The sequence below is a fragment of the Bordetella muralis genome, assembly GCF_965139205.1.
Lineage (GTDB): Bacteria > Pseudomonadota > Gammaproteobacteria > Burkholderiales > Burkholderiaceae_B > Bordetella_A > Bordetella_A muralis.
The window spans coordinates 493,101-608,443 of record NZ_CBCSIU010000001.1 but is presented as its reverse complement, the minus strand read 5'-3'; the positions used below and the strand labels follow the sequence as shown (position 1 = coordinate 608,443).

The 115,343-nt window shown below is 58.8% G+C and carries 100 protein-coding genes, 3 pseudogenes and 1 riboswitch (1 of these 104 only partly in view); of the genes and pseudogenes, 64 read left to right on the top strand and 39 right to left on the bottom strand.

Annotated features, from left to right (window positions below):
- A protein-coding gene (locus ACNA0I_RS02800; RefSeq protein ID WP_415804531.1) for an ATP-binding protein crosses the window boundary here: on the bottom strand, positions 1-308 show its 5' portion. It extends 166 nt beyond the left edge of the window; only the first 308 of its 474 coding nucleotides appear in the window; the start codon lies at positions 306-308; its stop codon lies off the left edge, out of view.
- Between the two features lie 69 nt (positions 309-377).
- Here ACNA0I_RS02800 and ACNA0I_RS02795 point away from each other — a divergent pair, with 69 nt between their 5' ends.
- Positions 378-722 carry an STAS domain-containing protein gene (locus tag ACNA0I_RS02795; protein ID WP_415804530.1) on the top strand — a complete coding sequence of 115 codons (345 nt, stop codon included), beginning with the start codon at positions 378-380 and terminating at the stop codon, positions 720-722.
- A gap of 80 nt (positions 723-802) precedes the next feature.
- Here the strand turns inward: ACNA0I_RS02795 and ACNA0I_RS02790 are convergent, their stop codons facing one another.
- A complete protein-coding gene (locus ACNA0I_RS02790) occupies positions 803-1,252 on the bottom strand; it encodes a type III secretion system chaperone (RefSeq protein ID WP_415804529.1) in 450 nt (149 codons plus the stop codon).
- 309 nt (positions 1,253-1,561) lie between these two features.
- Between ACNA0I_RS02790 and ACNA0I_RS02785 the strand changes: the two genes are divergently transcribed.
- The 3 genes from ACNA0I_RS02785 (at position 1,562) to ACNA0I_RS02775 (ending at position 4,299) form a co-directional block, all read left to right on the top strand.
- Positions 1,562-2,446: an NAD(P)-dependent oxidoreductase gene (locus ACNA0I_RS02785; RefSeq protein ID WP_415804528.1), complete on the top strand. Its 885-nt coding sequence runs from the start codon at positions 1,562-1,564 to the stop codon at positions 2,444-2,446.
- Between the two features lie 173 nt (positions 2,447-2,619).
- Entirely contained in the window at positions 2,620-3,588 is a 969-nt protein-coding gene (locus ACNA0I_RS02780; protein WP_415804527.1) for a Bug family tripartite tricarboxylate transporter substrate binding protein, read from the top strand.
- 30 nt (positions 3,589-3,618) lie between these two features.
- A complete protein-coding gene (locus ACNA0I_RS02775) occupies positions 3,619-4,299 on the top strand; it encodes an RraA family protein (protein ID WP_415804526.1) in 681 nt (226 codons plus the stop codon).
- A gap of 40 nt (positions 4,300-4,339) precedes the next feature.
- Here the strand turns inward: ACNA0I_RS02775 and ACNA0I_RS02770 are convergent, their stop codons facing one another.
- From ACNA0I_RS02770 to ACNA0I_RS02760, 3 genes are all read right to left on the bottom strand, one after another.
- Complete coding sequence (locus ACNA0I_RS02770; RefSeq protein ID WP_415804525.1) at positions 4,340-4,999, bottom strand: GntR family transcriptional regulator; 660 nt, start codon at positions 4,997-4,999, stop codon at positions 4,340-4,342.
- 289 nt (positions 5,000-5,288) lie between these two features.
- Entirely contained in the window at positions 5,289-7,334 is a 2,046-nt protein-coding gene (locus ACNA0I_RS02765; protein WP_415804524.1) for a hypothetical protein, read from the bottom strand.
- Between the two features lie 121 nt (positions 7,335-7,455).
- The gene (locus ACNA0I_RS02760) at positions 7,456-8,334 is read right to left on the bottom strand and encodes an IclR family transcriptional regulator (RefSeq protein ID WP_415804523.1); all 879 of its coding nucleotides are present in this window, start codon (positions 8,332-8,334) and stop codon (positions 7,456-7,458) included.
- Positions 8,335-8,521: 187 nt separating this feature from the next.
- Here ACNA0I_RS02760 and ACNA0I_RS02755 point away from each other — a divergent pair, with 187 nt between their 5' ends.
- From ACNA0I_RS02755 to ACNA0I_RS02705, 11 genes are all read left to right on the top strand, one after another.
- Positions 8,522-9,691 (top strand): CobW family GTP-binding protein, encoded by a 1,170-nt coding sequence (locus ACNA0I_RS02755; protein WP_415804522.1) that lies wholly within the window; start codon positions 8,522-8,524, stop codon positions 9,689-9,691.
- A 3-nt stretch (positions 9,692-9,694) separates the two neighbouring features.
- Complete coding sequence (locus ACNA0I_RS02750) at positions 9,695-11,080, top strand: dihydroorotase (protein ID WP_415804521.1); 1,386 nt, start codon at positions 9,695-9,697, stop codon at positions 11,078-11,080.
- A complete protein-coding gene (locus tag ACNA0I_RS02745; protein WP_415804520.1) occupies positions 11,077-11,757 on the top strand; it encodes an isochorismatase family protein in 681 nt (226 codons plus the stop codon). The genes ACNA0I_RS02750 and ACNA0I_RS02745 overlap by 4 nt, the downstream gene beginning before the upstream one ends.
- A 29-nt stretch (positions 11,758-11,786) precedes the next feature.
- A complete protein-coding gene (locus ACNA0I_RS02740) occupies positions 11,787-12,950 on the top strand; it encodes an ABC transporter substrate-binding protein (protein WP_415804519.1) in 1,164 nt (387 codons plus the stop codon).
- Between the two features lie 59 nt (positions 12,951-13,009).
- Positions 13,010-13,930 carry a branched-chain amino acid ABC transporter permease gene (locus ACNA0I_RS02735; RefSeq protein WP_415804518.1) on the top strand — a complete coding sequence of 307 codons (921 nt, stop codon included), beginning with the start codon at positions 13,010-13,012 and terminating at the stop codon, positions 13,928-13,930.
- Between the two features lie 20 nt (positions 13,931-13,950).
- Positions 13,951-14,826, top strand: a complete 876-nt coding sequence (locus ACNA0I_RS02730; protein WP_415804517.1) for a branched-chain amino acid ABC transporter permease — start codon at positions 13,951-13,953, stop codon at positions 14,824-14,826.
- Positions 14,819-15,577 carry an ABC transporter ATP-binding protein gene (locus tag ACNA0I_RS02725; protein WP_415804516.1) on the top strand — a complete coding sequence of 253 codons (759 nt, stop codon included), beginning with the start codon at positions 14,819-14,821 and terminating at the stop codon, positions 15,575-15,577. The genes ACNA0I_RS02730 and ACNA0I_RS02725 overlap by 8 nt, the downstream gene beginning before the upstream one ends.
- A 22-nt stretch (positions 15,578-15,599) precedes the next feature.
- Complete coding sequence (locus ACNA0I_RS02720; RefSeq protein WP_415804515.1) at positions 15,600-16,295, top strand: ABC transporter ATP-binding protein; 696 nt, start codon at positions 15,600-15,602, stop codon at positions 16,293-16,295.
- Positions 16,280-17,701, top strand: a complete 1,422-nt coding sequence (locus tag ACNA0I_RS02715) for an MmgE/PrpD family protein (RefSeq protein WP_415804514.1) — start codon at positions 16,280-16,282, stop codon at positions 17,699-17,701. The genes ACNA0I_RS02720 and ACNA0I_RS02715 overlap by 16 nt, the downstream gene beginning before the upstream one ends.
- Positions 17,702-17,800: 99 nt before the next feature.
- On the top strand, positions 17,801-19,219 hold the full coding sequence (locus ACNA0I_RS02710; protein WP_415804513.1) for an FAD-dependent oxidoreductase: 1,419 nt from the start codon (positions 17,801-17,803) through the stop codon (positions 19,217-19,219).
- Entirely contained in the window at positions 19,216-20,589 is a 1,374-nt protein-coding gene (locus ACNA0I_RS02705; RefSeq protein ID WP_415804512.1) for an MmgE/PrpD family protein, read from the top strand. Before ACNA0I_RS02710 ends, ACNA0I_RS02705 begins: the two co-directional genes overlap by 4 nt.
- Before the next feature lie 45 nt (positions 20,590-20,634).
- Here ACNA0I_RS02705 and ACNA0I_RS02700 read toward each other — a convergent pair whose 3' ends face one another.
- Entirely contained in the window at positions 20,635-21,609 is a 975-nt protein-coding gene (locus ACNA0I_RS02700; RefSeq protein WP_415804511.1) for a Bug family tripartite tricarboxylate transporter substrate binding protein, read from the bottom strand.
- Between the two features lie 157 nt (positions 21,610-21,766).
- Complete coding sequence (locus ACNA0I_RS02695) at positions 21,767-22,675, bottom strand: helix-turn-helix domain-containing protein (RefSeq protein ID WP_415804510.1); 909 nt, start codon at positions 22,673-22,675, stop codon at positions 21,767-21,769.
- A 275-nt stretch (positions 22,676-22,950) separates the two neighbouring features.
- On the opposite strand from ACNA0I_RS02695, the gene ACNA0I_RS02690 reads away from it, so the two are divergent.
- Positions 22,951-24,222, top strand: coding sequence for an ankyrin repeat domain-containing protein (locus ACNA0I_RS02690; RefSeq protein WP_415804509.1), 1,272 nt, complete (start codon positions 22,951-22,953; stop codon positions 24,220-24,222).
- A 95-nt stretch (positions 24,223-24,317) separates the two neighbouring features.
- Here ACNA0I_RS02690 and gshA read toward each other — a convergent pair whose 3' ends face one another.
- Positions 24,318-25,892, bottom strand: a complete 1,575-nt coding sequence (gshA, locus tag ACNA0I_RS02685) for a glutamate--cysteine ligase (RefSeq protein ID WP_415804829.1) — start codon at positions 25,890-25,892, stop codon at positions 24,318-24,320.
- Between the two features lie 134 nt (positions 25,893-26,026).
- Here gshA and ACNA0I_RS02680 point away from each other — a divergent pair, with 134 nt between their 5' ends.
- The gene (locus tag ACNA0I_RS02680) at positions 26,027-26,569 is read left to right on the top strand and encodes a hypothetical protein (RefSeq protein ID WP_415804508.1); all 543 of its coding nucleotides are present in this window, start codon (positions 26,027-26,029) and stop codon (positions 26,567-26,569) included.
- 139 nt (positions 26,570-26,708) lie between these two features.
- Here the strand turns inward: ACNA0I_RS02680 and ACNA0I_RS02675 are convergent.
- Positions 26,709-26,876: pseudogene (locus tag ACNA0I_RS02675) on the bottom strand (helix-turn-helix domain-containing protein); the annotation flags it as partial.
- 237 nt (positions 26,877-27,113) lie between these two features.
- A riboswitch (SAM riboswitch) is annotated at positions 27,114-27,193 on the top strand.
- Between ACNA0I_RS02675 and metX the strand changes: the two are divergent.
- From metX to ACNA0I_RS02655, 4 genes are all read left to right on the top strand, one after another.
- The gene (metX, locus tag ACNA0I_RS02670) at positions 27,183-28,496 is read left to right on the top strand and encodes a homoserine O-succinyltransferase MetX (RefSeq protein WP_415804507.1); all 1,314 of its coding nucleotides are present in this window, start codon (positions 27,183-27,185) and stop codon (positions 28,494-28,496) included. It overlaps the preceding riboswitch by 11 nt.
- The gene (gene metW, locus ACNA0I_RS02665) at positions 28,493-29,110 is read left to right on the top strand and encodes a methionine biosynthesis protein MetW (protein ID WP_415804506.1); all 618 of its coding nucleotides are present in this window, start codon (positions 28,493-28,495) and stop codon (positions 29,108-29,110) included. Before metX ends, metW begins: the two co-directional genes overlap by 4 nt.
- 132 nt (positions 29,111-29,242) lie before the next feature.
- On the top strand, positions 29,243-30,484 hold the full coding sequence (locus ACNA0I_RS02660) for a muropeptide transporter (protein WP_415804828.1): 1,242 nt from the start codon (positions 29,243-29,245) through the stop codon (positions 30,482-30,484).
- Positions 30,485-30,571: 87 nt separating this feature from the next.
- Positions 30,572-31,210, top strand: coding sequence for a trimeric intracellular cation channel family protein (locus ACNA0I_RS02655; RefSeq protein ID WP_415804505.1), 639 nt, complete (start codon positions 30,572-30,574; stop codon positions 31,208-31,210).
- 100 nt (positions 31,211-31,310) lie between these two features.
- Here the strand turns inward: ACNA0I_RS02655 and ACNA0I_RS02650 are convergent, their stop codons facing one another.
- A complete protein-coding gene (locus ACNA0I_RS02650; protein WP_415804504.1) occupies positions 31,311-33,407 on the bottom strand; it encodes a hypothetical protein in 2,097 nt (698 codons plus the stop codon).
- A 560-nt stretch (positions 33,408-33,967) separates the two neighbouring features.
- Here ACNA0I_RS02650 and ACNA0I_RS02645 point away from each other — a divergent pair.
- Together ACNA0I_RS02645 and ACNA0I_RS02640 are read left to right on the top strand one after the other, a co-directional pair.
- On the top strand, positions 33,968-34,675 hold the full coding sequence (locus tag ACNA0I_RS02645; RefSeq protein WP_415804503.1) for a hypothetical protein: 708 nt from the start codon (positions 33,968-33,970) through the stop codon (positions 34,673-34,675).
- A 152-nt stretch (positions 34,676-34,827) separates the two neighbouring features.
- On the top strand, positions 34,828-35,511 hold the full coding sequence (locus ACNA0I_RS02640; RefSeq protein ID WP_415804502.1) for a hypothetical protein: 684 nt from the start codon (positions 34,828-34,830) through the stop codon (positions 35,509-35,511).
- Positions 35,512-35,641: 130 nt separating this feature from the next.
- On the opposite strand, the gene gdhA is transcribed toward ACNA0I_RS02640, so the two are convergent.
- Positions 35,642-36,985 (bottom strand): NADP-specific glutamate dehydrogenase, encoded by a 1,344-nt coding sequence (gene gdhA / locus ACNA0I_RS02635; protein ID WP_415804501.1) that lies wholly within the window; start codon positions 36,983-36,985, stop codon positions 35,642-35,644.
- A 430-nt stretch (positions 36,986-37,415) separates the two neighbouring features.
- Entirely contained in the window at positions 37,416-38,204 is a 789-nt protein-coding gene (locus tag ACNA0I_RS02630) for an exodeoxyribonuclease III (protein ID WP_415804500.1), read from the bottom strand.
- A gap of 286 nt (positions 38,205-38,490) precedes the next feature.
- Here ACNA0I_RS02630 and pyrE point away from each other — a divergent pair, with 286 nt between their 5' ends.
- Positions 38,491-39,159, top strand: a complete 669-nt coding sequence (pyrE, locus tag ACNA0I_RS02625) for an orotate phosphoribosyltransferase (RefSeq protein ID WP_415804499.1) — start codon at positions 38,491-38,493, stop codon at positions 39,157-39,159.
- 154 nt (positions 39,160-39,313) lie between these two features.
- Here the strand turns inward: pyrE and gatB are convergent, their stop codons facing one another.
- The 3 genes from gatB to gatC are packed head-to-tail and all read right to left on the bottom strand — an operon-like array spanning position 39,314 to position 42,624.
- A complete protein-coding gene (gene gatB / locus ACNA0I_RS02620) occupies positions 39,314-40,771 on the bottom strand; it encodes an Asp-tRNA(Asn)/Glu-tRNA(Gln) amidotransferase subunit GatB (protein WP_415804498.1) in 1,458 nt (485 codons plus the stop codon).
- A complete protein-coding gene (gatA, locus tag ACNA0I_RS02615) occupies positions 40,768-42,312 on the bottom strand; it encodes an Asp-tRNA(Asn)/Glu-tRNA(Gln) amidotransferase subunit GatA (protein WP_415804497.1) in 1,545 nt (514 codons plus the stop codon). Before gatA ends, gatB begins: the two co-directional genes overlap by 4 nt.
- 3 nt (positions 42,313-42,315) lie before the next feature.
- Positions 42,316-42,624 (bottom strand): Asp-tRNA(Asn)/Glu-tRNA(Gln) amidotransferase subunit GatC, encoded by a 309-nt coding sequence (gatC, locus tag ACNA0I_RS02610; protein ID WP_415804496.1) that lies wholly within the window; start codon positions 42,622-42,624, stop codon positions 42,316-42,318.
- Between the two features lie 227 nt (positions 42,625-42,851).
- Between gatC and ACNA0I_RS02605 the strand changes: the two genes are divergently transcribed.
- The 5 genes from ACNA0I_RS02605 to rodA all read left to right on the top strand — a co-directional run bounded on the left by ACNA0I_RS02605 (position 42,852) and on the right by rodA (position 48,777).
- Positions 42,852-43,895, top strand: a complete 1,044-nt coding sequence (locus ACNA0I_RS02605; RefSeq protein WP_094823631.1) for a rod shape-determining protein — start codon at positions 42,852-42,854, stop codon at positions 43,893-43,895.
- Positions 43,896-43,974: 79 nt separating this feature from the next.
- Positions 43,975-44,859 carry a rod shape-determining protein MreC gene (mreC, locus tag ACNA0I_RS02600; RefSeq protein WP_415804495.1) on the top strand — a complete coding sequence of 295 codons (885 nt, stop codon included), beginning with the start codon at positions 43,975-43,977 and terminating at the stop codon, positions 44,857-44,859.
- Positions 44,846-45,412 carry a rod shape-determining protein MreD gene (gene mreD, locus ACNA0I_RS02595; protein WP_415804494.1) on the top strand — a complete coding sequence of 189 codons (567 nt, stop codon included), beginning with the start codon at positions 44,846-44,848 and terminating at the stop codon, positions 45,410-45,412. Before mreC ends, mreD begins: the two co-directional genes overlap by 14 nt.
- Before the next feature lie 24 nt (positions 45,413-45,436).
- Entirely contained in the window at positions 45,437-47,644 is a 2,208-nt protein-coding gene (gene mrdA / locus ACNA0I_RS02590) for a penicillin-binding protein 2 (RefSeq protein ID WP_415804493.1), read from the top strand.
- Complete coding sequence (rodA, locus tag ACNA0I_RS02585; protein ID WP_415804492.1) at positions 47,641-48,777, top strand: rod shape-determining protein RodA; 1,137 nt, start codon at positions 47,641-47,643, stop codon at positions 48,775-48,777. The genes mrdA and rodA overlap by 4 nt, the downstream gene beginning before the upstream one ends.
- Before the next feature lie 8 nt (positions 48,778-48,785).
- Here the strand turns inward: rodA and ACNA0I_RS02580 are convergent, their stop codons facing one another.
- The 7 genes from ACNA0I_RS02580 to ACNA0I_RS02550 form a co-directional block, all read right to left on the bottom strand.
- Positions 48,786-49,574, bottom strand: a complete 789-nt coding sequence (locus tag ACNA0I_RS02580) for a heme ABC transporter ATP-binding protein (protein ID WP_415804491.1) — start codon at positions 49,572-49,574, stop codon at positions 48,786-48,788.
- Positions 49,574-50,512, bottom strand: coding sequence for a FecCD family ABC transporter permease (locus tag ACNA0I_RS02575; RefSeq protein ID WP_415804827.1), 939 nt, complete (start codon positions 50,510-50,512; stop codon positions 49,574-49,576). The genes ACNA0I_RS02580 and ACNA0I_RS02575 overlap by 1 nt, the downstream gene beginning before the upstream one ends.
- A 73-nt stretch (positions 50,513-50,585) precedes the next feature.
- Positions 50,586-51,449 carry a heme/hemin ABC transporter substrate-binding protein gene (locus tag ACNA0I_RS02570; RefSeq protein ID WP_415804490.1) on the bottom strand — a complete coding sequence of 288 codons (864 nt, stop codon included), beginning with the start codon at positions 51,447-51,449 and terminating at the stop codon, positions 50,586-50,588.
- A 129-nt stretch (positions 51,450-51,578) separates the two neighbouring features.
- Positions 51,579-52,631, bottom strand: a complete 1,053-nt coding sequence (locus ACNA0I_RS02565; protein WP_415804489.1) for a hemin-degrading factor — start codon at positions 52,629-52,631, stop codon at positions 51,579-51,581.
- Positions 52,632-52,700: 69 nt separating this feature from the next.
- Positions 52,701-55,301 carry a TonB-dependent receptor gene (locus ACNA0I_RS02560; RefSeq protein ID WP_415804488.1) on the bottom strand — a complete coding sequence of 867 codons (2,601 nt, stop codon included), beginning with the start codon at positions 55,299-55,301 and terminating at the stop codon, positions 52,701-52,703.
- 116 nt (positions 55,302-55,417) lie between these two features.
- Positions 55,418-56,407 (bottom strand): FecR domain-containing protein, encoded by a 990-nt coding sequence (locus ACNA0I_RS02555; protein WP_415804487.1) that lies wholly within the window; start codon positions 56,405-56,407, stop codon positions 55,418-55,420.
- Positions 56,386-56,895 carry a sigma-70 family RNA polymerase sigma factor gene (locus ACNA0I_RS02550; RefSeq protein WP_415804486.1) on the bottom strand — a complete coding sequence of 170 codons (510 nt, stop codon included), beginning with the start codon at positions 56,893-56,895 and terminating at the stop codon, positions 56,386-56,388. Before ACNA0I_RS02550 ends, ACNA0I_RS02555 begins: the two co-directional genes overlap by 22 nt.
- Before the next feature lie 144 nt (positions 56,896-57,039).
- Here ACNA0I_RS02550 and ACNA0I_RS02545 point away from each other — a divergent pair, with 144 nt between their 5' ends.
- A complete protein-coding gene (locus tag ACNA0I_RS02545; protein WP_094823620.1) occupies positions 57,040-57,957 on the top strand; it encodes a LysR family transcriptional regulator in 918 nt (305 codons plus the stop codon).
- On the opposite strand, the pseudogene ACNA0I_RS02540 reads toward ACNA0I_RS02545, so the two are convergent.
- From ACNA0I_RS02540 to ACNA0I_RS02515, 6 genes and pseudogenes are all read right to left on the bottom strand, one after another.
- Positions 57,958-58,734, bottom strand: a pseudogene (locus ACNA0I_RS02540) (tripartite tricarboxylate transporter substrate binding protein); the annotation flags it as partial.
- Between the two features lies 1 nt (position 58,735).
- Positions 58,736-58,944 (bottom strand): annotated as a pseudogene (locus ACNA0I_RS02535) (tripartite tricarboxylate transporter substrate binding protein); the annotation flags it as partial.
- A gap of 147 nt (positions 58,945-59,091) precedes the next feature.
- On the bottom strand, positions 59,092-60,183 hold the full coding sequence (locus ACNA0I_RS02530; RefSeq protein WP_415804485.1) for a tartrate dehydrogenase: 1,092 nt from the start codon (positions 60,181-60,183) through the stop codon (positions 59,092-59,094).
- A gap of 124 nt (positions 60,184-60,307) precedes the next feature.
- Positions 60,308-61,558, bottom strand: a complete 1,251-nt coding sequence (kynU, locus tag ACNA0I_RS02525) for a kynureninase (protein ID WP_415804484.1) — start codon at positions 61,556-61,558, stop codon at positions 60,308-60,310.
- Between the two features lie 26 nt (positions 61,559-61,584).
- Positions 61,585-62,928 carry an ATP-binding protein gene (locus ACNA0I_RS02520; protein WP_415804483.1) on the bottom strand — a complete coding sequence of 448 codons (1,344 nt, stop codon included), beginning with the start codon at positions 62,926-62,928 and terminating at the stop codon, positions 61,585-61,587.
- A gap of 3 nt (positions 62,929-62,931) precedes the next feature.
- Positions 62,932-63,666, bottom strand: coding sequence for a response regulator (locus tag ACNA0I_RS02515; RefSeq protein WP_415804482.1), 735 nt, complete (start codon positions 63,664-63,666; stop codon positions 62,932-62,934).
- Between the two features lie 248 nt (positions 63,667-63,914).
- Between ACNA0I_RS02515 and ACNA0I_RS02510 the strand changes: the two genes are divergently transcribed.
- From ACNA0I_RS02510 to ACNA0I_RS02500, 3 genes are all read left to right on the top strand, one after another.
- Positions 63,915-64,604, top strand: coding sequence for a cytochrome c biogenesis CcdA family protein (locus ACNA0I_RS02510; RefSeq protein ID WP_415804481.1), 690 nt, complete (start codon positions 63,915-63,917; stop codon positions 64,602-64,604).
- 109 nt (positions 64,605-64,713) lie between these two features.
- Entirely contained in the window at positions 64,714-65,232 is a 519-nt protein-coding gene (locus ACNA0I_RS02505) for a thioredoxin family protein (RefSeq protein ID WP_415804480.1), read from the top strand.
- A gap of 266 nt (positions 65,233-65,498) precedes the next feature.
- A complete protein-coding gene (locus ACNA0I_RS02500; RefSeq protein WP_415804479.1) occupies positions 65,499-65,876 on the top strand; it encodes a DUF4148 domain-containing protein in 378 nt (125 codons plus the stop codon).
- A 122-nt stretch (positions 65,877-65,998) separates the two neighbouring features.
- Here the strand turns inward: ACNA0I_RS02500 and ACNA0I_RS02495 are convergent, their stop codons facing one another.
- The 4 genes from ACNA0I_RS02495 to ACNA0I_RS02480 all read right to left on the bottom strand — a co-directional run bounded on the left by ACNA0I_RS02495 (position 65,999) and on the right by ACNA0I_RS02480 (position 70,638).
- Positions 65,999-66,280, bottom strand: a complete 282-nt coding sequence (locus ACNA0I_RS02495) for a peptidylprolyl isomerase (RefSeq protein WP_094823610.1) — start codon at positions 66,278-66,280, stop codon at positions 65,999-66,001.
- A 57-nt stretch (positions 66,281-66,337) separates the two neighbouring features.
- Positions 66,338-68,704: a TonB-dependent siderophore receptor gene (locus ACNA0I_RS02490; protein WP_415804478.1), complete on the bottom strand. Its 2,367-nt coding sequence runs from the start codon at positions 68,702-68,704 to the stop codon at positions 66,338-66,340.
- Positions 68,705-69,000: 296 nt separating this feature from the next.
- Positions 69,001-69,972, bottom strand: a complete 972-nt coding sequence (locus tag ACNA0I_RS02485; RefSeq protein WP_415804477.1) for a FecR family protein — start codon at positions 69,970-69,972, stop codon at positions 69,001-69,003.
- Positions 69,973-70,077: 105 nt separating this feature from the next.
- Positions 70,078-70,638, bottom strand: coding sequence for a sigma-70 family RNA polymerase sigma factor (locus ACNA0I_RS02480; protein ID WP_415804476.1), 561 nt, complete (start codon positions 70,636-70,638; stop codon positions 70,078-70,080).
- Positions 70,639-71,044: 406 nt separating this feature from the next.
- Between ACNA0I_RS02480 and ACNA0I_RS02475 the strand changes: the two genes are divergently transcribed.
- From ACNA0I_RS02475 to ACNA0I_RS02450, 6 genes are read left to right on the top strand one after another with little or no spacing between them, the layout of a single operon-like run.
- Entirely contained in the window at positions 71,045-71,716 is a 672-nt protein-coding gene (locus tag ACNA0I_RS02475; protein WP_415804475.1) for an RraA family protein, read from the top strand.
- Positions 71,717-71,724: 8 nt separating this feature from the next.
- Positions 71,725-72,951 carry an aminotransferase class I/II-fold pyridoxal phosphate-dependent enzyme gene (locus ACNA0I_RS02470; RefSeq protein ID WP_415804474.1) on the top strand — a complete coding sequence of 409 codons (1,227 nt, stop codon included), beginning with the start codon at positions 71,725-71,727 and terminating at the stop codon, positions 72,949-72,951.
- Positions 72,952-72,969: 18 nt separating this feature from the next.
- The gene (locus ACNA0I_RS02465; protein WP_415804473.1) at positions 72,970-73,800 is read left to right on the top strand and encodes an ABC transporter substrate-binding protein; all 831 of its coding nucleotides are present in this window, start codon (positions 72,970-72,972) and stop codon (positions 73,798-73,800) included.
- 21 nt (positions 73,801-73,821) lie between these two features.
- Entirely contained in the window at positions 73,822-74,526 is a 705-nt protein-coding gene (locus ACNA0I_RS02460; RefSeq protein ID WP_415804472.1) for an amino acid ABC transporter permease, read from the top strand.
- 7 nt (positions 74,527-74,533) lie between these two features.
- On the top strand, positions 74,534-75,226 hold the full coding sequence (locus ACNA0I_RS02455; protein WP_415804471.1) for an amino acid ABC transporter permease: 693 nt from the start codon (positions 74,534-74,536) through the stop codon (positions 75,224-75,226).
- 8 nt (positions 75,227-75,234) lie between these two features.
- Entirely contained in the window at positions 75,235-75,957 is a 723-nt protein-coding gene (locus ACNA0I_RS02450) for an amino acid ABC transporter ATP-binding protein (protein WP_415804470.1), read from the top strand.
- Between the two features lie 65 nt (positions 75,958-76,022).
- On the opposite strand, the gene ACNA0I_RS02445 is transcribed toward ACNA0I_RS02450, so the two are convergent.
- Genes ACNA0I_RS02445 through ACNA0I_RS02435 form a run of 3 tightly spaced genes read right to left on the bottom strand, consistent with a single transcriptional unit; the run spans position 76,023 to position 78,844 of the window.
- The gene (locus ACNA0I_RS02445; RefSeq protein WP_415804469.1) at positions 76,023-76,928 is read right to left on the bottom strand and encodes a LysR family transcriptional regulator; all 906 of its coding nucleotides are present in this window, start codon (positions 76,926-76,928) and stop codon (positions 76,023-76,025) included.
- A 9-nt stretch (positions 76,929-76,937) separates the two neighbouring features.
- On the bottom strand, positions 76,938-77,909 hold the full coding sequence (locus tag ACNA0I_RS02440) for a Bug family tripartite tricarboxylate transporter substrate binding protein (RefSeq protein ID WP_415804468.1): 972 nt from the start codon (positions 77,907-77,909) through the stop codon (positions 76,938-76,940).
- Positions 77,910-77,917: 8 nt separating this feature from the next.
- On the bottom strand, positions 77,918-78,844 hold the full coding sequence (locus tag ACNA0I_RS02435) for a LysR family transcriptional regulator (RefSeq protein ID WP_415804467.1): 927 nt from the start codon (positions 78,842-78,844) through the stop codon (positions 77,918-77,920).
- 191 nt (positions 78,845-79,035) lie between these two features.
- Here ACNA0I_RS02435 and ACNA0I_RS02430 point away from each other — a divergent pair, with 191 nt between their 5' ends.
- The 16 genes from ACNA0I_RS02430 (at position 79,036) to ACNA0I_RS02355 (ending at position 101,127) form a co-directional block, all read left to right on the top strand.
- Positions 79,036-80,013 carry a tripartite tricarboxylate transporter substrate binding protein gene (locus ACNA0I_RS02430; protein WP_415804466.1) on the top strand — a complete coding sequence of 326 codons (978 nt, stop codon included), beginning with the start codon at positions 79,036-79,038 and terminating at the stop codon, positions 80,011-80,013.
- 194 nt (positions 80,014-80,207) lie between these two features.
- Positions 80,208-81,707 (top strand): aldehyde dehydrogenase family protein, encoded by a 1,500-nt coding sequence (locus tag ACNA0I_RS02425; RefSeq protein WP_415804465.1) that lies wholly within the window; start codon positions 80,208-80,210, stop codon positions 81,705-81,707.
- Positions 81,708-81,768: 61 nt separating this feature from the next.
- The gene (locus ACNA0I_RS02420) at positions 81,769-82,743 is read left to right on the top strand and encodes a Bug family tripartite tricarboxylate transporter substrate binding protein (RefSeq protein ID WP_415804464.1); all 975 of its coding nucleotides are present in this window, start codon (positions 81,769-81,771) and stop codon (positions 82,741-82,743) included.
- Positions 82,744-82,779: 36 nt separating this feature from the next.
- Positions 82,780-85,755 carry a xanthine dehydrogenase family protein molybdopterin-binding subunit gene (locus ACNA0I_RS02415; RefSeq protein WP_415804463.1) on the top strand — a complete coding sequence of 992 codons (2,976 nt, stop codon included), beginning with the start codon at positions 82,780-82,782 and terminating at the stop codon, positions 85,753-85,755.
- Positions 85,752-86,600 (top strand): FAD binding domain-containing protein, encoded by an 849-nt coding sequence (locus ACNA0I_RS02410; RefSeq protein ID WP_415804462.1) that lies wholly within the window; start codon positions 85,752-85,754, stop codon positions 86,598-86,600. The genes ACNA0I_RS02415 and ACNA0I_RS02410 overlap by 4 nt, the downstream gene beginning before the upstream one ends.
- Positions 86,597-87,109: a (2Fe-2S)-binding protein gene (locus ACNA0I_RS02405; RefSeq protein ID WP_415804461.1), complete on the top strand. Its 513-nt coding sequence runs from the start codon at positions 86,597-86,599 to the stop codon at positions 87,107-87,109. The genes ACNA0I_RS02410 and ACNA0I_RS02405 overlap by 4 nt, the downstream gene beginning before the upstream one ends.
- A 2-nt stretch (positions 87,110-87,111) precedes the next feature.
- The gene (locus ACNA0I_RS02400) at positions 87,112-88,659 is read left to right on the top strand and encodes an AMP-binding protein (protein WP_415804459.1); all 1,548 of its coding nucleotides are present in this window, start codon (positions 87,112-87,114) and stop codon (positions 88,657-88,659) included.
- A 42-nt stretch (positions 88,660-88,701) separates the two neighbouring features.
- On the top strand, positions 88,702-90,144 hold the full coding sequence (locus tag ACNA0I_RS02395; protein ID WP_415804458.1) for a UbiD family decarboxylase: 1,443 nt from the start codon (positions 88,702-88,704) through the stop codon (positions 90,142-90,144).
- Entirely contained in the window at positions 90,141-90,749 is a 609-nt protein-coding gene (locus ACNA0I_RS02390) for a UbiX family flavin prenyltransferase (RefSeq protein WP_415804457.1), read from the top strand. The genes ACNA0I_RS02395 and ACNA0I_RS02390 overlap by 4 nt, the downstream gene beginning before the upstream one ends.
- A 69-nt stretch (positions 90,750-90,818) precedes the next feature.
- Positions 90,819-91,625, top strand: coding sequence for an enoyl-CoA hydratase/isomerase family protein (locus ACNA0I_RS02385; RefSeq protein ID WP_415804456.1), 807 nt, complete (start codon positions 90,819-90,821; stop codon positions 91,623-91,625).
- 27 nt (positions 91,626-91,652) lie between these two features.
- On the top strand, positions 91,653-93,329 hold the full coding sequence (locus ACNA0I_RS02380; protein ID WP_415804826.1) for a GMC family oxidoreductase: 1,677 nt from the start codon (positions 91,653-91,655) through the stop codon (positions 93,327-93,329).
- A 55-nt stretch (positions 93,330-93,384) separates the two neighbouring features.
- Positions 93,385-94,767: an MFS transporter gene (locus ACNA0I_RS02375; RefSeq protein ID WP_415804455.1), complete on the top strand. Its 1,383-nt coding sequence runs from the start codon at positions 93,385-93,387 to the stop codon at positions 94,765-94,767.
- Position 94,768: 1 nt separating this feature from the next.
- The gene (locus ACNA0I_RS02370) at positions 94,769-95,989 is read left to right on the top strand and encodes an alpha-hydroxy acid oxidase (protein WP_415804454.1); all 1,221 of its coding nucleotides are present in this window, start codon (positions 94,769-94,771) and stop codon (positions 95,987-95,989) included.
- Between the two features lie 18 nt (positions 95,990-96,007).
- Positions 96,008-97,693, top strand: coding sequence for a thiamine pyrophosphate-binding protein (locus tag ACNA0I_RS02365; protein ID WP_415804453.1), 1,686 nt, complete (start codon positions 96,008-96,010; stop codon positions 97,691-97,693).
- 330 nt (positions 97,694-98,023) lie between these two features.
- A complete protein-coding gene (locus ACNA0I_RS02360) occupies positions 98,024-100,357 on the top strand; it encodes a catecholate siderophore receptor Fiu (RefSeq protein ID WP_415804452.1) in 2,334 nt (777 codons plus the stop codon).
- An 89-nt stretch (positions 100,358-100,446) separates the two neighbouring features.
- Complete coding sequence (locus ACNA0I_RS02355; protein WP_094823587.1) at positions 100,447-101,127, top strand: Fe2+-dependent dioxygenase; 681 nt, start codon at positions 100,447-100,449, stop codon at positions 101,125-101,127.
- On the opposite strand, the gene ACNA0I_RS02350 is transcribed toward ACNA0I_RS02355, so the two are convergent.
- Positions 101,094-102,002, bottom strand: a complete 909-nt coding sequence (locus tag ACNA0I_RS02350) for a LysR substrate-binding domain-containing protein (protein ID WP_415804451.1) — start codon at positions 102,000-102,002, stop codon at positions 101,094-101,096. The two genes, ACNA0I_RS02355 and ACNA0I_RS02350, sit on opposite strands and share 34 nt — an antisense overlap.
- Positions 102,003-102,131: 129 nt before the next feature.
- Between ACNA0I_RS02350 and ACNA0I_RS02345 the strand changes: the two genes are divergently transcribed.
- From ACNA0I_RS02345 to ACNA0I_RS02325, 5 genes are all read left to right on the top strand, one after another.
- Positions 102,132-103,001 (top strand): HpcH/HpaI aldolase/citrate lyase family protein, encoded by an 870-nt coding sequence (locus ACNA0I_RS02345; protein WP_415804450.1) that lies wholly within the window; start codon positions 102,132-102,134, stop codon positions 102,999-103,001.
- Between the two features lie 42 nt (positions 103,002-103,043).
- Positions 103,044-104,219 (top strand): CaiB/BaiF CoA transferase family protein, encoded by a 1,176-nt coding sequence (locus ACNA0I_RS02340; protein ID WP_415804449.1) that lies wholly within the window; start codon positions 103,044-103,046, stop codon positions 104,217-104,219.
- An 86-nt stretch (positions 104,220-104,305) separates the two neighbouring features.
- Positions 104,306-105,298 carry a Bug family tripartite tricarboxylate transporter substrate binding protein gene (locus ACNA0I_RS02335; RefSeq protein WP_415804448.1) on the top strand — a complete coding sequence of 331 codons (993 nt, stop codon included), beginning with the start codon at positions 104,306-104,308 and terminating at the stop codon, positions 105,296-105,298.
- A 185-nt stretch (positions 105,299-105,483) separates the two neighbouring features.
- On the top strand, positions 105,484-107,031 hold the full coding sequence (locus tag ACNA0I_RS02330) for an amidase (protein ID WP_415804447.1): 1,548 nt from the start codon (positions 105,484-105,486) through the stop codon (positions 107,029-107,031).
- A 42-nt stretch (positions 107,032-107,073) separates the two neighbouring features.
- Complete coding sequence (locus ACNA0I_RS02325; RefSeq protein ID WP_415804446.1) at positions 107,074-107,769, top strand: isochorismatase family protein; 696 nt, start codon at positions 107,074-107,076, stop codon at positions 107,767-107,769.
- Positions 107,770-107,788: 19 nt separating this feature from the next.
- Here the strand turns inward: ACNA0I_RS02325 and ACNA0I_RS02320 are convergent, their stop codons facing one another.
- Positions 107,789-108,703 carry a tripartite tricarboxylate transporter substrate binding protein gene (locus ACNA0I_RS02320; protein WP_415804825.1) on the bottom strand — a complete coding sequence of 305 codons (915 nt, stop codon included), beginning with the start codon at positions 108,701-108,703 and terminating at the stop codon, positions 107,789-107,791.
- Positions 108,704-108,877: 174 nt separating this feature from the next.
- A complete protein-coding gene (locus tag ACNA0I_RS02315) occupies positions 108,878-109,855 on the bottom strand; it encodes a LysR substrate-binding domain-containing protein (RefSeq protein ID WP_415804445.1) in 978 nt (325 codons plus the stop codon).
- A gap of 94 nt (positions 109,856-109,949) precedes the next feature.
- Here ACNA0I_RS02315 and ACNA0I_RS02310 point away from each other — a divergent pair, with 94 nt between their 5' ends.
- From ACNA0I_RS02310 to ACNA0I_RS02295, 4 genes are all read left to right on the top strand, one after another.
- Positions 109,950-110,795 (top strand): fumarylacetoacetate hydrolase family protein, encoded by an 846-nt coding sequence (locus tag ACNA0I_RS02310; protein ID WP_415804444.1) that lies wholly within the window; start codon positions 109,950-109,952, stop codon positions 110,793-110,795.
- 105 nt (positions 110,796-110,900) lie between these two features.
- Entirely contained in the window at positions 110,901-111,653 is a 753-nt protein-coding gene (locus ACNA0I_RS02305; protein ID WP_415804443.1) for an SDR family NAD(P)-dependent oxidoreductase, read from the top strand.
- A gap of 31 nt (positions 111,654-111,684) precedes the next feature.
- On the top strand, positions 111,685-113,022 hold the full coding sequence (locus ACNA0I_RS02300; RefSeq protein WP_415804442.1) for an MFS transporter: 1,338 nt from the start codon (positions 111,685-111,687) through the stop codon (positions 113,020-113,022).
- 191 nt (positions 113,023-113,213) lie between these two features.
- Entirely contained in the window at positions 113,214-114,239 is a 1,026-nt protein-coding gene (locus ACNA0I_RS02295; RefSeq protein WP_415804441.1) for a Bug family tripartite tricarboxylate transporter substrate binding protein, read from the top strand.
- Between the two features lie 75 nt (positions 114,240-114,314).
- Here ACNA0I_RS02295 and ACNA0I_RS02290 read toward each other — a convergent pair whose 3' ends face one another.
- Positions 114,315-115,229 carry a LysR family transcriptional regulator gene (locus tag ACNA0I_RS02290; RefSeq protein WP_415804440.1) on the bottom strand — a complete coding sequence of 305 codons (915 nt, stop codon included), beginning with the start codon at positions 115,227-115,229 and terminating at the stop codon, positions 114,315-114,317.
- Positions 115,230-115,343: the final 114 nt, after the last annotated feature.

The window sequence follows — 115,343 nt, the reverse complement described above, 5'->3', positions numbered from 1 at the left end:
GTGGGATCGTAGGGGCGACCGTTGTCGATGATTTCAAGGCGGACCTGCGTGCACGTCGACGTGCATCGCAAGCAAATGGTGCGTGGTGTTGAATCGCCATCCGTGCGATGATTGTCATTGATATGATCAGCGGACTGAAACGCATAGGAAACTATGTTTGTTAATGCTTCGTCGAGACTGAGTGTCAAGGCAAATGCAACTGCTGACGGCCAATGTTCACGACGGCAGATGGTCTCCAGCCACTGCGTGGCTGACTTCACGGTGTTTCGATCAGGAACGAGGTCCAGCGTATCGGTCTGCGGAGGCATGTTGACGTATCTTCCGTCCCATGAATGATTGGTGGGCTTGCATTTAATGCGCATCTACGAGGCAATGAAATGGCGCTTGCAATCGACAGAATCGAAGACACCGTAGTGATATCTGCCGAGGGGCAGATCAATAGCGGCAATGCGTCGGCCATCGAGGCAGAGTTGTTATCACAGGTAGATAAAGGCGAACATCGGATCGTATTGGACCTGGCTATGCTCAGCTACATTTCCAGCGCGGGACTACGCGTGGTGTTGTTGTTAGCCAAGCGGCTCAAGCAGGTCAACGGAAAGTTGGTCTTGTGTGCACTGCAATCGCGGGTGCGTGAGGTGTTTGATATCAGCGGGTTTCTGGCCATCCTGACGGTGGTGGACACACGTGAACAAGCAATACGGACCGCCACCACCGCAGATTGAGTTTGTCCGGTAGCCCCATCACTCGATTGATGAACAGGCTGGCCAGGTGCCGAGGCTTGGACTTGTCTCTGTATAGGGAGTCATGCAAAAGCAGGCTCGGCAGCGGCGCCAGGCGAAGATGGTGCTGATAATTCAATGGCTGTTGTTCCCTCGATCAGGGATTTCCAGCGCAGCGCGATATCTACAAAGGCGCCGATCATGTCGGCAAAGCCTTTGGCGTGGCACAAGGGTAATGGCGTCCGGCCCGCGAGCAAGACTGATCCTGTCCCATGCTGTAAGCCCAAGGTGCAACCGCCCGTCCCTGCCCATAGTGCATTGGCTTGCAGCATGAGGACATGAAGCGATTCACTGCAGGCCGGGACGCCGAGATTCGTGCAGAACACGATATCACCGATATCCTCATCACCCTCTGGCATCAGGCTGACAGTGATGCCATTGACTACGATTTCTTGTGCTGCCAGCAGTAACTGCACCGGCTCCAGGCCCAGGATGGCGGCGTAGTTGCTGAGTAGATGTTCGTAGCGTGACATGGGCGATCTCGGATGAGGGGGAAGAGTGAGAGAAGCTCGGTCGTTCGGTAATGACGGCAAACGTAGGTAACGCCCAGCGGGTTCCTGGTTCCAATGCTGCGCTATTGACCGGAATGGCTGGCTTGTTAATGGAAGGCTGTCTGCCGGTCCTCAGCGTGTACGGGACAGTAGTGATTGGCTTGGCCGCTGGTTGTACTGTCAGTGTTCATTTATTAAAGGGTTTACCCTTATAAACAAGGGGTATTAAACAGGGTTATATATAGAATTGTTTTTTTTATGTATTTTTTGGTTGAGCCAGCCTGGAGCAAAATGAAGATCGCGTTAATTGGTTGTGGTGAGGTGGGGCACTGCTATGCCCAGGCTTGGTTAGCTGCGGGGCACCAGATCGCCGCCGTGTGCGAATTGCGGCACGATGCCGACATGCAGGCCAGGGTGCAAAGCTACGGAGCGACGCTGCACGCGACGCCGGGGGCCTGGTTGGCCGACGCGGATCTCGTGGTGTCGGCCGTGTTTGGCTACGCTGCCCAAGCAGTGGCCGCTCAGGCGTTGCCGTACTTGCGCAGTGACGCATTGTTTGCCGATTTCACGACGGCGAGCGCTGCCGACATGCGCGCGGCTGCGGCGGTCGCCGCCACACATGGCGTGCCGTTTGCAGACGTGGCGATCATGGGGGCGATTGCCCTGCTCGGGGCGCGCACTCCGCTGCTGACTGCCGGAACGGGGGCCGCTGCGGTGGTCGAGTTCGCCCAGGCCTGCGATATTCCCGCGCAAGCGATCGATGGACAGGCCGGTGATGCGGTGCAGTTGAAGCTTTTGCGCAGCATCATGACCAAGGGCATGGAAAGCCTGGCGGTCGAGTGTCTGGTCGCTGCGGAGAAACTTGGTTTGCGCAATGCCTTGTATGACGTGCTGGGCGATATTGACCGTACGCCACTGACAACATTCGTCGATTCTTTTGTGCGCTCTCACGTGCTGCACGCGCCGCGCCGCTTGGCAGAGGTGCGAGAGGCGCGCGAGCAATTGGTCGAAGCGGGCTTGCAGCCTTTGGTGCTCGATGGCGTTGAGCGCTTATTCGCGCGTACGACGCAAGGGATCAACGACGCCCGCGCAGCGCGAGGTGGCGCGCCGTTGGAATTACCCGATACTGTGCAGGCCCGCCTGGAATGGTTGACGCCATTGGCCCAGAAAAAGTGATTTTTACCGCCGCGCCTTGGTGTAGCATGCGCGGCGCATTGGATGTTCACGTCAACGCCGCGCCAAGTAAAACAGATACCGAGCAACGCAACGCTACGACTGTGCAAAGAAAATGATGCGCCAGGCAAACGCCGTGTTGACGTGGCTATGCTTACGATAGAAAGAGGAAGACAATGAAAGTCGTGAAAAAAATGATGGCAGCCGCCGTGCTGGTATCGTGCTCGGCCGCCGCTCTGGCAGCCGATATGGCGGGTTCGCCTATTACGTTTATTTCACCGTTTCCACCGGGCGGTGGTACCGACACGCTGACCCGTATGATGGCAACGGCTATCGGCCAGGATCAGGGTTGGAACATCGTCGTCGAGAACAAGCCGGGGGCGGGTGGTAATCTGGCGTTGGACGCCACAGCACGTGCAAAGCCAGACGGCCACACGCTGGTCATGGCGCAGACCGACAACATCGTGCTCAATCCGTGGCTATATAAAAAGCTGAGCTACGACACCTTCAAGGATTTCAAGCCGGTCGGATTGGTCGCCTCGTCTCCCAGCGTGTTTGTGGTGCTGCCCGACTCTCCCTATAAAACCCTGGATGATGTGGTGAAAGCTGCCAAGGCCAAGCCGGGCGAGGTGTCTCTGGGCATCCCCGGCATCGGCGGCAGCGGAGATTTGATTGGTTATCTATGGCGCAGCGCCGCCGGTATGGAGCTCATGCATGTGCCATATCGTGGCTGGTCGCAGGCCTTTCCCGATTTGATGAGCGGCCGTATCGTGCTGTACACCGGATCCGTCGCGTCGCTGTTGCCGCAGATCAGCAGCGGTAAGGTCCGTGCGCTGGCTGTGGTCGCCGATGAGCGTTCGCCGGCACTGCCCGACGTGCCGACCTTCGTGGAAAGCGGGTTCAAGACCATTAACCAGACGATTTGGTGGGGTTTGATGGCGCCGGGTCAAACGCCCGACGACGTCATTGCTACCCTGAACGGTGCGGTCAATCAGGCGTTGGGCAAACCCGAGCTGGTCAAGAAACTGGAGCAGGCTGGTTATAGTGTCATGAAAGGCACGCCCGAGGACCTGGCGAAACGCCATCGTATCGATCACGATGTCTTTGGCAAAGTGGTGCAGCAAGCCGGTATCCCGCAGCAATAAAGATATTCGTCCTTTTTTTGGAGCGCTTTCATGATCGGTTTTGAAATTCTTTCCCGCAAGCGCGCCGTCAGCGCCGAACTCGTCGAGAAATTTCGCAAGTTGCCGGTGGCAAACATCAGCGACTGCATGTCGCGCATGGCTGCGGGTGGCGCACGCCTGCGACCCATGCATGATGGTACGTTGCTGGCCGGCCCCGCCCTGACGGTGCGCACGCGCCCGGGTGACAATCTGATGGTGCACAAGGCGTTGGGTCTGGCTCAGCCTGGCGATGTGATTGTGGTCGATGCCGGCGGCGATCTGACCAACGCCATTATCGGTGAAATCATGACGTCGTATGCCGAGTCGCGTGGTATCGCAGGCATCATCATCAACGGTGCCATTCGTGACTCCGGTGCGATCCGTCGCAGTGCCTTTCCGGTATATGCCGCGGGCGTGACGCATCGCGGCCCGTACAAGGATGGACCGGGCGTGCTCAACGGCACGGTCGCGCTCGATGGAATGACGATCGAGCCGGGCGATCTGATTCTGGGTGACGAGGATGGTCTGCTGTGCATTCCGTTCGATCAAGCCGAGGAAATCTACCAAAAGGCCTCTGCCAAGCACGCAGCAGAAGAAGTCACATTGGCGGAGATCTCTGCGGGTAAGCTGGATACGTCCTGGGTCGATGCACGCTTGCAGGAATTGGGCTGCGCGCTGCCTGCTCAGAAATAAGCAGACAGGCACCACGTCCGTCCGACGGTCCCAAGGTCTGCTAGCCGGGCTTTGGGGCCGTTTTGCGTTGATTACGGAACAGACGATGCGTGGCTGCCAAGTGCAGCCGCATGGCGCTTTCCGCATAGTCCGCGTCGCGCGCGCGTATGGCGGCGATGATCTGGTTGTGCTGTTCCACGCTGCTCAACATATCGTCTCGGCTGTAGAAATAGAACGATCCGATGATGATGGGCATGTCCAGCAGGTTTTCGACCAAAGTACGCACGCGAGCGGATTGCGCAGCGGCCAGCAAGGCGTGATGAAAGCGGTTGTTGTAGTGCTGTACTTGCGCGACGTGATCTTCGTCCTGGGACTGCACTGCGTGCAGCATGCTGGCGTTGATGCTCGTCAGTTCGTCGATCTGCTCGGCACTGGCGCGTATGGCCGCCGAGCGTGCGGCATAGGGCTCTAGCAGCAGGCGCAATTCGAAAGCCTCAGTGATGTCGCGATCGAGCCAGCCCAGGACGACGGCGCCACGGCGTTCCTCGCGAGTGACCAAGCCGTCATTGACCAATCGTTCGATCGCGTTGCGCACTGGCGTGCGACTAACGTCGAGTTCGCTGGCGATATGTTCCTCGCGCAAACGCTCGCCCGGCAAAAATGCGCCGGACATCAATCGGCGGCGAAGCTCTGCATAGACCAGATCGCTGGCGCTAGGCATGTTCGAAGTCTCTGGCAGAGGAAGAGATAGTCATGATGGTTGTGTTGCCGTCGCGGCCTGCTCGCGTTTCGAGATGTGTGGTTATGGTGATTATGACGTGCTCGTGCAGGCAAGAAAAGAGGAGTTCGCTCTCGGGGGTATCAAGAGATGGGCGAAAATCCGGCGCTGACACATCGATACTAGAGGCGTAGAAAAAAATACGCTGAACGACCCCTGGTTTCAGGGCCGTTCAGCGTGAAGTGATACGGTGTTTACGGGAGTTCTACAACATTGGTCAGCAACATCCCGCTCACACCACACGCTGCCTGAAGTCCGGGTGTTCCCAATTTTCCAGCCGCTCCAGTTGTTGCTGTTCGTTTTGAGCGAGTCTGGCGTGACGCGTGAGTTCAGCGATGACAGACGCATGCGCGGTGGCCAACTCCTCTTTTGACATGTTCTGATAGTCACTGGCCGCGAGTATTGAGTGATCCGCGTGGTGTACTCGGCGCGGGGTCTGCATGCGATTGGCGATATGGTCGTCGTCTCGCAAGGGGATGATTGCAGGCTGAATGCCGAACGTGGCCGGGGCGTTCACCAAGCGCATGCGTAGCACGAAGCCCCCTGTTTTTTCGTCTACGGTGCGCTCGAACTGTACGCCACGGCTGCCGCGTGGAAAGCCCGCATAATAATCATGCAACTGAAAGAGGCCTGGTTCCAGGGTGCCGTGCTGTTCTGTGGCATCGACCATACTGACGGTATAAGCCGTCGGCGCCTGCATCAGGAATTGATAAAAATGACCCTGAGGATCGTCGATCGATAAGCTATTGTCTGGCAACCGGCGCACGGTTGGAGCAGCTGCGTCGCGAGCGATGTCTTTAGGATGGTCTGCTGCGGCATCGAGATACCATGCCAAGGCACGCGTGGTCGTTAGATTCGAGGTGACTGTCTTCGGACCGCTGGCGCCTGAGAATACGACAGACCCAGGCGTGGGATCGTCGCTGATGACCAGCGCACGAGCGATGTTCTGGCCTATATGAAGCTGGTTACGAACCTCAGCCTGCGGTGGCGCAAAACCGCAAGCTTCGCGGTATTGATTCTGCGAGTTGCGATAGCTGACATTGACGATACTGGCACCCTCGCTGGGCACGGAGAGAGTCTGGATCAGGGATCTCCCTTCTCCATTTTGATAGGCGATCTCTGCCCGGTACGCGGTATAGCGGTCTAATAGAGCGCCGGGGATTGCGATGACGCGATGGATCGTTTGACTCGCACTGGACAGGCCGTATCCGATGGCGTTGGAAAGGCTGGCGTTGACGGTGGTAAAGAGCTCTTGAAATGCCTGTTGTGCGCTGGCGAGCGTGGACAGAGATTGCTGGCGTTGTGCGCCATCGCCCATGTTCACGGAGTCCATGCAGCGGCCGGCGGCATTGGCGTATGGGGTGGTTACCGGTACAGCCGAAGCCCGATGCATGGCCGCGGTGAGCGTCTCGAGTCTGGTTTCAAGCGCTTGAACGCGTTGTCGGCGTTCCGCTGCTACGGTGACAATACGGTCCATCGCATTCTTGCGCATGGCTTCGTGTTGGACAAGCGGTTGGAGTTTGCGTTGGCGCTCTTCGACTGCCTGCATGGCGTCGCGAATGGCCAGGTTGACGGCATTTTGGCGTGCCTGGTCGGGAAGGTCGCGCACGGTAGTCAGGCCTAGGTAGCCGCCGCCGAGCAGGGCAGCCGCCTGTGCAAACAAATTCCCCGTCAGACCGGCAACATAGGGCAGGCCCGCCGCGACGGCGCCCCGGCCCATGGCGGAGGTCGCAGCGGCGGCGGCGCCTCTCAACGAATAGCCCCAAGACCGAGCATACTCGCTATTGGTTTGCTCGCGTGCCGGCTGCAAAGAGGAAGGCATGACGGGCTGATGGCGAGGATCTTGGCTTCGCAGTTCCCCGTCGAGCTCGCGCAGCACGCGATCGATTTCGTTGAGCAGCGTTTGGATTTCGGCACAGTTGCGTTCATAGAGCGACGGGCGCGGCGCGGGGACGGCTGACACAGTGGATAGCGTTGCGCCTTCCTGGATGGCGTCCGGGCCGGTTGAGAATAACCATTGAGCCCCATGAACGACCTGCAACGGAAGTGCGGCGAGACCGCTAAATAGAGCGGAAATCCCATTTGATGCTTTGGACGCCTCTGGCACGGAGACCGTGGTCGTGCCGGCGATCATGCTCGAACCCACCGCCTGCGCGGGTGGATGATTTTTGGCGGCGGCTGGGGTTGAGGGCTGATCAAAAGGATCGTGGCCGTTCAGATCGAATACGTTTTCCCCCAGATTGAAATCCGGGAGCCAGCTTTGAATGGGGAAGGACATGTATGCCTCGCTCGTGACAGAGAGAATCCGTGATCGGGATATCGAGGAGCTCGGCCCGAGCCGGTGAAGAATGCAATCCTTGGTAACTGTCAGCGAGCGTTTGGTTCCAGCCGCTAGCCGGCTAAGACAACGCGCTCAATATTTCTGAGGCACTTTCGCGCAAATGCCAATCCGCATAGGCTTCGCTGCTCAGTTGGCTGGAGAGTTCTGCGGCGCAATGTTGCAGGACTTCTACCTGATGTCTGCGAGGCGGATTCGGAATATTTTGGATCGAGCCTACGATGGACAGCGCTCCTGCCAGCTGATCGCCATTACGAAATATTGGCACGGCGATGGTGTTGACGCCGATCATCATTTCTCCGTCGCAGACCTCGTAGTACTGGCGTCGGATCAATTCCAGGCGCTGGCGGATCTGCGCTGGATCCGTGAGCGACCGGTCCGTTTCCGGGGGGAGCGATTCAGCAAGGCGGGCTTCTATGAGCGCGGGGGCCTGAAAGGCCAGGGTGAGCCGCCCCAGGGCCGAGCAGTGAGGCAGTGGCCGGTTGCCCGGCTTGACGCTGATCAAAATCCGGCCATAGATGTTTTCGACGGTGGCGATCACCATGGGGGTGCCATTGATAGGCACGGCCAGCACGGCGGTTTCTTTTAATTCATCTCGTATACGCACCATATAGGGCTCGGCCCGCGCTCTCAGGTCGAACTGGTTGCCGGCGGCTTCGCCCAGCTGGAATACGCGCCAACCCAAATGATAGCGATCTGTGGCGCGCTCCTGTTCGATCAATCCCATTTCTTTCAGGGTTGATAGATGGCGGTGAATACGGGGCTTTGTTTCGCTAAGGGCGTCTGCGAGTTCTGTGACGCCCATGGGCCGCTGTTGAGCAGCGAGCTCATCCAGGATACGTACGGCGACTTTTACGGCTTCGACGGAATTTGGGTTTTTTTCGATCATGTGGCGGTCTGAGCCGGGACTTAGCAGAGGATAGCGAGAATTTTGACGCATTTGCGCTCCGGAAGGGGGATCAGGCTGCAAGGCACCGTTTTGTTATGAACAGCGATATTTAATTTCTTCTAGCGTAACCGTAATCGCTTTGTTATGCTTGTTGAAATTAAATTTCGCTTGTCGTTATAGCTGGGTGAGATGGGCCAGGACGGGCGAGAAGCGTTTCAAGGGGGCGCAGCGCGTGTCTATGCGTATTGATTGCGATCTGCTGACGGGATACTTGGGCAGCGGCAAAACCACTTTGCTCAATGCATGGTTGCGCTCTCCGCTATCGGCTGGCACGGCGGTGGTGGTCAATGAGGTCGGCGAGATCGGGATTGACCAACTGGTGCTGGCGCAAGTGACCGATAACGTCATGTTGCTGGAGTCGGGATGCCTGTGCTGCACCCTGAGCGGCTCATTGAGAGAGACCTTGCTGGATGTGTGCGCTACTGCACGCGCACACGGCGCGCCGTTGCGCCGTATCGTGGTGGAGACCACCGGGTTGGCGGAGCCGCTGCCGATTTTGCATTCACTGCTGGGCGACAAGATTCTGACTGAAATCATTCGTCTGAATCAGGTGGTAGTGACGGTGGATGGGCAGCAAGGGTTGCGGCAGTTGGCGACTCAGCCGGAGTCAGTACGGCAGCTCGCTGCTGCCGAGTGCGTGGTGATCACCAAAGGCGATTTGGCGCCTGAGCAGGACATTCGTGAGCTGCGTGCGCTGATCCATCAGTTGAATACGACTGCAGTGGTACGAGACGCGGCGGGGGGCAGCCTGGCGGAAGAGATCTTTACCGCATCGGCGGGTAGCCTCCAGCGTGAAGCTGTGCTGACCGCCATCGCCGGAGAGCGAACGGAACATCCGTCGCAGCACTGCGATCATCACGGTGAACATCGGCATGGCTCGGAGCACGACGGTGCGCATCATCATGGCGACGATCACGAGCACAGTCGCTGTCAGGACGAGGCTACGCACCATATTGATGATGCAGCGGCACCGCTGTTTCATTCTCGCGTTTCCACGCTCGGATTTCATATCGATCATCCGATCGCATGGCCGGGACTGGCGGCCTGGTGGCATTTGGTTTCGAGTCACTATGGCGATCAGCTATTGCGCAGCAAAGGCTTGCTGCGCATGCAGGATACGGCCAGACCCTTTGTATTCATGCAGACCGTTGGCAAGGTTTTTCATACGCCGGACGTTTTGCAGGCATGGCCCGATGCGGATCAGCGTTCGCGCGTGGTGTGCATCGGTGTCGATCTGGAGCGTGCCTGGCTGGCGCAAAGTCTTTCCGCGCTGCTGATCGATGAGCCTGGGCTTTTGCCCAGCTCGCTGGCTGAACTTTCTCACTTTGTTCCCTCTCATTCGGAGTAACTGATGTCCCATGATTTCGTCTTGCGGGGTGGCATCGTCGTCGATGCGCAGCATGGCGAGCGTCCCTTGGACCTGTTGATTCAAGGCGGCCGTATTGCTGCACATCTGGTACCGGGCACTCCGGTCGGATCGGGCGTGCCAAAAGTTTCCGCACAGGGCCTGCATGTTTTCCCTGGATTGATCGATGCACATATCCATTTCGGCTTTGGCGAAAAAATCACCGAGTACGAGACCGAGACGATTTATGCCGCGCAGGGCGGGTTTACGACTGTCTTGGGATATTTTCTGAACAACGAGGATTACACGGACGTTTTTCGGCGCGAACAGGAATACGCCCGTACCCGTGCTCACGTTGATTATGGATTTCATTTCAGTGTCGCCAACGAAATGCATGTGCGGGAGCTGGCGGAGTATGTAGGCAAGTATGGTGTGACGTCGTTCAAGTACTTCATGAATTTCAAGGGCGAGGAGGGACGTTACCTCGGCTTGGATGGCACGGATGACGGCTATTTCTATGATCTGTTGGCGCAGGCCGCGCGATTGGGTGATGTCAAGGTCGTGTGTCATACCGAGAACATCGAGATTGTGAATCGCCTGCGTAAACGGTTTCAGGCCGAAGGGCGCGACACGTTGAAGGATTGGTCAGCCTCGAAGCCCGCGTTTACCGAGGCGGAAAACTGCGTGCGGGCGATGATGTTTGCCGAGCATCTGAACGCTCGTATCTACATTCCCCATTTGAGTACGCGTATGGCGTTGGACGAGGTGCGCAAGTGGCGGCAGCGCTATGAGCACGTTTATGTCGAGACGTGCCCACACTATCTGACACATGATGAAAATGCCGATATCGGGCCGGTGGGCAAGGCGAATCCACCGTTTCGCTCGAGTGATGATGTGCAGGCGATGTGGGAAGGGCTGAATGACGGCAGCATTGATGTGGTGGCGTCCGATCATGTGCCGCGTAAGAAATCGACCAAGGAGCGGCCGCTCTGGTTGGCATCGCAGGGATTCCCCGGAACGGCCACGATTCTGCCAGTGCTGTTATCTGAGGGTTACCACAAGGGTCGGCTCAGCCTGGCGCGTATTGCAGCGGTGCTGACACAGCGTCCCGCCGAGATTTTCAACCTGGATCCGGACAAAGGATCGCTGCAGATTGGCGCGCATGCGGATCTGACCTTGGTCGATCTGAACAAGGTTCGTACGGTCAGGGCGCAAGAGCTGGGATCCTACTCGGATTACAGCCTGTATGACGGCTGGGAACTGAAGGGATGGCCCGTGCGCACGATCGTACGTGGCGAGACGGTGATGCAAGACGGGAAAATTCTCGGAAAACCGGGCTACGGCCAGTATCTGAAGCGCAAACTGACATCGACGCAAGGGAATTCGCAATGAAGCCGTGGGACAACATTATCAGTGACGAAGAGCAGCGTGCCTATCGCGCCGCGGGTTTCGGGCGGCCGTCTGGCATCGGCGTGCGCCCCGCGTTGTTGATTATCGACGTGCAGTACCGCACTGTGGGGACAACGCCGCAGCCTTTCTGGGAAGCGATCAAGGAATTCCCTACGAGCTGTGGCGATGTGGGGTGGAAAGCGGTCGCGAATATTCAAAAGCTGCTGGCGGTATTCCGGGAAAAAAAATGGCCCGTTCTGTATCCACACGTCGCGCCGAAGAAGGCTACGGATGGTGGACGCCTGGCCGAGAAAGTCCCCGCGATCATGAATATTCCGGCGCATGGATATGAGTTCGTGAAAGAGGTGGCGCCGCGCGAGGGCGATGTGTTGTTGCCCAAAAAACATCCTAGCGCTTTCTTTGGTACGGCATTGGCCAGTCATCTGATCGATCTGCAGGCCGATACCTTGATCGTGACGGGTTGCACGACCAGCGGCTGCGTGCGAGGCAGTGTGGTGGATGCGTTTTCGTTGAATTTCAAAGTGATCGTTCCTGAGGATGCGGTGTATGACCGCAGTCAGGTGTCACATGCCGTGAATCTGTTTGATATGTCTGAAAAGTACGCCGATGTCGGTACGACCGCAGCGGTCATGGAAAAGCTGAACACAATCGGCGGTTGAACCGCCTGCACTCTCCCAAGGGGAATGACATGAGATACGCACGCAGGAAGATCGTTGCAGGACTTGCCTTGACCGCGACATGTTTGGGTTGGGTCGGTATGGGTTGGGCGCAAGCGGCAAGTAAAGAACCATTGAAATTCGGCTTGGCGATGCCGTTGACTGGCTCGCAAGCCCTGTTTGGTGCGGATCAAGCCAAGGCTGCGCAATGGGCTGTGCAGGACATCAATGCCAAGGGCGGCGTGGACGGTCATCCCCTCGAGATGATCTTGCTGGATACTCAGGCTGATCCCAGATTGGGCATCAACGCGGTGAACCGTCTGGTGAATGTAGACAAGGTGCCTGTGTTTGGCACGGCATGGAGCGCCGTTGTCAAAGCCGTCGCGCCGATTGCCAATCGCAGCGAGGTGCTGGCGTTGAGCGTCGGGGCGAATTCGCCGGAGATCGCCAAGCTGGGCGACTATCTTTATACGACCTATCCGCTGGCTGATGTGGATGTGGTCGCGCAGGCTCGCTATGCACGCGAAACGCTTAAAAAAGAACGCGCCGCGGTGCTGTACATTCACAACGATAGCGGGGTCGAGGGCGCGAAAATCTATCGCGATGCCTTTGAATCGCTCGGTGGAAAAGTTGTTGCATACGAGGCCTATGACGCGCAATCGACAGACTATACCGGTGCCTTGCTGAAGGTCAGGACCTCTAATCCGGACATCATCCATATCCAGGGCCTGGTCTCGGATCTGCCGCAGGTGATTGCGCAAATTCGCCAGTTGGGGATCAAACAGCCCATCTCGACGTACTCGGCTGGCTATAACCCCAAAGTCATCCAGCAGTTGGGTGCCGCTGCGGAGGGGTTGATGGTATCTGCTCTTGCGCCGTCTGCGGAACAGAATCCGCGCATTGCCGAGTTTGTCGAGCGTTGGCAGAAAACAGAGGGGCGCATTCCCAATGGCCTGCCTTATACCCAATATCTGTATGACATGCCGTACTTGATCGCCGATCTGTACGGGCATCTGCTCAAAAGCGGCAAGCCGTTGACGGGCGCCAATATGCGGCAAGCGTTGGTGGAGGTCGCGAATTTTGACTTGCCCATGACCGGAAAGCTGCAGGTCAGCGCCGATCATAGAGTGAAGAAGCCCGTTTATCTATTCGAAGTCAAGAACGGTGCGTTCACGCCATTGGCGACTGTCGAGTAAGCGGATAGCAACTGCGTGGATAAAAAAAGGCGGCGCGGGCCGCCTTGCTAGGAGCAGGAATGCTGGACTTCCAGACCTTATTGCAGATTTTCTGGACCGGCCTGGCCAATTCGACCTATGCGGTGCTGCTGGCGGCGGCTTTTGCATTGGTGTTGAAAGTGGTGAAGGTATGGAACTTCGCCCAAGCCGGCATGATGGGGATCGCGTACTACACGATGTATTGGGCCATTCAGAAACTGGGATGGCCAGCCTATGCCGCGCTGGCGCTAGGCGCCGGCGCGGCGATTGTCGCCGCCCTGGCAATGGAGATATTCGGGCTGCAGACTTTTCGACGTCGTCATTCGCCGCCATTGACGTTCTTTATTTTTACTTTGGTGATCTCGGAACTGGTGCAGTATGTGTTGGCGATGATCGCCGGTACGGAGCCGGTGTCGCTCGCCGCGAGCATCATGTCGACGTCTTATATTGTAGGAGGTGTGGTCGTCAGCGAATGGGATTTGAAGGCCATTGCGGCGACAGTGGTTTTGATGTCGATGCTGTTCTTCATCATGAGACGGACTCGCCACGGTCAGTACATGATCGCAGCGGCAGACAATCCGCATCTGAGCCGTCTCTATGGGGTCAATGTGCGTAAGGTCTATGCGTTGACCTTTGTGATAGCCGCTATCTTGATCGCCGCCGGGATGTACTTGTTTGGTACGCGAGCCTCTATGGTGCCCAATACGCCTCTGGAGATGATGTTGTTCGCGGTGATCGCTGCATTGTTGGGCGGCATGGGAAATGTATTCGGTGCTGCGATTGCCGCGGTATTTCTAGGCCTGCTGCGTGCGTTCAGCATTCTGGTCATTCCGTCGGCGTGGCAGAGCTTGATCTTGTACGCGCTGCTTTTCATCACCATTCTGTTTTTCCCGAAGGGAGTGCAGTTGGCAGGCTTGATGCGCAAAAGGCCGGTGGCCAAGTCCACAGCGTCTGGCGCCTGAGACACGGATCGGAGTCATACATGGAATACGTTGCGTCGCTTTTGGTTCTGATCGGGCTGTATATCGTTCTGGCATCCAGCTTTAATCTGATCATCGGTTTCGGCGGGTTGATCAGCATTGCGCATCCGATTTTTTTTGCGTTGGGTGCCTACACAGTCGGGGTGCTGAGCACGCAGTTCGGTTTGCACCCCGTATTGAGCATTGCCGCGGGATTCGTTGTGGCGATGTTGGCCTCGTTCATGTTGTCGTTGCCTTCGTTGCGCATATCAGGAGACTATTTACTGATTACCAGCATCGGATTTCAGCTGGGGTTGTTGGAAATTATCAAGAACCTGGATTTTGTCGGGGGTGCCAGCGGGCTTGGAGGGATTCCCAATATCGTGCAGGAGAATCGCAGCCTGGTGTTTGCGGCCATTGCGTTGGGGATTTCGGTGGTAGTGGTATTGGCCTTGCGAGCGTTGGTGCGCGGCCCATATGGCAGAGCGATTCAAGCGATGCGCGATGATGAGTTGGCATTCCTGGCGTTGGGCCGCAATGCCATGAATATCAAGATCGCCATTTTCGCGGTGGGTTCCGGAATCGCGGGAGTCGCAGGTGGGCTCTACGCCTACTACTACCAATACCTGACGCCGGATCAGTTTCAGATTCTGCAATCGGCCATGATTCTGACGATGGTGGTGGTGGGCGGTATGGGCTCGGTGTATGGGCCGGTGGTTGGGGCTGTGCTGCTGCTCTTGCTGCCCGAGGCGATCACGTTCCTGAATTTGCCATCCGCCATCATGGGGCCGTTGCAAGGGGTGATCTTTACTTCGTTGGTGATTCTGTTCCTGTTCCTGCGGCCACAGGGGTTGGTGCCTGCGAGCAAACGTCTTTCAGCCGAGGGCAGCCATGAGTAATGTGCTCAATTTGAATGGAGTATGCAAGCGCTTCGGTGGCGTGGTGGTGGCGGACCACATCACGCTGGAACTGAAAGCGGGCGAGATCCTGGGTTTGATCGGGCCGAACGGAGCAGGAAAGACCTCACTCTTTAATCTGATTTCCGGAGTGTTTCCGGCCGACAGCGGCTCGATGATGCTGGCAGGAAAATCTTTGTCAGGGTTGCCTTTGTATGCGCGGGCGCGGGCCGGCGTGGCCAGAACATGGCAGCACATGCGCTTGTTTGGTTCGTTGAGCGTTCTGGAGAACCTGTTGGTTGCGCCCACGGATTATCCAGGAGAGTCGTTGTGGCGTTTGCTCACGGCAGGGCCTTCGGTACGGCGTGCCGAGCAGCAGGCGAAAGAGCGTGCCATGCACATCCTGCAGCGGATGAAGCTATCAGCCATGGCCGACACGAACGTCAATGACATCACGTTCGGTCAGCAAAAGCTCGTGGGATTGGCGCGCGCATTGATGAGCCAGGGACCTTTGTTGCTGCTCGATGAGCCGATGGCTGGTGTGGAAGGCGCCGCCTACGAGACGATGCGCGAGATTGTGCGTGAGGAAGCCGCCTCGGGACGGGCGGTGTGTGTGGTGGAACACAACGTCTCGTTCATCAAGGATCTCTGCAATAGCGCCGTATTCATGGCACAGGGCAAGATCCTGGAGCGTGGTGATGTGGCGTCCTTGCTTGAGAGCAAGACATTGGCCGAACTGTACTTCGGCCAATGAGGGCCGCGCTTGGGGATATCGAATGCTGGAATTGAAAGATCTGAACGTGCACTACGGCAAACTGCATGTGCTGCACGACCTGAGTATTCAGGTGCCGGAAGGTCAGCGCGTCGGCATTTTTGGGCACAACGGCGCAGGCAAGACGACGTTGTTGCGTGCCTGCATGGGCGACCTGGAATATATGCAGGGAAATGTGCAATACCGTGGCAACGCGATCCGCGCCAATGAAGTGCATGTGAATGTCAACTATGGCATGGCCTTCGTTCCGCAGGGGCACAATGTATTCCGCGATCTGCAGGTGCAGCAGAATCTGAAGATCGCAGGGATGCGACATGAGCCGGCCGCGCGCAAACAGGCATTTGATGAAGTGTATGCACTGTTTCCATTGCTGGCGGAGCGTAGCGAGCAGGTCGCAGGTTCGTTGAGCGGCGGACAGCAGCAAATGCTGGCGCTCGGTATGGCGCTGATGACGCAACCGTCGATCTTGTTGCTGGATGAACCCACGATTGGCCTGGCACCAGTGATTGTGCGGGATGTGTTGGCCAGCGTCAGCGAAATCAACCGCAGCCGCAAGACAACCATCGTCATTGTCGAGCAGAATGTTCAAGCGACCTTGCAGAACGTTGATCGAGCCATCGTGATCAAGTCCGGCCGGATTATTTACGATGGAAAAAGCGCTGATTTATTGAGTCAGGAGAGCTTGTGGGATCTGTTCTGAATCCAACAGTCACCGATGCACGGCAACAGGCGGCAGACGCGTTTGACGGATGTGTGAGACGTATCGTCGCGACCGAGTGGCGAGATTTATCCGACACGGTGCGCCAACGCGCAGCCATGATCGTTGCGGATAACGTCGCGGCAGCATTCAGCGCGCTAGATGAGCCGCAGGTCGAAAAGTCTCGCAATGCTGTTCTGGCGCGGGAGCAAGGCGGCCCTGCGTCCCTCCTCGCGCCGCAGGGCACGCGCATCAGTGTCCATGCGGCCGCCACGCAGAATGCGTTGGCGATGGGTTGGAACGAATTGGACGAGGGCTATCGCAAGGCGGTGTGCCATGGCGGCTTGTACGTGCTGCCCGCGTTGATGGCCGTTGCCGAACAAGAGCGAGCGCCCGCGCAGGATGTGTTGCGGGCGTTGATACTGGGGTATGAGCTGGTGACGCGCGTCGCGCGAGCATGGAGCTTTGTGCCGATGCGCATTCACCCGCACGCGTTGCTGGCGCCGGTCGGGGCTGCAGCGGGTATTGCCATACTGCGGCGCTTGCCTGCCGACGACGTGCTCAGCGCGGTAGCAGGCGCCTGCACTATGGGAATGGTCGGGCCTTTCAATCAGGCGCTACAGGGTGTGTTGGTGAGAAATACTTGGGCGGCACACGGGGCTGCCATGGGTGTCCTGGCGGTGGAGCAGGCCCAGGCCGGCATTGGCGGATGGGCGTCGACGCCATATGACGTCTACGTTACCGCGTTGGGCGGCAGCACAAATGTGCCGGCTCTGACGGATGAGGATGAATGGGCGGTAGCGTCCGGCTACCAAAAGATCAACGCCTGCTGTCAGTATGCGCACTCGGCGGTCGAGGCAGTGCAAGCGCTGCTGGAGCGTGATGTCTCGTTGTTGGGCGGGGAGCAGATCAGCGAGATTCGGGTGCATGCACATCCCTTGGCTTATCCGCTGGATAACCGTTCGCCCAGCACGACATTGGGGGCCAAATTTTCTGTGCCGCATGCCGTGGCTGCGGCGTTGGTGCATGGACATGGCGGGGCACAGGCCTTTGACAATGCATCGTTGTCTGATCCTCGCGTTGCGCGGTTGCGTAGCAAGGTGGTCCTGGAGCCGTTTGCGGATGTACGGCCCTGGCCACTGGATCGCCCAGCGACCGTGACCCTGACGACGCCTGATGGGCAAGTGACGGAAACATGCTGGAGCGCGCGCGGAGGTCCAGACCGTCCGTTGGCACAACAGGATGTCTGGGAAAAAATCCGCTCGCTATGTGATCGCCACACGCCCCAGGCGATGTCGACGCTGCAAGCGTTGGTGAGTCAGGCCGGTGGGGCTGCTAGCGCGTCCGCAGGCATGCTGGATTTGCAGTGTTCATGGAACGATTGGATGCGGGCTTTGACGGCAGCGTAGCTGCGGCCCTCTGATTCGCGTTGCACACGCGGCGCACACAGGCGGGCGCGTATCGATAAGCCGTACCGGTGATGACCGAAAATTTAGAGGAAGAACCAGGTGATTCACGCTGTCATTGAAAAATCTCATCCCGGTCTGGAATGGGATATGGAAGTCGATGTATTGGTGGTCGGTGCCGGTGGATGCGGCTTGGCGGCGGCCATCGCCGCGCATGACGCAGGCGCGAGCGTGGCCATTCTGGAAAAACGTGAAAGGCCGGGTGGCAATTCGTCGTTGAGTACGGGCTCGGTGCCAGGAGCTGGAAGCCGTTTTCAGCGAGACGCGGGAATCGAGGATTCAGCCGAACGCATGGTGGCCGATCTGGAACGCACCGCTGGCCATAGCGAGTTGCCCGCGTTGACGCGCCGCATGGCCGGTATTTCCGCCGGCCTGTGCGAATGGCTGGTGGATGTGGTCGGCGCGCGTATGGCGTTGATCACGGATTATTGCCATGTCGGTCATTCTGTTCCGCGTTTGCATGCGCCGGTGTCGCGTCGAGGGCAAGATCTGGTGGACGATCTGTTGGCCGCGGTGTCAAAGCGCGATATTCCGCTGGCGGTGAATAATGCGGTGTCCACGTTGTATGTAGACGAGTCCGGCGCCGTGGTGGGCGCCGCGGTGACGGGACCAGGCATCGAAGCATCGAAAATCGCTGCACGCAATGTGATCCTGGCGACGAACGGCTTTGCCGCCAATCGTGATCTGGTCAAGAAATACTGCACTGAGATTGCGGGCGCCGAGTATTTCGGTGCATTGGGCAGCGAAGGCGAGGCCATGATCTGGGGGGAACAGTTGAACGCCAAGTTGGCGAACATGCGGGCCTACCAAGGGTATGCGGCGGTCGCGTATCCGCATGGGTCGCTATTGTCGTGGACGACGATTGAAAAGGGCGGCATTCTTGTGAATGCGGCGGGTGAGCGTTTCGGCAATGAGGATTTAGGGTACTCAGGCTATGCAAAACGCGTACTCGCGCAAGCGGGGCCCGTCTACGCGATCTTTGACGACCGCATCAAAGCGTTGGCCAGCAAAGAAGAAGAATTTCAAGAGCTGGTGGACCATCATGGGGTCAAAGGCAGCGACACTGTGCGAGGTCTGGCTGCGGTTTTCAACCTGCCTGAGGCCGCGCTGACTCGCACTCTGAACGACTACAACCGGGCTGCAGAAAATCAGCAGGAGAGTCGTGCTAAAGACCCACAGGGACGCTGTCATTTCGGTATGGCGCCGCTGACAGGAAAGCTCTGGATTTGCCGAGTGACACCCGGTTTGTTTCATACGCAAGGCGGCTTGGCTGTAGACGACATGGGCCGCGTACTGCGCGCAGACGGTTCGATTATCCCAGGGTTGTATGCCGGCGGCGGTGCCGCTGCCGGGATCAGCGGCAGCGTAGGCGCCGAGGGCTATTGTTCGGGAAATGGCTTGTTGACCGCGATCGGCCTGGGTTATCTGGCTGGGCGTAGCGCGGCAGGGGTCTCTGCATGAGTATCGCAACGAATACGGCCGCTTGGCGTATGGCGCAATTTGCGCGTCAGCTGACCTTGGAGGCTATTCCCCTTGATGTGCAGATGCTGGGGCGCTTGCATATAGCAGATGCAATCGGTGTGGGGTTGGCGGCATCGCATGTGCCCTCGCACCGCGCGTTCATGACAAAGCTGTTGACACAGTGCCCGCAGGGCGGAAAGTCAACAGTACTCGGAGCCACGGACACTGTATTTCCCGATACGGCGGCGTTGGTCAACGGTACGTCCATTCATTCGCTCGAATATGACGATACGCACATGCGTTCCATCGTGCATGGCAGTGCAGTGATTGTGCCGCCCATTCTGGCTGTGGCGCAGGAGCAAGGGCTGCCGCTGTCCGAGGTGTTGCGTTTGACTGTCGTCGGATGGGAATTGCTTGTCCGCGTCGGACAAGCGGCGGCAGGCGCATTTCAGCGCAGAGGGTTCCAGGTCACGTCGGTAGGCGGCGCTGTCGTCGCCGCGACATTGGCGGCAGCCGCTCGCGGAGCCGACGTACAGACCATTGCGCGTGCGGCAGGCATAGCAGGCAGCCAAGCCAGCGGTATCTTTGAGTTCTTGAGCGACGGGTCGAACGTCAAGGCTTTGCATCCGGGGTGGGCCGCTCATGCTGGAGTGTGGGCAGCCAATCTGGCTATGTCGGGGATGACAGGGCCGGCATCTGTGTTGGAGGGAAAACACGGGATATATGCAGCCTATGCAGACGATCGCTCTGCCGGTGACCGTTTGTCGAATGAGCTGGATAGCCTGGAGAAAGTTTGGGTGTTGCGTGAGGCGGCATTCAAATTCTATCCCTGCTGCCACTACATCCATCCTTATCTCGAGGCTGCAGGTCAGTTGCGTGAGCAGGCTGCAGGGACGGGGCAGCGCATCGTCGGTGCGCATTGCCTGGTGGCTGCCGGTGCAGGACTGGTGATCGCGCAGCCCTGGGAAAGGAAACAAGCGCCACGCGATACCAATGATGCGAAATACAGCCTGCCTTATTGTGTGGCGTTGGTGTTATTGAATCTGCCCGTCAATGTTAAAGCCATGACGACGGGACCGTTGAATGAGCAAGCGCTGAAATTGGCTGCACACATCAGTGCTGAACCTTGGGACGAGAGCGGCTTTCCCGAGCGTTTCGGTGCGGATTTGTCCGTCACCTTGGAGAACGGTGCGATCTTGCGCGCGAATGTTCCTCAGGTGATCGGCAGTGCAGAACGGCCTGCATCGGTTGAACAGGTGCAAGCAAAGTTCTTGAATAATGCGGGGTCGGCTATGCCGATGTCGCAGGCTCAGATATTGTGGGATGCTTTGTTGAATGACGAAGCCTTGCCTGTCTTGGTCTCGTCTTGAGTGCTTCTAGGGCGGGAATGTGGCCCGCCCCATGAAAGTGTTGCGTTACTCGACTGATGCGCCTGAAGCCTCTACGAGCGTTTTCCAGCGTCCTACGTCTTGCTCGACGTATTGTTGAAACTCGGCATGTTCGTTGCCAATCGGGTCGGCGCCCATCCCTTTCAATTTGGTTTGCACAGCGGGCGTGGCGACGCTTTCGGCAATGGCCTTGGACAAACGTTCTACCGTTTCGGGTGGTGTATTTGCACGGACGAATAGCCCGAACCAGGACCGTGCCTGCATGTCGGCGAACTGCGTTTCGGCAAAAGCAGGCACGTTCGGCAGGGCCGCATGCCGATCCTGGCCGGTGACAGCGATGGGGATAAGACGGCCTCCCTGGACTTGGGAGAGGACCTCCGGCAGGTTGGCGAACATGAATTGCACCTGGCCTCCGATGAGGTCATTCAGTGCCGGCGCACCGCCTTTGTACGGTACGTGGGTGGTCTGCCCGTGCGAAAGCGAGTTGAATTGCGCGCCGGCTAAATGGGCCGCTGTGCCAGTCCCCCCTGATGCGTACGCCATATGATTCCCGTTGTCTCGAATATAGGCGGATAGCTCTGCCGCCGTACGGGCGGGGACTTGGGGATTGACGACGAGGAGCAAGGGCACCGATGCGAGGTTGGACAGGCCGGTGAAATCCTTGGTCAGGCTGTAGTCGAGTTTGCGGTACAGCGTGGCGTTGATGGCGTGGCTGGATGTCGCCATGAGCAGGGTGTAGCCATCGGCGTCGGCACGTGCGGCGGTTGCGGCGCCAATATTGCCGTTTGCTCCTGCCCGGTTTTCTACGATAACGGGCTGGCCTAATTTACCGGCCATGGCTTGGGCGACCGTGCGGGCGATGACGTCGGTGGCGCCGCCTGCTGCAAAGGGCACGATGATCGTGACAGGGCGTTCGGGAAAGGCCGCAGTGGCGAAGCCGCACGCCAAAGCGAGGGGGGCGCACAGCAGAGATCGCCATAGGCGTGTACGGAGCTTGGACATGGAATGTCTCCTGAGTTATCGGTTTGCTGAAACTGTACGCAGAGACTGGGCACAACCGTCAGGACATATACGCGCTTGAGTTGTACTTTTTGGCGCAATGAAGGTATTTGGCCACTTCGTTACCGACGTGCTGTGCGGGAGTGGCGCTGAGCAGCGTTCAGGTGCGCAGGCTGAGATCGACTTTGCGGAATTCGCCGGGCGTCATGGCTGTGTGCTTCTTGAAAAATCGCGTGAAATAGGCGGGGTCTTCGAAATTGAGCTGAAACGCAATATCGGCAATGCCTGATTCGGTATTGCTGAGCAGCCGCTTGGCTTCCAGCAGCACACGGTCCTGAATCAGCTGGCTGGCCGTGCGCCCTGTAGCGCGTTTAGTGGCTTCGTTGAGCTGCCGGGCGCTGACGCAGAGCGCGCTGGCATATTGCTGAATGCTGCTGTACGCCAGATATTGCGTTTCGATCAATAAGGCGAAGCGCTTTACCAGCGGGTAGCTAGGGCCGGCAGTACGTGTACGTTCATCGATCGGATACACGCGGCGCAGTTGGGTCAACAGGATCAACAGGTAGGACCGTATGACGTCGTAGCGGCCGAGCTGCCGGCCTTGTTGTTCCTGTGCCATCGCCTGCAACAGGGGCAGCATGTCGTCGTGTTGATCGCGTGTGAGATAGAGTACCGGGTTGCCGTTGGTGGGGTGGAAAAACGGGAACTTGGCGATATCGTCCGCTCGCGGAAACATGTGTGTGAAGAAGGCTGTGCTGATATTCATCACATAGCCTTGCGGTGCAACCGATGATGTCCAGGCGTGTAGCTGCCCCGGGCTCAAGAAGAACACGGCGCCGTCGCGCACCTCCAGGTGTTGAAAGTCCAGCATGTGCGTGCCCTGCGCCCGGGACATCCAGAGGATATGGTAGTAGGCGTGGCGATGCGGAAACCCCCGCGGAATGCCTGGCTGATCCTGTAGCCGCGCCAAATCGAAATAAAACGATCCCTCGCCTGCGAAATCCGTGGATTCGAAGGTGGGGAAATCCGAGGGCGAGACGATCGCGCCTGTCTCAGCAACCGTTTTCATGGTGGGCGGTTCAAGCGAATTCAATAAGCAAGGTACAGAGTAAAAACTGTACACCAAGGAGGATTGTCTCGGAGGGGGGGCTCATGGGCATCCAGCGCGTAGAGATGGCGGACATCCTGTAGCCATTGGCGACCGTTATTTCCAGGCCGTGCGACATTCGCGAGTCGAGGACGGAACTCGCCGTGTCGAATCGTTACTCATGCGGGTATTTGCAATGATTTCAACGAGATGTTGCGCGATTCGGCTCGTGTGACACACTTTTACGGCCGGTATTCATGATGATTGCTAATTCTTTTGTCGCTGCCACCGATTCCGTCTCTGATCTGCTTGCTCGAGCGGGCGCCGGGATGATCCCTGATGACAATGCCGAGATGGAGCGCGTCCAGGCGCATCTCATGGTGTGCGTCTACGCCAAGGATGCGCCCGGCGTCAGAGCCATATTTGCGAGGAATGATATCAATAAAGTGATCAGCAGCCTGAGAGCACCGAGATATTTCCCGGTACATGCGGCTGCGGTCTCTGACAGTGACGCGGTATTGAGCGCTTTCGTCGATGTTCTCCCCACAGAGGGCTTGGACGTCCGGGACGAAAATGGACTGACGCCATTGATGTGCGCCGCACGGCACGGCCATGTCGCGGCTATCCATACGCTATTGGCAGGAAAAGCGTCCGTGGACGCGACGGATCCATCGGGCTACAGCGCACTGATGTGGGCAGCCATGTCCGGATATGTCGATGCGGTTAAGGTTTTGCTGGGGTACGAGGTGTACGCAGATGACGGCGCCCAGCCCCTGGGCATCGATAGACAGGACAATATCGGCGATACCGCGCTCATGCTGGCGATTCGTGCGGGGCACTACGACGTCGTAGAGGCGCTGGTCGCTCGCGGGGCAACCATCAACATTGCCAATGCTGACGGAGAGCGAGCGCTGAGCGTGGCCGTATCACTAGGGCGGCGGCGCGCGATCAGGCTCTTGTGTGAACAAAGGGACATCGATCTCAATGCCGTAGACCGCATGGGCCTGACGGTCATGATGCGGGCTGCGGATTATGCGGACCGGACGTACGACTCGTCGATTTTGAATCTCTTGATCGGACAGAACGCGAGGACCGATTTGAAAGATCGCGACGGATGTTGCGTGCTGCTGCGGGCGGCAAAGGGGCAGTCGGATATTGCCATCGAACATCTGATTGCAGGCGGAGCAGATATCCATGCGACGGATTCAAAAGGATGCACTGCTGTGGCGCTCGCTGCGAAGCACAATAATCTGTATGGGTTGAGATTCCTGCTCAAGCAACGCGGTGTGCGGATCGATATGCGAGACCACAGCGGACGCACGCCCTTGTTCCATGCTGTCGAGGCTGAAAACTACGACATGGTCAACGAGTTGATCCTGCATGGCGCAGATAGCCGCTTGTCCTACACCGTCATCGACGGCACAGTGCTGACGCTGGCACAGCGCCGCGGGGATAGGCGCATGGTGAAGCTCCTGCTGGACAACGGCGCCGGCAATGACGTCAGCGATATCGCTACGCTGGTCGGATAGGCCAACCAAGAAGAGGAAGGCGGTTCGGCAGTCGTTCGCTATACGAGGTCAGGTCAACTCATACGAATATGAGTTGACCTTTGGTGTTACGTTACTCAAGCCGATTTAGGCGCCTTCAATGCCGCGTGGTAGTACGCCACGTAGGTATCGAAATCGACGGTGTCGCTTTGTTCGAGATGTGCTTGTTCAGCATGTGATTGCCGTGCCGCCTCGGCATACGTCGCGGCGACGTCGGCGGGCAACGGCTGCGCACGCAGCGTGTCTGCGTGTTGGCGGCTGAGTCGCAGCGAATAATCGTGGAATGACAAGCCACTGTCGCGTAGGTCGCTGAGCAGGCGTGCGGAGGGCGTCTCGTCGGCATGGTCGAGCTTGTCTCGTTGAGCCTGCAGCGCGCGTGCATAGGCGTCCCCACCCAAGGCCTGGTCGTAGAGCGCCGCGTAGGGTGCGATCTGGTCCAGCAATTCATGGCCCCAGACGGGCAGCTCGATGGCGACGCCGTCACGATCTAGTCGCAAGCCGGGCTTGCGGCCCTCTTTGACTACGGTGGAAAAATTGTCTGCGCTGCGTTGGCAGTAGCCGTTTTGCGGGAAATAAGGGCTGTCCGATGCGGCACAGAACAACAAGAATGCGTCCATGAAGCGCGCCGTGTCCGCGGCGATGCCCACAGGCTGGGCGGGATCGATATCGAGGCAGCGCACTTCTACGTATTGCACGCCGCGTTCGGCCAGCGCGGTGATAGGCCGTTCGCAGCGGCCGGTGGCGCGCTTGGGTCGAATGCTGGAGTAGTACTCGTTTTCGATCTGCAGCACATTGGTGTTGAGCTGGATCCATTCGCCGTTGCGATGCGTTCCGATGGCTTGGTACTCGGGCCAAGGTTGGGACACGGCCTCGTACAGGCGGCCCAGAAAGGTATCGAGATCGTTGTAGCAGAGCTTGAGCTGCGATTGAGCTTTGTTCTGATAGCCCAGATCGCTCATTCGCAGGCTGGTAGCGTAGGGCAGATATAGCGTGTCGTTGCCCAGCGACTGCAACTGCTGGACATCGTCGCCCATGAATTGGCGCGACAGGGCGGGGGCGGCGCCAAACAGGTACATCAGCAGCCACGAGTAGCGCGTGAAGTTGCGGATCAGGCCGATGTAGCCGCGCGAGCGTTGCTCTTGCGGGTCAGGCGTGCCGGGATCCAGAATGCCCCATAGTGCATCGGGCAAGGAAAAGTTGTAATGCACGCCGGCGATGCACTGCATGGCCTTGCCGTAGCGTTCGGCAAGGCCGCGGCGATAGACGTGCTTGAGCATACCGGTGTTGGACTGGCCATACCAGGCGATGGGAATGTCGGCCTCGGCGGGCAGCGCCGCTGGCATGGACTGATTCCAGATGAGCTCGCCATCCAGCACGCTATAGACAAATCGATGGGTGTTTTCCAGCTCGGTCAGCAGAGTGTCGACACGATCGTGCGTGCCGGTGATGAGTTCGAGCAGGGCCTCGGAATAATCGGTCGTGACGTGTTCGTTGGTCAGCGCGGCGCCCAGCCCGGCCGGATGAGCGGTGTGGGACAGGCGGCCCTGGGTGTCGACGCGTAACCCTTCTTTTTCGATGCCGCGCAGAGTCTGGGCAAGCAGGGCGGTATGGGCCTGTAGGCGGGCCAAGCGGCTGGCAGTGGTATCGGTCACAGTCATATGAATATTCGGATATTGAGGCCGGATTTTACGAGGTGTGGGCGATTCATGCCGAGGTAACCTCTCTGAGAGCCAGGGATCGGTGACAATTCATCCATGTCATTATGCGTGATGGAGGGCATAACATCATGATTTTTCGATTGTTTTATCGGCGGGAGCGGCGTGCCACAGCGTTGCGGCTGTGTTGTGCGGTGCTGTTGCTGGCGGGCGGGTGCACCCCGAGTTACAACTGGCGTGAAATGGTGGTGGCCGACGGCCATGTGCAGGCGGCTTTTCCGGCCAAGGTCGAGACGGAGACGCGGACGATTTCTCTCGGGGGGCAGGCCTTGGCGTTTACGCTGACTACGGCGCAGGTCGATCAGGCGATGTTTGCGGTGGGGTCTGCGCCGTTGCCCGAGTCGATTGCAAAGGATCGGGCTGCGCGGGAGGCATTGGGACAGGCGTTGATGCGGTCGCTGTATGTGAACATGGGGGCTCCTGTGCCGTCGCCGCTGCCGAATTTTGGGGACGAGATTGTGGCAAAGGGCCGTGCGGGCCAGCAGCCGGCGTGGTTGATGGGCCGGGTATGGGTGACCGACACGATGTTGATTGATGCAGTGGCTGCAGGGACAGAGCAGAGTTTGCCTGTGGGTCCGGCCCAGGAGTTTGTTCGGGCGGTGAAGCTGAAGTAGGCGCGTCTGTACGCGGAGGGTCAGGCATTCGGCGCAAGGAGGATGCAGCCCGCGTGATTGGGACGGGTCTGTCTGGGCGCATGGGCTGAGGCTCGGTTACCAGTACAGGCAGCAGGCGTTGTCTGACGGCGATGGCGATCGCGGCGCCCCGGTTGTTGACGCCGAGCTTATGGCAGGCATTGCCGATGTGGAAGTTCACGGTGCGCTCGGTGACCCCCAGGATGAGACCGGTTTCCCAACTGGTTTTGCCCAGCGATGACCAGTGCAGGCACGCGACTTCGCGGTCGGAAAGATGACGTCCTTGCATAACATGTGCGGTGGCGCAGAGCAGCCGAAATGGTGAATTGCGGAAGAGGTCGCGCGATTTTCCATGTGATGCGTGCGATTTATGGACAAGACGGGATCTGCAGTGAGTTATCGGACTTATCCGACTGAGTATCGGATCATTCTTGCGAGGGCGGCCGGGAATGTCCGGGGTGTGCCAGCGGCTGGGCTGTTGCCGTGCGACCAGCGGTGACCCGGCCTGAGAGTGCTAGAATCTCTGCTTCAAACCGGCGCCGATTTGCCTGATCCGCTTGCGGGCGCCTCTATAAATCCAGCTAAAGAGGTCCGTATGACCGCTCCTGCCTTGCATTCCGCCGAGGGGATTGCCCCCGGTTCTATTCAGTCTTCCGCTGAGCCCGCGCCTGGTTCGGTGGGCATGGTGACTCCGCAATTCATCCGTTTTGACGAGCCGCTGCCATTAGCCAGCGGTCAATCGCTGCCGTCCTATGAACTGGCGGTTGAGACCTATGGCACGTTAAATGCGCAACGCACCAATGCAGTGTTGGTGTGCCACGCCTTGAACGCTTCGCATCACGTGGCGGGCGTCGCTCACGACAATCCCAAGGATGTCGGCTGGTGGGACAACATGGTCGGGCCCGGCAAGCCGCTGGATACGAACGTGTATTTTGTGATCGGGGTGAATAATCTCGGCTCGTGTTTCGGGTCCACTGGGCCCGCCAGTATCAATCCCGAGACAGGGCAGCCCTGGGGGGCGGCATTTCCCGTGCTGACGGTCGAGGATTGGGTCCATGCCCAAGCCCGTTTGGCAGATTATTTCGGGATCGAGCGTTTTGCTGCGGTGATGGGTGGGTCTCTAGGGGGAATGCAGGCGCTCAGTTGGGCGATTACTTGCCCCGAACGCGTCGCGCATTGCATCGTGGTGGCCAGTACGCCGCGCTTGTCCGCCCAGAATATCGGCTTTAACGAGGTGGCGCGGCGCGCCATTATCACGGACCCGGATTTCCATGGTGGCGATTATTACGCCCAGCATACGGTACCGCGGCGCGGGCTGTCTGTTGCGCGGATGATAGGGCATATTACCTATTTGTCGGATGACGACATGGCCGAGAAATTCGGCCGGACCCAGCGTGAGCCGGCCGAGGGCGGTGCGTATCGCTATGGCTATGACGTTGAGTTCGAGGTCGAGTCGTATTTGCGGTATCAGGGCGAAAAGTTCTCTCGCTATTTCGACGCGAATACCTATTTGCTGATTACGCGTGCGTTGGATTATTTTGATCCGGCCCGTAATACGGGCGGTGATTTGGCGCGTGCCTTGGCGCCGGCGACGGCGGATTTTTTGTTGGTGTCGTTTTCTACGGATTGGCGTTTTCCGCCAGAGCGTTCGCGCGAAATTGTGCGCGCGTTGCTCAAAAATGGCAGCCCCGTTACGTATGCCGAGATCGACGCGCCGCATGGACACGATGCGTTTTTGCTGGACGATTCGCGCTACCACGCAGTCGTGCGAGGGTATTACGAGCGTATTGCGCGTGAGTTGGGATTAGGGGTGACTACGCCGGACGACAATGCTGCGCTGCCGCTACACGCGTCGTCTTCCACAGAGGGTGCATCCCAGTCCCGAAGGACTACAGAGGAGCCAGCATGAGTCCCGTGTCGGTAAAACCTGGCCGTATACAGGGCATGCGCCCTGATCTGGTCCGGATCGCCAGTTGGATCGAGCCGGGCAGCCGGGTCCTGGATCTGGGGTGTGGCGATGGGGCGTTGCTCGCGTATCTGCGTGACGAGCGTAGGGTGCGAGGAGCAGGCGTCGAAATTGACGATCAGCATGTGATCGCCTGCGTGCAACGAGGCGTCGAGGTCATTCAGCAGAACCTCGAAGATGGCCTGGCGCTGTTCGACGATAAGCAGTTCGATACGGTGGTGCTGTCGCAGACGCTGCAATCCATGCATCGCACCGAACATATTCTGCGCGAGATGGCGCGCGTGGCGCGCTATGGCATCGTGTCGTTTCCGAATTTTGGCTACTGGCCGCATGGGTGGTCGATTTTGCGGGGGCGTATGCCGGTGACGGGGCAGATGCCTTATCAGTGGTACAACACGCCGAATATCCATTTGTGTACCTTGCGCGACTTTGAGCGGCTGGCCACGGATTTGAATTTGCGGATTCTGGAGCGCGCGACGTTTCACGAGGGGCGCGAAATCAACGTGTTGCCGGGTTGGCGCAGTACGTTGGCGGTTTATCGGTACGCGGCGGACTGACGCGCCGCGTGCGCGAGGCGGCTGGCGCCGGGAAGCGCGGCGCGGACGCTGGGCTGGCCGCGACGTTACTGCCATTGGTTAATATGCCGGGTATCCGGCGTTTTCAGCGCCATTGTTGTCAGGAGAGCCTCTATTACTGTCGCATCCCATGTTTATTTCAGCCGGCGGGTCGCGCCGTTACTGGTGTTGGGGTTTGCCAGCGGTTTGCCGATCGCGCTGACTGGCGGCACCTTGCAGGCGTGGGCCACAGTGGAGCAGGTCTCGCTCGAGCAAATCGGTTTTTTGACCCTGGTGGGGTCGGCCTACACGCTCAAGTTTCTGTGGGCGCCGCTGATGGATCGCTATGTGCCACCGATTTTGGGGCGCCGGCGCGGGTGGATGCTGGTTACGCAGTTGCTGCTGGCGATCACCATCATGGCCATGGGGATGTTGTCGCCCAAGTCGGCGTTGTTGCCGTTGGCGTTGCTGGCTGTGATGGTGGCGTTTCTGTCGGCCACGCAGGATATTGTTTTTGACGCCTATAGCACCGACGTGCTGCGTCGAGACGAGCGGGGGGCTGGGGTTGCGATCAAGGTGCTGGGGTATCGGCTGGCGATGGTCGTGTCAGGCGGGCTGGCTTTGATCCTGGCGGACCAATGGCTGGGTTGGGGACCGATGTACGTCCTGATGGGGGTGTTGATGCTGCTGTGTTCTGCGGCTACCCTCTGGGCGCCCGAGCCTGAGCAGCCTGCCAGCGCACCGCGCTCGTTGGGTGTGGCGGTGGTCGAGCCTTTTCGCGAGTTTTTTTCGCGGCGCGGGGCTTATACGGTCTTGACGCTGATTGTGCTGTACAAGCTGGGCGATGCTTTTGCTGGAGCGCTGTCTACGACGTTTTTGATACGCGGCGCCGGGTTTGATCCCACCGAGGTGGGGACGGTGAACAAAGTGCTGGGGCTGCTCGCGACGATCGTGGGGGCGTTGGCCGGCGGTTCGTTGATGGCGCGGTGGGGCTTGTATCGCTCGCTGATGGCGTTTGGCATTTTGCAGGCGATCTCCAATCTGGGTTATTGGGTGATTGCGGTCAGTCCAAAGAGTCTCTGGCTGATGGCCACGGCCATCGGGGTGGAGAACTTGTGCGGCGGCCTGGGAACGGCATCTTTCGTCGCATTGTTGATGGCGTTGTGCCAGCAACGGTTTTCCGCGACGCAGTTTGCGTTGTTGTCGGCGTTGTCGGCGGTAGGACGGATTTATCTAGCGGGTCCGTTGACGCCGCCGTTGGTGCACTGGCTGGGTTGGCCCGGATTTTTCTTGTTGACGGTGGCGATTGCATTGCCAGGGTTAGTGTTGCTGTGGCGCCAACGCCGGGTGATCGACGCGTTGGAGTCACCCGCCTGACGGGCTGATTGCTGGGTGTGGCCCGGCTGGCTGCGCAATCATCGCGCGGATGCGCGGGGCTTTATTCGTGGGGTGCGTGAGGTAACCATGCCTGTTGAGACGTCTACCGTGTTGTTGCATACCTTGTATCTGGTCGCGATCGTGGCCGAGGCCATGACGGCGGCGCTGGCAGCCGGACGTCGCGATATGGATTGGATGGGTGTGTGCATCATCGCGTGCGTGACGGCACTGGGTGGTGGGTCGTTGCGCGATGTGCTGTTGGGACACTATCCGCTGACGTGGGTCGCGCATCCCGAGTATTTGGCGATGACAGCCGGTGCGGCATTGGTGACGGCGTTCATTGCGCCGCTGATGCGGCGGCTGCGTCGATTATTTCTGTGGCTGGATGCTGTGGGGCTCGTGGCGTTTACGGTCATTGGCTGCCAGGTCGCGCAGCAGATGGAAATGTCGACCAGCGTGGTGTTGATCAGCGGCATGATCACGGGCTGCGCGGGTGGGGTGTTGCGCGATGTGCTGTGCAACGATGTGCCGCTGTTGTTCCGTAAAGAGCTGTATGCCAGCGTGTCGATTGTGACTGGGGCGCTTTATGTGGGTTTGCTGAAACTGGACTGGGCGCTCGGTGCGGCGGTGCCGGTGGCGTTGCTGGCGGGGTTGACGTTCCGGTTGTTGGCGTTGAGGTTCAACTGGCAAATGCCGCGTTTTGTGTATCGTGATGATTGGCATTGACGCGGGGCATCAACGGGGCAAATCCTGCTAGGTGGATCGATCCCCATTGGCGATGTTTTGCCAATGGGGATGCGCAGCGTTGCGCACTACTTTATACGGTTTACGCGTGTCGCGTGAATGTCGGATTTTCCCATTTGTTCAATGCGGCCAACTGACGATAGTCGTCGTGAAGCAGCTGCACTTGCTCTTCGCAAACAATCGTCATGTCGTCCAGATATGCCTCTACCTCTGCAAGAGACATACCAGTGAAATCCGATGTTTCCGCGGGCGTTTGTTCTTGTTCCGTCGCCAGTTTTTTTCGCTGATTCCTGACAATGTCCAATGCCGTAGTTTGATCGGGCTTGAACAGGGATTCGTCAGATTGGTTCAAAAAGCGTACCGTCAAGACGTTGGTGCCGCTTTTGTCGATCTTGGCCTCGAACTCTATTTGGTTCGCGCCTCCAGGGAAGGTGCGGCTATAGTCGGCAATGGTCATGCGTCCAATACCGGCATCGATCAGTTTCGCCGAGAGGCCTATGTCGGTAGTATCAGAGAAATTGGCGCGGGCCGTGGGGGCGCTTGCCAAGAAGCTGTAGAGTTTACGCTCCGGGTCCGCAATGGTGTAAGTGCCGTCCTGGCCTTTCGATAAAGCGGGGGCCGTGGCTGCAGCAGATGGATTTCGAGCATTTGAAATGACCTGCGCATCGATATATCGGGCGATCGACCTCACCGTCGTCAAATTGCTAGGCAGGGCATGCTTGGTTTCATATGCGCCGAATCTTGCCGTGCAGTTGACAGCGCCAAAATTCGGGCCCGATGAGAGAATCGCACGAGTGAGATGTTCGCCGAGTGCGAGATCGGCCCGCAAAGCAGTGTCCGTCACTTTTGTCGGGGTGCCGCTCTTTTCCAGGTTCTGGAGCGCGGTCACGTCAGCGTCAGCAATGAGAGTGCTGTTCTTGATGGTGGATAAGTCCCGGAGCTTGGTTCCGTACGAAATTTTAAACGCCTCTTCGGCATTTTGTTCTGCTTTGGCATGAGCAGCCGCTTCGCTTGCATGAAGCGTGAACAACATTCGTTCGCTCAGGGCATTGAACCCTTGGATGAGCGAGGCAATAAAGTTATAGAGCGCATCACGCGTTTGTGCGAGCTGTGTGAGAGCGGCGCTACGCGTCGGGTCGTCGCGGTGAGCTACTGATACGGGCATACCATTTTCTAGTTCGCAGGCCATTACGATACGTGCTCGTGCTTTTACGGCCCCTATTATCTGCCGTTCCAGCGCGCCGCAGTGGTCATAGCGCTGCGAAATAGTCGCCATAATACGTTGTTGCATTGCCCAGCGATGTTTCTCTTGGCCGATGATGGCGTCCAACTCATTGAGGTCATCTTGGATCCCGGGTATTCGGGCGTTGATCACGTTTTGTACGCCACGGCTCTCAGCGCGCTCTGGAAACTGGCGCATCTCTGTCAGAGCGAGGATGGCTCCACCGCTCAATGCAGCGGCACCGAAACCTACTCCCAATATGCCAGTCGCACCTACGCCTCCGATGGCCACGCCGGATGCGACGCCTACCGTCGTATCGAGAATTGCGGTGACGGCTCCTCGCGCACGCGCCGAGAAGTTTTGGAGAGAGTCCCACGTAGAGAGCTGGACCGGATCAATGCGGCCTGCGTCGAGAGTCGATAGCTTGAAGCCGCTTTCTCTGCAAATACTCTCATCCGTACGTCGCAGCTTTTCCTCGATTTGGCAAGCCAACTCTGCGGCGCGTTCTATACGCTGAGCCGGGGTGAGTTCTCTGACTGGCGCACTATTTCCCATCCACCCTTGGATCGTACCAGTCGCTGCGTTATACAGTCCAGCCGCGGGCGCAGTGAATGCGGACTGCCAGGAGCGGGACGACTCTGCAGTGATTTGAGTCGGCTCGGTTTGGCTCTCGGCACCGAACATCTCTAACGTGCCGTAGGAGTCGATATCAGTCTCTACCCAGCTATTTAATAGGGACTTCTCTTTAATCTCTACCCAGCTATCCAATAGCGACTGTTCTGCATTGTCGGCCACCGCGGTTGCGCACATTTTGACGGGTGAATCGTCCTCCTGGATATCAAGACTATCAGGTTTTGGACGCAACGTATTGGCAGAGTTTTGGTCCTTTTCTGATGCCTTGAGTGGCACGTAGTTATCGAAGATCCTAAAGGGCTTTAAAGCAGTAACGACAGTCATAATATGGGTCCCAGAGTTAGGGCGACAGATGGTTAAGGGCTCGGAATTTTTGAGCACTGTTGATATTAGTGATTGGCTGTCAATAACCGCCGCTTTTCTGCCGGAGACTGTATTTCCGGACCAATTTCCCTGGCGCCGCTGCCTTCTTTGGCTAAAGAAATGCTAGCGCGTACCGCGGAGCGAGAAGGCGGCTCAGTATATCCACGACGTCTGCGGCGGGTAACCGTTGTGCCGGCTCCGTGGCGAGCTCCGCTCGGGTGAACACATCGACGATAGTCAGCACGCGCTGGCGCGTGCCCTTGTGACGGGCATTCGTCAGCTCAGTCCGATTTTGCGTGGGTTTTGGTTGCTACGGCCGGGAAATGAGGCGCTGACTAGCATATTGGTTTTGAATTAGTGCGTAGCCGTCTCTTGGCTGATGGATTCGACCCGCACGGCTGTTTTTCCAACAGTGAGGTTTCAAAGAAATGACCAAAATTTGCGATCCTGTCGTCTCCTGTCTGAAACCCTATATTTCTGGGAGCAAGTCTGAGGGTGATAGCCTGCGTCAGCAGAGCTTGATGGATAGTTTGAAAAAGTACGTGGAGCAGGATGACGAAGCCGCGATCAATAGCTTGCTCGATGATAAGAAAAGGATCGAGTGGATCGTAAAAGGGCTCAAACAGTCGCCATACTCGTTGTTGCATCAAGCCGCCGCACAACGAAAAGATAAAGCATTGATGGCGATGATGAAGAAACTGCCTATTGAGGTGTGGAACTTTCGCACTCAAGAGAACCTGGAGCACACGCCGCCCATCATGGGGGGGCGTACGCCGATCATGTTTGCGGCAGAGAGCAATAACGGCGAGATTATCTTTGAGCTTCGCTACGGTGTAAGTTGTTATGTATGTGATCGCCAGAGTGCGTCCGGGCAGGCTTTAAGCCAGGTATCGGCTGAGGAGCTAGATGTACTGAGGGCGGAGTTCAAATGCCCGCCTGGAAGGGTATGGGCTGCCGACATATGGTGGCTGATCGTCAATGCCAAGGATGACGAGGGAAACACCCCATTGCTGCTCGCTGTCAACAAAGCCAGATATGAAAGCTTCTACCAGCTATTAACAGCGCGCGCCGACCCTGATATTGCCAACCGCGAGGGACACACCGCCCGAAGCGTCATTCTTGACTCGCCGGATGGGCCAATACGCGAGTTTTTTTTGGAATCGGCGCCACCGCCGCCGTCACCGCCGTCACTTTCCGTCTTTTCCAGGATGGGCTGCACCATTTTATAGAGGCGTGTCACGCCCGGTGTCGAGGATTCGACCTGCACGGACTGATCTCTCAACAGTGAGGTTTCAAAGAAATGTACAGAATTTCCGGAGCTCTCGCCTCCTATCTAAAGCCCATTATTTCCGGCTGCGATCGCCTGTCTCAGCAGAGCCTGATGGATAGTTTGGAAAGGTATGTGAAGCAGAATGACGAAGCAGGAATCAATAGCTTGCTCGAGGATAGGGAAAGTGTCGAGTGGATCGTAAAAGGGCTCAAACAATCGCCATACTCGTTGCTGCATCACGCCGCGGCGCTACGAAAAGATGCAGCATTGAGGGTGATGATGCAGAAACTGCCTCTTGAGGTGTGGAACTTTCGTACTAAAGAGGATCTTGAGCACACTCCGCCCATCGTGGGAGGGCGTACGCCGATCATGTTTGCGGCAGAGAGTAATGACTGCGAGATTATTGTTGCGCTTCGCGACGCTGTGGAGTGCTATATATGGGATCGTGAGAGGGTGGGCAGGTACGGTGCGTCAGGCCAGGCGGCGCTTGAGGAGCTAGATGCGCTGAAGACGGAATTCACATGTCCGTTTGGCGTGGTGAGTTTTGCAGCTATATGGTTGCAGATCATCAACGCTCAAGATGACCTGGGAGACACCCCGTTGCTGCTTGCGGTCAAGAAAGACAGATTGGAGAGCTTTCGCGCGCTATTAGACTTGGGTGGCCGGGCTGATATCAGAAATCGCGAAGGATGCAACGCCGCAGACCTCATTTTTGCCTTGCCCAAGGGCAACCCAATACGCGAGTGTTTTATGAAATCGCCGGCGTCGTGGGGGGCACGCTGTACCATTTCATAGAGGCGTGTCGCCCCTGATGTGACCGACGAAAAAAAAGCCCGCAGCCTAAACTGCACCCCCAACAGTTGGACACCAGTCCGACCTTTGGGAGGCAGTTCACAGTTAGCGGGCTGCGTACGAGAACTGAATCTTAGTACAGGCCTTGCTGGATCATGGCGTCGGCGACTTTGACGAAACCGGCGATGTTGGCGCCATCCAGATAGTTGACGGCGGTGCCGCGGCCTTGGCCGTGGCGCACGCAGTTTTCGTGGATGTCGCGCATGATGGAGTGCAAGCGCTGATCGACTTCGTCGCGGGTCCAGGACAGGCGGATGGCGTTTTGGCTCATTTCCAGGCCCGACACGGCTACGCCGCCCGCGTTGCTGGCTTTGCCCGGGGCATACAGGACGCCGGCTTCGATGAAGGCCTTGGCGGCTTCCAGGGTGGACGGCATGTTGGCGCCTTCGGCGACGCATTTGACGCCATTGGCGATCAGCGTGCGCGCGTCGTCGATCTCGAGTTCGTTCTGGGTCGCGCAGGGCAGGGCGACGTCGACCGGCACGTGCCACGGGCGCTTGCCCGCGACGTAGGTCAATTTGAATTGGCCTGCATATTCGGCCAGACGGCCGCGCAGGTCATTTTTGAGATGCATCAGCGCGGCCAGTTTTTCGTGCGTGAAGCCGGCTTCGTCGATGACGGTGCCGTCCGAGTCCGAGACGGTGACCACGCGTGCGCCCAGGCTCATCGCTTTTTCGATGGCGTACTGAGCCACGTTGCCCGATCCCGAGACGGCAACGCGCAGGCCGTCAAACGACAGGCCGGTGCGCTTGAGCATTTCTTCGGCGAAGTACACCGTGCCGTAGCCGGTGGCTTCCGGACGGATCAGGCTGCCGCCGAAGGTCAGGCCCTTGCCGGTAAAGACGCTGGCGGCCGAATTGGAGATTTTTTTCATCATGCCGGCCATGAAGCCGACTTCGCGTGCGCCCACGCCCATGTCGCCGGCGGGCACGTCAGTGTCCGGGCCCAAATGGCGATGCAATTCGAGGATCAGTGCCTGGCAGAAACGCATGACTTCGGCGTCGGATTTGCCTTTGGGGTCGAAGTCTGAGCCGCCTTTACCGCCGCCCATGGGCAGGGTGGTCAGTGCGTTTTTCAGGGTCTGTTCGAAACCCAGGAATTTCAGGACCGACAGATTCACCGAGGGGTGAAAGCGCATGCCGCCCTTGTAAGGACCGATCGCCGAGCTGTGTTGTACGCGGAAACCTCGGTTGACGCGCGGCTGGCCTTGGTCGTCCGTCCAGCAAATGCGGAACTGGATCACGCGCTCGGGCTCGACCAGGCGCTCGAGCAAGGCATGGTCGGCGTAATGCGGATGTTGCTCGATAAAGGGCCACAAGCTGGACATGACTTCGTGCACGGCTTGCATGAATTCGGGCTGATGCGGGTCGCGCACAGCGACCTGACGCAAAAAGTCGTCAAGACTTTGCAGTTTCAAGGGGGTCTCCTGGGGTGCCGCAGACCGGTGCATAAATGCCCGGATATGGTGCGATTCGGTCCAAAATAGTGCGCAATGGCACTGGCTCGGTGCGCAATTGTAGGGGTATCGGCGGGGGCGTGCAAAAGAATCATTCACCGGAAACCCGCGCCAATATTAGGGATCGATGCCTCCAAAAATTGGGGACGCAACATATTAAAGGGCCCGTTCCAGATATTGTGAGTTACCCCTTCTACGTCGGTAAGGATATTCCCACCTAGGTAAATTGATGCGTCACCATTTAATGCGATCGAAATGGCGTCCAAGATTTTTGCGTCAATACATGGACTTGGGGACAAATTAGGGCCTGATAAATAGAGGAGCAGGCAATTTTTATTATTTATATGTCCCTATTTATTTTCAGGCCCTCGCGATCAGTTTTCTGCGCGGTTTACAACGTTATGTCGTAATCGATAGTCAGCGGCGCATGATCGCTGAAGCGTTCATCTTTATAGATGGCGGTGTTGCGTGCACGTGCGGCGATGCCTGGCGTCGCAATCTGGTAATCGATGCGCCAGCCTACGTTCTTGGCCCAGGCTTGGCCGCGGTTGCTCCACCAGGTGTATTGATCGGGGCGCTCGTCCAGTGTGCGAAAGACGTCGACAAACCCGCGCCGATCAAAGACCTCGGTCAGCCATGCGCGCTCCTCTGGCAGGAAACCCGAGTTTTTCAGATTGCCTTTCCAGTTTTTCAGGTCGATCTCTTTGTGCGCGATGTTCCAGTCGCCGCAGATGACGAACTCGCGGCCGGTCTTTTTATGCTCGTTCATCAGCTCGTCGATCCAGGGGCCGAACACGTCCAGGAACCGGTATTTGGCTTGTTGGCGTACGTCTCCGCTGGAGCCGGAAGGGAGGTAGGCACTGATGACGGATAGATCTTTCCAGTCGGCGCGGATGATACGGCCCTCAGCGTCGAATTCCTCGCAGTTCAGGCCGATCTGCACGCGTTCTGCCGCATTACGCAGGTAAATGCCGACGCCGCTGTAGCCTTTTTTGATGGCGTGGGAAAAGTGCCCGGTGTAACCAGGAGGATGCCGCAGGTCTTCGGTCAGGTCGGCATCGGCGATCTTGATTTCCTGCAGGCAGAGGATATCGGCACTGTGGGTTTGCATCCAGGGTTGCAGGCCTTTGCGAAAGGCGGATCGGATGCCGTTGAGATTGAGTGAGGTGATACGCAGCACGACGAAGACTCCTGTATAGCGGTTGGCCACCCGGCCCAAAGACGGACTTTAACCGACTGAGGCCGACTTGCCATGGGCGAATGGCGCCGGTGCCGGTGCAGTGGACACGTTAAAATGCGTCCGATCTTCTGAGAAATCAATCATTCTCGGCAGGTGCCGGAGTCGGCAAGGGCTTTGGTCTGCGCTAAAGAAACCGAGCCGCCTGGGGTGTCTCGATATACGCCGCAGGTGGACCAGGCGACGCTGAGCTCGGAGGCGCTCATTCCCCTATTGGAAATCTCTAATCATGGCCGCTATTTCTACCGACTTTGTCCGTTTTGCTCTCGATGAGGGCGTGTTGCGTTTTGGCAGTTTCAAGGTCAAGTCCGGCCGTATCAGCCCCTATTTCTTTAACGCTGGCTTGTTCAACAGCGGCGCATCGGTGGGTAAGCTGGCGCAGTTTTATGCTCAGGCATTGCTGGATTCCGGTGTGGCATTCGACATGCTGTTCGGGCCGGCTTACAAAGGTATTCCGCTGGCGACGGCGACGGCGGTAGCCCTGGCCGGGCATGCCGGCATGCAGGGGCGCGATGTACCCTTCGCCTTTAACCGGAAAGAAGCCAAGGATCACGGCGAGGGCGGCACGCTGGTGGGCGCCCCGCTGCAAGGCAAGGTCGTCATTATTGATGACGTCATCACTGCAGGTACCTCGGTGCGTGAATCGGTAGAGATCATCCGTGCCGCGGGGGCGGAGCCGGCGGCGGTATTGATCGCGCTGGATCGTCAGGAACGTGCGGGCGCGGACGATGCGCTGTCGCCGCATTCCGCCGTGCAAGAGGTTGCGAAAACCTACGGTATCCCGGTCGTCAGCATTGCATCGCTGGCTGATATTCTGACGTTGCTGCAGGACGATGACCAATTTGCCAGCCATCGTGACGCGGTGTTGGCGTATCGGGCGAAATACGGGATTTTGTGATCAGTGGCGGGCTTGTCGCCCGTCATCGGAAAGAAAATGGGCCAGTGCAGAACTGGCCCATTTTTTTGTCGCCGGGCCGCCCCAAGGCAAAAAAGCGCCCCCTTGGGGGGGCAGCGAGCCGAAGGCGCGGCGTGGGGGCTTTTTTCGTGGTGCCTTAGCTATCCAGCTTTTGCTTGAGCAGCTCGTTGACCTGTTGCGGGTTGGCCTTGCCCTTGGCGGCTTTCATGATTTGGCCGACCAGCGAGTTAAAGGCCTTTTGTTTGCCTGCATGGTATTCCGCCACGATGGCCGGGTTGGCGCTGAGCACGTCGTCGATCATGGCGCCGATGGCGCCCGTGTCGCTGATTTGCTTCAGGCCGCGCGCCTCAATGATGGCGTCGGGCTGGCCGCCTTGTTCGCCTGCCCACATGGCAGAGAACACGTCGCGTGCGATCTTGTTGGAAATCGTGCCGTCGATGATGCGGCCGATGAGCGCCGCGAGCGCCGGAGCCTGGACCGGTGCGTCCGCGATGTCTTTTTCTTCGCGGTTCAAGGTGGCTGTGACCTCGCCCATGATCCAGTTGGCGGCCTGTTTGGCCTGGCCGGCGGGTAAGCCCTGGGCGACAGCCTCGAAATAAGAGGCCATGCCGCGGCTGGCAGACAACTGGGCAGCGTCATAGGCCGATAGGCCGTATTCGCGCACAAAACGCTCGCGCAGTGCGGCGGGCAACTCGGGCATGTCGGTGCGTACCTGCTCGATCCATTCGGGGGAAATCACGAGCGGCGGCAGATCCGGGTCCGGGAAGTAGCGGTAATCGTGCGCGTCTTCTTTGCTGCGCATGCTGCGCGTTTCGTCGCGATCGGCATCGTACAGGCGGGTTTCCTGAACCACGGTGCCGCCGTCCTCGATGAGCTCGATCTGGCGGCGAGCCTCGAACAAAATCGCGCGCTCCAGAAAGCGGAAGGAGTTGACGTTTTTGATTTCCGTACGGGTGCCGAATTCTTTCTGGCCAACGGGACGGACCGAAACGTTGGCGTCGCAGCGGAAGGAGCCTTCTTGCATGTTGCCATCGCAGATGCCCAGCCAGACGACCAGGCTGTGCAACGCGCGGGCGTAGGCGACGGCCTCGGCGGCCGAGCGCATTTCGGGCTCGGTCACGATTTCCAGCAGCGGGGTGCCGGCGCGGTTCAGGTCGATGCCGCTGGCCGGATTGCCGTTGGACAGCGTGAAATCGTCATGCTGCGATTTGCCGGCGTCTTCTTCGAGGTGGGCTCGCGTCAGGTTGACGGTTTTTTCTTCCTCGCCGACGAAAAACGAGAGCGATCCCCCCAGCACGACGGGCAGTTCGTACTGGCTGATCTGATAGCCCTTGGGCAGATCGGGGTAAAAATAGTTTTTACGGGCAAAGACCGAGCGTGGCGCGACAGTGCCGCCGACGGCGAGCCCGAATCGGATGGCGCGTTCGGCTGCGCCGAGGTTCATGACGGGCAGGCTGCCCGGCAGCGCCAGGTCGACGACGTTGGCTTGTGTGTTGGGAGCCGCGCCAAAGCGCGTGCTGCTGCCCGAAAATATCTTGGCGTCGGTGGAAAGCTGGGTGTGCGTTTCCAGGCCGATGACGATTTCCCAGTTCATTGCTCGGTGCCTCGCTGGCCGGGCACGCGCCGGTGCCAGTCGGTGACTTGTTGATAACGGTCGGCGATGGCCAGCAGGCGGCCCTCGTCGAAATAGTTGCCGATGATCTGCAGGCCGACGGGGCGGCGTTGGCCGTCGCCGCCGAAACCGCAGGGCACGGACATGGCGGGCAATCCTGCCAGGCTCACGCCCAGCGTGTAGATATCGGCCAGCCAGTCGGCGGTGGGATCATCGCGGTTGTCGCCGAGGTTCTTGGCCACCGTGGGCGAAACCGGCCCCATGATGACGTCGCACTGGTCGGCGTAGGCGCGCTGGAAGTCCTGCGCAATCAGACGGCGCACGCGCTGGGCCTGCAGGTAGTAGGCGTCGTAGTAACCGTGAGACAGCACATAGGTGCCGATCAGGATACGGCGCTTGACCTCGTCGCCAAAACCCTCGGCGCGAGAGCGGGCGATCATTTGATTCAGATCGGTGTATTCCTGGGCGCGGTGGCCGTAGCGTACGCCGTCATAGCGGGCCAGGTTGCTGGAGGCCTCGGCAGGGGCGATGACGTAATAGGCCGGAATGGCTAACTCCGTGCGCGGCAGCGAGATCGATACGCGTTGGGCGCCCAGCCCCTCGAATTGCGCCAGGGCGGCTTCGACGGCGGCGGCGACATCCGGGGCCAGGCCGGCCCCGAAGTATTCCTGGGGGACGCCGATGCGCAGGCCTTTCAGGGGCTGGCTACCGGCAGCGTCGTAACCTGCTTGCGCCGTGTCGTAGGCGGCCCGGATGCGGCCGGGAGCGTTGGGCGTGCCGTCGCAGCTTTCGAGGCTGGTGGCGTCGCTGGGATCAAAGCCGCTCATGGGATCGAGCAGCTCGAGCAGGTCGCGGCTGCTGGGGGCCAGCGGGCCTGCCTGGTCCAGGCTGGAGCCGAACGCCACGATGCCAAAGCGGGAAACGGTGCCGTAGGTAGGCTTGATGCCGCTGACGCCGCACAGTGCGGCGGGTTGGCGTACCGAGCCGCCGGTGTCGGTGCCGGTCGTGGCGGCCACCAGACGGGCAGCTACCGCGGCAGCCGAACCGCCCGACGAGCCGCCGGGCACGGCGTTGGTGTCCCACGGGTTGCGAACGGCGCCGTAGGCGGAGTTTTCATTGGCCGAGCCCATGGCAAACTCATCGCAATTGAGTTTGCCGATCGAGACGGCGCCGGCGGCCTGCAGCCGCTGCACGACCGTGGCGTCGAAGGGGCTCGCATAGCCATTGAGCATCTTGCTGCCGGCCGTGGTGCGCCAGCCGCGGGTGACAAACGCGTCTTTGTGGGCGATGGGCACGCCGGCCAGCGGGCCCGCCGTGCCGGCCGCCAAGGCCGCGTCGGCGGCGTCGGCCTGGGCCAGGGTCAGGGCCTCGTCGATGTGCAGAAAGGTATTCAGGTCGCTGGCGGCCTGGGCGGCGGCGAGGGCGCTTTGCGCCAGCTCACGGGCGCTGACCTGTCGTTGCGCGAGCGCGGCGCGCAGTTCGGCGATCCCGCCGAATTGGGTGTGGAGGGCAGAAGTCGTCATGATTTATTCGATGACCTTGGGAACCAGGAACAAGCCGTCGCGGGCGTCCGGCGCATTGGCCATCAGTTCGGCGCGGTTTGCCTCGGAGGAGGTTTCGGTCACGGCGTCCGGTCGTAGACGCAGGGCGATGTCCTGATGGGCCGACAGCGGGTGCGCCAGCGGCTCTACACCCTGGGTATCGGCGGCTTGCAGCCGCTCGATCAGGTGGAGAATGCCGTTGAGCTCGCCCTCGGCGAGCTTGAGCTGATCGGGGGTCAATTCAATTCTGGCCAGCCGGGCAATCCGGGCCACGTCTTGTTCGTTGAGCGCCATGTAGGGAGACTATGAGAAATCGAAGGGGCAGGCTGCTGGACTCAGGTGCGGGTTTGTACGGGTGTCCGTCCCTGTGACAAAGCATGAATTACCAGCATTTTTGCGCTATTTTCCGGGAAATTATAAGTTATCATTCACGGTTTAATCGCTGCAGCAATGCGGCGGGCTCGTGTTTACCAGTCCGTCACCTGCAGCCCGGCATTATTTTTGAATCTCGCTGAGCCCTCATGTTCGGATTCCTGCGCAGTTACTTCTCCAGCGATATGGCGATCGACCTCGGTACCGCCAACACGCTGATCTACGTCCGGGGCAAGGGCATTGTGCTCGACGAGCCTTCGGTCGTCGCCATCCGCCACGAAGGCGGCCCCAATGGCAAAAAAATCATCCAGGCGGTTGGCCAGGAGGCCAAGCAGATGCTGGGACGAGTCCCTGGCAACATCGAAGCCATCCGCCCCATGAAAGACGGCGTAATTGCCGATTTCACGGTGACCGAGCAGATGCTCAAGCAGTTCATCCGCATGGTTCACCCGCGTAACATGCTGGCCCCCAGCCCGCGCATCATTGTCTGCGTCCCCTGCGGGTCGACCCAGGTCGAGCGTCGCGCCATTCGCGAATCTGCCCTCGGCGCCGGCGCCTCCCATGTCTACCTCATCGAAGAACCCATGGCTGCTGCCATCGGTGCCGGCCTGGCTGTCTCGGACGCTAGCGGTTCGATGGTGGTGGATATCGGTGGCGGCACGACCGAGGTCGCCGTGATCTCGCTGGGCGGGATGGTCTACAAGGGCTCCGTGCGCGTCGGCGGCGACAAGTTCGACGAAGCCATCGTCAACTACATCCGCCGCAACTACGGCATGCTGATTGGCGAGCCCACCGCCGAATTCATCAAGAAAGAAATCGGCTCTGCCTTCCCGGGTTCCGAAGTCCGCGAGATCGAGGTCAAGGGCCGTAACCTGGCCGAAGGCGTGCCGCGCAGTTTTACGGTGTCGTCCAACGAAATTCTGGAGTCGCTGACCGATCCGCTGAACCAGATCGTGTCCGCCGTCAAGATCGCCTTGGAACAAACCCCGCCCGAGTTGGGCGCCGACATCACTGACAAGGGCATCGCTCTGACTGGTGGTGGGGCACTGCTGCGTGATCTCGATCGTTTGCTCCAAGAGGAAACGGGGTTGCCCGTCGTCGTTGCCGAGGATCCGCTGACCTGCGTGGTCCGTGGTTGCGGCGAAGCGCTCGAGCATCTGGAAAAACTGGGCGCGATTTTCATTAACGAGTAAGTCTGTCCCGCCAGCGGGCGTCGCCGTGCCGGCGATGCCCGGCGCAGTGGCTGCGGGCTGACGCCAAAGCTGGGTATTCATGCAACGACAAGGGTCTCCACCGCTGTTCAGGCGCGGCCCGCCGGTAGAAATCCGGTTGGCCGTCATGGTCGCCTTGTCGCTCGCCTTGCTGGTCCTAGACTCTCAGTTTCATCTGCTGGAGCCGTTGCGACGCGCGGTTTCCATTGGGTTGTATCCGTTTCAGCGCACTGTCATGGCGCCGCGCGATTTTGTGCGGCAGTTCAACGAGTGGGTGGATGCGGCCAACCGTAACCGCACCGAAAACGAGGCCTTGCAGCGCCAGCGTATCGAGTTATCCCAAGTTACGACCCATGCGGCCCAATTGGCGGCCGAGAATGCGCAGTTGCGCCGGTTGTTGGGCGTGACCGACACCGTCGATCAGACTGCAGTGGTGGTTGAAGTGCTGTATGAGCCGGCCGATAGTTTTCAGCAGCGCCTGGTCTTTAATAAAGGCAGTCAGGCGGGGTTGGCGCCCGGCATGCCAGTGATCGATGAAGGCGGCGTGGTGGGGCAGATCGTGCGCGTGACACCGCAGGCTTCCGAAGCCGCGCTGGTCACGGACGAACGAGTGTCGGTACCCGTTCAGGTGTTGCGCAACGGCCTGCGTTTGATTGCCTTTGGTTCGAACTCGCCAGGCCGCATCGAGGTGCGCTTTCTGGCGGCTAATGCCGATATCCAGGAAGGCGATACGATCGTCACGAGTGGCGTGGGTGGCTTGTTTCCCGCAGGTCTGCCGTTGGCCAAGGTGTTGACAGTCGAACGGGATACGGCGTCCGGGTTTGCGCGAGCCGTATGCGAGCCTTTGGCGCATCCTGAGCGCCATCGCCATTTCCTGGTGCTGCAAGTCGATGTCGCTCGCGCAGAGTCTGATCTTCAAGAGGCTGAATCCGGTGGATCGCAATAACTCGTCGGCCCAGCAGCCCCCGCGCCGTCTGGGTACGCCTCGCAACGTCCCTCCCGAGCATTTGTCGCGTCCGGCCAATGTGATTTTTGTCTGGGGCTCGATCGTGGCGGCGTGGTTGCTGTCATTGTTGCCCTGGCGTGTCTGGGAGGGAGCCCCCGATATTCTGGTGCTGGTCCTGGCCTTTTGGTGCGTGAACGAGCCGCGCCGGGTCGGGCTGGTCGCGGCATTCTGCTTTGGATTGCTGATGGATGTGCACGATGTCAGTGTGCTGGGCGCGCATGCGTTGTCATATACCATGGTGGCGTATGGGGCGGTGGCGCTGCATCGCCGGCTGCGGCATTTTGACTTGTGGAGCCAGGGCATACACATGTTGCCCGTGTTCTTTGTCGCGCGCTTGGTGCAACAACTGGTGTTGGCGTGGTTGGCCGGTCGATGGTCCGGCTGGGATTGGGGACTGAGTGTCTTGTTGACGGCGGCGCTGTGGCCGTTGATAGGTTTCGTGCTGCATTTGCCGCAGCGAGGCACTGACGACGTTGAGTCCTCGTCGGTCTAGCGCCGGGTTGGATAGCGGCGCGCCATGTTTGAATTCAAAAAAATCGGCCAACAGCAAAAGCAGCGCTTTGGGCTGCGCGCCTGGGTGGGCGGTTTGTTTGCGCTGGCGTGCTTTTGCGTGCTGGCTGGGCGTTTCTGGTTTTTGCAAGTAGACCGCTACGAGGGCCTGTCCGAACGAGCCGATCGTAATCGTATTGCCGTGGTTCCCATTGCTCCACGCCGGGGAGAGATCCTGGATCGCAATGGCGTCGTGATGGCGCGCAATTACCGAACCTACACGCTAGAGGTCGTGCCGGCCCAGGTCGGCGATATGGATGCCATGCTGGCACGCTTGACGCCTGTGGTGTACGTCAGCCCAGGCGATCAGCGTCGATTCAAACGCCGGGTGCAGGAGTCGGGGCGGTACGCCAGTCTGATACTGCGCAACAACTTGAACGATACCGAGGCATCCTGGTTCGCTGCTCACGCTTTCGAGTTTCCCGGCGTCGAGTTGCGTGCTCGTTGGGTGCGCGAGTATCCCCAGGGCGCCACGGCGGGACATGTGGTGGGTTATATCGGCCGCATTGCCGAAAACGATATCGAGGCGTTGGAAAGCGCGGGCGAGCTGGGTAACTACCGCGGCACCGATGTGATCGGTAAAAAGGGTATCGAGAAAAGCTGGGAAAAGGCGCTGCACGGGCAGACCGGGATCGAAGAGGTCGAGGTCAATGCCAGCGGGCGTCCTGTGCGGACGTTGCAGCGTACTGATCCGGTGCCCGGCGTGGACGTCATGCTGTCCATCGATCTGGGCTTGCAGCGTGTGGCCGAAGAGGCTTTTGGAAATCACCGTGGGGCGTTGGTTGCCATCGATCCCAACACGGGCGAGGTCCTGGCGTTTGTCTCTAAACCTGCGTTCGATCCGAATCTGTTCATCGACGGCATCGACGTAGAAAACTGGCGCTTGTTGAACGAGTCGCCGGATCATCCGCTGATCAATCGGCCCTTGTACGGTACTTATCCGATTGGCTCGACCTATAAGCCTTTTGTGGCGTTGGCGGCGCTGGAGCTGGGTGTGCGCGACGCCAAGACGCGTATTCCCGATCCAGGCTACTTCGAATTCGGAGGCCAGCGTTTTCGGAACGCTGGGGGTGCGGCGTATGGCATGACCGATATGCACAGGGCTATCGTCGTGTCCTCAGACACGTATTTCTATTCGCTGGGCCCGGAAATAGGGGTGAACCGGTTGCATGACTTTGCCAAGCAGTTTGGGTTCGGACAGATTACTGGTATTGACCTGGATGGCGAACGCAGGGGCGTGTTGCCCTCGACCGAGTGGAAACGCCAGGCATATAAGGACCGGAGGCAACAGCAATGGTACGCGGGAGAGACGATTTCGGTGGCGGTGGGGCAGGGGTATAACTCGTTCACATTGTTGCAGTTGGCACAGGGGACATCGACCTTGGCCAACGATGGTGCTTATCGGAAACCGCATTTGGTACATGCTACGCGCGACACGCATACTGGCGTCGTGACGCCAACGCCGTCGACACCGGAATATCGCATTCCGCTAAAGCAAGAGAATGTCGATCTCATCAAGAGCGCGATGGTCGGCGTGGTGCGGTCGGGGACGGCACGGCGCGCCTTTGCCGGCGCGGCATACCAGGCAGCTGGCAAAACTGGAACGGCGCAGGTGTTCAGCCTGCGCGGGGCTCAATACCGCGCGCATGAGCTGGATGAGCGTTTACGCGATCATGCGTTGTTCATGGGTTTTGCGCCGGCCGATAAACCGCGTATTGCCGTGGCGCTGCTGGTGGAAAACGCTGGCTGGGGAGCGAGTATGGCGGCTCCTATTGCGCGTACGGTGTTCGATTATTGGCTATCGCGACCCGCCACGCCTACGGCTGGCTCGCGCATCACCTTGCCGCCAGATGTGCCGCCGTTATCTGTCCCGGCTCAAAGCGATACTCCCGTTCCTACGGGGGTGTCGGCCCCTGTAGTGCCTGGCGCGACGAGCCCAGACGATCTCGTGGAGCCGCCGCCCGGGGTAGTGCTGGATGACGCGCCACAGGACGAGCCGTTGCCTCCGCTCATTCCTGGTTCGGATACGCCTCCCCCAAGCATGAGGCCTCGATCTGCACCCAAAGTGGCGCCCGCCCAGCAAGCCCCGAGGGCGACGCAGCGCCCCTCTACTGCGCCCGCGCGGTCCGATTTGAACGACTTGTTTGAATCGTCTGGATTCGGAGTGAAGCCATGAAACGTCTGGGCGCTATCCTGGTCCGCGTCTTTCTCGCCTTTGACTGGCCATTGCTGATCATTCTGGCTTTGTTTGCCGCGTTGGGTCTGACGGTGATGCATTCGGCGGTGGGCAGTACCGATTGGCGTTTTGCCGATCAGTCGCGCAATTTTCTCATTGCGTTCTGCGCGATGTGGGCGGTGGCCTTGGTGCCGCCGCATATGCTGATGCGTCTGGCATTGCCGTTTTACATTGTGGGCGTTGCACTGTTGCTGGGGGTGGAGTTTTTTGGTGAAACCAGCAAGGGCGCCACGCGTTGGCTGAACCTGGGCATTACCCGTATTCAACCGTCTGAAATGATGAAAATCGCTGTGCCGCTCATGTTGGCATGGTATTTCCAACGGCATGACGGCGATGTGCGTATCCGCGACTTTGTTGTCGCTGCGGCGATGCTGGCCGCGCCCTTTGGCCTGATTGTGTTGCAGCCCGATTTGGGAACGGCGTTGTTGGTGTTTGGCGCGGGGTTTTTCGTCATTTATTTCGCCGGGTTGTCCTTTAAATTGCTTGCCCCGATTGCGATTGTCGGTATCTTGGGGATAGGGACGCTGATCTATTACGAAGACACGCTATGTGAACCCGGTGTGGACTGGGTGGTCTTGCACGACTATCAGAAGCAGCGGGTGTGTACTTTGCTCAACCCCAGTTCTGATCCATTGGGCAAGGGGTTTCATACGATTCAGTCGATGATCGCCGTGGGCTCCGGGGGACTCTATGGCAAGGGGTATATGCAGGGGACGCAGACTCACCTGGACTTTATCCCAGAGCGTACGACGGACTTTATTTTTGCGGTGTATGCCGAGGAATTCGGACTGTATGGGGGCGTGGCGATGCTGCTGTTGTACGCCTTGCTCATCGCTCGAGGATTGACGATTGCAGTGCGGGCCACGACGCAGTTCGGTCGTTTGATGGCGGGGGCGTTGACGATGATGGTGTTTATCTATGTGTTCGTCAACGTGGGGATGGTGACGGGGATTTTGCCTGTAGTGGGAGTGCCGCTGCCGTTCATGAGCTATGGGGGGACGGCGTTGTTGACGATGGGGATTGCTTGCGGGATTTTGATGAGTGTGTCGCGGTATCGGGGGGATAAGACCTAGCGGCCTGTCTAGTGCGGCAATACCAGGATGCGGTCAGGCATGGTGGGGTGGGGCAGGATGTCGGCTTCGATGTCGTAGACGGTTCGCAGGTTGTCGCGGGTCAGTACGTCTTTTGGGGGGCCGTTGGCGATGACGGTGCCGTTGCCCAGCATGATGAGTTGATCGCACCAGCGGGCAGCCAGGTTGATGTCGTGGACGATGACCAGGACGCCCAGGCCATGGGTATGGGCGAGGTCGGCGGTGGTGCGCAGCAGTTCGATCTGATGTTTGGGATCCAGGCTGGAGATGGGCTCATCCAGCAAGAGATAACGCGAGAGGTTGAGGTCATGCTGGGCCTGGCATTGGGCCAGGACGCGGGCGAACTGCACGCGTTGTTGTTCGCCGCCGGACAGATCGGGATAACGGCGTTGGACCAGGTGGGGGACGCCGGCCAGCGCGAGCGAGGATGCCGTCAGTTCCTCGACTTCGACGGGGTCGAGTTCGGGGAAGGGATAAGCGCCCATGGCGACGACTTCTTGTACGCCCAGATCAAATGTCAGCGAGGGCTTTTGCGGCAGGACTGCGCGTTGCCGGGCCTGGCGTCGCGGAGGGATGCGAGTCAGCGGTGTTCCGTCTAATTCGATATGGCCACGGGTCGGAGAAAGCTCGCCGGCGAGGGCCGCGAGCAGCGTGGATTTGCCGGCGCCATTGGCGCCCAGCAACCCCAGCACCTGGCCGGGCTCGATGCTAAGCGAGACGTTGGACAGAATGCGTGTCGAACCACGCGATACATCTAGGTCTATCGTACGCAGGCTCATTAGAATCGCCGTCCTCGTGCGAGCAGCCATAGAAAAAACGGTCCGCCGACCAAGCTGGTGACTAGACCTATGGGCAGTTCAGCCGGAATCACGACAATGCGGGCCAGCCAATCGGCCAGCGTGAGCGCCAGGGCGCCAGTCAGCATCGAGGCAGGCAGCAGCCAACGATGATCGGCACCCAAGGTCATGCGTACGAGATGAGGCACGACGAGTCCGACAAAACCGATGCCGCCTGTGGCGGCCACGAGTGGACCCACGATGAGTGCAGTGGCCATGACGAGTTTGTAGCGCACAGTGACGAGGGCGAAGCCGAGATGCTGGGCTTCGCGTTCCCCCAGCAATAGGGCGTTCATGGCGCGCCACTGGCGCATCAGCCAGAAGGACCACACGAGTGTCCACGGCGCCAGAAAGGCCAACAATGACCAACTGGCGCCCGCCAGGCTGCCCATGTTCCAGAACGTCAGGTCACGCAGTTGCGCATCGGAGGCCATGTAGGTAAGCAGCCCGATCAAACTGCCGGCGACGGTGTTGATGGCGATACCTGCCAACAACAGGCCGGCGACGCCCGGCACGCGTCGCCCGACAGCATAGGCCGCTGCCGTGGCCAACAGGCTGCCTGCAAAGGCGGCAGGTGCGGTGACCATGAAGCCGCCCGCGGTCAGCACGATGGCGGCCACAGCGCCCAGTGCGCCGCCGGCGGAGATTCCGACCAAGCCGGGCTCGGCGAGCGGATTGCGAAACAGGGCCTGCATCGCTGCACCGGAAATCGCCAGCGCCGCGCCCGCCACGGCGGCAAACAAGACGCGTGGTAATCGAATGTCCAGCAGCACGTTGCGCCATAACGTGTCGTTAGGCTGCGAGGCGTCGGAGGTCAGTACGCGCAACGCGTCTGCCAAGGGGATGTGGACAGCGCCGCTCAAGGCGGCGAGCAGGGCCACTGAGAGCGCGGCAATACCGAGTCCGATCAGAACGGTGGGAGGATGCGCCCGCCTGGTCGGCGGTGCCAGGCGGTCAGCCTTGGCGAGCGACACAAGCGGTCTCCTTGAGTGTGCGTATGGCTTGCGGCAGCCGCGGCCCTGTGCCTAGTGCAAGCAAGTCATCCATGACGACGATGCAGTGATTTGTTGCTGCAGGCGTGGCGGCGATGCCCGGCGTTGTGCGGAATTTTTCCATGCCGCCCGCTGCCTCCAGCGACATGCGGGGGACCACGATGACTTGAGGCGCCAGCGCACCGAGTGCTTCGGCTGAGATGGGTTTGTAGCCTTGTTGATCGGCGAGTACATTGACCAGGCCGGAGAGCTCCAGCACGAGTGCGGCTGCTGTGTCGCTGCCCGCACCTAGAGGCGTGCCCGTGCGGTTCATCAGCAGCACGGCGCGCGCGTGCGACTCGGGCAAGGCTTGCGCGTCGCTTAACGCGGTTGCGACGGATGTGGCCAGTTGCTTGCCGCGCTCCGGGACGCCCAGGGCTTTGCCGATCTGCAGAATGCGATCGTTGAGTGATTGCACGCTGGGTTTGTCAGAGATGATTTCAAGGGGAACGCCGACTTCCTTCAGACGCGCGAGCGCCGTAGGGGGACCCGATTGTTCAGACGCCAGCACCAGGTCCGGATTCAAGGCAAGTACGCCTTCGACGGGCACGGCACGGTAATACCCGACGCGCGGTAACTTGGTCGCCGCCTCGGGATACAAACTCGATTGATCGTCGCCGACGAGACGATCTCCTTGATCCAGGGCATAGACGATTTCGGTGACCGTGCCGCCCAATGTGACAACGCGTTGAGCGGCAGAAGGGGGATCATTCGCCGCTTGTGCGGCGCTGGTGACCCAGACTGCAGCGATTGCAGCGGCGATCGTCTTGGCTAGACTGGCGGCCATGGTGCTTCCTTGATGAGGCGTCGTGTTTCCGTACGGCGGATAAAGGGTCGACTGATCAGAGCGTGTTGGTACTTAAGCTTAGCCGTTCTTGGCGGTACTGAGTACGCGACGCCCTGATCATGGAGGGCGTTACGCGGCTAACGGCTCGGCGCAAAGGCTGCTCAATAGACTGCGCCATTCGGCAAGCTCCGGTTTGCCGGGCTTGCGTTCACCAAAGAACTGCACGATGAGATCCCCATTGGCGTTGTAGACCTCGAGCGATGTGACCCAGCCATCGCTGGTGGGTTTGCTGACGACCCAGGCCGAGTCGATAGCATCGGTGTTCAGATGCAGGTTGAATCGCGGATCGAGCACGTTGAACCAGGGCCCCGTGCGCAACAGCTTGGCGACCGGACCGGTGTGGATCTGAATCATGCCGGGGTTGCCTACAAAACACATGATGGATAGGCTGGACTGCGCTGCAGCCTCCAACATGCGTTCGGGAGTCGTGGTCTCGACCTGTTGCGCCAGATCGAATCCTGCGGCCTTCAGTGCAGCCAGGCGGGACACCTTGAATTTACGCAGCAGAGGAAAGAACTCATGTGTGTCCTGCATGGCCAGCCAGGCGGTGCGCAGCGCGTCAGGATCACTGACGATGTCGGACTCGTCTTTGGCCGCATAAGGTTTGGTCTGCGGCCAGACAGGCTCGCCTGCGAAGCGTGCGACAAGCGCGTCATAGGCGGCGACGTCCGTGGTATCTGTGCGATAGACCTTATGCACGGCAACGCCTGCACAGTCAAAGAATTGCAGGCTATGCCGGCCGTCCTGTTCAACGGCCCAGGCAGAGTCCCAGGTGCTGAAGAACACGCGCAAATCGATGTCAGGTCCCAGCACGAGGCCGACCGGGCCTTCTGCCTGGATGGACTCGTAGCGTCCGTGGCGTTCATGGACACACCAGTCGTTGCGCGTCAACGCCATGACTTCGCCCAACGATCCCAGTTCGCGGAATATCGCTTGCGGGGACGTGGCGCCGGTCAGTGCGGTGGCGCGCAGCCCGTTGCATTCGGCAGCGACCCATTGGGCTTCGGATACGTTCAGTGCTTGAGCGAGATTGCGCGCGCGTTGGCCCGGCTGTTCGGCGACCAGGGCATCGTTACGAGCGCGCAATTCGGCGGCCAACTGGGTGAAAGAAGTGTTGCTCATGGATGACTCCTCTGTCCGGGTACGGCGGGCGACCCATAGTCCCGGGCCGCCGCTCGGCAGGCCCGTGGTTCAGTATTGATAGGTTAATGACACGCGCACACTGCGCCCAGGTTCGGTGTACCAGTCTACCGGATGGGGCAAGGCAGATGGTCCAGCCGTGGGAACGTTGATGGCTTCCCAGTATTTTTTGTCGAACAGGTTGAATACCCCTGCACGGACTTGCAGCCCCTTGACGGCGGCTGGTTTCCAGTAAGCCATCAGGTCCACGACGCCATAGCCGGGAGCACGGAAATCAGGATTGGGTGCATCGGTGGTCGCGTCGGGATATTCGACTTTGTTGCGTTGTGCGGATAGCGTCCACACGGCGCTCGCACCCCATTCGCTTCGGTCGTAGCCCAGGCCCAGAATCGCTTTGAAAGGCGGTACCGAATTCAGATACTGGCCAGTGCTTTGGTCTTTGCCGACAGTCCAGGCCAATGATCCCCAAGTGCGCCAGTTCGGGGTGAAACGCCAATGTGCCGAGGCCTCGGCACCATAGATACGCACTCGGGCGCGGTTGGCAGCTGTTGTGACACCCAGCGGATACTGTCCATTCCAACTGTCTTGCCATTGCGGATCGCCGGCCGTCACCGGTATCTGGGTATCGATGAAGTTTTGATAGCGCGTGTCAAAGAACGACAAAGCCCCGCCGAGATCCTCGTTGCCCAGGCGAGCGCCCAATTCCCAGCCCCGGCTGGATTCAGGCTTCAAATCAGGATTGCCCGCACGCAGATATGTGCCTGGTGCGCCGTAGTTCGTATATAGCTCGGTGGCGCTGGGGGCGCGATAGCCGTACGCATATTGCGCGTAAAACGTGACTTGCTCTTGTGCTTTCCAGGTTCCCAACAAGCTTGGCGAAAACCTGCCGCCGCTCGACGAAGGCGGCAGTGAACCGGCATTGGGGTTGCTGTCGTAGCTGCCGGTGTTTTGTGGTTTTTGCTCGTAATGATCGTACCGGATCGAAGGCGTCAGCGTGTAGCGGCCCTGGGCAAACGCAAACTCATCCTTTGCCCATAGCGCCCATTGGCTGCCTTTGACGCGTGGCATGTCCGCCTGATTGGTGTGCAGCATGTCGCAGGAACGTGGGCCGAAAGGCGCGGGCAGTCCCGCCGGAATATCAGGGCAGTTGTCGTAGCCGTCCGAATATTGCTCGGTGCGATTGCCCATCCATTCGGCGCCCACGGTCACGGTCTGCGATACCGATCCCTCGATTCGCCGTGTGGCTTCGCCGCTGAAACCGAACAGCGTTTCCTGAATCGAGTTGTCCCGCCCATAAGCTCCGGTGGGATAACCGTACATGAACGGGTCGCCAGGGATAATCGACGCGCGCGTATCCCTGGTGCGCTCGCCATCCAGCCCCTGATCGAGCCGCAGGCGCTGCCAATACACGACGGCCTTGGCACTGTCGATCAGACCGCCTGCGCTTGGTGCCTGGTACTCGTAGTCCACGGAAACGCGTTCACGTTTGATCGTTTCGCTGGCTGTGTTTTCGCCAATTTGGTAGCTGGTGCCCGGGCCCTGCAGATATTTGCTGTCGGTGTCCGAGTCATAGTGAAAGTATTCGCCCGTCAAACCGAAGCGGTGGCCGCCTTCTATGCGCTGCTGCAGTTTCAGCATGACGCTGCGTTGCGTGTAGTCCTCGGGATCAGCTTTGTCACGGCCGTCGCCGTAGCCGCCGTGGTCGGCGCGGTTATCCAGCTCATGGCCTTTGCGGATACCTGCTTGCAATAACCAGGTGGTGTTCTCGGCCAGCCGGGCCGCCAAAGCAGCATTGGCGGCCCGGCTGTTGTCCGCCGAGTCGTAGTCGCCTTTGACCAGTGCGCCAAAGTTGCGCCCGTCTTGCAGCAGATCGTCGGGATTGAGCGTGCGTAACTCCGCCGAGCCTCCTAGCGCACCCGATCCGACAGAGGCAGAGTCCGTACTGCGCACGATATCCAGACTCGATAGCGAATTGAAGTCGACCGCATTCAAGCCGCCCTTCACCCCGCGCGCGCCGTCGTCCAGCCACGGCAGGCGGATGCCATCGATGCGCGTCAGGACGCGATTGCCGTCCATGCCGCGAATATTGATGCTGTTGTTCTGGCGGTTGAAATTGACACCGGCGTCCATGCGTTTGCCTACGTCCTCCCAACTGCGTACTTGCAGGTTATCCATGTCCTGGCGCGTATTGGTGCTGACCCAGGCCGGATCGGATCGCAAGGCATCGGCTTGTACCGTCACGGGCGTGAGTTGCGAGACAGTGTCTTGGGGTTGCAATACGAATGCCCCGTTGCCGTGTTCGCGGGCGGCGAGTCCCGTACCCGCCAGGAGGCGACGCAGGGCTTCGTCAACAGGGTAGGCGCCCTGCAGGCCGGTACTTTGGCGGCCCTGGACCGTTTGAGGTTGGAACAGCACGGTGATCCCGGCCTGCTCGGCAAAATGCGATAGCGCCGCGCTCAGCTCGCCCGCGGGGACTTGATATACCCGTTGCTGCGCTACCGTTCCGGCCGATTGCGCCCAGGCTGGGGGGCAAAGCGCCAGACCACCAGCGATAGTCACCCCCAACAGTGCACGGCTGATGGCGCACGCCAACGTGGTTCCTCGGGAAGAAAAACGGATATCGGGCAAAGCGGGCGCGTGCAGTGTGTCCATGGGGTTCCTTTCGGACAGGGTCTTTGGATACAGGCCATGACAGCCTTTGCCTTCCATGACCCTGCACGACACAAAACCGGACATCGATCACCCACATTAAGTGCAACAAAATAAAACTACGCCTGTGTGGCTGCCGGTCCGAGCGTGACCCAGTACGAGGTCCGGTAGTTCACCTGCACGGGCAACAGGGCCGGCAGGGCTTGCAACACCGCATCGGTGTTGCTCAACTGAAAAGTCCCGGAAATCCGCAGTGCGGCAACAGCCGGATCGCAACGTATGATGCCGGACCGATAGCGAGCCAATTCCGCAGCAAACACATCCAATCGCATCGCATCCGCGTGCAAGGTGCCTCGCAGCCAATCCGGGTCGCGCGTATCCGAGGTTTGCCGCGAGTAGACCGTATCGGCGTCGAACGCCGCTTGTTGTGCTGCGTTCAAGCGGACACGATGTGTGGCAGCCCTGGCCGGCGAGACTTCCACCTGACCGGTAGTGACGTTGACCAGGCACCGCTGGGCATCGAGCCGGACGGCAAAATGCGCCGCGGCATCGGCGTGGATGGCGCCCATCCGGGTTTCGATGCGCAGCGCAGGGCTGCGTTGCGGCGAGGCTTGCACGTAGATTTCTCCATCGCGCAGCCATAGTGCATGGTCCGTGTCGGTGAATGCTTCGTCGATTGCTGTCGCGGTATTGAGCCAGACCCGCGATCCATCGGCCAGCAAGATCTCGCGCCGTTCGCCCACTGCCGTGCGATGGTCGGCCCGCCAGCGCACGACGGGCGCCGCATTCCATGTTGACCAAGCCACAGGCGAGGCCACCAGCAGGGCCACGAGCGTCTTGAGTGCGGCTCGGCGCGATTTCGCTGCCGGCCGATCCAGTGTTGCCATGCCCACTTCAGCGGGGATCAAGCCAAATGTGCGACTTAATGCCTGCGCGCGTTGCCAGGCGCGTTCGTGCTCGGTGTTGTCAGCGCGCCATCGGTCGCACGCGCGCACATCTGCTGCCGTGGCGTGGCCAGAGCCCAGCCGCATCAGCCAACGCGCTGCTTCGCGCGCGACACCGCGATCCAGCGGAGCCTCGGCAGGAGTCACGAGCTCGCGAGCAGACATTGTTCGTATCCTTGCACGATGTAGCGCTGTACCGTGCGTACCGATACCTGCAGACGCTGTGCGATCTCCTCGTAGGGCAAGTGTTCCAACTGCGCCAGCAAAAATGCCTGGCGAGCGCGTGCCGGCAAGGTATTTAGCGCCGCATCGATCTCGTGCAGTGCTTCGAGGATCAGCAATTGCTGTTCGGGCGAGGGGGCCAGCGCCGCCGGCATCGCAGCCAGCGCCTCTTGATAGGCCCGTTCCAGCGACTGACGCCGATAATGATTCAGCACCAGACGTTTGGCGATAGTGGTCAGGTAGGCGCGCGGCTCGCGCACCATGGTCAACTCGGCGCGGTGCCGCAGCACGCGGACGAACGTATCCTGGACCAGATCTGCTGCATCGCAGGCGTTGCCGACTTTGCGGCGCAACCAGCCGTCGAGCCACCCATGGTGGTCGCGGTATAGACCGTGAACGGCGTCTTGTGAGGCGGGCAGGGAACGCAGCATTAATGAATGTTAATGTAAATGAGAAATAATCTCATTTTAAATAAATCGGCTGGAGATGCAACCGGTTGCCGCGGACCGAACATGAAAGGCGCCGCTCGCACTGGGCTACTATGGACTCCGACTTTTCAATGAGGTGTCACGTCGATGGGGCAGTCCCAAGAGCTGCAGTTGTTGGTCGAACTGGTCCGTGCGGGCAGTCTGTCGGCGGCGGCACGCGAACTGGGCGTGACCACCGCCGCTGTCAGCAAACGTCTGGCTCAGATCGAAGACCGCCTCGGCGTGCGCCTGCTCAACCGCAATACCCGGCGTCTCAGCCCGACGGCCGAGGGTGAGCTGTATCTGGAAAACGCGCGACGCATTCTGCGTGACATCGATCATCTGGATCAATTGATCGCCAGCCGGCAGGCGCAGCCGCGAGGATTATTAAAGGTGAACGCACCGCTGGGATTCGGACGCAGCTATATTGCGCCGGCCATCGTGCTGTTTGCGCGCCGCTATCCCGAGGTCGAGGTGCAGTTGCAACTCACTGACACGCCGGGCGATTTTGTACAGGACGCGTTTGATGTCGCGATACGCTTTGGCGATATCCCCGATGGGCGTCTGATTGCCCGCCCTATTGCGCCGAACCGTCGTCTGGTCTGTGCATCGCCCGAGTATCTGGAAAAACATGGTCGTCCGCAGGTACCGCAGGATCTGGCGCGCCATCAATGCATCGTGCTGCGTCAGAACGATGATACCTATGGCCTTTGGCGCTTTACGCGGGGTACCTATGGCGAAACGATCAAGGTCCGCGGTGCGCTGAGCAGTAACGATGGAGAGGTCACATTGACCTGGGGCCTGGCCGGCCTGGGGATTTTGCAGCGCGCCGAATGGGATCTGGCGCGCCATCTGCGTGCTGGCAGACTGGAATTGCTGCTACAAGATTACGCCCTGCCGCCCGCCGATATTCACGCCGTTTTTCCCGAACGTCATCACCTGTCGGCCAAGGTGCGCGTGTTTATCGATTTCCTGGTGGAATATTTCCGGGACAGGCGTAAAACCGGCAAGGGCGACTCTTGGTAATCAGTTGACCACGACGTTTGCTTGCTTGACGAGTTTGGCGTAGTCGGTGGTATCGGTCTTGATGCGTTCGGCCATTTGCACACTGCTATCGCCTATCGGCACGGCGCCGATCTCCGCCATTTTCTTGCCGAAATCCGGCGACTGGATGATCTTGACCATGTCGGCATTCAGGCGCGCGACGATGTCGGGCGGTGTGGTGGCAGGAGCCAGGACGCCAAACCAGGTGCCCATATTGAAGCCTTTCAAGCCGGCCTCCTGCATCGTCGGGACATCGGGCAATGCTGCGGAACGTTTATCGGTCGTGACAGCCAATGCCCGCAGTTTGCCTGACTTGATGTGAGGCAATACAGGAGTAATCGTATCGAACGACATGTCGATCTGGCCGCCCAGCAGATCCGTCGTCAACGGACCGCTGCCCTTGTAGGGCACGTGTAGCAGCGAGACGCCGCCGATCTCCTGAAACTGCGCGCCGATCAGATGCTGTCCGGTGCCGACGCCATTCGAACCAAAGGTCAATTTGCCGGGCGTCTTGCGGGCCAGGGCCAACAGTTCCTGCACATTCTGGGCGGGCACCTTGGGGTTGACGACCAGTATGTTCGGCACCAACGCTACCGTGGTGACGGGTGCAAAGCTTTTCTGAAAATCGTACTGCAGGTTGTTGTAGACGCTGGTCGCAATCGTGTGGTGGACTGCGCCCATCAATAGGGTATAGCCGTCGGGGGCGGCTTTGGCCACGTAATCGGCGCCCAGCGTGGCGCCGGCGCCGGGCTTGTTTTCNACGATAACGGGCTGGCCCAGACTCTTGGCCAACTCTTGACCGAGGGTACGCGCCAGCACATCCGTGGTGCCGCCAGCCGGGAAGGGCACGATCAAGTTCACAGGGCGCGTGGGATAGCTTTGTGCCGTCGCACCGCTTGTCAGCGTGATGCCGGCTGCGCATAGCACGCCGGTCAGCGCGAAGCGCAGACCATGCTTTGCAGGTTTCATGATGTCTCCTCGTTGTGGTTGCCGATCTGTGGTGATCGATTTTTTTAGGCGCACAGTTGTGCTGCTATGCATATGTCGCGATTGCTCGTGCGCAGGCAACTGCACATAGTGCCGCGACCGGTAGCCGGTCACGGCATTTCGCTCGTATTACGCAGCTTGGGCTTGTGCTGATGCCTGCTTCAGGTGGTGGCACACCGCTTCAGTGACTTGTGCCGTCGTGGCTTTGCCACCCAGATCACCCGTATGCAGTGCGGGATTGGCAGTCACGTGTTCCACGGCCTTCATGACACGCTGGGCTGCCTGATGTTCGCCAAGATGTTCCAGCAGCATCACCACGGACCAGAACGTGCCGATCGGGTTCGCCAGGCCTTTGCCCATGATGTCGAAAGCCGAACCGTGAATTGGTTCGAACATCGACGGGTAACGGCGTTCAGGGTCGATGTTGCCGGTCGGCGCAATCCCGAGGCTGCCGGCCAATGCAGCGGCCAGGTCACTCAGAATATCTGCGTGCAGGTTGGTCGCGACAATCGTGTCCAGCGTCGCGGGCCGATTCACCATGCGGGCGGTCGCAGCATCGACCAGCTCTTTATCCCAATGCACGTCGGGAAACTCGCGGCTGACTTCAACGGCAATTTCGTCCCACATCACCATGGCATGGCGTTGCGCGTTGGACTTGGTGATCACCGTCAGTTGTTTACGCGGACGAGATTGCGCCAGACGAAAGGCGAAACGCAGAATGCGTTCGACACCGGCGCGCGTCATCATGGACACGTCGGTGGCGGCTTCGATGGGTTGGCCCTGGTGCACGCGGCCGCCGACACCCGAGTACTCGCCCTCCGAGTTCTCGCGCACAATCACCCAATCGAGTTGTTCGGGCGTGCAGCGTTTCAGCGGCCCGTCGATCCCGGGCAGAATGCGCGTGGGGCGCACATTGGCATACTGATCCAGGCCCTGGCAGATCTTTAGGCGCAGACCCCATAGCGTAATGTGATCGGGGATGTCCGGGTCTCCCGCCGAGCCAAACAAAATAGCGTCTTGGCCGCGCAAGTCATCAAGCCCATCGGCAGGCATCATGACGCCATGTTTGCGGTAGTAATCACCGCCCCAATCGAAATTCTGAAACGCAAAGGCAAACGAGCCGTCTGACTCGGCCAATGCCTGCATGACCTGTTGGCCGGCCGGGATGACTTCTTTGCCGATGCCGTCGCCGGGAATGGTTGCAATACGGTATGTTTTCACGTGCCTGACTCCTGCCGGCGCCGATCGCCAGCGTGTGTCAGGCACTGTACCTATCGCCGCACCGTATGGGTGCAAGGGCGATTCAAAGCATTATTAACTTCAGGTTAACGATGCACCGCACTCATCAAGTCACCGCGCCGCGCCGCGAAAACTGGGGCTCTTTCCAGATCTCGCTATCGAGTATATCCGTCAAGATCTCTACCGCATCCCAGACATCGGTGTAGCCGAAGTAGAGTGGCGTGAAGCCAAAACGCAGGACCTCGGGCTCTCGATAATCACCGATGACTCCGCGGGCAATCAACGCCTGCATCACAGCATAGCCATGCGGATGGCGCAGGCTGACATGACTGCCGCGATGGGCATGCTCGCGAGGCGTGACCAGGGTCAGCGGGTGGCGGGCGCAGCGGCTTTCCACGAGGGCAATAAACAGATCGGTGAGCGCCAGCGATTTTTTGCGTACCTCGTTCATGTCTGCCTGCAGAGAAATGTCCAGGCCGCATTCGACCAACGACAGCGACACTATCGGCTGTGTACCGCACAGGTAGCGGCGGATGCCGCCTGCGGGCTCATAATCGACGGCCATATCAAACGGCCGCTGGTGTCCCCACCATCCTGATAGAGGCTGCCAGAAATGATCGGTATGGTGCGGCGCCACCCAAATAAACGCCGGCGCGCCCGGGCCGCCGTTCAAATACTTATAGGTGCAGCCCACGGCGAAATCGGCATTGGCGCCGGTCAGGTCCACCGGCACGGCGCCCGCTGCATGGGCCAGATCCCAGATGGTCAACGCGCCGTGCGCATGCGCCTGCGCCGTGACCTCTGTCATGTCATACATATGGCCCGTACGATAATTCACGTGCGACAGCAGCAATACGGCGACGGAATCGTCCAGCGCCTGCTCCAACGACAGATCCTCATCCACCAACCGCATCTCGTAGCCTTGTTGCAGCAGATCGATCATGCCCTGGATCATGTACAGATCGGTCGGAAAATTATCGCGTTCCGACACGATGACTTTGCGCTGTGGTGCGGCGTGCCGTTGAATGCGGATTGCGGCTGCCAGCGACTTGAACAGATTCAACGAGGTGGTATCCGTGACCACAACCTGGCCTGTGCCGGCGCCGATCAACCGGCCCAGCTTGTCGCCCAGCCGCGAGGGCAACTCGAACCAGGCCGCATCGTTCCAGCTGCGGATCAGCCCTTGGCCCCATTCCTGCCGGATGACTTCGGCACTGCGTGCCACCGCGGCTTTGGGCAGCACACCTAGCGAATTGCCGTCCATGTAAAGCACGCCCGCCGGTATGTCAAACTGCGCTTTCAGCGGGGCGAGCGGGTCTTGATGATCGGCTTGCAGGCATGCTTCACGGGTATGCATAGAAACTCCTTTATCGTCCATGAATACTACACTGCCTGATCGGCAGAAAGCGGTATTCGGACCTCGGCCGACAGCCCCCCGCCGTCGCGGTTGCTCAGCACCAATTTGCCTCCCAGTGCTGTGGCCAGTTGCTGTCCGATCGCCAGCCCCAGTCCTGTGCCGCCGGTGTCGCGGTTGCGCGAGCCCTCGACGCGGTAAAACGGCTGCAGTACGGCGCCGAGTTCGGCAGGGGGGATACCTGGGCCATGGTCCAGTACGAAAATGGACACGCCCTGCGTTCCGTGGTTCTGTACAGCGACTTCGGCTGCACCGGCGAATTTCAGCGCATTATCGATCAAATTGCCCAGGATGCGCCGCAATGCGTGCGGACGAGTCTGTATCAACCCGAACGACAGATCAGTCGAGCTCGACAACATTACCTCGCGGCCCGTGTCCTGGTAATCACATACCAAGCTGTCCAGAAAGTCGTGCAAATCGATGCGAGCGGGTTTTTCCTGAGTGCCGTGCGCGCTGCGCGCGTACTCGATGCCTTCGCGCACCAGCCGCTCGACTTCCCCGAGGTCTTGTGTCAGCTTGGTTTTATCCGTCGATTCGTCCATGAATTCCGCTCGCAGCTTCATCCGGGTAATCGGTGTCTGCAGGTCATGCGAAATCGCGCCCAGCAATTGCATGCGCTCTTTTAGATAGCTGGCGATACGTTCCTGCATCGCGTTGAACGCGGCAGAGGCTTGCGCGACCTCGGCGGGACCATGTTCGTCCAGCGGAGGGCTCGTGTTGTTGGGGTCCAGCGTGTCGGCGGCTTTTGCCAGCTGCGTCAACGGGCGAACGGCCAGGCGTACTGCCAACCAGGCACAGAGCACCAGCAGCACCAATTGCACGCACAGCACGATGGGTAGCCATACGGCCAAGGGTGGCATGGTCAAATGGATGTCCAGCACCACGGGATGGCCGTCCTGCAGCGTGATGCGAGCCTGAATATGACGGTCGTTGCCCGCCATGGCATGCACGGCGACGGGATACCGGCCGCGCAACGTGTATTCAATGGACTGGGCCGCCGTGCGCGCTGCCGCCAGGCGCAGCGGCTGGTCGGCGTCGCCGGGGCCCAATAGATACTGGCGATGTCCGCTGGACAGGCGCGCCAACCAGCCGGCACGTTCGTCAGCAGGCAGGCGGTTGAGGATATCGACAGCAATCGAGACATCGCGCTCCAGATCGTCCAGCATCATCGATTTGGTCGCGTCGTAGCGTTCATAAAACAGCAACGCAAACGACAAGGTGTGAGCCAGCACCAAACCCACCAGAAAGATCAGGAATAAGCGCGCGACCAGCGTTCGCGGCCAAAGGCGTAACGGAAATCGAGGGCGCGGCATTTTTTATTCTTCCTGGACCTCGACTGCGGCCGAGAACACATACCCCTCGCTGCGTACCGTCTTGATGTACATCGGTTCGCGAGCGTCTTCGCGCAGACGCTGGCGTACGCGGCTGACCAGCAGATCGATCGATCTGCCAAACATGTCGGCATCGCGTCCCTGTGTCAGGTTCAGTAATTGATCGCGATTCAGGACGCGTTGTGGATGATCCAGAAACACGCGCAGCAGCCGGTATTCGGCGCCGCTCAACGATACGATCGTATCTTCTTCGTCCAGCAGGTGGCGGGCGGTCGTGTCCAGCCGCCATGCGCCAAATCTGATCTGACGCCCGGGCTCGGTGACTTGAAAATTCGGGGGCAACATGCGGGTACGGCGCAAGATGGCCTTGATGCGCGCCAGGAGCTCTCGGGCGACGAAAGGCTTGACGAGATAATCATCAGCACCCATTTCCAGCCCTATCACGCGGTCCATATCGTCACTGCGGGCGGTCAACAGCAATATCGGGATTTTGCGATGCTTGCCGCTGCGTAATTCGCGGCATAGCACCAGGCCATCGTCGCCGGGCATCATGATATCCAGCACGATCAGATCGACTTTCGTGCTTTCCAGCAGCGACTTCATGTGCCTGCCATCCGCGGCCAAGGTCACCTCCAGCCCATTCTTGCGCAAGAAATTGCCTGCGAGCTCGCGAATTTCTCTATCGTCGTCGACGATCATGATGTGGTCGATTTGGTCCATTCTTAGATGCCTTATGCCGTATATAGCAGGATGGGGATCGGTATGAAGCGGAGTTGCAGGGTGAGGCGAGGCAGTTTCCTCCCGATCAGAAGTGTAGTCAAAGTACGGCTCAATGAAACCCGTTCATGTGTCGTACTGTATATAGAGCTGGACCCGATACAAGAACTTAGAAAATGACGGTGCCGGCGGCACAGACCAGATACCTGGCACGGGCGAAATGGCGTTTCCTGACAACGGAAACACACACCATGAATGCTATCAACGCTCCCATTGCGCTACTGGCTGGCGTTCTGACGATTGCTTCGCCCTGCGTATTGCCTCTTTTACCCATTTTGCTGGGTAGTTCTGTCGAACGCTCCAACCGCCTGCGCCCCTTGTTCATTGTTGCCGGTTTCGTGTGCGCGTTCGCCGGGTTGGGTATCGCGCTCAGCCTGCTGTCCAACTTGAATGAAACCGTCCACGAGGCGGTGCGTTCTATCTCGATCGTGTTGCTGGTGCTGTTTGGCCTGGCCCGCATCTGGCCGCGCCCGTATGACTGGCTGATCGCTCGTATTGGCGGACCGATACAGCGCATCGCAATGTTGTCGGGAAAGGCTGACAACGGTAATTCAGGCGGGTTCCTGCTGGGGATTTCGCTGGGTGCCGTATGGACACCATGTGCAGGTCCAGTGTTGGCGTCAATCCTGGTGCTGGCTGCCAAGGCCCAGAACCTGGGGCAATCCAGTGCGTTGTTGCTCTTTTATGCCGTCGGCGCGGGTATTCCCATGCTCGCCATTGCGTACGGCGGCAAGGCTATCGCCTCGCGTGTGGGCTGGGTGACTCGGCATACCCATCGTCTGCAGCAAGGGTTCGGTGTGCTGTTGGTGCTAACCGCATTGGCCATTCATTTCCAGTACGACGTTTTGTTTTACGCCTGGTTGACAGGGCTGTTTCACTGACCTTCGCCCGATCTGATCACATCCCGTCTTTTCTGTTCGTGCTGGTTCTCTCTGACGCGATTCTATTTACTTCGCCAGCACTTTTTTGCTTGTTAATAAGGAGCTCATCATGTTCAAAGTGTTGAAATCATTCGCTGCAGCGTCGGTATTGTTGGTATCAGCCGTACACGCGGCGCCACAACCTGCACCGGTCCCCGCGCCGGAGTTTACGGGTATTGAAAAGTGGCTCAACAGCGTTCCTCTCACGATGCAGTCCCTGCGTGGCAAAGTGGTGCTCGTCGATTTCTGGACCTATACCTGCATCAACTGCATTCGCACACTGCCTTATGTGACTGACTGGTATCAGAAATACAAAGATCAGGGATTGGTCGTCGTTGGCGTGCATACCCCTGAGTTTCCATTCGAGCGTTCCACCACGAATGTGACAAAGGCGCTGGATCGATTCGGCATCAAGTACCCCGTTGCGCAAGACAATGGCTATGCGACCTGGGACGCCTACCGAAATCAATACTGGCCTGCGGCATATTTGATCGATAAGCAAGGGAACATCGTGTATCGCCACTTTGGCGAAGGGCAATACCAGGAAACCGAGGCTGAAATACAGCGCCTGTTGGCCCAGCCGGGTTGATGCTGCTCGTACTTGCGACCGCTTTTTTCCGATACGTATCGGCTGGTCGGCATCCAGATTTGTCTCCCACTGTATCTAACCGTTCTACAGATACCTTGGGTACTAAAACCCCCGTCCACACGACATATCCGGGATACGCGACGGTCTTTTAATAACACTCATGGACAGACGGCACACGGCAGGAACCACAACACATGCCTTGCCGACTATTCAAAGCGTGCTGCGTCGTTCATTCATCCATTAATTACTTTTTATCGAGGCTTACTATGAAAACCCAATTCGCCATCTTTGCCATCGCTTTGTCCACTTTGTCGGCTGGTACTGCCGCACACGCCGCAGAGGAAACCTATGTGCCGCCGAGTTTCTCGACATTGTCGCGTGCTGAAGTCACGGCCGATCTGGCAGCTGCGAAGGCTGCGGGCAATGTGCAGCCGGGCGACCAGACCTATATTCCGGTGTCACCATCGACGCTCTCTCGTGCCGAGGTCAAGGCGGACTTGGCAGCATGGAAGCAAGCCGGTTTGTCGAGTGAATGGCGCGGCAATGCGACGCCCGATATCTTCAGCACAGCATATAGAACCAAGCTGGCTATTTACGAGCACTCGGTGGCCGCACACGCGGGCCGTATCGCTTCCGTCTCGTGATGTCTTCTGAGATGTTCAGGGATTCAGCGCCGTCTGAAAACATTGGTCTGGCCGCGAATCCTGGGTTGTCAGCATATTGCTGCAGGTCGGTGGGGGAACTCCGCTCACCGACCCTGTAGTGATTAATCCTGGCGATCAGTCACTTCGACCAGGTGGTACCCGAATTGGGTCTTGACCGGGCCTTGCACCACGTTCAACGGGGCGCTGAAGACGACTTGGTCGAATTCGCGCACCATTTGACCCGGGCGGAACGTGCCCAGGTTGCCGCCGTCGCGGCTGGACGGGCAGCTGGAGTTTTCACGGGCGACTTGGGCGAAATCGGCACCGCCTTCGATAGCGGCCTTCAGTTCGTTGCATTTGGCTTCGGTGGACACCAGGATGTGGCGTGCGCTGGCTTGGGCCATGGAGTGCTCCTTTAAAAAAAATGACTACCAGCCAGATGATACTCGCTCATGTGTGACCTACCAGCGATAGGTCGTACTCAATGTAACCAGACGTCCCGTGCCGTACGAGCAAGACCCACACTCGGTGCACTGGCTGAAATATTCCTTGTCGGTCAGGTTGCTGGCGTTCAGTGCCACGCGCCAGTGGCGATTTTCCCAGGCCACCATGGCGTCAAACAGCGTGACAGATGGCGTTCTGGGCACATAGGAGCCGTCGTTGGGCTCGTCGACAAAGCCGCTGGCGTAATGCACGCCAGCGCCGGCGGTAAAACCGTCCAGATTCCCGATCGCGAACTTATACGTTCCCCAGAATGCGGCCTGCCTCTTCGGCACCCCTGTCAATTCCCGGTCGACATTCAAATACGTAAAACTGGCGTTGATGTCCAATTTCGGGGTGATCGAGCCCACCCATTCCAGCTCCAGCCCGGTGTTCCGGGTCTTGCCGCGCTGTGCAACCTCCGTCTGGGAAATTTCCACAGTACGGTTGGTCTCGCGCAGCTCAAATATGGCCGCCGATGCGCGCCAGTCTTGCTCTGGAGGTTGATACTTGAGGCCTGCCTCCCACTGTTTGCCGCGCAGCGGGCGCAGCCGTTGGCCGTAATCCGTATTGGCCTGAGGTTGGAACGACTCGGCATAACTGACATAGGGCAACAGGCCAGGCACGATTTCGTACATCAGGCCCACTCGCACCGTATTGGCTCGATCATTGCGGTCTTCGGCTCCGTCTTCCCAGTTGGTGGATTCATCATGCCGCCAACCCGCCAGCAGGATCCATTGCCGCCACCGCATTTCGTCTTGAATATAGACGCCTAGCTGCTTGACCCCGTTGGCGGCAGTGGGCTCCAGATCCGGCCGCGTATAGCCGCTGTTGTAGATGGGATTGAAGACATCGATTGGGGGAACACCGCCGCCATCGGCCAGGCCGTAGTCATCGATGCCCGAGCCCCTGACGCGATAGCGCATGATATCCAGTCCCACCAGCAACTGATGATCCACGGCGCCAGTCGAGAATTTACCCAACAGGTTCTGATCGGCGGCAAAGATGCGGGTATGTTTTTTCCAGAAATAGGCGGCGCGATTCAGCACGCGTTCTTCGGGATCCAGGTACGGCGCATAGACGTCAAAGGCTCCATAATCGGTCTTGTTGTCAGTCCATCTCGTGTTCTGGCGAAACGTCCATTGCTCGTTAAACGCATGGCGAAACGACCAGCCGGCTTGCCAACTGTCGGCATCGAAATAGTCTAAATCCGGCTCACCCACGAACGTATGCCGGGAAATCTTTCCATTGGGGTTCGACAGGATCGTGCCATTCCAGGGCAGCGTGCTGCCTGAATCACCGTTGGCCCGGTCCTTTTGCCACTTGAATCGTAACGTCAGCTCGGTGTTGGCGCTGGGGGCCCACGTCAGTGAGGGAGCAACTACCTGCCTGTCGTCCTGGCCGTAGTCGAGCTGCGTGCCGCTTTCCCGGCCCAACGCCACCAGCCGATAGAGCAGGGTGCCGTCTTCATTCAATGGCCCGGTCAGGTCCGCCTGGATTTGTTTTTTATTGTGATTTCCGACCTGAACACCGACTTCGCGTTGGGCTTCGGCCTGGGGCTGTTTACTCACGTTGTTGATCAGACCGCCCGTGCCGCCTTGGCCATACAGCATCGAGGCCGGTCCGCGCAGGACTTCCATGCGTTCCATCAGATAGGGCTCGACGCGTGCCGTGCTGTTCCAGTAGTTCACCCGGTCTTTCAGGCCATCCAGGTAGATGTCTTCAATCTCGACCCCACGTGCCTGCACTGCATCCAGCCGGGAACTCGTGCCATACATCGACGTGCGTACGCCCGCTGTATAGGTCAACGCCTGATCCAAGGAGCTCGATCCTGTGTCGCGGATCTGTTCGGCAGAGACGACCGAAATCGACTGAGGGGTTTCCACAATCGGCGTGTCGGTCTTTGTGGCCGTTTCGCTATTTCGTGCCATATAACCGATCACGGGGCCGGTACCGCTTTCAGTGCGGCCTGTGATCGTGACAGTGGGAAGCTCACTCACACTGGAGGCCGGCAGGGCCTTGAGTATGTAGCGGTTATTGGCATCCGGCGTCGCCTGCAGGCCCGTGCCGGACAGCACATTCGCCAAGCCTTGCGAGACCGTATAGTTGCCTTGCAGACCGGCACTGTTTTTTCCATCGGCCAGCTCGATCGAGCCCGCGAGGTAAATGCCCGATTCACTGGCAAAGCGGGTCAACACGGTGCGCAGCGGGCCGGCGGGGATGTTGTAGCGGCGCTGCGCAGGCGCCGTGACAGCCGCCGCCTGTGCGATGGCGCTGTCGGCAGCATGGGCGTATCCCGGCATCCCGGCAGCCGTCGCGATGACAGCGGTGAGGGCGCCCAGCTCCATCCAGACCGCCCAGGACCTGCGGATAAATCGATTCTGCTGCGGCCGTTTTGTGCCGAGGCCCAGAGGGGCCGATCGGATCGAGCGGCATTGCGGGCGGCGGAGAACATGCGACGAGCGCCAAGGCATGAGAATTCCTCTTCACAAAGTGGGTGCAACAGGGGCCTTGTCTGTGCGAACACCTGTCGCGACCTGAGACGTGCGGCCCTCTCTATCTCTAAATCAATCGAGAGGGCGAAAAGCGGAACTCACACGGTCAAAAAAGTCAGGGGCTGTTTTGTGCCGGGATAACCAAACGCTCAGCGGGATTGAGCAGGGGCCGGCGTCGCGTCGCGGCTACTGATTGAAATCCACCACGGCAGCGGTTTACGTACCTGTAGCGATGCGACGTCCGCCAGCATGGCCAGCGTGCCATCCACGTCACGCAACGGAAATGTCCCGAATACGCGGCGCTGTGCGACGGCCGGATCCAGTGCGATATGTCCTGTGTAATAACGATTGAGTTCGTGCACCACGGCCGCCAGCGACAAGTCCCAGGCAATCAACTCCCCGCGGCTCCATGCCTCTCGCGCAGGGTCGGCCTCTGTGGCATCGGCAATGCGATTCGGACTGAACCTCGTCTGTTTCCCCGCAGCAATAACGGTTGTCGCGTTGTTCGCGGCGGTTCGGATTTCGACCGCGCCGTCGTAGACAGCCAGAAAGGTCTGCTCGGGCTCGCGCCGGACCGTGAAGCGTGTGCCCAGCGCGCGCAATTGCCCTTGCGGCGTCTCGACCACAAACGGACGAGCGTCTCCGTGGGCCGTCGATACCAGGACTTCGCCGGCGATCAACGTGAGCTTGCGCAAACTCGCCGACATATCGGCGTTGACCGCACTGCCCGCATTGAGCCAGATGCGTGAGCCGTCGGCCAACTGGATTTCGCGGATGTCTCCGGTGCCGGTGCGGTAGTCTGCGGTCCAGGCCGAGAGAACCCCAACGATCGGAGTATGTGTCCAGCCGATCAGGCCCAGCCCCGCCACGGTGCCGAGTCCTGCCAATACGCGTCGGCGGGATCGCTCGCGGGTGTGCACATCGTGGACCTTGGAGGCCAATAGTTTCGGATCAGACGTGTCCTGCAAAGGAGTCAGCACGCGTTGGCTCACCGCTTCCACATAGGCCCAGGCGTGCCGATGCTGCAAGCTGGCGGCCAGCCAAGCCTGCCAACGGGCACGGTCAGCCGCGCGAGCTTCGCCGGAAATCAGCAGGGCATACCAGTGTGCAGCTTGTTCCATCGCCTCGTGCGAAGGCCCATTCTCTTCACGGCGACTGCCCGGTGGCACGGAGTTGATGGAGGACATTGCGGGCATGGGGTTATGGCAGGTCTAGGAGCACGCGCATCACACAGCGGGTGCGGTTCGCAGTTCAGCCGCCGTCTGGACCGCGTGGGCCTGCATACAGCGCAGCATGGCCTGCGCGACGTACTTGCGCACCATGCGCGAGGACACGCCGAGTTCGCTGCCCACCTCCGATGCCGTCATCCCGCACACGGTCGACAGCAGGAAAGCCTGGGTAGCCTTGGCGGACAGGCCTTGCAACAGCGTTGCGATCTCGTGCAGCGCCTCCAGCACAATCGCTTGCCGTTCGGCCGAGGGCGCGACATCCTGGGGCTGCGCAGCCAGCGTATCGAGCCACGCTTGTTCGATTTCCCTTCGGCGCCACAGATTGATGCACATGCCTTGCGCCATGGACCGCAAATAGGCGCGGGCCTCCAGCGGACTATGAAATCCCCGTGGTGCGGGCTTCATGATCAATCGTAAAAAGGCCTCGTGTGCCATGTCGGCCGCGTCGGCGGCGTTGCCCAGGCGCCGTTGCAGCCACGTCCTGAGCCAGGAGTGGTGCTCGGCGTACAGCGTATCCACCGATGGTGGCGAAACGTAAGGGAGGGACGCGGCACTCACGGGCGGATTCCGGGGGGTAAATTGCCAAGTTGGGGATAAAGGAACTGATGATATTAATAGAAATCGTTCTTATCTTGAATTCGGGCTGACCCGTGGTATGGGCAAAGGTATTGAACCGAGTCGTGTAACGGTCGATATGTGGTTAAAGCGCTCGCAGCACGCTAGGGGATTTCCCGCATCGAGGAGCCAAAATGGTGCGGTGCCGCACGATCAGGCGCTCAGTTAGCGCGGTTTTTACAAAACGATATAAGCCATTGTCATAAAACAATAAAACGCCCACATCCGTAGGTTTGAGGGCAGTGTATGGTGGGTAATATTCTTAAAAGGAATGAAAACATAGGCGTTTAATTCCCTTTTGGCGTGTCCATGTTTTTTGCATGATCCAGGCTTCTGGAGACCGAACCCCATGCAAAACGCTTCGCCATTTACCCTCAATGCCGCCGCTCCGGTGCTTAGCGCCGAGTTGGCAAATGCCTTGCACTCCATTGTGACCCCGCACCTGAGCGACAACATGCATCGCCAGAGCGGGGTTGTCGGTTTGAACCGCTATAACCGCAGCGGCAAGCTGGTCGGCAGTGCGCTGACGGTCAAGACCCGCCCCGGCGACAACCTGTTCATCTACAAAGCCATGACCTTGATCCAACCGGGTCACGTGCTGGTCGTTGATGCCGGTGGCGATCTGACCAACGCCTGCGTGGGCGAAATCATGAAGCGTTATCTGCAGCAGCGTGGCTGCGTTGGTCTGATCGTCGATGGCGCGATTCGCGACGTGGCGGCCTTCGAGAATGATTCATTCCCGTGTTACGCCCGTGGTCACGTGCACCGTGGCCCATACAAAGACGGCCCCGGCGAAGTCAACGTGCCGGTCACCATCGGCGGGCAGGTCATCCAGCCTGGCGACGTGATCGTGGCCGACGAAGACGGCATCGTGTCGTTCCCGGTCGCTCAGGCTGACGCCTTGGTAGAGAAAGCCCGCGCTCACGCTGCAAAAGAAGAGCGCATCATGGCCGAGATCGACAGCGGCGCCGAGCGCCAAAGCTGGTTGCACGCCGTATTGGAATCCAAGAACCTCCTGTAAATCGCATCATGACTGCCAGCAACACGAATCAAGCCGCTTCTTTCCTCGCGCAACGCATGAGCGCGATCAAGCCATCGCCCAGCATGGCGGCCAAACGCAAGGTCGATCAGCTGCGCGCCGAAGGCCGGGAAATCGTCGACTTCACCATCGGCGAGCCAGATCTGAAGACGCCTGCGCATATCGCACAGGCCGGTATTGCCGCGATCAAAAGCGGCGAAGTGAAATACACCTCGTCCGCCGGTATCCGCGAACTGCTGGTAGCTATCCAGCAAAAATTTCAACGTGAAAACAAGCTGTCCTTCGAGCTGGATCAACTGGTCGTCGGCACCGGCGCCAAGCAGCTGATTTTCTCGGCGTTGCAGGCAACATTGAACGCGGGCGACGAGGTCATCATCCCCACGCCGTACTGGGTGTCATATCCGGACATGGTGTTGTTGAACGACGGCAAGCCGGTCATCTTGCCCACGACCGAAGCACAGGACTTCAAGGTCACGCCCGAGGCCCTCGAGGCCGCGATCACGCCGCGTACCAAATGGCTGTTGCTCAATGCCCCGAACAACCCGTCAGGCGCGATCTACACCGAAGCCGAGTTGAAAGCCTTGCTGGCTGTGATCGAACGCCATCCGCAAGTCCTGCTGATGGTCGACGAGATCTATGAGCACTTCTGCTACGACGGCCACTACATTTCGCCGCTGGCCGTGAATCCCGACCTGGCATCTCGCGTCATGTTGGTCAACGGCGTTTCCAAGGCTTACGCCATGACCGGCTGGCGCATTGGCTATGCAGCTGCCCCTGCCTGGTTGGTGAAAGCGATCTCGACACTGATCTCGCAATCCACCTCGTGCGCCAGCCAGATTTGCCAAGTGGCTGCTGCCACGGCATTGACCGCAGACCAGCAATGCGTGGCCGATACCGTGGCCATCTACAAAGAGCGCCGCGATACGATCGTCAGCCTGCTCAATGGCATCGAATCGATGAGCTGCCCCAATCCAGCCGGCGCATTCTATGTGTTTCCCAACATCCAGGGCTTCATCGGCAGGAAAACACCCGATGGTAAAACCATCACCAACGACCTGGAGTTTGTGCATTACCTGCTGGACGCCGCTGGCGTTGCCGTGCTGGACGGTACCGCTTATGGCAACCCCGGCTACCTGCGTATGAGTTTCGCCACCGATCTGGAGACCATCAAGCTCGGCTGCGAAAAACTGGCGCAAGCTTGCCGCCAACTTCAATAACACTCAAGGAAGGAAATCATGGTCTTCAAGAATATTCTGAAGTGCCTGCCCCTGGTGGCTTGCCTGGGCATGGCAAACGTCGCGCACGCCGACGCGCTGTCCGATATCAAAGCGCGCGGTACCCTGGTGTGCGGCACGCTCGGCACCTCTGAGCCTTTTAGTTTCCAGGATCCCAAGACCCGTCAGGTCGTGGGCTACGAGGTCGATCTGTGCAACAAGATCGCCGATGACTTGGGCGTCAAGCTCGAAGTCAAAATGATTTCCGTGGCAGCGCGGATTCCCGAGCTGGCCGGCGGCCGTGTCGACCTGGTGGCAGCCAATCTGGGTTGGACTCCCGAGCGCGCGCAGCAGATCGACTACAGCTACCAGCACTACGTCAGCCCGCAGAAAATCCTGATTCGTCGCGATGACGCCGGTACGTTCAAAACGAATGGCGACTTGGCGGGCAAGCGCGTGAGCGCCGTTGCAGGCTCATCCTCGGAGTCGGGTGCGAAACGTCTGATCCCGGATGTCACCACCGTGACGTTCAAGGATCCTCCGACCGCCTTTGTGGCCCTGCAACAGCGCAAGGTCTCCGGCTTTGTCGGCTCGGAACTCATGCTGTTGAAGTTCAAGCAAGAAGCAGAAACTTCGCCCGTCAAACTCGACATCATCGAAGAGCCGTTGTTCGTCGAGCCGTGGGGTATCGGGATGCGTAAAGGCGAAGACGGACTGCGCAATGAAGTGAACAAGGTCCTCACCAAGCTGGAGACTTCCGGCGAGCTGCAAACCATTTTCGACCGTTGGTTTGGCCCGGACACCAAGTTCCCGACCAAGCGCGTGTTCAAAGTCGAAGAAATCAAAGGTTGATACCGGCAGGGCGGGTAGCTTATGAACTACACATTGGATTTCGGTGCGTTACTCAGTAACGGCTACCCGACGTTGATCTTGGGTGGATTGCTCACCACCCTGAAAATGACCTTGTTTGCCTGGGTGTTGGCGTTCGCGCTGGGCAGCGTGCTTGCCGTATTGCGCATGCTCAACATCCGGGTCTTGAATTATCTGGTCATCCTGTATGTGGCCTTTCATCGCAACGTGCCGATGTTGGTCCACATCTTGTTGTGGTATTTCGGTGTGGCGTCCCTCATGCCGGTCGCGGCGGACGACGTGATCAATTTCGTGGGCGGCGAGTTCTTTTACGCCACGATAGCGGTGGGACTCGTGACTGCGGCCTACGTCAGCGAGGACCTGCGCAGCGCCATTCGCGCCATTCCGCGCGGCCAGATGGAGGCCTCGCGCAGTCTGGGGCTGAGCTATCTGCGCACCATGCGCAAGGTCATCTTGCCCCAGGCTTTCAAGATCTCTATCCCGCCACTGACGAACCAGACCCTGCTGTTGTTCAAGAACACCAGCCTGGCGATGGCCATCGGCTTGATCGAGTTGACGGGTGCGGGTCGCGAAATCGAATCCGCGACGTTCAAGACATTCGAAATCTACACTGTCGTGACGGTGTTGTATCTGGTGATCTCGCTACTGCTGATGCTGGCGGGAGCCTATCTCTCAAAACGGGTCGCATACGTGACCAAGACCCGGTAAGGCCGTCATGCTCGAGATACTTTCCGATAACTGGTTATTGTTGCTGGTGGGCCAATGGCCCAACGGCCCGATGGGCGGACTCGTCGCAACGATAGGCTTGGCGTTGGTGAGTCTGGCATTGGCGTTCCCTCTAGGCGTGTTGCTGGCACTGGGCCGCATCAGCTCGCACAAAATATTCTATTGGCCCGCTACGGCGGTGGTGTATCTGGTGCGCGGCTTGCCGCTCATCATGTTCATTTTCTGGGCCTATTTTTTCCTGCCGCTGGCCATCGGCACCTCCGTCAGCGGTGTGGTGACCATGGCTGCCGCATTGATTCTGTACGAGGGCGCGTACCTGTCCGAGATCATCCGCAGCGGCATCCAAGCGTTGCCTGCAGGCCAAATGGAAGCCGGCCGCTCGCTCGGATTGAGCCACATGCAGACCATGCGCAAGATCATCTTGCCCCAGGCGCTGTACAACACCATTCCCAGCATGCTCAGCCAGTTCATTTCTACGGTGAAAGAAACCTCGCTGGGTTTCGTCATCAGCGTGCATGAGCTGACCTTTGCTGCCTCGCAGGTCAACAATATTCTGCTGACCAAGCCGTTTGAAGTCTTTGCGCTGTTGGCGTTGACCTATTTCGTGCTGAACCTGATTCTTACCGGCGCCGTCAAACTCATTGAGATCCGCATGAGCGGAACCCGGCCCGTCGCAGCCTAGGCTTACCCATGATCGAATTCAAGAACGTCAGTAAATGGTATGGCGAGTATCTCGCTCTGGACAACATCAATGCCCAAGTGCAAAAAGGCGAGGTCCTGGTGGTGTGCGGCCCCTCCGGGTCGGGTAAGTCCACGCTGATCCGCACCGTCAATCGCCTGGAGCCAATACAGAAAGGCAACATCGTTGTCGATGGCGTCGACGTCTACAACTGTGGATCAATCGACGATATGCGCAGCCATATTGGTTTCGTCTTCCAGCAGTTCAATTTATTCCCGCATATGAATGTGCTGGAAAACCTGATGATGGCGCCCGTGTTGCTCAAGCGGCTGAACAAGAACCAGGCTCGCGAACATGCAGTAGCCTTGCTCGAGCGTGTAGGCATGGGCCACAAGGCCGATGCCTATCCTGGCCAGCTATCGGGTGGCCAGCAACAGCGTGTCGCGATTGCCCGCGCCCTGGCCATGAAGCCGCGCATCATGCTGTTTGACGAGCCTACCAGCGCCTTGGACCCGGAAATGGTCAATGAAGTCCTGCTGGTCATGAAATCGCTCGCCGCCGAAGGCATGACCATGGTGTGCGTGACTCATGAAATGAACTTCGCGCGCGAGGTCGCCGACACGGTCTGGTTCATGGACGCAGGCCGCATCGTCGAACAAGCACCGCCCAAGCAGTTCTTTGAGCAACCGCAGACTGATCGCGCACGCAAGTTCCTATCCGATATCAAGCATTGAGCCTAGGGGCCCAGCACCGAGCGTCAAAGCTTCGATATCAAACCGTTGGTGCCAACGGCCTGGCGTTACGCGCTGAGCCCGCCATACGGCTGAGAAAAATCGCACACCTCGCGCGCGATGCGCGCGATTTCCTGATAGAACATGGTGTTCGACTGTTTGGCATACATGGCGCAGTACAGCGACGAAGGCATGGCCTTCGTCGTGCGGGCGACTACCAGTTTGCGGCTCGCAAACAGCTCTGAAAAATAGTCCTCTGGCATGCAGGCCACGCCGAACCCGGCCACCGCCATCCCTACCATCGCCTGCAGGCTGTTGATGGTGAACAGATTCGACTGCGGCGTATACGGGGCAAACCACTCGTCATAAATCGCATTCAGACCCGAATCCGGGTCCTGGCGAATAATGTTCAGCCGGGACAGATCCTCTGGGGTATAGACCTTGGTCGGGGAAATCACATCCGGACTGCCTGCCCACGAAAAATTCACCTGTGCGATCGGCTCGGCCTCCAGAAACGGATTGCGTAATTCCCGATGCAGGATCGCCATGTCCAATTGCCCTTGCAGCAAGCTCTGCTGCAATTGCCAGGCCAAGCCGATTTTCGGCAATACGACCAGTTCAGGAAACAGCGTTCGCAATTCCGTCATCAGCTTGGGCAGCCAGGTCATCGCCGTGATTTCCGTAATGCCCAAACGCAGCGAGCCCGAGAAAGGCTTGAAGCCTTTCATCTTGAGCAGCATCTGATCGCGCCGTCCCAGCAGGTCCGCCGCCATATCCAGCAGCTCTTCGCCCATGCGCGTCAGCGTGGCCTTTTGGCCGCTGCGGTCAAAGATCTGGATACCGAAATTCGTCTCCAGTTCCTGAATCCGCTTGGTGATCGCCGATTGGGTGGTATTGAGCCGCTCTGCCGCATTGGCAAAGCCGCCCAGCTGCACCACCCAATACAGGGCTTCGATCTGCTTGAAGGTCAGCATGGCAGAGCGTCAGTCAACCGACGCACCCGATTTCTTGACGGCATTGCCCCATTTCGCGACCTCCTGGTCGACAAAGCGTTTACCCTCATCGGGGGTGTAGACCAACGGCTGCCCGCCTCGATCAGCCAAGGCTTTTTGCATCTCGGGCGACTGTAGAATCGCGTTGATTTTTTGGTTGAGGTACGTCACCACATCGGCAGGCGTCTGTGCGGGGGCAAACACCATGGCCCAACCCACCGCCTCAAATCCCGGCAAACCCGATTCCGCAACGGTGGGCACATCGGGCAACTGCGGCACACGTTTGCTCGTCGTGACGGCAAGCGCCACGGCAGCATGCGAACTGATGTGCGGCAACGCAGCCGTGACGGAGTCCACCATCAACGGGACATGATTGCCCAGAAAGTCTGCTTGCGCGGGACCACTGCCTTTGTAGGGAATGTGGCGTATCTCGACGCCGGCGTCGGCTTTGAACATTTCAGCCGAGAGGTGCTGCGTGCCGCCAATCCCTGCGCTGGCATACGCCAATTCGTTCGGTTTGGCCTTGGCTTTTTCTATCAATTGCGGCAACGAAGTGATGCCGCTATTGGGATTGGCCAAAAATACCAGAGGCACGGTAAAGATGCCGCCTACCGGCGTGAAGTCTTTCTGCAGCGAGTAGCCTGGGTTGCTATATAGCGTCTGGTTCACTGCAGCAGCGCTGCCGCCGACGACCAGCGTGTAGCCATCGGGCTCGGCGCGATGTACGAACTGCATACCGATGTTGCTGCCGGCACCTGCCTTGTTCTCGACCACGACTGGCTGGCCGACTTCTTTAGCCAACTGCTCGGCTACCATGCGGGCAAAAATATCGGTCGCCTGGCCCGGAGGAAAGGGCACGACGAGGTTGATGGGCCGTTCAGGATAGGCTGCATGGGCCGCTCCAGCGGCCGAGAGAATGATGCCTGCCATCAACGCGGCAAAGCGGGGGAATCGCTGCGACATAAAAAAACCTATTTCTTAGAGGATGTAGTGGATTGCTGGGATGTGTCCAACCGGCGCATATGTTCAGATAATAAAGCCACAAACGCAGAAGCCTCGGCGCTCAACGCGCGGCGCGGATGAGTGACGCGAGCGATTTGGCGAATGAGCCGCGGTGAAACCACCTCATGGCATTTCAGCCGGCCCCGTTGCTCCCGATTGCTGATCGCGACGCGGGGCAGTAGCGTAACAAATCGGGTGCGCTCTACAAGCTTGATGATGGACACAATGGAGTCGAATTCGAAGACGGGCGTCAGATCGATGTCCTCTGCCTGGGCGAAGCTCTCCAGAATCAGCCGCAGCCCATGTTTGCGCGTCGGCAAGGCCAGGTCTAATGCAATGACGTCGCGTAACGGCACGCTAGCCGGCAAGTGCTGGTGATAGTCGGCCCCCGTCACCAATACCATGTCCTCGTCGACAACATGTTCCAGGTTCAGCGCCAGCGGGCGACGGGGCTTGTTGATGAATGCGGCGTCCAGCTCGCCGCCGGCGACGCGGTCTGCCAGCGTAGCGCTATAGCCGTCAGTCACCGTCAGGGTGACCTTGGGATGCTGCGTCGTGAACTCTTCTACGGCATCCGACAACACGCCTTGAGCCACAGAGGCGATGATGCCGATGTTGACGTGCCCATGCAGCTCGCCGTCCTTGCGCAGGACTTGTTCACGAGCGTGCGTGAAATCACGCAAGATCGGTAAAAAAAGCCGGTACATCTGGCGCGCGGCCGAAGTCGGTTGCATGCCTTGTTGGCTGCGCTCGAACAGCTGTTGCCCCAGCTCGTCCTCCAAGCGCGCGATTTGCATGCTCAACGCCGGTTGCACAATGTTGAGCCGGCGTGCTGCGCGCGTGACGGAGCCTTCTTCAAAGAGGCAGATGAAATATTGAATTTGCCGGAATTCCATAGGGTCCCCAAAACATGGCGTGCTCAAGCACTGCGCAAAACTCAGATGTCTATTTCATCATAAATAGTGATTATTGTGATCATTAAAAATTAATTGACCTGATATATGCCCATTTCTAGACTCTCCGCACAAATAAGGCAGGCGGGGCTCCACGGCGCTGCCGCGCGCATTCTTTTAACGGAGGGGGGCACATGTTTCGAGAACTCAAACGTATCGCAGCCATCATGGCGGCTGCTGGGATGATGGTTTGCGGCGCAACTGCGCAGGCGCATGACTATCCGCAAAAACCTATCCATATCGTCGTGCCTTATCCGCCAGGCGGGTTCAATGACACACTGGGCCGCGTGGTAGCCAGCAAGCTGAGTGCGGCCTGGGGGCAGCCGGTAGTCGTAGACAATAAACCCGGAGCAGGAACCATCATTGGCACCTCGATCGTGGCCAAGGCCGCGCCGGATGGCTATACCTTGCTGGTGGCGCAGTTTCCCTTTGCCGCCAACCCGGCGTTGTATCGGTCCTTGCCCTATGACACGGCCAAGGATTTCGCGCCAGTGATCCTGGCAGGGCAATCTCCCATGCTGTTGGCCGTGCATGCCGACTCATCCTTGAAGAGCGTCGGCGCAGTGGTGGATGCCGCGCGTGCCCGCCCACGCCAGATCAATTATGGGTCCTCGGGCAGCGGATCTTCGAATCATTTGGCCATGGCATTGTTCGAGCGCATGGCTTCGGTGGAAATGACCCAGATTCCCTACAAAGGCAGTACCCCAATGTTGACGGATCTGGCGGGCGGCCAGGTAGAACTGGCATTCGATGCGTTCCCGCACGTTTTGCCGTTCATTCAGTCAGGCAAGGTGCGCGCCATCGCCATTGCTGACGAGCATCGGTCACCGTTGATGCCAGATCTGCCCACCGTCGCTGAGGCCGGCGTTCCCGGGTATCACGTTTCGTCCTGGCATGGCTTTGTCGCGCCTGCGGGGACTCCCGAACCGATTCTGCAGAAACTCAATACCCAGATTAACGCCATCCTGGCGACAGAAGAGGTCAAGAAAATATTTCGGGAGCAGGGCGTCGTCCCCACAGGAGGCAGCTCGGCGGATTTTGCTGCTTTCATCACGGCGCAAATGGACAAGTGGCGTCAGGTCGTCGTGGACGCTGCGATTCCTCTGCAATGAGAGCCTTGTCTTTTGTCCATGCCCCCGATCGCACTGATGGGGGTACATGCTGCCGGAATCATCAATGGCAGTTTGGTTATCACCATATATGATGAACTTAATAATTAAATATTAATTGACCTGATATTTACCGATATCTAGACTGCCCTCCTGACAAAACGAGGTTCACAAACCCGTACTTGATGGAGGCAGCAATGGCGCAACCCGCACACGAATCACAGGCCCGTAGCCAGCAGCAGACCAAGCAAGCGCTGAATCTGATCGCAGGCCGTTGGGCGACGGCAGAGGGCGGGCGTGTAGGGGTCAGGCACGATCCTGCTACCGGTGCTGTCGCCGGGTACTACGCCGACAGTGACGCCCAGGACGCGCAAACGGCTATTGCGGCGGCACACCAGGCTTTTTATGGCACCGCATGGGCGCAGAGCCCGCGCCGCCGTCAGATGGCAATGTTGCGTTGGGCCGATCAGTTGGAATCGCAATCGGAATCGCTGGCACAGTTACTGACCCTGGAAAATGGCAAGGTCCTGGCGCAGTCGCGCGGTGAAATCGCAGCGGCGATTTCCGAGATCCGTTACTACGCTGGACTGACCCGCCACATCCCGGGTCATGTCTTTGAAGTCGAGCCGGGCGCTTTCGCGACGCTGTTAAAAGAGCCGGCTGGCGTTGCTGGTCTGATCATTCCGTGGAATGCACCTGCGGTATTGCTTATCCGCGCCTTGACTCCCGCCATGGCGGCGGGCTGCACGGTGGTCATCAAGTCTGCATGGCAAACGGCGCGCTTGAGCGCGGCCTTGATTGCGCCCTTGGTGGGCGACCCTGATGTCCCTGCAGGCGTGGTGAATCTACTGACAGAAAGCGGGAACGAGGTGGCTCAAGCGCTGGTGTCCTCATCCGATGTGGATGTGATCAGCTTTACGGGGTCTAACGCGGTAGGACAGCGCATTATGGCTGCTGCCGCGCCAACCATGAAAAAGCTCTCGCTGGAGTTGGGCGGCAAATCATGCTGTGTGGTGTTCGATGATGTCGATGTGAAATGGGCTGCGCCGCGCTTGGCTGCGGCAGCCACCATCATCTCGGGCCAGCAGTGCACCGCTGCGCGGCGAGTGCTGGTGCATGCCTCGCGTTACGAGGAAATGAAGCTCGCGCTGCGTGATGCTCTGGCCGTACTGAAAGTCGGGCCGGGCGACGCGCCGGGTTCCCAGATCGGGCCGCTGATCGACCCCAACGCATTGCAGCAAGTGCAAGCAGGCATCGATGCCGCTCAGCAAACCGCAGACGAGGTGGTGCTGGCGGGGCATCGGTTGCAGGGGGAGCTCGCCCCGGGCTGCTTTATGTCGCCTTCGTTGGTTGCTCATCGAGATACCAATGCCTTTTTCGTGCAGGAAGAGATCTTCGGTCCCTTGCTGGTGCTGGAGCGATTCGAGGATGAGGCCGAGGCTGTCGCGCGTGCCAATCACACCGACTATGGCCTGTCGGCCAGCGTGTGGACACATGATGGTGCGCGTTCAATGCGTGTGGCTCGAGCACTACGCAATGGCACCGTGTGGATCAATGATCACAACAAACTGTTTGCAGAGGCCGAGACTGGCGGCTATCGACGCAGTGGCATTGGCCGTCTGCACGGCTTTGATGCGTTGATCGACTTCATGGAAATCAAGCATATCTACCAAGAAGCGGGCGTCGTAGGGCAATAACGCCACCCGCAGTTCACACATTAAGAAGAGGGCGAAAAAGCCCGCACCACGGAGACTATTCATGATTAAAACGATAGGGCGGTATGCCGCGGCAGCAATACTGGGACTGGCGGCTGGACATGCCACAGCGGTCGAGGCCGCCTATCCCGAAAAAGCCGTACGGATCATCGTGCCGTACACGCCAGGCGGTTTCAACGACACGATGGCGCGTCTGTTTTCAAAGAAACTGCAAGAGGCGCTGGGGCAACCCTTTATCGTCGAAAACAAACCCGGAGCAGGCACGATCGTCGGCACCGAGCAAGGCGCTCGCGCCGCACCGGACGGCTATACCCTGACCGTCGTCGGTTTTCCTCTGGTCGCGAATACGTTCTTGTACAAAAAGCTGCCCTACGATGGGCAGAAAGATTTCTCTCCCATTATCGTCGGCGCCCAGACACCTAATTTTCTGGTGGTAAAGGCGGATTCACCGATGCAAACACTGGCCGATTTTGTCAAACAGGCGCAACAGAAGCCGGGCCAGATGAATTACGCCACAGCAGGGATCGGCACCTCAAATCATCTGACCATGGCGTACTTCGAAGAGGTCGCCAAGATCTCGGCCATGCATGTGCCCTACAAAGGCAGTTCGCAGATGGTGACCGCACTGCTTGGCGGTGAGGTCGACGTTATGTTCGACAACGCGCCCAGCGCTTTGCCGCAAATGAGAGCCGGCAAAGAACGAGCCCTGGCCGTGACCAGCGATAACCGTTCACCGCTCGCGCCCGACATCCCCACCGTGGCCGAGCAAGGCTATCCCGGCTTTGGCGTATCCGTCTGGTACGGCCTGGCCGCCCCGGCAGGCACACCTGCGCCCATTGTCGAACGCTTGAACGAGGTCTTGAATCAAGCTTTGAAATCGCCGGAGGTCAAAAAAATCTTCGCGGATCAGGGCGTTGAGCCGGTCGGTGGCTCGGTGCAGAGTTTCCACGATTTTTACGCTCAGCAACTGAAGACCTGGGGCGCTGTCATCGAACGCGCCGGGATCAAGGCAGAGTGACACATATGGAACATCTCTACGCTTGGTAGCAACAATATGGACGCAAGCAATCAATCGACGCTGGACGCGACACGTAAGCATGTCGGAACGCGGCGGCAACGGGTAGAGGACCAGGCCATACTGACCGGACGTGGTCAGTATGGCGACGATGCCGCGTTACGCCCGGGCACCCTGCATGCCGCCATCGTGCGTTCGCCACATGCTCATGCGAAATTGACCGGTATCGACAGTACGCGAGCCCTGGCCTTACCGGGTGTACGTGCAGTGTTGACCGGACCGGACCTCGCGGCGTGGTCACGCCCATTTGTCGTCGGGGTCAAACAACCGATGGAGCAATGGTCGCTCGCCATTGACCATGTACGTTACGTGGGCGAACCCGTCGCCGTTGTGATAGCGGAAAACAGGTACCTCGCAGAAGACGGCGTGGATCTGATCCAGGTCGCTTATGAGCCGTTAGGCGCAGCCGTCTCGATTGATGATGCCATTGCGGACGATGCGCCAGTCCTGCACGAAAAGGTCGGCAGCAATATCGTGAGCGATCGCTCCTTTCATTATGGCGATCCGGAAGCCGCCTTTGCCGCTGCGGCACATCGAATCGGGTTGACGGTACGTTATCCTCGCAATTCCTGCACGCCTATCGAGTGTGCAGTGGTGGTCGCCGAGTACCTGTCGGTGCAGGACGGCTACGACGTGCAGTCCAATTTCATGGGGCCATTCTCGCTGCATACCGTAATGGCGTTGGCCCTCAAAGTCCCCGGCAATCGGCTGCGGCATCGCACCTTCGCGGATTCGGGAGGCAGCTTTGGTGTGAAGCAGGCCGTGTTTCCGTACGCGGTGTTGATGTGCCTGGCGTCACGCAAGGCAGGCGCACCGGTAAAGTGGGTCGAAGACAGGCTGGAACATTTGGCGGCCGCAACCTCGGCGACCGGGCGCTTGGCGCATATCGAGGCAGCCGTCGATGCAGATGGCCGCATTACCGCACTGTCCTTCGATCAATTCGATGATTGCGGCGGTTATCTGCGAGCGCCCGAGCCCGCTACGTTCTATCGCATGCATGGCTGTCTCACGGGCGCCTACGATATTCGCAACCTGGCCGTGCGTAACCGCGTGGTGCTGACCAACAAGACGCCCGCAGGCCTGGTGCGCGGTTTCGGCGGCCCGCAGGTGTATTTCGCGCTTGAACGCCTGATGCAGCGTATCGCGCAGCAGCTGAGTATCGACCCACTGGAACTGTATCGCCGGAACTTCATTGCGGCAGATGCTTTTCCCTATAGGGCCGCGGCTGGTGCCTTGATCGATTCGGGGAACTATCAGGGAGCGCTCGATTTGGTCCGCAACGAAGGCGGACTGGATCAATTGCTGGCGCGTCGTGATGAAGTACGCGCTCGTGGCGGGTTGTACGGTATCGGCTACGCGGCGATCGTCGAGCCATCGATCTCCAATATGGGCTATATCACGACGGTGATGCCGCGCGAGGCTCGTGAGAAGGCCGGACCCAAGAACGGCGCCATTGCCGCAGCGACGGTGGCGGTGGATCCCCTGGGGGGCGTCAGCGTGGTGATCGCATCGGCACCGGCAGGACAGGGACACAAAACTGTGTGTGCGCAGATCGTCGCCGATGTGCTGGGTGTCGACCCAGATAACGTCACCGTCAATATCGAGTTCGATACCCAGAAAGACGGTTGGTCCGTAGCGGCGGGGAACTATTCCAGTCGTTTTGCAGGGGCGGTTGCCGGCACCGTGCATCTGGCAGCGTGCAGGTTGCGCGACAAGCTGGCGAGCATCGCTGCGTCGCAACTCGGCTGCCAGACCGACGAGATTATCTTCGCCGAAGGGAAAATCGCGCCGCGCAATCGTCCCGAAGCGGCTCAGCCGTTTACCCGTCTGGCCGCCAATCCGCACTGGGCCCCGGCGCTGCTACCCGAGGGGGTTGAACCAGGTTTGCGCGAGACCGTGTTCTGGACGCCGCCGCAGCTGACTGCGCCAGATGATCAAGACCGCGTCAATACCTCTGCCGCTTACGGTTTCGCTTTTGACGTATGTGCAGTTGAAGTCGACCGCGTCACCGGGCGCGTACATATTGACCGCTACATCACCACGCATGACGCCGGCCGTATCCTCAATCCTGCACTGGCAGACGGCCAGATCCGCGGTGCATTTGCTCAAGGCCTGGGCGCAGCACTGATGGAAGAGTTCCGCTACGGTCAGGACGGCAGCTTCCAGTCCGGAACCTTTGCGGATTATCTCGTGCCCACGACCTGCGAAGTTCCAGAGCCAGTGATATTGCACATGGAAACGCCCAGTCCTTTCACCCCGCTGGGCGCAAAAGGCTTGGGCGAGGGCAACAACATGAGTACGCCAGTCTGTGTCGCCAATGCCGTAGCCGATGCGCTGGGCGTCAGTGATGTGACCTTGCCGCTGACGCCCTCTAAAGTCATGGCATTGATGGGTATGGCAGACCCGCCGCCCTCCGCTGGGTCGCAGGCAATACCCAAGGCATCAGCGAAAGGCGGTAAATCCCTGTCGGCCAGTGGCGAAGTGAGATTGGCGGCAACACCCGAAGCCGTCTACGCCGTGTTGATGGATCCGGCAGCGTTGGCCAAAGTTATCCCCGGCTGCAATGCTCTGACTCCGAACGGTGATAACCGCTATCGCGCAGATGTCACCGTGGGCGTGGGAATGATCAAAGCGCGTTATGCCGCCGAGGTCGCCTTGTCCGATCTGAACCCGCCGCATAGCCTGCGTCTGTCCGGGACGGGTATCTCCAGCGTGGGCACGGCCAAGGGCAGCGGCCTGGTGACGTTGGCCGTCGACGGCGCCGGCACCTTGCTGAGTTACGACTACGAAGCTGAAGTCTCAGGCAAAGTCGCCGCAGTGGGCGGACGGATGTTGGAGGGCGCGGCCCGCATCGTGCTGCGCCAACTTTTCGATCAATTGGGTCGGCAGGCCGCTGGCGAGACCAAGCCCTCCTGGTGGCGACGGTTGCTCGACCGTTGGGAACGCAAATCATGAAGCCGCAAGCCTTTGATTACATACGCGCTGACAGTGCACAAGATGCCGTCGATGTCTTGGCCGAACTGGGCTCCGATGGTCGCATTCTGGCCGGCGGCCAATCGTTGATGGCCGTGTTGAACATGCGCTTGGCCCAGCCGGGAGCGTTGATCGATATTTCCCGCGCCGCCGATCTGGACTATGTCAAAGCGGAAAACGGTTGGTTGACAGTAGGCGCTGCCGCGACGCAGGCAAAGGTGGAGTGGCGTGCGAATCTGCATAACGAAGTACCCATGTTGGCGCAGGCAATCCCTTTCATCTCGCATTTCCAGATTCGCAATCGCGGCACAGTCTGTGGATCTGTTGCGCATGCCGATCCCAGCGCGGAACTGCCATTGGTGTTGGCCGCTTTGGGAGGCGAGGTGCTGTTACGCACGCGCCGCAAGCAGCGCGTGCTGCCCGCGGAGGAGTTTTTCCAGGGCATGTTGATGACTGCGCGGGCCGCCGATGAAATTGTCGAGGCAGTGCGCTATCCCATGGCGCGGCCAGACACACGCTATGCCTTTGACGAGTTCTCTTCGCGACATGGCGATTTCGCCATCGTTTCCGTCGCGGCGGTAGCCGACGATAAGCAGTTGACACTGGCGGTCGGTGGCGTCGCCGACAGGCCTGCCGTGCGGCGATGGCCCAGGCTGAAGGGATCCGATCTGGAAACCGCTCTGAATGACTTTGCCTGGCAACTGGATGCGCAGGACGATGCACACGCGTCCGCGATATTCCGCCGTCATTTGGTACGCACGCTGGGCGCACGTGTATTGCAGAAAGTTGCCGGCAGTGACCACGAGATGATCGGGGGAAATTCATGAAACGATTAAGCCGCGAAGAGACCCACGTCGTGTCGTTCATTTTGAATGGCCAGCCACGCCGCGCAGCCTGCGAGCCGCGGACCTTGCTGTCCGACCATCTGCGCCATGGATTGGGGGCGACGGGCACGCACGTAGGCTGCGAGCACGGCGTATGTGGGGCTTGCACGGTGCTCATTGATGGGGTGGCCGGGCGTGCATGCATGACATTGGCGGTGCAGGCCGAAGGCCGCTGCATCGACACGGTCGAGGGGCTGGCCAATGACGAACGGGATCTGAATGATCTGCAGCGCGCATTTCGCCGGAATCACGCTCTGCAATGTGGTTTCTGTACCGCAGGGATCCTGATGTCCTGCCAGGATTACTTGAAACGCAATCCCGACCCGACCGAGCAAGAGGTGCGCGACATGCTGTCGGGGCATCTATGCCGGTGCACGGGCTACACGAATATCGTCAAGGCGGTCCTGGAAACGGCGGCCGAACGACGCGAAGCCTCACTGAAAGCGGAGTGAACATGCTGGATCTTGGAAGGACCTTTTTACAAAGCGTCGAGCGTAGTCCTGGCGCGTTGGCTGTCGCCGATGGGGACAGAGTATGCAGCTATGCTCAATGGCACGATGATATTGCTGCGCTGGTCGCAGGCCTGAAGGGAATGGGTTTGGGCCCAGGGGATCGCGTCCTGGTTGTGCTGCAGAATCGCTATGAGATGGCTACGCTGCATTGGGCTTGCCAATTTCTCGGCGTGGTGGTGACACCGCTGAATTGGCGCGCCAAAGAAGACGAGGTCGTCTATTGCATTCAGGATGCAGATGTCCGCGCGGTATTCTTCGAGCCAATCAGCGCCGAGGCTGTCGTGCCGGCCGCCGCTCAATGTAACGTGCAGACCGTGGCTGTCGGCGCCGTAGCGGCAGACTGCATTCGTTTCGCCTCTCTGATCGAGGAGCATCGGGGCGCGGCATTAGTGCCAGAGGCGAACGCGGACGACTTTTCTCTGATGCTGTACACATCAGGTACGACTGGAAAGCCCAAGGGTGTGCCCCGTCGTCACCGCCACGAGCGTGCCGCAGCGTTGGCTCATGTCGCACAGAATCTATATGGCCGTGGTGAACGCACATTGGGTGTCATGCCGCTGTATCACACCATGGGTGTGCGTTCGCTGCTGGCCATGGCACTGGTGGATGGGCTATTCGTGTGCATGCCGAAATTTGACCCGGCCTTGACCTTGCAGGCGATTGAACAACATCGTCTGAGTTGTTTGTATTTGGTTCCCACGCTGTATCACGACATGTTGACCTGCCTGGAGCAGCGCCGGACCGACGTTTCGTCCGTCAGCAAACTGGGCTTTGCTGGTGCGCCGATGCACGACGCGTTGCTTCAGCGCCTGAACCGTGTTTTCGAGCCGAAGCTGTTCGTCAATCACTACGGTTCCTCCGAGGTTTACACCTTTGCCGTCGATGCCGATGCGACGCGCAAACCGGGCAGTGCCGGCAAGGCCGGCATCAATACCCGGCTACGCGTGATTGCCTTGGGTGCCGACGACCCGGATAAGCTCGCTGCCCCCGGAGAGGAGGGCCAGATCATTGCGGATCTCGCCGGCGACGAGGCCTTCGAGGGCTACTGGAACCGCCCCGACGCCGATGCCAAATCCATACGCAATGGATGGTATCGCACAGGCGACACGGGCTACATCGATAACGACGGCGACCTGTTCGTCACGGGACGCGTGGACGACATGATCATCAGCGGCGGGGAAAACATCTCTCCCGTCGATATCGAGTCGGTGCTGTCTTTGCATCCGGCGGTTGACGAAGTGGCTGTGGCGGGCATGCCAGACGAGCGTTGGGGACAGCGCGTCGTGGCCTTCGTCAAGCGTAAAACTTCCGTAGAGGCTACGGAATTGGACGCTCATTGCCGCCGCTCCGATCTGCTCAATTTCAAGCGGCCGCGTGAGTATGTGTTCGTCAATGAAATTCCAAAGTCGCCTGTGGGAAAAGTGTTGCGCCGCAAGCTGACCGCGGGTGAGTACGTGGCCGATGCCGCTGCCGAGTCCGGATCCAAATAATCGGCGGCCGATCCCGCCCATGACAACGTCGAATTGAATATCATGATTTCTGAAGCTCGCAAAACCGTACACACCGACCTGCGTGGCTGGCTCAGCCACTTGTCCGCCACAGACCGGCTGGCCGTTATAAAGCCGGGGGCTGCTCTTGAACATGAACTCGTGGCGATCGCCAAGCTCCTGGACGGCCGGCGGGCGGCCTATTTTCCGCAACCAGATGGTCACAGCGTTCCCGTCGTCTCCGGTTTTATGGCGCGCCGTTCATGGATTGCAGAGGCCATGGGCGTGGCGGAGTCCGAGCTGTTGGCCACCTTCCGCAGGGCTGCCGAGCAGCCCTTGCCCAGTCAGTTGGTGTCGCAGGCGGAGGCTCCGTGCCAACAGGTTGTGCACCAGCAGCCTGATGTGCGTGCAGTGTTGCCCGTTCCCACCCACAGCGAACACGACAACGGCCCATACATCACGGCGGGTATGGTGATTGCGCGCAATCCCGCGACAGGCGTTCAAAACGTGTCCATCAACCGTATCCAGGTGCATGGCAAAGATCGCATGGCGATCCTGATGCTGCCACGTCATCTGTATGCCTTTTACAGAGAGGCGCAGCGGCGTGGAGAGGATCTGCCGATTGCGATCGTCATCGGAGCCGATCCTTTGACGTTGTTGGCTTCGCAGGCAATTACGCAGATTGATTACGACGAGTTGGAAATCGCCGGCGCGTTGCATGGCCGTCCGTTGCGTGTGGCGCAGTGCTTGACCAACGATGTGCATGTGCCCGCGGATGCGGAAATCGTCATCGAAGGCCGCATTCTATGTGACGAGCGCGAGATGGAGGGGCCATTCGGCGAGTTCCCTCGTTACTACAGTGCACGCGAACAGCGCGAGGTCATCGCCGTCGATGCGATCACCCATAGGCAGGCGCCGATATTCCATACCATCGTACCGGCAGAAATGGAGCACTTGTTGCTGGGTTCCATTCCGCGTGAAGCCACATTACTCGCCCATCTGCAGCGCAGTTTCCCGAACGTCCTGGACGTCCATCTGTCGATAGGCGGAGTGGGGCGTTATCACCTCTACGTCAAATTGCGCAAAACGCATGAGGGACAGCCAAAAAATGTCATCTTGTGTGCCTTTGGTGCCCACTATGACATCAAACAAGTGATCGTTGTGGACGAGGATGTCGAGGTCCACGATCCCCAGCAAGTCGAATGGGCCGTGGCAACACGTTTTCAGGCGGACCGCGATATGGTGATGATCAGCGGCGCGCAAGGTTCCGCGCTGGATCCTTCGACCACGGTGAGCGCCGGAGATGGAGTGGCGCCCGTGCACGAACAGGGCCTGAGCGCAAAACTCGGCCTGGACGCCACCCGGCCCGTGACCTATCACGAGCACACCTTCACTCGAGTGCGCGTGCCTGGCGAAGACTCGATAGACCTCGCTACCTGGATTGAGTCAGGACGGCGTGTCGATTTCACTTCGTTGACCCAATCATGACTGAGTCTATTCGCAGACGTCTAGTCGTTGCCATTACCGGCGCCAGCGGCGCCATCTATGGCGTGCGCATCTTGCAGGAGTTACGTCGTCACCCGGAATGGGAAAGCCATCTGGTGATGTCCAGTTCGGGGGCGCTGACTGCTGCGCAGGAACTGTCGATGAAGCGTTCCGAGATAGAAAGCCTGGCCGACGTGGTGCATAGCGTCAAGGACATTGGTGCGTCAATATCCAGCGGATCGTTTGCCACCGACGGCATGGTGATTGCACCTTGCTCGATGAAGACGCTGGCCTCCGTCGCACTGGGAATGGCAGACAACCTGGTCAGCCGCGCCGCGGACGTCGCCCTCAAGGAGCGGCGCCGCGTGGTGTTGCTGGCACGCGAGACGCCGTTGAATCTGGCGCATCTGCGCAACATGACCAGTGTCACCGAAATGGGAGCGATCGTTTGCCCTCCCGTTCCGGCTTTCTATAACCAACCAAAGTCCCTGGACGATGTGGTGAATCACACCGTGGGACGTGTGCTGGATCTCTTCGGTATCAAGCACTCCCATCTGCTAGAGCGCTGGGATGGACTTCGCAAACCCTTAGTAAACCAGGAAGCCTGACATCTTTGCGATCGAGGGCCTGTTTCGATCAATGTATTACGGAATTCATTTCGAAGGAGTTTTACCGCCATGACAACTTTGCGACATCCCGCTCATGACCTGTTGGCAAATATCGACGGTTTTCGCGTAGAGATCAACGAAGAAAAACAGCGCGCCGACATCATCTTGAACCGACCTCCATTGAATGTCATCTCCATGCCGCAACGTGACCAACTGCGCGTGGTCTTTGAGGCATTGGACGACGACGAGCGAGTCCGGGTCATCGTTTTACGTGCCGAGGGTGAACACTTTTCCAGCGGCGGCGACATCAAGGGATTTCTCGAGGCTTCCCCGGAACACGTATCGAAGTTGGCCTGGAACATTGCCGCGCCAGCACGTTGTAGCAAACCCGTGATCGTCGCGAATCGCGGCTATTGCTTTGGTGTCGGTTTCGAAATCTCGCTGGCGTGCGATTTCCGTATCGCCAGTGAGACAACACTATATGCCTTGCCGGAGCAAAAGCTGGGCCAGATTCCGGGCTCGGGCGGATCGGCACGTTTGCAGAAAATGGTCGGCATTACGCGCACCAAAGACGTGGTCATGCGTTCTCGCCGTATCAGCGGGCAGCAAGCCTACGATTGGGGATTGGCGACCGAGGTGGTGCCCGATAATGAACTCGAGGCTGCGACCGACAAGCTAGTGGCCGAGTTGGTGGCGTTTTCTCCCATCGCTCAACGCACGGCGAAAAAACTGCTCAATGACACTGAGGATGCATCATTATCGGCGTCGATCGAGCTGGAGGGCCACTGCTATAGCCGTCTGCGCAGCTCGGACGATTTCCGTGAGGGTGTCGAGGCGTTCCATGGCAAGCGTGCTCCGAAGTTTCGCGGCAGCTGAGTCAGGGGAATCCAGATGGACACCGTCATGGGGGCGTTCGATTATGTGATTGTGGGCGGTGGATCGGCCGGCTGTGTATTGGCTCGCCGGTTATCAGAGCGCTCCGATTGCCGTGTCGCCTTGATCGAAGCCGGCGAGGATACGCCACCCGGGGCCGAGCCGGCTGAGATTCTGGACAGCTATCCCATGCCGGTGTTCTGCGGCGACCGTTGGATCTGGCCCGAGTTGACCGCTGCCGCGACTCGCAATGCAGCGCGTCGAGTCTATGAACAAGGGCGCGTGATGGGAGGCGGCTCCAGCATCAACGTCCAATCAGCCAATCGCGGCTTGCCGCGAGATTACGACGGCTGGGCGCAAGACGGTGCGCAAGGATGGGGGTGGGACGACGTGCTTCCCTATTTTCGCAAACTGGAGCGCGACCTCGATTTTCCCGATCATCCTCTGCATGGCGGTGACGGCCCCATTGCGATACGTCGCATATCGCCTGCTCAGTGGCCGCCATTTTGCGACGCTTTTGCCAAAGGCTTGCGCAGTCAGGGCCTGCCGCTGATGCAAGATCAGAATGCGGAATTCGGGGATGGATTTTTTCCAGGTGCGTTTTCCAATGAAGATGACCGGCGTGTCTCGGCAGCCACTGGTTATCTGGACGAGGCCACGCGGCGCCGTTCTAATTTGCGGATATATGCCAAGACCCGAGTTCTGCGTTTGTTGATGGAGGGCGTCCGGGTCAGTGGCGTCGTCGCGCGGGATGCTGCAGGACAACGTTTTACCGTGCGGGCACGCGAGGTAATTGTCTGCGCCGGTGCGTTGCAATCGCCGGTCTTGTTGATGCATGCGGGTATCGGCGATGCTGAGAGTCTGGCGCGCCTGGGTATTTCCAGCACGGTGCATCTACCCGGGGTCGGTCGGCAATTACAGGATCATCCCTCACTGACGTTCTGCCATTTTCTTGCTCCGCAATTTCGTGTGCCACTGACACGCCGGCGCGCCAGCATGATGGCTGCACGCGTGAGTTCAGGCGTTGCCGATTGCGAGGACGCCGATCTTTACTTATCCAGTGCAACGCGAGCCGCCTGGCATGCGCTCGGCAATCGCCTGGGCTTGTTTTTTCTATGGTGCAACCGGCCCTATTCGCGTGGGCAGCTCTCACTGACGTCGCCCGATCCCCATGTGCCTCCCCGAGTCGATCTGAATCTGTTGGACGATCCCCGCGATGTAGCGCGCTTGATTCAGGGGGTGCGCTTGCTGGCCAACACGGTTCGGGCCAGCGGCCTGGGGCAGGACGAACGCGATTTCTTTCCCGCCGCTTTTTCGCCGCGCGTCAAAGCGCTCAGCCGTTATACCCCGGCCAATGAGCGCCTGACCCGTGTGTTAGGCCTCGCGCTCGATGCTCCTGCACCGTTGCGCCGGGCTCTGATCAGCCGTTCGTTCAACGGCGGACGCAAGATGTCGGATCTGCTGGGCAATGAGCAGGAATTGACCGCTTTCATCCGCCGCCAGGTGTTCGGTGTGTGGCATGCCAGCGGCACGTGCCGCATGGGGTTAGCTACTGACGCTCGCGCCGTGACCGATAACCAAGGCCGAGTACATGGCACGCAGGGGCTACGCGTCGTCGATGCGTCATTGATGCCGCATTTGCCGTCGGCCAATACAAATATTCCAACCATCATGATCGCCGAGAAGATCGCCGACGCCATCCGCTGATCGGCATAGAAAAATTCTCGTCGCTACGAATCAAATCATCCAAAGGAGCAAAAAAATGTCGACAAGCGTGCAGCAGTCTGCATCGCAGAGCGAGGCAGGCAACAACAGGCAGGTGGCGGGAGCCGTGGTTGCCTCTTGCATGGGATGGGCCCTCGACCTGTTTGACCTTTTCGTGTTGTTGTATGTGGCACCGGTAGTGGGACGCTTGTTCTTCCCCTCGGAGCACGCCATGCTGTCTTTGGCTGCCGTGTATGCCTCTTTTGCGGTGACATTATTGATGCGGCCATTGGGCTCGGCGTGGTTCGGTTCTTACGCCGATCGAAAGGGGCGCAAAGGCGCCATGATCGTGGCCGTGGTGGGCGTCGGTTTTTCCACCGCTGCATTCGGCCTGTTGCCCACGGTGGCGCAGGTGGGTCTATTGGCACCGGTGTTGTTCATTGTGTTGCGCTTGGTGCAGGGCGTCTTTGTCGGTGGCGTGGTCGCATCGACGCATACGATCGGTACGGAGTCGGTTTCGCCTCGCTATCGCGGAGCGGTGTCAGGGTTGGTCGGCGGCGGCGGCGCAGGTATTGGCGCGTTATTGGCGTCTCTCGTCTATATGGCGATGTCGCACATCTTTCCGGGAGATCAGTTTGATGTCTGGGGATGGCGCTGCATGTTCTTTACGGGCATCATCAGTTCGGTATTGGGCCTGTTTATTTTCAACCGCCTCGAGGAATCTCCGTTGTGGAAAAAGGTTGCGGCCGAGAAAGCGGCACGCGCGCAGCAGGCTCGTCACGACGTAACGGCAGGCACTGTGCGATCCCCCGTGCGCACGCTGTTTTCCGGTGAATACCGTTCGGTGCTGTTCGTCAATTTGCTGCTGACCATTGGTGGCGGCAGCGGTTATTACCTCACCTCGGGCTATTTGCCGACTTTTCTCAAAGTCGTCAATCAGGCGCCCAGCGATGTTGCCGCCAACATCCTGATGGCATGCTCTGCAATCGTTGTCGTGGTGTCGATCATTGTGGGTCATTTGAGCACGTTTATAGGTCGCAAGCGTGCGTTCCTGGCCGTGGGCGTATTGCAGATCTTTGGTTTGCCTGCCTTATATTCCGCGATGCAAACCGCGCAAACGCCCATGGCGCTTGGGATCTACGCAGTGCTATTGGCTGGTTTGGGTTGTGCCAGTTTTGCGCCTATCCTGATTTTCCTCAATGAACGCTTCCCGACGTCGATTCGCGCTACCGGTACGGGTCTGTCGTGGAATATCGGTTTTGCGATAGGCGGCATGATGCCGACATTCGTGTCGCTGGTGGCGGCCACGCCTGCTGATTTGCCCTCGACCCTTGGCATATTCGCTGGCGCCATCAGCGTATTGTTTGTCTTGGGTGCTTTGATCATTCCGGAGACCGTCGGTCGGCTGGAACAAACAGCGCCTGCCCAGGCAGAGGCCTGACATGTGGTGCAGGCCCAGCGCGTTGTCAATTGCGGATCTGCAGCGTGCCGCCCAACGGCGCCTGCCGCCCAGTATCTATGGCTATGTACATGGCGGCAGCGAAGATCAAACCGCCATGCGGGCGAATCGCGAGGCATTTTCTCGTTGGCGGTTTCTGCCACGGCCGCTGGTCAATGTGTCGCAGCGGCAATTGGGCGTCACATTGTTTGGCCGGCAATACAATGCCCCTCTGGGGATCAGTCCCATGGGCGTTGCCGGCCTGTGCGCCTTCGAGGGCGACGTGGCTTTGGCTCGTGCGTCGTATGAAGCGGGGATTCCGTTCGTATTGAGTGCGGCGTCCACCACTCCATTGGAAAAGGTGGCTCAAGCGAATCCGGACATGTGGTATCAAGGCTATTTACCTGCCGATAAGCACGTCATCGAGCCATTGTTGCGTAGAGTGTGGAATGCCGGTGTCAAGGTGCTGGTGGTAACGGTAGATGTACCCATAGCCTCGGCGCGTGAGAACGAATTACGCAATGGCTTCAGCATTCCACTCAAGCTATCGCCACGCTTGATTTGTGGCGGCATGATTCGGCCGCGCTGGTTGATGTCGACCTTTGCGCAGACCTTGCTAAAGCGCGGCATGCCGCATTTCGAGAATTTCACCGCACAGCGTGGCGGTCCCATCATCGCCGCAGCCAAGGGCGATCACAGAGCCGGCCGTGCTGCGATGACCTGGAATGACATTGCTTGGATCCGGGACCGTTGGCCGGGCACGCTGTTGGTAAAGGGAATCTTGCGTGTACAGGATGCGCAACATGCTCATGCGTTGGGCTTGGACGGAATATTCGTATCCAACCATGGAGGGCGCCAGTTGGATGGTGCTGTTGCTCCTTTGGATGCGTTGCCGGAAATCGTGGCCGCCGCATCGGGGCTGACTGTCTTGCTAGATAGTGGCGTGCGGCGTGGCACCGATGTGCTAAAGGCGATGGCGCTGGGCGCCGATGCCGTTTTCATTGGCCGTGCTGCCATGTATGGATTGGCAGCCGGCGGGCAGAGCGGCGTTGCTCAGGCACTGGCCTTGTTGACCCGAGAAATTGATGTAGACCTTGCGTTGTTGGGGTGTCCCGATATCGCCGATTTGAGCCCTGCCTATTTAAGCCGTGCTGACCTGCCTGTGAGCGCCGGGCTGAACCAACTGAATGCATTGATGCCTGCCGTGCCCGCGGCGGTTTTTTAATACTTCTCGGAGCAATGAATGAATGTTCCCGCCAACACAACCGTATCCCGTACGGGTGGGCAAGTTTTGGTTGATAGTCTGCGGATTCACGGCGTAGACACGGCGTTTTGTGTGCCAGGGGAAAGCTTCCTCGCCGCAATCGATGCGTTCTATGAACGCCAGGACGTGATGCAATTGGTCGTTTGCCGCCAGGAAGGGGGCGCTGCCCATATGGCAGAGGCCTATGGAAAACTCACTGGCCGCCCCGGCATCTGCTTTGTGACGCGCGGACCGGGGGCGACCAATGCCAGTATAGGTATTCACACTGCCCGGCAGGATTCCACGCCGTTGATCGTCTTTGTCGGGCAGGTAGCGCGAGATTGTTTCGGACGCGAGGCGTGGCAGGAAATCGACTATCGCCACATGTTCGGCCACATTGCCAAATGGGTCGAGCAGATCGACGACCCGCGCCGTATTCCGGAATACATCAGCCGAGCCTTTCATATCGCCATGTCGGGACGGCCGGGGCCCGTGGTGTTGGCGTTGCCCGAGGACATGTTGGCCGAACAGGTCATGGTGGCGGACGCGCCCGCCTATCGTTTGGCACAGGCGGCTCCTTCTGCGCAAGCGATGACCGAGCTTACTGTCATGCTGATGCATGCTCAGCGTCCTCTGGTGCTGTTAGGTGGCGGCGGCTGGACGGCAGAGGCCAGCGCGCACGTCGCCGCGTTTGCTCAGACTTTTCAACTGCCTGTCGCTTGCGCGTTTCGCCGCCAGGATCTGATCGACAATTGTCACGATCGTTATATTGGCGAAGCCGGCCTGGGCATGGATCCCAAGCTGGCCAAGCGCATCGCCGATGCGGACCTGGTGCTTGCCATCGGTCCGAGATTGGGCGAGACCACGACAAACGGCTATGCCTTGTTTGAGGTGCCACGGCCGCGCCAGCGGCTTATCCATGTCCATGCCGATGCCGAGGAACTGGGCCGCGTCTATCAAGCAGATCTGGCCATCAATTCCTGCATGGAGCCTTTTGCCATGCAATTGGCGCAGTTGCCTGCGCCTGCTGATTGCAACTGGTCATCCTGGGCGGAGGACGCTCGCGCGGATTATCTGCGCAATCTCGAGCCTACACCCATGCCGGGCGACGTGAACCTGGCAGAAGCCGTCAAGTATCTGCGCGATACCTTGCCGGCAGATAGCATCATTACAAACGGTGCAGGCAACTACACCCTCTGGGTGCAACGTTTTTACCAGTATCGCGGCATACGCACCCAACTGGCTCCTACCAGTGGCACGATGGGCTACGGGGTGCCGGCGGCCATCGCGGCCAAGCTGTGTCACCCGGAGCGCACGGTAGTGTGCTTTGCCGGGGACGGGTGCTTTCTCATGAATGGCCAAGAGATGGCGACAGCGGTGCAGTATGGCCTGAACGTGATCTTTATCGTGGTCAATAACGCCATGTACGGCAGCATTCGCATGCACCAGGAACGTCACTACCCGGGTAGGGTGTGCGCCACTGATCTGCATAATCCGGATTTCGTGACCTTGGCGCGTGCCTACGGCGCGGCAGGCGAGCGGGTCGAGCGCACCGAGGATTTCGCCGCGACTTTTGAGCGCGCACGAACGGCGGGGCAGCCGGCGCTGATCGAGCTGTGCATCAGTCAGGATGCCATTTCACCTCGTACGACTCTGACGGCTTTGCGGGCTCAGTCGCAAAAGTAGCAGCCCTACGAGGGCTTTCGTCTGGCAAATTAGCGCTCGAAAAGCCCTCGGCCTGTCGCCTTTTTCAGGGCATGTATGTCAATGCATGTCGACGGTTCATTTTGAAATCGTCGAATATGACTTCTATTTAGGCGGCGTTTAATAAAAATGGCGAATTTAAAGCAACTTTTAGCGATATTTTGTCTGCGTCACCGTATTACAACATTTCAGCTGCTGTTCAGATTAATGTAAATCATTTTTATTTAGCATTCGATTCTCTGTTCTATGTAATTCGTAGTAACGACCGCGCCATCAGGCACGGACGGGTCGTCTATTCCCACGAGAAGCCGAATGCAATACATAAAAAACCGAAAATGCGCTCCGGTGCGTCCGCTGAGCCAGGGCTCGCTAGCGGGCAGCGCTGCTGCCTCAGTTCTGGCGACGCTCATGTTGAGCCAACCGGGCGCCGCCATGGCCCAGACCGCGGGGTCTGACGTCAAGACGCTGTCGCCTGTGAAAGTCATTGGCGAGGACACCAATTCCTACAAAGCCAACAAGCTCGAGTCCGCAAAGTTCACTCAACCACTGGTTGATACGACGCAGACAGTGCAGGTGGTGACCGAGCAGATGATGAAGGACCAGCAGGCCACGACGCTGACTGAGGCCATGCGTAATGTGGCGGGCGCAGGTACGTTCTACGCGGGGGAGAACGGTAATACCTCGACGGGCGATGCGATTTATCTACGTGGATTTGATACGTCTAATAGCATCTACGTCGATGGCATTCGCGATATTTCCAGCACGACTCGAGATATGTTCAATACCGAGGCCGTCGAGGTGATCAAGGGGCCGTCCGGTTCGGACTATGGCCGTAGCGCGCCCAGCGGCTCGATCAACCTGGTCAGCAAGCAGCCTCGATTGGATAACAGCTTTGATGCGAGCATTGGCATCGGTAGCGCACGGTACAAGCGAGGGACGATCGACTGGAATCAAGCAATTGGCGAGACGTCTGCGTTCCGTTTGAACGTCATGGGCTTAGATACCGATGTTGCTGGCCGTGACGAAGTCCAGAACAAGCGCTGGGGTATCGCGCCTTCGCTTGCCTTCGGTCTGGGCACGGACACTCGCGTATATATAGATTTCCTGCACGTCAAACAAAACAATGTGCCTGATGGTGGTGTTGTGACAATAGGCTTGCCCGGCTATCACTCACCGGGTGGCGCAATGTCATTTTTGGAGGGGGCCGACAAGGTAGATACGAATAATTTCTACGGTACCCAGTCGGATCACGATGACGCGACGACAGATATGGCAACGTTGCGTTTGGAGCACGACATTAATGACAACGTGACGGTGCGCAATGTGACGCGTTGGTCGCGTACCAAGCAGAACTATCTGTTGACTTCCTTTATGGCGGGCGGCGCGAGCGGTACGCCGGCCACGCCTAACGTAATTGGCGATCCGAATGATCCCTCTACCTGGGAGATGTATCGGTCGGCGAACCTGAAGAATTCCAACAATCGTATTTGGACCAATCAAACTAACCTAACCGCCAAATTTAGTACGGGCTCGTTCAAGCACGATCTGAGCACGGGTTTCGAGTTTACAAGTGAAATGCAGGACAATTTCGGAATGACGTCTCCGACGTATCCGAAGGTCAATATTTATCATCCGGATAACAGCATTCACGCCGAAGGTATTCACAATAACGGCGCAGATGCTCACGGCAAGACTGACACATTTGCCGTCTATGCTTTTGATACCGTCGAGTTGACTGATAAGTGGCAAATCAATGGCGGTATCCGTCTAGATCACTACCGTACGAAATACGATAGCGCTACCGCATGCGGCGGCTCGGGCCGCAACGCGGTGGCGTGCAACGGTGCCCCGACGGGTACGCCCATTACGACGGTCGATGAGCGTATTTCCGGCAACCTCGTGAATTGGAAACTCGGTGCTCTGTATCGCGTCGCGCCTAACGGCAACGTCTATGTGAACTATGGTGTATCGCAGCAGCCTCCCGGTGGATCGAATTTCCAGCTGGCTGCCGAAGGCAGCGGCAATAGCGCCAACCGCGTGGACTTCGCACCGCAAAAAGCCAAGACAGCCGAGCTGGGGACCAAATGGGAACTCTTTGATCGTCAACTGCTGCTCAGTGCTGCCTTGTTCCGCACCGAAGTCGACAACGAAGTCCAGCAAGACGTCGATGGCACCTACAGCCAGACCGCCAAGAAACGTGTGCAGGGCCTGGAGCTGGGCGCCAGCGGTCAGATCACGGACAACTGGTCGGTGAGCGCGGGCTACACGATTCAGAACGCGACAGTCGAAGACGGTCCCTCTGTGACCAACAACGGCTCCAACAACCTGACCTACACGCCGAAGCACGCGTTTTCGATGTGGAGCACGTATCGTTTGCCCGGCGGCTTTACCTTGGGCGGCGGCGCGCGCTATATCGGCAGCATGGAGCGCGGCTCCGACGGCGCCGTGGGCACGCCGGAATACGTTCGTTCGTATTGGGTCTTTGACGCCATGGCGGGCTATGAGGTCAACAAGAACCTGGACTTCCAGTTCAACGTCTACAATCTCTTTAACAAAGAGTACGTTGCTGCGATCAACAAGAGCGGCTACCGCTATTTCCCTGGCGCGCCTCGTACCGTATTGCTGACGGCCAACATTCATTTCTGATTCGCGCAGACGGATGTTGAACGCCGCCGCGGCGGGTGGACTACAGTCCTGCCTGTCACGGCGGTTATTGCATTTTTAGCGGAACATTCATCATGCTGCATATACCCCAGATCCTGACACAAGACGAGGTTCGAGACATGCGCCGCCGTCTGGACGCGGCTGAATGGGTAGATGGCCGCGCCACCGTCGGCAGCCAAGGCGCGAACGTCAAACGCAATCGCCAACTGGCCGAATCGTCAGATCTGGCCCGGGAACTGGGCGAGACCGTATTGCGAGCCTTGGCCCGCAACCCGCTGTACTTTGCGGCCGCGTTGCCTCTGCGTACCGTTCCGCCGTTGTTCAATCGTTACGAGTCTGCAGAAACCTACGGTTTTCACGTCGATGGCGCCGTGCGCAGTTTCCCGGCGGCACCGGGTTGGTTACGCACGGACTTGTCGGCAACGCTGTTTCTCTGCGATCCCGACGACTATGAGGGTGGCGAACTCGTCGTGAAAGATCTGTATGGCGAGCATCTCGTCAAACTGCCCGCCGGCGACATGATCCTGTATCCCGCCAACAGTCTGCATTGCGTCACCCCCGTGACGCAGGGCGCACGCGTGGCGTCGTTCTTCTGGATTCAGAGCATGATCCGCGAACATAACCGGCGGCAGATGCTGTTCGAGCTCGATCAGACCATTCAGCAACTGCGTGCTCAGTTAGGGGAAACCGAGCAGACGCTGTCGCTGACGAATTGCTATCACAATTTGTTGAGAGAATGGACTGAGCTTTGAGCATCCCGCTGGTAGACCCGCACCGCGGCGTCGAGAAAGGCTTCTATCAAACGCAGGCGCGGTGATGACCGGAGCCAGATCAATCCAAATCGGCGCGGTTTACATGGCGTTTTCAACGGAACGCTGACAACGTTCAGGCCGTTTTGCCATTGATGCCACGCGCTAGGTACGATCGACACGCCTAGGTCTTTGTGTACCAGGCGAGTGATGGCCTCCGTCGAGGCGAGTTCGAATCGCTCTTTGGGGACGATGCTGTTCTGGCGCAGATAAGTCTCGATCTGTTGGCCTGCCCAGCTTTCCCGGTGATAGCGTATGAATGGCTCCCGCTCAAGCAACAGGTGCGGGTCGGCACCCTCATGCTTGCGGGAGGCAATCAGGACGAAAGGCTCATCGCAAAGCAAATGCCACCCCATGACCTTTGATGGCGTAAATGATGGCTCGATGGCGATCGCAGCATCCAACGTGCCTCGTTCGACCTGTGTGTGAAAGTCGGGGGACTGCCCGGACATGATCCGTACTCGGATCTCGGGATATTGGCTGTTCAGCGCTTCGAGAATGTCGGGGATTTTGCCTGCCAGGACAGTATTGCCTGTTCCCAGGCTGAGCTCGCCCCTGAGTTCGTCAGTATTGGCCAACGCCGCCAGCGAGTCGACTTCGTCGATGATTTTCTGCGAGGCGTCCAGAATCCGGTGAGCAGCCTGTGTGAGATGCACGACTTTGCCTGCGCGGCGTACCAACTCGACACCCAGATCGCCCTCTAATGTGCGTATCTGCTGGGCAATGGCGCCATGGGTCAGATTCAATCGTCGAGCGGCCTCCGCCATGGAGCCGTAGCGATGAACAGCCAACAGCGTATGTAATAGTTTGGTGTTCATCCGTTGCGCAAAGGCTCGGTTGGGCGAAGAGGGAAAAGATAGGATAGCTATCTTTTGATCATGCTTGCAAGCGCCCTAAAACCATCTATGTCCCGATAGCATGAATGCTCATGGATATGAGAGGGACCTATGCGCAGCAAGTTATTTGTACCGGCTTCCCGGCCTGAGCTATTCGCCAAGGCGCTCAAGAGCGCGGCGGACGCGATCTGTTTTGATCTCGAGGATGCTGTACTGGAAAGCAAGAAAGCGTACGCGCGGGAATGCCTGGCGAATTTCTTCAGTACCGATGAATTCCACTCGCTGCGTCACGAAGGCAGAAAAAGCATCATCGTTCGTGTCAACGCGCTTGAAACTGGCCATACTGAAAACGACCTCATTGTTTCCTGCGTGGCTGGGGTCGATATCCTCAACATTCCCAAAACCGATACGGTCGAGGACGTGCTTCGTTTTACTGCCATGTTGGACGCACGAACCCAACAGACGGCCCGAGAAGGCGGGAAACTCGATATCCGTGTCCTGGCAAACATCGAAACCCCTAGGGCGCTCTTGAATGCGGCCGAAATCGCAGCGGCTCATCAACAGGTCTGGGGACTTCAGTTGGGGCTGGGAGATTTATTCGAGCCCTTGGGCATCGCCCGCGAAGACGCCCAGAATGTGCACACGGTGATGATGCAGATGCGCATCGCGGCGGGAGCCGCAGGCAAGATTGCCTACGACACGGCCTACACCAATGTCGCCAATGCCGAAGGTTATCGCCAAGAGGCCTGGCGGGCACGCCAAGCGGGATTTCTAGGCAAGACATGCATCCATCCCAATCAAGTCGCCATTGCCAACGACGTGTTCAGCCCTACGGAGGCGGAGATCCGCTGGGCCGCGAAAGTAGTGGAATCGGCCGAGCAGAACGACGTCAACGGCGCCTACATGTTGGAGGGCAAGATGATCGACGGCCCATTCATTGAACGTGCGCGGGCCATTCTCGCGCAATCGGCTGGCCAGTGAGCATGCATCAATTCGTTGTAGAAAACCGCTGCGAGTATGTCTATGAACAATAGCTTTCCCTTAGCCGGCTTCAAAGTGTTGGACCTCAGCGCGTATATCGCCGGCCCATACGGTTGCAATCTCCTGGCGGACATGGGGGCGGAGATCATCAAGGTCGAACCCCCCGAGGGCGATAATCTGCGCAAATATCCTTCGACCCTCTTGGGAGAAAGCCGCGCTTTCCTGGGTGTAAATAGAGGAAAGCGCGGCGTTTGTCTCGATCTGAAGAGCACATTCGGCTACGAAGTTTTTATCCGCCTGGTCAAGCAAGCAGATGTGGTCGTTCATAATTTTCGGCCTTCTGTTCCCGCGCGCTTGCGTATCGATTACGGCACGCTGCGCGCCCACAATCCAAAGCTGATCTACTGCTCGCTGACAGGCTATGGCCAGAGCGGGCCGTTGGCGAACCGGGCGGGATATGACCAGGTGCTGCAGGCCCGAACAGGTATTTGTTCGTCGCAGGGGACGACGGATGATCCAAAGATCGTTTATGGCTCAGTCGTGGACTACTACGGGGCTGCGATGTTGGCCAACGGTGTGACGGCAGCCTTGTTGCAACGTGAACGTACCGGAGAAGGCCAACACGTTTCAGTCTCCCTGTTGGGCAGCGCATTGGCCATGCAGGCGGCCAGATTGGTCGTGGCCGAGAACGAGCCACGCAGTATCAACCGCGATATGAGATCGGGCGGTGTTACGGGAATTCATCCAACTCGCGCCGGACATCTATATATTTCCGCGAACACGCCGCATTTCTGGCGATCACTGTGCACCTTGGTCGGCCGGCCGGCACTGGCGGACGACGAGCGCTACGACTCTGTCAAGAAGCGTGCAGTCCATGTGGACGAATTATTGCCCATACTGCGCGAAGCCTTGTTGAAGCGGACGGCCGAGGAATGGGAAGTGCTTTTCGGCGATCAGGTGCCATGCTCTGTCGTGCGGAATGTCGAGGACGTTTTTGAGGATGCTCAAGTTCTGGAGCAGGGGTTTATCGGTGAGCATGAGCATCCCGCTCTGGGGCCGTATAAGACCATTGCCAATCCGATTTCGTTCGGGGCAGCACCGAGCCAGCGCGAACTCCGTAGTGCTCCTGGTTTGGGCGAGCACACGAGTGCAATTCTGCGAGAGCTGGGATACTCAGATAGCGAGATCGAGGCGGGCCATGGCAATAAGCCTGCCTGACCTTAGATGAGATAACTCACGCGATGTAAACGGAGCAGTACTTACTTCAATCCTTGTTGTTGGTATTACCTTGCTAGGAGTCCAGCATGTCCAAGCGCCGTACCCTGAAGATACTATCGAGTTTTGTGTTGACCGGCACCTTGGGTGCAACAGCTGGGCTGCCGGTCAGCAGTGTGGCGGCCGCTGCCGATTGGCCGCAACGGCCAGTCCGGCTGATTGTTCCGTTTGCACCGGGCGGCAGTAACGATGTGATTGCCCGCAAGCTGGCCGACAGTATGAGCAAAAATACCGGCCAGTCGTTCATTGTCGAGAACAAGGGCGGCGCGGGCGGCGTGGTGGGATCGGGTTACGTGGCGACGTCTGCGCCCGACGGCTATACATTCCTGTTTGTTTCCGGCTCCCTGGCAACCTCGGCGGCAGTTCAAAAGACACCGTACGATCCCAAGACTGCATTTGATGCCGTCTCCATGGTGGCGAGCGCGCCGTTCGTGGTGCTGACGCGGAAGGACTTTCCGGCACAGGACATGAAAGGGCTGCTGGCCTACGCCAAGGAACACCCTGGCCAGATCAATTTTGGCAGCGCGGGCCTGGGGGATAGCTCCCAGATGGCGACAGAGTTGCTCGCCAATAAAGCAGGCGTAAAAATGCAGACCGTGGGCTACAAGGGTATCTCGCCTGCACAACTAGACCTGGTCGCCGGCCGGCTGGACATGATCATTACCACTATGGCGTCGATCAACGGGACGCCTACGGATCAGCTTCCCAAGCTGGCTTTCACCGGAGCAGAGCGCGAACCTGACTATCCCAATATTCCGACCGTAAAAGAGGCAACGGGACTGGATTACGTGGTGAATGTGTGGTGGGGGGTCTTTGCTCCGAAAGGGGTCGATGGCGCGATCCGTGATCGGCTGAACGCGGAAATCAAAGAAGCCATCTCGACCGAGGAATTTGCCAAATTTCTTCATACTGCAGGCGCTCGTCCGCAAGCCTCGACACCTGAGGAACTGCAAAAATTGCTTGAATCCGATGTGGATCAGTGGACGGAAACGGCGCAAGCCGCAGGCATACGTCCGCAGTAAATCTGCCTTTTGCATATTCCGACTTTATTGGAGCGGTGATGACTACAGTATCAAGGGGCGGGGAGAAGCCAGGGATGCAGAGCGTCAAGCAAGCTATCACACAGTACCTGGCGACTAGTACTGCGCACATGCATGGAACTCCCTCCCGCACCGACCCGGCAATAGTCGCGTCGGAAGTAGAGCGCTTGAACTCCTCGGTCCGAGCGAGTGTGGGCGAGGGTATCAGTCCTTATGGTCAACCGGCAGACTTCCAGGTAGCTCAGCTGCGGGCGAGCGATTCCAGCAATGCGCTACAGCCCAGAGCGGATCGTCATGGATCCAGGTCACCTCAGGCAATCGACAGTTCGCGGCGTTTATCGGCGGGTCAGGAGTTGACCTTGGCGCAAGCGGTACAGAAAATGCAAAACGGCGAACTTAACGCCGAGACATTGACTGCGCAGAGTATCGCCCGCGCCATTGAGAGCCAGCCATCGCTTAACGCTTTCATCGAAATCTGGGCCGATGGCGCGATGGCTCAAGCCCGTGCCGCCGACGTAGAGCGTGCGCAGGGGAAAACCCGCGGCCTGTTGCACGGAATCCCGCTGGCACACAAAGACTGTTTTGAAATTGAAGGGCATGCTGCGACCATAGGCTCCCGAGCACGCCCCGCCGTCACGGCCTCGCGTGACGCCCATGTCATCCAGTGCTTAAAGGCGGCGGGGGCTGTCACAATAGGCGCATTGAATTTGAACGAGATGGTTGCAGGTCCGACGGGCCAGAATCCCTCGTTCGGCGACTGCTGCAATGCCCTGGATCCAGCGCGGATCTCCGGCGGCTCGTCCAGCGGGTCAGGGTCGGCCGTCGCGTCGGGTGCGGTTTTCGCTTCTCTGGGTAGCGATACCGGAGGCTCGATAAGGTTGCCTGCATCCGTGCAAGGGTTGTTCGGATTGAAACCGACGTACGGCCGTATCTCGCGCAGCGGATGTTTTCCCCGAGCCTATTCATTGGACTGCGTCGGTCCATTGACGCGGACCGCAGAAGACTGCGCCATCGTTCTACAGGCAGTGGCTGGACATGATCAAGATGATCCATCTTCCTTGGGGGCGGCGGTGCCCGATTATCCTGCTTTGCTGGACGTTGCAGCAGAAAAGAGCCGAGTCGCCGTCTTGAATCTCCATGGCGCCGAGGCATGCGATCCAGAGATCGAATCGGTCTTCCAGGCTTTCGCCGGCCAGGTCGAACGCCTCTTTGGCAATGTGAGTGCCGTGGATTTTCCGCAACTCTCCGCCTGCTATGCCATGGGTGACGTCATCTCCAAGGTCGAGGCAGCGACATTGCACGGCCAATGGATGCGAAGCCATGCCGACGCCTATTCTCAAGCGGTGTATTCGCGTACAGAGCCAGGACTGCATGTGCCCGCTGTGCGGTATCTGGAAGCCATGATGGTTCGCGCGCGGATACTGCGGGAATTCTTGGACGGTCCGATGGCGAACGTGGATCTGATCCTGTGTCCGACTGTCCCTATTCCTGTCCCGTTGCGTGTCGACGCAGATATGGAGAAAGCGGGCAGTGTCTTCAATGTCGTGAGCGCCATCACTCGGCTAACTCGACCGTTCAGTTATTTAGGCGTGCCGGTACTGACCATGCCTGTGGGGCGAGACGCGAACGGTATGCCGGTTGGCGTCCAGGTCATCGGCAGGCCGCTGGCCGAGGCCAGGTTGTTATCGTTTGCGCATCAGATGTCTGTTGCCTGAGACAACGTCTGGGCTCAATTTACTTCATATGGCGTGAGATCAATGAACAGCAAACCGTGGGAAAAGTATCTGGTTGACAGTGACAGGGCCGTTCTGGAGCGTGGCCGCTTCGCCCGCCGCATGGGCTACGGAGAAAAGCCGGCTGTCGTCGTCATTGACGCGCAACGCTACATGGTCGGCGAAGAAGGGAACGACTCGGCATGGCCTTCCAGCTGCGGCGCTATTGGCCGTGCGGCAGTACGTCAGATTCAGCGAGTGGTCGAGCAGGCACAGAAAAGCGATGTGCCGTGCTTTTTCACTACCTTTGAGCTCGACCCTAATGGGAATGACATAGGCGTCTATGGCCGTAAGCGCGACTTGCTCGACAGTGAGCATTGGTGCTTGGCCGGTACGTTAGGCGCAGAGCTCGTTCCCGAGCTGAAACCCGGAAAAAGCGACGTCACGTTTGTCAAAAAGAAGCCCAGCGGGTTCCATGGGACGCCGCTGCTGGGCTATCTCGTCGAACGAAAAATCGACACGGTGATTGTCGTGGGCGGCGCCACCAGCAACTGCATTCGGGCAACCGTGTTCGATTCGTCTTCCTACAATTTTCGTACCATCGTTCCCCAAGAAGCCGTCTTTGATCGAATCGCGATTTCGCATGCAATCAGCCTCTTTGATATGGACAGACAATTCGCGGATGTCGTGTCCGTCGACGACCTCATCCAGTATTTACAAGGGGCTGGTTGCTCACGCTAAATGGACGTTGCGTACCGTATCAATCGGGCTGCATATGCGCAGCCCTCACCACCTTGCCCAATCTTGTACGCTCGTCTTGAGTAAATTTGGTGAACTCAGCGCGGTCCATCGTGCCGGGTACGATGCTGCTCGCGTTCAATGTATCCAAAACCTCCTTGGATTGCGATGCCTTGCGAACGGCGGCATTCACTTTATCCAGGATATCTGGCGATGTGCCTGCACGGGCATACAGGCCCTCCCAATGGCCGATGCGTATATTGGGGAACCCTAATTCCGCAGTGGATTTGATCTCGGGCGCCGAGGGCATTTTGTCCCAGGTGGTGGCCAGCGCTTTAAGTTTTCCCGCTTTGATCAGTGGCAACGTCACGATGCTGGCTTCGGACGTCATATCAGTCTGCCCGCCGACGACAGCGGTGACACCTTCCGATCCACTCTTGTATGGGATCTGCTGCACGTTGAGGCCGGTTTCCAGCTTGACCATGGCGCCGACAAAGTCAGGCGTACTGCCCATGCCTGCTGTGGAGAAGGTGATACGTTGATTCCCCGCTTTCTTCGCGCGTTCGACCAGATCCTTCAGATCGGTCGCCGGGTTGGACGGGTTTGCAACGATGACGGAGGGTACGATAGACAACAAGGCTACCGGCTCGATTTCCTCGTCTTTATATGGTTGGTCCGAGCGTATCAGACTGTTGGTGACCGTGCCGTTGGAGGCCGCCAAAAACGTATAGCCATCAGGCGGTGTACGCGCTACATAGGCTGCACCCACGATGCCGCCTGCGCCCGCGCGGTTCTCGACGATGACATTGGCGTTGAGATCGTTGGCAATCTGCTTGGCATATAGCCGGGCTACCAAATCGTTGGCGCCTCCTGGGGAGAAGGGAACAACGATGGTGATCGGCTTGCTGGGCCACGCGTCTGCGGCGTGCGCATTCATTGCGCATAGGGCTAACGCGGATAGGGCGAATGTGCCAAGAATTTTCCTGGGCATGGTGTCTCCTTGGTGTTCAGGGCGATGTTGCACCTGCCTAGGATGCCTAGAAATGCTGAACACAAGCTGATAGTGCAAATTCCGAGCCGGGTTTCCCCTGCGGAATCGTGGTGCCCCGGATCAGTCCCGAGCAGACCGCGGCGCGTGCATCCGGATGAATTCACACAATCGATGCACGGTCGGTGTTTGCGTAAAGCCCGCACGCATCACAATGCCGTAAGGTTCGGCCGTTGACTTGATCTTCAGTTTGAGCCGCCGCAATGTCTTGGATTGTTCGAAAAAATCGATGGTTTCGCCCGAGAACAGCGCAATGATCTCGTTGCTCTTATGTAGCAGCAATGCGGTCGCGAACGTAGACGATGTTTCGATGAAGCTGCGTATGGCTACATTCTGGCTGGCCGCTTCTCGCTCCAGCAGCGTACGCAGGGGCATATGGCCAGGAAACAGGATCCATGGGTATTGCGCGGCTTGTGCCAGCGTGACGGTTTGCGCATCGGCCAGTGGATGAGAGGGGGACGCCGCGACTCCCACGACCTCGTCGCACAGCCACTCAAAATGAAACGACCCCGGATGCGTCGCAACGGATGTCCGGCACAGTGCCATATCGATTGCACCGCTCTGTAATTGTTCCAGCAGGTGTGCGCTCGTATCCTCATACAGATCAATGCGCACCGTCGGATAGGCTCGACGAAAGGCGACCAGGGCATCGGCCAACACGGCAGCTAACGCACCTGCCACTGTTCCGACGGCGATACGCAGGCCGCCGCCGCGCGAGAGCGAGCCCAGTTCATCATGCATGTGCGCGAGGCTGGCATACATCAAACGCGCATGACGAATCGCACAGCGGCCCATATCGGTTGCCAGCAGCCCCTGAGGGGAACGGGCAAACAGCGTCGCGCCTATTGCATCTTCGATTTCCTTCAGCGCCTTGCTTACCCCTGGCTGAGACATGTGCAGCAACTCTGCCGCCCGATGGACAGAGCCCATGTCTTCGATGGCGATCAAGAGCTTCAGTTGTCGAAATTTCAGCCGGGAGCCGATTTCATGCAAGCTCGCTAATTCGGGTAAACACTGATGGGGTTTGTCCGGAGATTCCATTTTGTATTCTGAGTCCACCAACTCGCATAACGATAGCGCACCGCAGAGGGATAGACTCCTGCAAGTTCAAATTTGCATCAACCAGGAGACAAGAATGAAGCTGTTGCGCTATGGTCAGCCGGGCCGCGAGGCCCCCGGTGTGTTGGACGCCCAAGGGCAGATCCGTGATATTTCCAGTCTGACCCAGGACGTAGACGGCGCTTTTCTCGCCAGCGACGCTTTCCGCACGCTGCAGAAAACTGATCTGAGCCAATTGCCCTTGGTCTCCGGCCAGCCTCGTCTGGGTCCTTGCGTGGGCGCGATCGGCAAGTTTGTCTGCATTGGCCTGAATTATGCGGACCACGCCGCGGAATCCGGCATGCCCATTCCTGCTGAGCCGGTCGTATTCAACAAATGGACTTCAGCTATTGTCGGTCCGAACGACGACGTCAAGATTCCGCGCGGATCAGAAAAGACCGATTGGGAGGTTGAACTGGGCGTGGTGATCGGCAAAACTGCTTCCTATATCGAGGAAGCCGACGCCTACGACTATGTGGCGGGCTACTGCGTTGTGAACGATGTGTCCGAGCGGGCCTATCAGATCGAGCGTGGCGGCACCTGGGACAAGGGCAAGGGTTGCGACACATTCGGCCCCACCGGCCCTTGGCTCGTGACCAAGGACGAAGTGCCAGACCCCCACAATCTGAAACTTTGGCTCGAAGTCGATGGCAAACGGTACCAGGACGGCAATACCTCGACCATGATTTTCAATGTTCCTCAGATCGTCGCGTATCTCAGCCGGTTCATGACCTTGAATCCTGGCGATGTGATTTCCACCGGCACGCCTCCCGGTGTAGGCATGGGCATCAAACCGCAACCGGTGTATCTGCGCGCTGGGCAAACCATGCGTCTGGGCATTGACGGTCTGGGCGAACAACAGCAGAAAGTCGTCGCGGCCTGACGCACGCGGCAGAGACATCCCCGCGATAGACGTGGCAGGCAGGCCCGGCAGGGCAAGCCTGCTCGTATGCAGGGAACGGTCCAGCAAGAAAAACGGAGACTCAGAATGAATCAGTACGATTTGAAAGGGCGTGTAGCCGTGGTCACCGGCGGCGCACAAGGCATTGGCTATGCAGTTACCCAACGGCTGTTGGCCGGCGGCGCCAAAGTCGCGATCTGGGACATCGACGATGCAGTATTGAACCAGGCAAAGCAGACCCTGGCAGCGGACGATAATGTGCAGACCGTCAAGGTCGATATCGCGGATCTGGAAGCCGTGCAGTCGGCCGTCGAAACGACCACTACCTCGCTGGGCGCTGTCGATATCCTCGTCAACAGCGCTGGCATTGCCGGCGCCAACGCGACCGTTGTTGACTATCCCGAGGCCGAATGGCATCGGGTGATGAACATCAATTTGAACGGGACCTTTAATGTCAACAAGGCATTGCTGCCCGGCATGATTGCCCGCAATTATGGGCGCATCGTGAACGTCGCATCGATCGCGGGTAAAGAAGGCAACCCCAATGCGTCTGCCTACAGCGCGTCCAAGGCCGGTGTGATTGCACTGACAAAGAGTCTGGGCAAGGAAACCGCTGGCAAGAATATCGCCGTCAACGCGGTGACGCCCGCTGCGGCAAGAACCCGGATTTTCGAGCAGATGTCGCAGGAGCATATCGACTACATGCTGTCGAAAATCCCCCGCAATCGATTCGTCGAAGTCAACGAGATCGCATCCATGATTGCATGGCTGGTCAGCGAGGAAAACTCCTTTACTACCGGCGCCGTGTTCGATCTATCGGGTGGCCGGGCCACGTACTGATCGCGATAAATAAGAATAAAGGAGACATTTGATGAGCTACACCGCGCCTGTCGGTGGTATGCCGGCGCCCGCGTCTTTGCCTGCGACGACAGCCGAGAGCATTTATAGCAAGGTCTTTTGGCGGTTCATCCCGCTGCTGGTGATCTGCTGGGTCATTGCCTATCTGGATCGAGTCAATATCAGTTTTGCCAAGCTGCAGATGCAAAGCGAGCTGGGTCTATCCGATGCGGCCTATGGTCTGGGTGCCAGTATTTTCTTCATTGGGTATTTCTTATTTGAAGTGCCCAGCAACATGATTCTGCATCGAGTCGGCGCACGCATATGGATCATGCGCATCATGGTGACGTGGGGGTTGGCATCTGCCAGTGCCATGTTCGTGACAACGGAATTCGGGTTCTACGTGACTCGCTTTCTAGTCGGTGCATTAGAGGCGGGTTTCGTCCCGGGAGCACTGTATTTCTTTACCAAGTGGTTCCCGGCGGACCGGCGTGCACGTATCAATACGATCTTCATGTCCGGCATCGCCTTTTGCGGCATCATCGGCGGCCCGATTTCGGGCGGCATCATGAAGTTCACCGACGGCAGCCTGGGCCTGTCCGGATGGCAATGGCTGTTCCTGCTGGAGGGGCTGCCTGCGGTCGTCCTGGGTTTGATCGTGTGGAAATACCTGGATGACGAGGTACACGATGCCAAATGGTTGACCGACGCAGAGAAAACCACGTGGAAAGCTCTGATCGAGCGCGATGCCAAAGCCGCGGAAACGCATAATTTCGGCGCAGCGTTGCGTGAGCCGGCGACGTATGTGCTGTCAGTGGTGTATCTCTGCCTGGCAGGCGCGATTTATGGCCTGGTGTTCTGGATTCCCCAGTTGATCAAAACGGCTGGTACGCAAGACCCCTTCGTCATTGGCATGATTTCGTCGATCCCCTATATCGTTGCCGGGATCTCCATGATCCTGCTGGGCAAAAGCTCCGATCGCACTGGTGAGCGGCGTTGGCACCTGGCACTGACGACCTTGGCAGGAGGCATAGGGTACTTTATCAGCGGGCTATATAGCGATAACACGGTAGCGTTGCTGATCGGATTGACCATCGCCGCAACGGGCATTATTTCGGCCATCGGTCTTTTCTGGGTGTTCCCGCAACGTTTCCTGGGTGGGATGGCTGCCGCAGGCGGTATTGCCTTGATCAACTCGATTGGCCAATTAGGTGGCGTGATCACGCCGTACATGGTTGGCAAAATCAAAGACGTGACAGGCCAGACGACCTGGGGGTTGTACGCGATTGCTACGGCATGTGTGGTGGCCACCGTCATCATCGCCTGGGGACTGCCGAAGCGTTTCTATCAGCGTTCGGTTACGCATCAATAGGCAGATTTGCTCACGCCTTGGACTGACCCACGAGGCTGCATGAGACCGGCTTTCGTTGGAACGCCGCATCACGCATGATAAGAAAAATCTCTCAATACCCGGACCATTTGTGATTACTTCGTCCGGGTGAGCGCGTGCTAATTTTCCCTTGCAGTTCAACGACTAATTCTTAATGCAAGGGAATCACATTCATGAGCGCTGTTCACAGCAAGCGGCATTTCTTGTCATCGACCAAGCGCCGCCAGATTCTTCTGGCGGCGTCCGTATCCGTATTATGTGCTGGCTTGTTCGGGCAGGGGCAGGTTCACGCTGCAAGTGATTTCCCGGCCGATAAGCCGATCAACCTGGTGGTGCCTTTTCCTGCGGGCGGTGGCACGGACTTTATTGGCCGTTTGCTCGCATCCGAGCTTGGGAAAATCCTGCAGACCACGGTGGTGGTGGAAAACAAGGGCGGCGCCAATAGCAACATCGGCACCGCCTATGTGGCGCAGGCCAAGCCCGATGGCTACACATTATTGCTGTCGGGTGTAGGGATAGCCACCAATCAGTCCTTGTATAGCAAACTGCCATATAGGCTGGACCAACTCGATCAGGTCGCGATCCTGGCCTACGGGGCGGACGTGCTCGTGACCGCGCCTGACTTTCCGGCGAAAACGTTTGCCGAGTTTCTGGAAATGGTGCGGAAGGAACCAGGCAAGTATTCCTATGCTTCGTCAGGGAACGGCACCTCGGGTCACCTGGGTATGGAGATGCTCAAGATGCGTGCCAACCTGGATATGATGCATGTGCCCTACAACGGTGGCTCTGCGGCGATCAACGATGTGTTGGCGGGGCGAGTGGATACTTTGTTCTTGAACCAGGACACCGTGCTGCCACACGTGCGAGCTGGCAAGCTGCGCGCGTTGGCTATCGGCAGCACCGAGCGCAATCCTGTTTACCCGGACACGCCCACATTGGCCGAAAGCGGGCTGCCAGAATTCTCGTCAGAGTATTGGTTCGGCCTGAGTGCGCCGGCGGGTTTGCCAGATGACGTTTTTCAGAAACTATTCGAGGCGACGCGTACGGCGATGCAGTCCCCTGAAATCAAAGAAAAGCTCGGCGCTGTCGGTTTGGTGATTCCGACGTTAACGGACCGGGATCAGTACACCAAGCTGGTCAATAGCGAGGTTGAGAAATGGGGCGAAGTCGTTCGCGCTTCGGGCGCGAGGATTGATTGAACGGTACTGCTTGCTGCAGGAATCACACATTGCTCCACGGTAAATTGACACGGCGGAGCAATGTGGTCGGCCGTTTTAATTCGAATCGTGGTCTGGCGTCAGGAAATTCAATCGCGTTAGCGTGTCCCGCGTGATATCGACCACAGAATCGATGTGTGCCCCATGCGAGGCCGTCAGGTACGAAATATAAAAACGCGCTGGCGGAATCGGCGGGTCGCAGGGCAAGGCTTGCAACATGCCCATGGCCAACATGTCGTGCAATAGTGGCACCGGCAGGATGCCAATGGCGTGGCCCGCACCGATCAGACGAGAGATGAGGGCCAGCGAATTCGTCGTGCTGAGCCCCGCCATATCCACACCACCGGAGGACAGCCATCCCTCTACCACGGTATACAACGTAGAGGGCGGCGAATGCGTCGCGATATGGTGACCGCGCACATGTTCCGGGCGGAAAGGTTCGGCATTGATACGCAGAGAGGGTGACGCCACCCAATAAAAAGGCATCCAGCCTATGAAAATGTCGCTGACGTCGTCTCCTGTCGCGGGATTTGTGAGCAGCGCCATGTCCAGCTCGCCGGCGTTGAGCTTGCTGTTCAGCACTGAGCCAACATCCACGGTCATTTCCAGCGCCAGCGAAGGATAGTGTTCTTTGAGTTGTGCGATGACGGCGGTCAGGCCGACATTTGCGGAACACTCATCGGCCCCCAAGCGCAATTTTCCACCGAGCGTGCGGTCCTTTCCGAAATGCTCCAACTGCCGGCTGCTGTGCAGCGTGGTTTCGGCATGGCGCAGGGCGGACTGTCCCACATCGGTCAACGTGATGCGTTGGCGTGACCGATCGAACAACTGCACGTCCAGGGTGTTTTCCAGTTCTCGGATGCGCGCGGAGACGGCCGGCTGAGTGACGTGCAGGTGCCGCGCGGCAGCATGAATGCTCCCGAGTTTGGCTGCCCAGTAGAACGCCTCGATCTGGCTAAGGGTTATCCGCATGATAAGAATTTGTTGTCAAAATAGGCCGAAATTTTGATTATTTGGTGCTGATAGCCACGTGCTACCTTTTTATTCGTCGGGTTTTCGCCCTTTTTCATTGTAGTGAAACAAGTC

Bases quoted from the DNA above. Each gene is read 5' to 3' on its own strand.
- ACNA0I_RS02795 (WP_415804530.1), top strand. From the start codon at position 378: ATGGCGCTTGCAATCGACAGAATCGAAGACACCGTAGTGATATCTGCC.
- ACNA0I_RS02790 (WP_415804529.1), bottom strand. From the start codon at position 1,252: ATGTCACGCTACGAACATCTACTCAGCAACTACGCCGCCATCCTGGGC.
- ACNA0I_RS02785 (WP_415804528.1), top strand. From the start codon at position 1,562: ATGAAGATCGCGTTAATTGGTTGTGGTGAGGTGGGGCACTGCTATGCC.
- ACNA0I_RS02780 (WP_415804527.1), top strand. From the start codon at position 2,620: ATGAAAGTCGTGAAAAAAATGATGGCAGCCGCCGTGCTGGTATCGTGC.
- ACNA0I_RS02775 (WP_415804526.1), top strand. From the start codon at position 3,619: ATGATCGGTTTTGAAATTCTTTCCCGCAAGCGCGCCGTCAGCGCCGAA.
- ACNA0I_RS02770 (WP_415804525.1), bottom strand. From the start codon at position 4,999: ATGCCTAGCGCCAGCGATCTGGTCTATGCAGAGCTTCGCCGCCGATTG.
- ACNA0I_RS02765 (WP_415804524.1), bottom strand. From the start codon at position 7,334: ATGTCCTTCCCCATTCAAAGCTGGCTCCCGGATTTCAATCTGGGGGAA.
- ACNA0I_RS02760 (WP_415804523.1), bottom strand. From the start codon at position 8,334: ATGCGTCAAAATTCTCGCTATCCTCTGCTAAGTCCCGGCTCAGACCGC.
- ACNA0I_RS02755 (WP_415804522.1), top strand. From the start codon at position 8,522: ATGCGTATTGATTGCGATCTGCTGACGGGATACTTGGGCAGCGGCAAA.
- ACNA0I_RS02750 (WP_415804521.1), top strand. From the start codon at position 9,695: ATGTCCCATGATTTCGTCTTGCGGGGTGGCATCGTCGTCGATGCGCAG.
- ACNA0I_RS02745 (WP_415804520.1), top strand. From the start codon at position 11,077: ATGAAGCCGTGGGACAACATTATCAGTGACGAAGAGCAGCGTGCCTAT.
- ACNA0I_RS02740 (WP_415804519.1), top strand. From the start codon at position 11,787: ATGAGATACGCACGCAGGAAGATCGTTGCAGGACTTGCCTTGACCGCG.
- ACNA0I_RS02735 (WP_415804518.1), top strand. From the start codon at position 13,010: ATGCTGGACTTCCAGACCTTATTGCAGATTTTCTGGACCGGCCTGGCC.
- ACNA0I_RS02730 (WP_415804517.1), top strand. From the start codon at position 13,951: ATGGAATACGTTGCGTCGCTTTTGGTTCTGATCGGGCTGTATATCGTT.
- ACNA0I_RS02725 (WP_415804516.1), top strand. From the start codon at position 14,819: ATGAGTAATGTGCTCAATTTGAATGGAGTATGCAAGCGCTTCGGTGGC.
- ACNA0I_RS02720 (WP_415804515.1), top strand. From the start codon at position 15,600: ATGCTGGAATTGAAAGATCTGAACGTGCACTACGGCAAACTGCATGTG.
- ACNA0I_RS02705 (WP_415804512.1), top strand. From the start codon at position 19,216: ATGAGTATCGCAACGAATACGGCCGCTTGGCGTATGGCGCAATTTGCG.
- ACNA0I_RS02700 (WP_415804511.1), bottom strand. From the start codon at position 21,609: ATGTCCAAGCTCCGTACACGCCTATGGCGATCTCTGCTGTGCGCCCCC.
- ACNA0I_RS02695 (WP_415804510.1), bottom strand. From the start codon at position 22,675: ATGAAAACGGTTGCTGAGACAGGCGCGATCGTCTCGCCCTCGGATTTC.
- ACNA0I_RS02690 (WP_415804509.1), top strand. From the start codon at position 22,951: ATGATGATTGCTAATTCTTTTGTCGCTGCCACCGATTCCGTCTCTGAT.
- ACNA0I_RS02680 (WP_415804508.1), top strand. From the start codon at position 26,027: ATGATTTTTCGATTGTTTTATCGGCGGGAGCGGCGTGCCACAGCGTTG.
- metX (WP_415804507.1), top strand. From the start codon at position 27,183: ATGACCGCTCCTGCCTTGCATTCCGCCGAGGGGATTGCCCCCGGTTCT.
- metW (WP_415804506.1), top strand. From the start codon at position 28,493: ATGAGTCCCGTGTCGGTAAAACCTGGCCGTATACAGGGCATGCGCCCT.
- ACNA0I_RS02655 (WP_415804505.1), top strand. From the start codon at position 30,572: ATGCCTGTTGAGACGTCTACCGTGTTGTTGCATACCTTGTATCTGGTC.
- ACNA0I_RS02650 (WP_415804504.1), bottom strand. From the start codon at position 33,407: ATGACTGTCGTTACTGCTTTAAAGCCCTTTAGGATCTTCGATAACTAC.
- ACNA0I_RS02645 (WP_415804503.1), top strand. From the start codon at position 33,968: ATGGATAGTTTGAAAAAGTACGTGGAGCAGGATGACGAAGCCGCGATC.
- ACNA0I_RS02640 (WP_415804502.1), top strand. From the start codon at position 34,828: ATGGATAGTTTGGAAAGGTATGTGAAGCAGAATGACGAAGCAGGAATC.
- pyrE (WP_415804499.1), top strand. From the start codon at position 38,491: ATGGCCGCTATTTCTACCGACTTTGTCCGTTTTGCTCTCGATGAGGGC.
- gatB (WP_415804498.1), bottom strand. From the start codon at position 40,771: ATGAACTGGGAAATCGTCATCGGCCTGGAAACGCACACCCAGCTTTCC.
- gatA (WP_415804497.1), bottom strand. From the start codon at position 42,312: ATGACGACTTCTGCCCTCCACACCCAATTCGGCGGGATCGCCGAACTG.
- gatC (WP_415804496.1), bottom strand. From the start codon at position 42,624: ATGGCGCTCAACGAACAAGACGTGGCCCGGATTGCCCGGCTGGCCAGA.
- ACNA0I_RS02605 (WP_094823631.1), top strand. From the start codon at position 42,852: ATGTTCGGATTCCTGCGCAGTTACTTCTCCAGCGATATGGCGATCGAC.
- mreC (WP_415804495.1), top strand. From the start codon at position 43,975: ATGCAACGACAAGGGTCTCCACCGCTGTTCAGGCGCGGCCCGCCGGTA.
- mrdA (WP_415804493.1), top strand. From the start codon at position 45,437: ATGTTTGAATTCAAAAAAATCGGCCAACAGCAAAAGCAGCGCTTTGGG.
- rodA (WP_415804492.1), top strand. From the start codon at position 47,641: ATGAAACGTCTGGGCGCTATCCTGGTCCGCGTCTTTCTCGCCTTTGAC.
- ACNA0I_RS02580 (WP_415804491.1), bottom strand. From the start codon at position 49,574: ATGAGCCTGCGTACGATAGACCTAGATGTATCGCGTGGTTCGACACGC.
- ACNA0I_RS02570 (WP_415804490.1), bottom strand. From the start codon at position 51,449: ATGGCCGCCAGTCTAGCCAAGACGATCGCCGCTGCAATCGCTGCAGTC.
- ACNA0I_RS02565 (WP_415804489.1), bottom strand. From the start codon at position 52,631: ATGAGCAACACTTCTTTCACCCAGTTGGCCGCCGAATTGCGCGCTCGT.
- ACNA0I_RS02560 (WP_415804488.1), bottom strand. From the start codon at position 55,301: ATGGACACACTGCACGCGCCCGCTTTGCCCGATATCCGTTTTTCTTCC.
- ACNA0I_RS02555 (WP_415804487.1), bottom strand. From the start codon at position 56,407: ATGTCTGCTCGCGAGCTCGTGACTCCTGCCGAGGCTCCGCTGGATCGC.
- ACNA0I_RS02550 (WP_415804486.1), bottom strand. From the start codon at position 56,895: ATGCTGCGTTCCCTGCCCGCCTCACAAGACGCCGTTCACGGTCTATAC.
- ACNA0I_RS02545 (WP_094823620.1), top strand. From the start codon at position 57,040: ATGGGGCAGTCCCAAGAGCTGCAGTTGTTGGTCGAACTGGTCCGTGCG.
- kynU (WP_415804484.1), bottom strand. From the start codon at position 61,558: ATGCATACCCGTGAAGCATGCCTGCAAGCCGATCATCAAGACCCGCTC.
- ACNA0I_RS02520 (WP_415804483.1), bottom strand. From the start codon at position 62,928: ATGCCGCGCCCTCGATTTCCGTTACGCCTTTGGCCGCGAACGCTGGTC.
- ACNA0I_RS02515 (WP_415804482.1), bottom strand. From the start codon at position 63,666: ATGGACCAAATCGACCACATCATGATCGTCGACGACGATAGAGAAATT.
- ACNA0I_RS02510 (WP_415804481.1), top strand. From the start codon at position 63,915: ATGAATGCTATCAACGCTCCCATTGCGCTACTGGCTGGCGTTCTGACG.
- ACNA0I_RS02505 (WP_415804480.1), top strand. From the start codon at position 64,714: ATGTTCAAAGTGTTGAAATCATTCGCTGCAGCGTCGGTATTGTTGGTA.
- ACNA0I_RS02500 (WP_415804479.1), top strand. From the start codon at position 65,499: ATGAAAACCCAATTCGCCATCTTTGCCATCGCTTTGTCCACTTTGTCG.
- ACNA0I_RS02495 (WP_094823610.1), bottom strand. From the start codon at position 66,280: ATGGCCCAAGCCAGCGCACGCCACATCCTGGTGTCCACCGAAGCCAAA.
- ACNA0I_RS02490 (WP_415804478.1), bottom strand. From the start codon at position 68,704: ATGGAGCTGGGCGCCCTCACCGCTGTCATCGCGACGGCTGCCGGGATG.
- ACNA0I_RS02485 (WP_415804477.1), bottom strand. From the start codon at position 69,972: ATGGAACAAGCTGCACACTGGTATGCCCTGCTGATTTCCGGCGAAGCT.
- ACNA0I_RS02475 (WP_415804475.1), top strand. From the start codon at position 71,045: ATGCAAAACGCTTCGCCATTTACCCTCAATGCCGCCGCTCCGGTGCTT.
- ACNA0I_RS02470 (WP_415804474.1), top strand. From the start codon at position 71,725: ATGACTGCCAGCAACACGAATCAAGCCGCTTCTTTCCTCGCGCAACGC.
- ACNA0I_RS02465 (WP_415804473.1), top strand. From the start codon at position 72,970: ATGGTCTTCAAGAATATTCTGAAGTGCCTGCCCCTGGTGGCTTGCCTG.
- ACNA0I_RS02460 (WP_415804472.1), top strand. From the start codon at position 73,822: ATGAACTACACATTGGATTTCGGTGCGTTACTCAGTAACGGCTACCCG.
- ACNA0I_RS02455 (WP_415804471.1), top strand. From the start codon at position 74,534: ATGCTCGAGATACTTTCCGATAACTGGTTATTGTTGCTGGTGGGCCAA.
- ACNA0I_RS02450 (WP_415804470.1), top strand. From the start codon at position 75,235: ATGATCGAATTCAAGAACGTCAGTAAATGGTATGGCGAGTATCTCGCT.
- ACNA0I_RS02445 (WP_415804469.1), bottom strand. From the start codon at position 76,928: ATGCTGACCTTCAAGCAGATCGAAGCCCTGTATTGGGTGGTGCAGCTG.
- ACNA0I_RS02440 (WP_415804468.1), bottom strand. From the start codon at position 77,909: ATGTCGCAGCGATTCCCCCGCTTTGCCGCGTTGATGGCAGGCATCATT.
- ACNA0I_RS02435 (WP_415804467.1), bottom strand. From the start codon at position 78,844: ATGGAATTCCGGCAAATTCAATATTTCATCTGCCTCTTTGAAGAAGGC.
- ACNA0I_RS02430 (WP_415804466.1), top strand. From the start codon at position 79,036: ATGTTTCGAGAACTCAAACGTATCGCAGCCATCATGGCGGCTGCTGGG.
- ACNA0I_RS02425 (WP_415804465.1), top strand. From the start codon at position 80,208: ATGGCGCAACCCGCACACGAATCACAGGCCCGTAGCCAGCAGCAGACC.
- ACNA0I_RS02420 (WP_415804464.1), top strand. From the start codon at position 81,769: ATGATTAAAACGATAGGGCGGTATGCCGCGGCAGCAATACTGGGACTG.
- ACNA0I_RS02415 (WP_415804463.1), top strand. From the start codon at position 82,780: ATGGACGCAAGCAATCAATCGACGCTGGACGCGACACGTAAGCATGTC.
- ACNA0I_RS02410 (WP_415804462.1), top strand. From the start codon at position 85,752: ATGAAGCCGCAAGCCTTTGATTACATACGCGCTGACAGTGCACAAGAT.
- ACNA0I_RS02405 (WP_415804461.1), top strand. From the start codon at position 86,597: ATGAAACGATTAAGCCGCGAAGAGACCCACGTCGTGTCGTTCATTTTG.
- ACNA0I_RS02400 (WP_415804459.1), top strand. From the start codon at position 87,112: ATGCTGGATCTTGGAAGGACCTTTTTACAAAGCGTCGAGCGTAGTCCT.
- ACNA0I_RS02395 (WP_415804458.1), top strand. From the start codon at position 88,702: ATGATTTCTGAAGCTCGCAAAACCGTACACACCGACCTGCGTGGCTGG.
- ACNA0I_RS02390 (WP_415804457.1), top strand. From the start codon at position 90,141: ATGACTGAGTCTATTCGCAGACGTCTAGTCGTTGCCATTACCGGCGCC.
- ACNA0I_RS02385 (WP_415804456.1), top strand. From the start codon at position 90,819: ATGACAACTTTGCGACATCCCGCTCATGACCTGTTGGCAAATATCGAC.
- ACNA0I_RS02380 (WP_415804826.1), top strand. From the start codon at position 91,653: ATGGGGGCGTTCGATTATGTGATTGTGGGCGGTGGATCGGCCGGCTGT.
- ACNA0I_RS02375 (WP_415804455.1), top strand. From the start codon at position 93,385: ATGTCGACAAGCGTGCAGCAGTCTGCATCGCAGAGCGAGGCAGGCAAC.
- ACNA0I_RS02370 (WP_415804454.1), top strand. From the start codon at position 94,769: ATGTGGTGCAGGCCCAGCGCGTTGTCAATTGCGGATCTGCAGCGTGCC.
- ACNA0I_RS02365 (WP_415804453.1), top strand. From the start codon at position 96,008: ATGAATGTTCCCGCCAACACAACCGTATCCCGTACGGGTGGGCAAGTT.
- ACNA0I_RS02360 (WP_415804452.1), top strand. From the start codon at position 98,024: ATGCAATACATAAAAAACCGAAAATGCGCTCCGGTGCGTCCGCTGAGC.
- ACNA0I_RS02350 (WP_415804451.1), bottom strand. From the start codon at position 102,002: ATGAACACCAAACTATTACATACGCTGTTGGCTGTTCATCGCTACGGC.
- ACNA0I_RS02345 (WP_415804450.1), top strand. From the start codon at position 102,132: ATGCGCAGCAAGTTATTTGTACCGGCTTCCCGGCCTGAGCTATTCGCC.
- ACNA0I_RS02340 (WP_415804449.1), top strand. From the start codon at position 103,044: ATGAACAATAGCTTTCCCTTAGCCGGCTTCAAAGTGTTGGACCTCAGC.
- ACNA0I_RS02335 (WP_415804448.1), top strand. From the start codon at position 104,306: ATGTCCAAGCGCCGTACCCTGAAGATACTATCGAGTTTTGTGTTGACC.
- ACNA0I_RS02325 (WP_415804446.1), top strand. From the start codon at position 107,074: ATGAACAGCAAACCGTGGGAAAAGTATCTGGTTGACAGTGACAGGGCC.
- ACNA0I_RS02320 (WP_415804825.1), bottom strand. From the start codon at position 108,703: ATGAATGCGCACGCCGCAGACGCGTGGCCCAGCAAGCCGATCACCATC.
- ACNA0I_RS02315 (WP_415804445.1), bottom strand. From the start codon at position 109,855: ATGGAATCTCCGGACAAACCCCATCAGTGTTTACCCGAATTAGCGAGC.
- ACNA0I_RS02310 (WP_415804444.1), top strand. From the start codon at position 109,950: ATGAAGCTGTTGCGCTATGGTCAGCCGGGCCGCGAGGCCCCCGGTGTG.
- ACNA0I_RS02305 (WP_415804443.1), top strand. From the start codon at position 110,901: ATGAATCAGTACGATTTGAAAGGGCGTGTAGCCGTGGTCACCGGCGGC.
- ACNA0I_RS02300 (WP_415804442.1), top strand. From the start codon at position 111,685: ATGAGCTACACCGCGCCTGTCGGTGGTATGCCGGCGCCCGCGTCTTTG.
- ACNA0I_RS02295 (WP_415804441.1), top strand. From the start codon at position 113,214: ATGAGCGCTGTTCACAGCAAGCGGCATTTCTTGTCATCGACCAAGCGC.
- ACNA0I_RS02290 (WP_415804440.1), bottom strand. From the start codon at position 115,229: ATGCGGATAACCCTTAGCCAGATCGAGGCGTTCTACTGGGCAGCCAAA.